General features: G+C 63.5%; 108 protein-coding genes (2 of these 108 only partly in view). 36 read left to right on the top strand and 72 right to left on the bottom strand.

What is annotated here, in order from left to right; translation table 11 throughout:
* From GEV02_RS08255 to GEV02_RS08270, 4 genes are all read right to left on the bottom strand, one after another.
* Positions 1-1,570, bottom strand: partial view of a type VI secretion system Vgr family protein gene (locus GEV02_RS08255; RefSeq protein WP_328595756.1) — the beginning only. Its footprint begins 1,631 nt before the window's first position; 1,570 of the gene's 3,201 nt are visible here — the first part of the coding sequence; it begins with the start codon at positions 1,568-1,570; its stop codon lies off the left edge, out of view.
* A gap of 103 nt (positions 1,571-1,673) precedes the next feature.
* Positions 1,674-4,388, bottom strand: coding sequence for an EAL domain-containing protein (locus GEV02_RS08260; protein WP_235922732.1), 2,715 nt, complete (start codon positions 4,386-4,388; stop codon positions 1,674-1,676).
* A gap of 240 nt (positions 4,389-4,628) precedes the next feature.
* Complete coding sequence (locus GEV02_RS08265; protein WP_152837591.1) at positions 4,629-6,059, bottom strand: RCC1 domain-containing protein; 1,431 nt, start codon at positions 6,057-6,059, stop codon at positions 4,629-4,631.
* 196 nt (positions 6,060-6,255) lie between these two features.
* Positions 6,256-8,577, bottom strand: coding sequence for a YgiQ family radical SAM protein (locus tag GEV02_RS08270; protein ID WP_217433118.1), 2,322 nt, complete (start codon positions 8,575-8,577; stop codon positions 6,256-6,258).
* Between the two features lie 234 nt (positions 8,578-8,811).
* Between GEV02_RS08270 and GEV02_RS08275 the strand changes: the two genes are divergently transcribed.
* Positions 8,812-9,321, top strand: coding sequence for a DUF1269 domain-containing protein (locus GEV02_RS08275; protein WP_152837593.1), 510 nt, complete (start codon positions 8,812-8,814; stop codon positions 9,319-9,321).
* Between the two features lie 64 nt (positions 9,322-9,385).
* On the opposite strand, the gene GEV02_RS08280 is transcribed toward GEV02_RS08275, so the two are convergent.
* The 4 genes from GEV02_RS08280 to GEV02_RS08295 form a co-directional block, all read right to left on the bottom strand.
* A complete protein-coding gene (locus GEV02_RS08280; protein WP_152837594.1) occupies positions 9,386-9,664 on the bottom strand; it encodes a DUF4404 family protein in 279 nt (92 codons plus the stop codon).
* A 9-nt stretch (positions 9,665-9,673) separates the two neighbouring features.
* Complete coding sequence (locus tag GEV02_RS08285) at positions 9,674-9,883, bottom strand: VF530 family protein (protein WP_008442988.1); 210 nt, start codon at positions 9,881-9,883, stop codon at positions 9,674-9,676.
* An 86-nt stretch (positions 9,884-9,969) separates the two neighbouring features.
* The gene (locus GEV02_RS08290) at positions 9,970-12,096 is read right to left on the bottom strand and encodes a M3 family metallopeptidase (protein WP_235922713.1); all 2,127 of its coding nucleotides are present in this window, start codon (positions 12,094-12,096) and stop codon (positions 9,970-9,972) included.
* Positions 12,097-12,120: 24 nt separating this feature from the next.
* A complete protein-coding gene (locus tag GEV02_RS08295; RefSeq protein WP_235922714.1) occupies positions 12,121-14,253 on the bottom strand; it encodes a M3 family metallopeptidase in 2,133 nt (710 codons plus the stop codon).
* A gap of 215 nt (positions 14,254-14,468) precedes the next feature.
* Between GEV02_RS08295 and GEV02_RS08300 the strand changes: the two genes are divergently transcribed.
* The gene (locus tag GEV02_RS08300) at positions 14,469-14,843 is read left to right on the top strand and encodes an MmcQ/YjbR family DNA-binding protein (protein WP_152837595.1); all 375 of its coding nucleotides are present in this window, start codon (positions 14,469-14,471) and stop codon (positions 14,841-14,843) included.
* Between the two features lie 10 nt (positions 14,844-14,853).
* Positions 14,854-15,615 carry a hypothetical protein gene (locus GEV02_RS08305; protein WP_152837596.1) on the top strand — a complete coding sequence of 254 codons (762 nt, stop codon included), beginning with the start codon at positions 14,854-14,856 and terminating at the stop codon, positions 15,613-15,615.
* A gap of 1 nt (position 15,616) precedes the next feature.
* On the opposite strand, the gene GEV02_RS08310 is transcribed toward GEV02_RS08305, so the two are convergent.
* From GEV02_RS08310 to GEV02_RS08335, 6 genes are all read right to left on the bottom strand, one after another.
* A complete protein-coding gene (locus GEV02_RS08310; protein WP_152837597.1) occupies positions 15,617-16,174 on the bottom strand; it encodes a TMEM175 family protein in 558 nt (185 codons plus the stop codon).
* A gap of 36 nt (positions 16,175-16,210) precedes the next feature.
* Complete coding sequence (locus tag GEV02_RS08315) at positions 16,211-16,516, bottom strand: HigA family addiction module antitoxin (protein ID WP_152837598.1); 306 nt, start codon at positions 16,514-16,516, stop codon at positions 16,211-16,213.
* A 14-nt stretch (positions 16,517-16,530) separates the two neighbouring features.
* Positions 16,531-16,800 (bottom strand): type II toxin-antitoxin system RelE/ParE family toxin, encoded by a 270-nt coding sequence (locus GEV02_RS08320; RefSeq protein ID WP_152837599.1) that lies wholly within the window; start codon positions 16,798-16,800, stop codon positions 16,531-16,533.
* Between the two features lie 98 nt (positions 16,801-16,898).
* Positions 16,899-17,324 (bottom strand): type II toxin-antitoxin system VapC family toxin, encoded by a 426-nt coding sequence (locus GEV02_RS08325; protein ID WP_152837600.1) that lies wholly within the window; start codon positions 17,322-17,324, stop codon positions 16,899-16,901.
* Positions 17,325-17,525: 201 nt separating this feature from the next.
* A complete protein-coding gene (locus tag GEV02_RS33255; protein WP_152837601.1) occupies positions 17,526-17,978 on the bottom strand; it encodes a DUF2846 domain-containing protein in 453 nt (150 codons plus the stop codon).
* 117 nt (positions 17,979-18,095) lie between these two features.
* Entirely contained in the window at positions 18,096-18,542 is a 447-nt protein-coding gene (locus GEV02_RS08335; RefSeq protein WP_152837602.1) for an SRPBCC family protein, read from the bottom strand.
* A 177-nt stretch (positions 18,543-18,719) separates the two neighbouring features.
* Between GEV02_RS08335 and GEV02_RS08340 the strand changes: the two genes are divergently transcribed.
* Together GEV02_RS08340 and GEV02_RS08345 are read left to right on the top strand one after the other, a co-directional pair.
* Complete coding sequence (locus tag GEV02_RS08340; RefSeq protein WP_152837603.1) at positions 18,720-20,354, top strand: TonB family protein; 1,635 nt, start codon at positions 18,720-18,722, stop codon at positions 20,352-20,354.
* Between the two features lie 48 nt (positions 20,355-20,402).
* On the top strand, positions 20,403-20,870 hold the full coding sequence (locus GEV02_RS08345) for a heme-degrading domain-containing protein (protein WP_008443008.1): 468 nt from the start codon (positions 20,403-20,405) through the stop codon (positions 20,868-20,870).
* Here the strand turns inward: GEV02_RS08345 and GEV02_RS08350 are convergent, their stop codons facing one another.
* The 4 genes from GEV02_RS08350 to GEV02_RS08365 form a co-directional block, all read right to left on the bottom strand.
* Positions 20,871-21,086, bottom strand: coding sequence for a SlyX family protein (locus tag GEV02_RS08350; protein WP_008443009.1), 216 nt, complete (start codon positions 21,084-21,086; stop codon positions 20,871-20,873). It abuts the gene before it with no gap.
* Between the two features lie 46 nt (positions 21,087-21,132).
* Complete coding sequence (locus GEV02_RS08355) at positions 21,133-21,588, bottom strand: cache domain-containing protein (RefSeq protein ID WP_235922715.1); 456 nt, start codon at positions 21,586-21,588, stop codon at positions 21,133-21,135.
* 65 nt (positions 21,589-21,653) lie between these two features.
* The gene (locus GEV02_RS08360; protein ID WP_071658856.1) at positions 21,654-23,714 is read right to left on the bottom strand and encodes a UvrD-helicase domain-containing protein; all 2,061 of its coding nucleotides are present in this window, start codon (positions 23,712-23,714) and stop codon (positions 21,654-21,656) included.
* A gap of 52 nt (positions 23,715-23,766) precedes the next feature.
* Positions 23,767-24,759: a zinc-binding alcohol dehydrogenase family protein gene (locus GEV02_RS08365; protein WP_152837604.1), complete on the bottom strand. Its 993-nt coding sequence runs from the start codon at positions 24,757-24,759 to the stop codon at positions 23,767-23,769.
* Between the two features lie 101 nt (positions 24,760-24,860).
* Between GEV02_RS08365 and GEV02_RS08370 the strand changes: the two genes are divergently transcribed.
* Positions 24,861-25,769 carry a LysR family transcriptional regulator gene (locus GEV02_RS08370; RefSeq protein WP_152837605.1) on the top strand — a complete coding sequence of 303 codons (909 nt, stop codon included), beginning with the start codon at positions 24,861-24,863 and terminating at the stop codon, positions 25,767-25,769.
* A gap of 82 nt (positions 25,770-25,851) precedes the next feature.
* Positions 25,852-26,334: an SRPBCC family protein gene (locus tag GEV02_RS08375; RefSeq protein ID WP_152837606.1), complete on the top strand. Its 483-nt coding sequence runs from the start codon at positions 25,852-25,854 to the stop codon at positions 26,332-26,334.
* A 1-nt stretch (position 26,335) separates the two neighbouring features.
* Here GEV02_RS08375 and GEV02_RS08380 read toward each other — a convergent pair whose 3' ends face one another.
* On the bottom strand, positions 26,336-27,472 hold the full coding sequence (locus tag GEV02_RS08380; RefSeq protein WP_152837607.1) for an HD-GYP domain-containing protein: 1,137 nt from the start codon (positions 27,470-27,472) through the stop codon (positions 26,336-26,338).
* Between the two features lie 77 nt (positions 27,473-27,549).
* Positions 27,550-28,992 carry a dihydrolipoyl dehydrogenase gene (locus GEV02_RS08385; RefSeq protein ID WP_152837608.1) on the bottom strand — a complete coding sequence of 481 codons (1,443 nt, stop codon included), beginning with the start codon at positions 28,990-28,992 and terminating at the stop codon, positions 27,550-27,552.
* Between the two features lie 144 nt (positions 28,993-29,136).
* Between GEV02_RS08385 and GEV02_RS08390 the strand changes: the two genes are divergently transcribed.
* The gene (locus GEV02_RS08390; RefSeq protein ID WP_152837609.1) at positions 29,137-30,027 is read left to right on the top strand and encodes an ArgP/LysG family DNA-binding transcriptional regulator; all 891 of its coding nucleotides are present in this window, start codon (positions 29,137-29,139) and stop codon (positions 30,025-30,027) included.
* Positions 30,028-30,123: 96 nt separating this feature from the next.
* On the opposite strand, the gene GEV02_RS08395 is transcribed toward GEV02_RS08390, so the two are convergent.
* Complete coding sequence (locus tag GEV02_RS08395) at positions 30,124-32,157, bottom strand: primosomal protein N' (protein WP_152837610.1); 2,034 nt, start codon at positions 32,155-32,157, stop codon at positions 30,124-30,126.
* A gap of 783 nt (positions 32,158-32,940) precedes the next feature.
* Positions 32,941-34,023, bottom strand: a complete 1,083-nt coding sequence (gene hemE, locus GEV02_RS08400) for a uroporphyrinogen decarboxylase (RefSeq protein ID WP_152837611.1) — start codon at positions 34,021-34,023, stop codon at positions 32,941-32,943.
* 114 nt (positions 34,024-34,137) lie between these two features.
* Between hemE and GEV02_RS08405 the strand changes: the two genes are divergently transcribed.
* The 4 genes from GEV02_RS08405 (at position 34,138) to GEV02_RS08420 (ending at position 42,765) form a co-directional block, all read left to right on the top strand.
* Entirely contained in the window at positions 34,138-36,099 is a 1,962-nt protein-coding gene (locus GEV02_RS08405) for a S9 family peptidase (RefSeq protein ID WP_152837612.1), read from the top strand.
* A gap of 6 nt (positions 36,100-36,105) precedes the next feature.
* On the top strand, positions 36,106-40,269 hold the full coding sequence (locus tag GEV02_RS08410; RefSeq protein WP_152837613.1) for a DEAD/DEAH box helicase: 4,164 nt from the start codon (positions 36,106-36,108) through the stop codon (positions 40,267-40,269).
* Between the two features lie 103 nt (positions 40,270-40,372).
* Positions 40,373-42,334, top strand: a complete 1,962-nt coding sequence (locus tag GEV02_RS08415) for a DUF885 family protein (protein ID WP_152837614.1) — start codon at positions 40,373-40,375, stop codon at positions 42,332-42,334.
* A 125-nt stretch (positions 42,335-42,459) separates the two neighbouring features.
* Complete coding sequence (locus tag GEV02_RS08420; protein WP_152837615.1) at positions 42,460-42,765, top strand: CCDC90 family protein; 306 nt, start codon at positions 42,460-42,462, stop codon at positions 42,763-42,765.
* A gap of 2 nt (positions 42,766-42,767) precedes the next feature.
* On the opposite strand, the gene tatC is transcribed toward GEV02_RS08420, so the two are convergent.
* The 30 genes from tatC to GEV02_RS08570 form a co-directional block, all read right to left on the bottom strand.
* Complete coding sequence (tatC, locus tag GEV02_RS08425) at positions 42,768-43,523, bottom strand: twin-arginine translocase subunit TatC (RefSeq protein WP_152837616.1); 756 nt, start codon at positions 43,521-43,523, stop codon at positions 42,768-42,770.
* Positions 43,524-44,018: a Sec-independent protein translocase protein TatB gene (gene tatB, locus GEV02_RS08430; RefSeq protein ID WP_152837617.1), complete on the bottom strand. Its 495-nt coding sequence runs from the start codon at positions 44,016-44,018 to the stop codon at positions 43,524-43,526.
* A gap of 39 nt (positions 44,019-44,057) precedes the next feature.
* On the bottom strand, positions 44,058-44,261 hold the full coding sequence (tatA, locus tag GEV02_RS08435; RefSeq protein WP_152838050.1) for a Sec-independent protein translocase subunit TatA: 204 nt from the start codon (positions 44,259-44,261) through the stop codon (positions 44,058-44,060).
* A gap of 124 nt (positions 44,262-44,385) precedes the next feature.
* Complete coding sequence (locus GEV02_RS08440; RefSeq protein WP_008443042.1) at positions 44,386-44,757, bottom strand: histidine triad nucleotide-binding protein; 372 nt, start codon at positions 44,755-44,757, stop codon at positions 44,386-44,388.
* A 22-nt stretch (positions 44,758-44,779) separates the two neighbouring features.
* Entirely contained in the window at positions 44,780-45,118 is a 339-nt protein-coding gene (locus GEV02_RS08445) for a phosphoribosyl-ATP diphosphatase (protein ID WP_008443043.1), read from the bottom strand.
* Positions 45,115-45,576: a phosphoribosyl-AMP cyclohydrolase gene (gene hisI / locus GEV02_RS08450; protein WP_152837618.1), complete on the bottom strand. Its 462-nt coding sequence runs from the start codon at positions 45,574-45,576 to the stop codon at positions 45,115-45,117. The genes GEV02_RS08445 and hisI overlap by 4 nt, the downstream gene beginning before the upstream one ends.
* 24 nt (positions 45,577-45,600) lie before the next feature.
* Complete coding sequence (gene hisF / locus GEV02_RS08455) at positions 45,601-46,362, bottom strand: imidazole glycerol phosphate synthase subunit HisF (protein WP_070358809.1); 762 nt, start codon at positions 46,360-46,362, stop codon at positions 45,601-45,603.
* Complete coding sequence (hisA, locus tag GEV02_RS08460) at positions 46,362-47,165, bottom strand: 1-(5-phosphoribosyl)-5-[(5-phosphoribosylamino)methylideneamino]imidazole-4-carboxamide isomerase (protein ID WP_152837619.1); 804 nt, start codon at positions 47,163-47,165, stop codon at positions 46,362-46,364. The genes hisF and hisA overlap by 1 nt, the downstream gene beginning before the upstream one ends.
* 32 nt (positions 47,166-47,197) lie before the next feature.
* A complete protein-coding gene (gene hisH, locus GEV02_RS08465; RefSeq protein WP_152837620.1) occupies positions 47,198-47,836 on the bottom strand; it encodes an imidazole glycerol phosphate synthase subunit HisH in 639 nt (212 codons plus the stop codon).
* A 6-nt stretch (positions 47,837-47,842) separates the two neighbouring features.
* Positions 47,843-48,433, bottom strand: coding sequence for an imidazoleglycerol-phosphate dehydratase HisB (gene hisB / locus GEV02_RS08470; RefSeq protein ID WP_090324507.1), 591 nt, complete (start codon positions 48,431-48,433; stop codon positions 47,843-47,845).
* A 19-nt stretch (positions 48,434-48,452) separates the two neighbouring features.
* Complete coding sequence (hisC, locus tag GEV02_RS08475) at positions 48,453-49,547, bottom strand: histidinol-phosphate transaminase (protein WP_152837621.1); 1,095 nt, start codon at positions 49,545-49,547, stop codon at positions 48,453-48,455.
* A 13-nt stretch (positions 49,548-49,560) separates the two neighbouring features.
* Entirely contained in the window at positions 49,561-50,379 is an 819-nt protein-coding gene (locus GEV02_RS08480) for a DNA-methyltransferase (RefSeq protein ID WP_070267811.1), read from the bottom strand.
* Complete coding sequence (hisD, locus tag GEV02_RS08485; RefSeq protein ID WP_152837622.1) at positions 50,376-51,692, bottom strand: histidinol dehydrogenase; 1,317 nt, start codon at positions 51,690-51,692, stop codon at positions 50,376-50,378. The genes GEV02_RS08480 and hisD overlap by 4 nt, the downstream gene beginning before the upstream one ends.
* Before the next feature lie 6 nt (positions 51,693-51,698).
* Complete coding sequence (gene hisG, locus GEV02_RS08490) at positions 51,699-52,361, bottom strand: ATP phosphoribosyltransferase (protein ID WP_008443069.1); 663 nt, start codon at positions 52,359-52,361, stop codon at positions 51,699-51,701.
* Positions 52,362-52,364: 3 nt separating this feature from the next.
* Positions 52,365-53,615, bottom strand: coding sequence for a UDP-N-acetylglucosamine 1-carboxyvinyltransferase (murA, locus tag GEV02_RS08495; protein WP_152837623.1), 1,251 nt, complete (start codon positions 53,613-53,615; stop codon positions 52,365-52,367).
* 6 nt (positions 53,616-53,621) lie between these two features.
* A complete protein-coding gene (locus GEV02_RS08500; protein ID WP_070267817.1) occupies positions 53,622-53,858 on the bottom strand; it encodes a BolA family protein in 237 nt (78 codons plus the stop codon).
* A gap of 16 nt (positions 53,859-53,874) precedes the next feature.
* A complete protein-coding gene (locus GEV02_RS08505) occupies positions 53,875-54,642 on the bottom strand; it encodes an ABC transporter permease (protein WP_152837624.1) in 768 nt (255 codons plus the stop codon).
* The gene (locus GEV02_RS08510) at positions 54,639-55,553 is read right to left on the bottom strand and encodes an ABC transporter ATP-binding protein (RefSeq protein ID WP_152837625.1); all 915 of its coding nucleotides are present in this window, start codon (positions 55,551-55,553) and stop codon (positions 54,639-54,641) included. The genes GEV02_RS08505 and GEV02_RS08510 overlap by 4 nt, the downstream gene beginning before the upstream one ends.
* A 184-nt stretch (positions 55,554-55,737) precedes the next feature.
* Positions 55,738-56,163: an STAS domain-containing protein gene (locus tag GEV02_RS08515; protein WP_152837626.1), complete on the bottom strand. Its 426-nt coding sequence runs from the start codon at positions 56,161-56,163 to the stop codon at positions 55,738-55,740.
* A gap of 11 nt (positions 56,164-56,174) precedes the next feature.
* A complete protein-coding gene (locus tag GEV02_RS08520; RefSeq protein ID WP_152837627.1) occupies positions 56,175-56,816 on the bottom strand; it encodes an MlaC/ttg2D family ABC transporter substrate-binding protein in 642 nt (213 codons plus the stop codon).
* 31 nt (positions 56,817-56,847) lie between these two features.
* Entirely contained in the window at positions 56,848-57,699 is an 852-nt protein-coding gene (locus GEV02_RS08525; RefSeq protein WP_152837628.1) for an MlaA family lipoprotein, read from the bottom strand.
* On the bottom strand, positions 57,696-58,166 hold the full coding sequence (gene mlaD, locus GEV02_RS08530) for an outer membrane lipid asymmetry maintenance protein MlaD (RefSeq protein WP_070267829.1): 471 nt from the start codon (positions 58,164-58,166) through the stop codon (positions 57,696-57,698). The genes GEV02_RS08525 and mlaD overlap by 4 nt, the downstream gene beginning before the upstream one ends.
* 36 nt (positions 58,167-58,202) lie before the next feature.
* Positions 58,203-58,988 (bottom strand): lipid asymmetry maintenance ABC transporter permease subunit MlaE, encoded by a 786-nt coding sequence (mlaE, locus tag GEV02_RS08535; RefSeq protein ID WP_070358804.1) that lies wholly within the window; start codon positions 58,986-58,988, stop codon positions 58,203-58,205.
* Positions 58,985-59,803: an ABC transporter ATP-binding protein gene (locus GEV02_RS08540; RefSeq protein ID WP_152837629.1), complete on the bottom strand. Its 819-nt coding sequence runs from the start codon at positions 59,801-59,803 to the stop codon at positions 58,985-58,987. The genes mlaE and GEV02_RS08540 overlap by 4 nt, the downstream gene beginning before the upstream one ends.
* A gap of 245 nt (positions 59,804-60,048) precedes the next feature.
* A complete protein-coding gene (locus tag GEV02_RS08545) occupies positions 60,049-61,512 on the bottom strand; it encodes a glutamate synthase subunit beta (protein ID WP_328595759.1) in 1,464 nt (487 codons plus the stop codon).
* Positions 61,513-61,626: 114 nt separating this feature from the next.
* Positions 61,627-66,351, bottom strand: coding sequence for a glutamate synthase-related protein (locus GEV02_RS08550; protein ID WP_152837631.1), 4,725 nt, complete (start codon positions 66,349-66,351; stop codon positions 61,627-61,629).
* Positions 66,352-66,543: 192 nt separating this feature from the next.
* Positions 66,544-67,245 carry an REP-associated tyrosine transposase gene (locus GEV02_RS08555; protein ID WP_152837632.1) on the bottom strand — a complete coding sequence of 234 codons (702 nt, stop codon included), beginning with the start codon at positions 67,243-67,245 and terminating at the stop codon, positions 66,544-66,546.
* A gap of 100 nt (positions 67,246-67,345) precedes the next feature.
* On the bottom strand, positions 67,346-68,026 hold the full coding sequence (locus GEV02_RS08560; protein WP_008443102.1) for a response regulator transcription factor: 681 nt from the start codon (positions 68,024-68,026) through the stop codon (positions 67,346-67,348).
* Between the two features lie 55 nt (positions 68,027-68,081).
* A complete protein-coding gene (locus GEV02_RS08565; protein ID WP_152837633.1) occupies positions 68,082-69,215 on the bottom strand; it encodes a PAS domain-containing sensor histidine kinase in 1,134 nt (377 codons plus the stop codon).
* The gene (locus GEV02_RS08570; RefSeq protein ID WP_152837634.1) at positions 69,216-72,365 is read right to left on the bottom strand and encodes a DEAD/DEAH box helicase; all 3,150 of its coding nucleotides are present in this window, start codon (positions 72,363-72,365) and stop codon (positions 69,216-69,218) included. It abuts the gene before it with no gap.
* A gap of 216 nt (positions 72,366-72,581) precedes the next feature.
* Between GEV02_RS08570 and GEV02_RS08575 the strand changes: the two genes are divergently transcribed.
* The 3 genes from GEV02_RS08575 (at position 72,582) to GEV02_RS08585 (ending at position 75,912) form a co-directional block, all read left to right on the top strand.
* Complete coding sequence (locus GEV02_RS08575) at positions 72,582-74,930, top strand: Tex family protein (RefSeq protein WP_152837635.1); 2,349 nt, start codon at positions 72,582-72,584, stop codon at positions 74,928-74,930.
* A gap of 81 nt (positions 74,931-75,011) precedes the next feature.
* Positions 75,012-75,323: a Grx4 family monothiol glutaredoxin gene (gene grxD / locus GEV02_RS08580; protein WP_008443113.1), complete on the top strand. Its 312-nt coding sequence runs from the start codon at positions 75,012-75,014 to the stop codon at positions 75,321-75,323.
* Entirely contained in the window at positions 75,316-75,912 is a 597-nt protein-coding gene (locus GEV02_RS08585; RefSeq protein ID WP_008443114.1) for a UbiX family flavin prenyltransferase, read from the top strand. Before grxD ends, GEV02_RS08585 begins: the two co-directional genes overlap by 8 nt.
* Positions 75,913-75,942: 30 nt before the next feature.
* Here GEV02_RS08585 and GEV02_RS32820 read toward each other — a convergent pair whose 3' ends face one another.
* The 3 genes from GEV02_RS32820 to GEV02_RS08595 form a co-directional block, all read right to left on the bottom strand.
* On the bottom strand, positions 75,943-76,113 hold the full coding sequence (locus tag GEV02_RS32820) for a hypothetical protein (RefSeq protein WP_008443115.1): 171 nt from the start codon (positions 76,111-76,113) through the stop codon (positions 75,943-75,945).
* 247 nt (positions 76,114-76,360) lie between these two features.
* Complete coding sequence (locus tag GEV02_RS08590; protein WP_008443116.1) at positions 76,361-76,768, bottom strand: hypothetical protein; 408 nt, start codon at positions 76,766-76,768, stop codon at positions 76,361-76,363.
* 243 nt (positions 76,769-77,011) lie between these two features.
* The gene (locus GEV02_RS08595) at positions 77,012-78,052 is read right to left on the bottom strand and encodes an MBL fold metallo-hydrolase (RefSeq protein WP_152837636.1); all 1,041 of its coding nucleotides are present in this window, start codon (positions 78,050-78,052) and stop codon (positions 77,012-77,014) included.
* 87 nt (positions 78,053-78,139) lie between these two features.
* Here GEV02_RS08595 and GEV02_RS08600 point away from each other — a divergent pair, with 87 nt between their 5' ends.
* From GEV02_RS08600 to GEV02_RS08625, 6 genes are all read left to right on the top strand, one after another.
* Positions 78,140-78,535 (top strand): MerR family transcriptional regulator, encoded by a 396-nt coding sequence (locus GEV02_RS08600; RefSeq protein ID WP_152837637.1) that lies wholly within the window; start codon positions 78,140-78,142, stop codon positions 78,533-78,535.
* 81 nt (positions 78,536-78,616) lie between these two features.
* Positions 78,617-79,801 (top strand): isovaleryl-CoA dehydrogenase, encoded by a 1,185-nt coding sequence (locus tag GEV02_RS08605; RefSeq protein WP_070358794.1) that lies wholly within the window; start codon positions 78,617-78,619, stop codon positions 79,799-79,801.
* A gap of 111 nt (positions 79,802-79,912) precedes the next feature.
* On the top strand, positions 79,913-81,736 hold the full coding sequence (gene aceK / locus GEV02_RS08610) for a bifunctional isocitrate dehydrogenase kinase/phosphatase (RefSeq protein ID WP_152808152.1): 1,824 nt from the start codon (positions 79,913-79,915) through the stop codon (positions 81,734-81,736).
* The gene (locus tag GEV02_RS08615) at positions 81,729-82,928 is read left to right on the top strand and encodes an acetyl-CoA C-acyltransferase (RefSeq protein WP_152837638.1); all 1,200 of its coding nucleotides are present in this window, start codon (positions 81,729-81,731) and stop codon (positions 82,926-82,928) included. The genes aceK and GEV02_RS08615 overlap by 8 nt, the downstream gene beginning before the upstream one ends.
* Positions 82,929-82,932: 4 nt before the next feature.
* The gene (locus GEV02_RS08620) at positions 82,933-83,601 is read left to right on the top strand and encodes an SDR family oxidoreductase (protein WP_152837639.1); all 669 of its coding nucleotides are present in this window, start codon (positions 82,933-82,935) and stop codon (positions 83,599-83,601) included.
* A 24-nt stretch (positions 83,602-83,625) separates the two neighbouring features.
* A complete protein-coding gene (locus GEV02_RS08625) occupies positions 83,626-84,753 on the top strand; it encodes an acyl-CoA dehydrogenase family protein (protein ID WP_152837640.1) in 1,128 nt (375 codons plus the stop codon).
* Positions 84,754-84,869: 116 nt separating this feature from the next.
* Here GEV02_RS08625 and GEV02_RS08630 read toward each other — a convergent pair whose 3' ends face one another.
* The 8 genes from GEV02_RS08630 to GEV02_RS08665 all read right to left on the bottom strand — a co-directional run bounded on the left by GEV02_RS08630 (position 84,870) and on the right by GEV02_RS08665 (position 91,741).
* Complete coding sequence (locus tag GEV02_RS08630) at positions 84,870-85,163, bottom strand: GIY-YIG nuclease family protein (RefSeq protein ID WP_152837641.1); 294 nt, start codon at positions 85,161-85,163, stop codon at positions 84,870-84,872.
* 156 nt (positions 85,164-85,319) lie between these two features.
* A complete protein-coding gene (locus tag GEV02_RS08635; protein WP_152837642.1) occupies positions 85,320-85,910 on the bottom strand; it encodes a flavin reductase family protein in 591 nt (196 codons plus the stop codon).
* Positions 85,911-86,615, bottom strand: coding sequence for an arsenical resistance protein ArsH (gene arsH, locus GEV02_RS08640; protein WP_152837643.1), 705 nt, complete (start codon positions 86,613-86,615; stop codon positions 85,911-85,913). It abuts the gene before it with no gap.
* A 12-nt stretch (positions 86,616-86,627) separates the two neighbouring features.
* Entirely contained in the window at positions 86,628-87,908 is a 1,281-nt protein-coding gene (locus tag GEV02_RS08645) for an arsenic transporter (protein WP_152837644.1), read from the bottom strand.
* A complete protein-coding gene (locus tag GEV02_RS08650; protein WP_152837645.1) occupies positions 87,908-88,390 on the bottom strand; it encodes an arsenate reductase ArsC in 483 nt (160 codons plus the stop codon). Before GEV02_RS08650 ends, GEV02_RS08645 begins: the two co-directional genes overlap by 1 nt.
* A complete protein-coding gene (locus GEV02_RS08655) occupies positions 88,387-88,701 on the bottom strand; it encodes an ArsR/SmtB family transcription factor (protein ID WP_008443129.1) in 315 nt (104 codons plus the stop codon). Before GEV02_RS08655 ends, GEV02_RS08650 begins: the two co-directional genes overlap by 4 nt.
* A gap of 371 nt (positions 88,702-89,072) precedes the next feature.
* Positions 89,073-89,990, bottom strand: coding sequence for a YihY/virulence factor BrkB family protein (locus GEV02_RS08660; RefSeq protein ID WP_152837646.1), 918 nt, complete (start codon positions 89,988-89,990; stop codon positions 89,073-89,075).
* 20 nt (positions 89,991-90,010) lie between these two features.
* Positions 90,011-91,741 (bottom strand): ABC transporter substrate-binding protein, encoded by a 1,731-nt coding sequence (locus GEV02_RS08665; protein WP_152837647.1) that lies wholly within the window; start codon positions 91,739-91,741, stop codon positions 90,011-90,013.
* Positions 91,742-91,849: 108 nt separating this feature from the next.
* Between GEV02_RS08665 and GEV02_RS08670 the strand changes: the two genes are divergently transcribed.
* The 4 genes from GEV02_RS08670 to GEV02_RS08685 all read left to right on the top strand — a co-directional run bounded on the left by GEV02_RS08670 (position 91,850) and on the right by GEV02_RS08685 (position 96,224).
* Complete coding sequence (locus GEV02_RS08670; RefSeq protein ID WP_152837648.1) at positions 91,850-93,088, top strand: nucleoside recognition domain-containing protein; 1,239 nt, start codon at positions 91,850-91,852, stop codon at positions 93,086-93,088.
* Positions 93,089-93,099: 11 nt separating this feature from the next.
* On the top strand, positions 93,100-94,584 hold the full coding sequence (gene dacB, locus GEV02_RS08675) for a D-alanyl-D-alanine carboxypeptidase/D-alanyl-D-alanine endopeptidase (RefSeq protein WP_152837649.1): 1,485 nt from the start codon (positions 93,100-93,102) through the stop codon (positions 94,582-94,584).
* Between the two features lie 69 nt (positions 94,585-94,653).
* The gene (locus GEV02_RS08680) at positions 94,654-95,397 is read left to right on the top strand and encodes a HipA family kinase (protein ID WP_152837650.1); all 744 of its coding nucleotides are present in this window, start codon (positions 94,654-94,656) and stop codon (positions 95,395-95,397) included.
* Positions 95,376-96,224, top strand: a complete 849-nt coding sequence (locus tag GEV02_RS08685; protein WP_152837651.1) for a DUF3037 domain-containing protein — start codon at positions 95,376-95,378, stop codon at positions 96,222-96,224. Before GEV02_RS08680 ends, GEV02_RS08685 begins: the two co-directional genes overlap by 22 nt.
* On the opposite strand, the gene GEV02_RS08690 is transcribed toward GEV02_RS08685, so the two are convergent.
* A complete protein-coding gene (locus GEV02_RS08690) occupies positions 96,225-97,124 on the bottom strand; it encodes a LysR family transcriptional regulator (RefSeq protein WP_152837652.1) in 900 nt (299 codons plus the stop codon).
* A 110-nt stretch (positions 97,125-97,234) separates the two neighbouring features.
* Between GEV02_RS08690 and GEV02_RS08695 the strand changes: the two genes are divergently transcribed.
* Positions 97,235-98,212: an aldo/keto reductase gene (locus GEV02_RS08695; protein WP_152837653.1), complete on the top strand. Its 978-nt coding sequence runs from the start codon at positions 97,235-97,237 to the stop codon at positions 98,210-98,212.
* On the opposite strand, the gene GEV02_RS08700 is transcribed toward GEV02_RS08695, so the two are convergent.
* The 5 genes from GEV02_RS08700 to GEV02_RS08720 are packed head-to-tail and all read right to left on the bottom strand — an operon-like array spanning position 98,209 to position 103,542.
* Entirely contained in the window at positions 98,209-98,820 is a 612-nt protein-coding gene (locus GEV02_RS08700) for a M15 family metallopeptidase (protein WP_152837654.1), read from the bottom strand. The two genes, GEV02_RS08695 and GEV02_RS08700, sit on opposite strands and share 4 nt — an antisense overlap.
* 16 nt (positions 98,821-98,836) lie before the next feature.
* Positions 98,837-99,712 carry an N-acetylmuramoyl-L-alanine amidase gene (locus GEV02_RS08705; protein WP_152837655.1) on the bottom strand — a complete coding sequence of 292 codons (876 nt, stop codon included), beginning with the start codon at positions 99,710-99,712 and terminating at the stop codon, positions 98,837-98,839.
* Between the two features lie 22 nt (positions 99,713-99,734).
* Positions 99,735-100,634, bottom strand: coding sequence for an N-acetylglucosamine kinase (locus tag GEV02_RS08710; RefSeq protein ID WP_152837656.1), 900 nt, complete (start codon positions 100,632-100,634; stop codon positions 99,735-99,737).
* A gap of 16 nt (positions 100,635-100,650) precedes the next feature.
* On the bottom strand, positions 100,651-102,312 hold the full coding sequence (locus GEV02_RS08715; protein WP_152837657.1) for a glycoside hydrolase family 10 protein: 1,662 nt from the start codon (positions 102,310-102,312) through the stop codon (positions 100,651-100,653).
* A 42-nt stretch (positions 102,313-102,354) separates the two neighbouring features.
* On the bottom strand, positions 102,355-103,542 hold the full coding sequence (locus GEV02_RS08720; protein ID WP_235922716.1) for an MFS transporter: 1,188 nt from the start codon (positions 103,540-103,542) through the stop codon (positions 102,355-102,357).
* Between the two features lie 145 nt (positions 103,543-103,687).
* On the opposite strand from GEV02_RS08720, the gene GEV02_RS08725 reads away from it, so the two are divergent.
* Positions 103,688-103,978: a type II toxin-antitoxin system TacA family antitoxin gene (locus GEV02_RS08725; RefSeq protein ID WP_152837659.1), complete on the top strand. Its 291-nt coding sequence runs from the start codon at positions 103,688-103,690 to the stop codon at positions 103,976-103,978.
* A complete protein-coding gene (locus GEV02_RS08730) occupies positions 103,975-104,214 on the top strand; it encodes a hypothetical protein (RefSeq protein ID WP_152837660.1) in 240 nt (79 codons plus the stop codon). Before GEV02_RS08725 ends, GEV02_RS08730 begins: the two co-directional genes overlap by 4 nt.
* Here GEV02_RS08730 and GEV02_RS08735 read toward each other — a convergent pair whose 3' ends face one another.
* From GEV02_RS08735 to GEV02_RS08745, 3 genes are read right to left on the bottom strand one after another with little or no spacing between them, the layout of a single operon-like run.
* Positions 104,215-104,667: a GNAT family N-acetyltransferase gene (locus GEV02_RS08735; RefSeq protein ID WP_152837661.1), complete on the bottom strand. Its 453-nt coding sequence runs from the start codon at positions 104,665-104,667 to the stop codon at positions 104,215-104,217.
* Positions 104,664-105,545, bottom strand: coding sequence for an N-acetylmuramic acid 6-phosphate etherase (locus GEV02_RS08740; protein ID WP_152837662.1), 882 nt, complete (start codon positions 105,543-105,545; stop codon positions 104,664-104,666). The genes GEV02_RS08735 and GEV02_RS08740 overlap by 4 nt, the downstream gene beginning before the upstream one ends.
* 11 nt (positions 105,546-105,556) lie before the next feature.
* A complete protein-coding gene (locus GEV02_RS08745; protein ID WP_008443158.1) occupies positions 105,557-106,297 on the bottom strand; it encodes a GntR family transcriptional regulator in 741 nt (246 codons plus the stop codon).
* Between the two features lie 164 nt (positions 106,298-106,461).
* Between GEV02_RS08745 and GEV02_RS08750 the strand changes: the two genes are divergently transcribed.
* The 8 genes from GEV02_RS08750 to bioB all read left to right on the top strand — a co-directional run.
* Positions 106,462-106,896, top strand: a complete 435-nt coding sequence (locus GEV02_RS08750) for a YchJ family protein (protein ID WP_152837663.1) — start codon at positions 106,462-106,464, stop codon at positions 106,894-106,896.
* Between the two features lie 45 nt (positions 106,897-106,941).
* Positions 106,942-108,564, top strand: a complete 1,623-nt coding sequence (locus GEV02_RS08755) for a carboxyl transferase domain-containing protein (protein WP_152837664.1) — start codon at positions 106,942-106,944, stop codon at positions 108,562-108,564.
* A 7-nt stretch (positions 108,565-108,571) separates the two neighbouring features.
* Positions 108,572-109,453: a dienelactone hydrolase family protein gene (locus GEV02_RS08760; RefSeq protein WP_152837665.1), complete on the top strand. Its 882-nt coding sequence runs from the start codon at positions 108,572-108,574 to the stop codon at positions 109,451-109,453.
* Entirely contained in the window at positions 109,450-110,235 is a 786-nt protein-coding gene (locus GEV02_RS08765) for an enoyl-CoA hydratase/isomerase family protein (RefSeq protein ID WP_152808336.1), read from the top strand. Before GEV02_RS08760 ends, GEV02_RS08765 begins: the two co-directional genes overlap by 4 nt.
* Positions 110,236-110,338: 103 nt before the next feature.
* The gene (bioA, locus tag GEV02_RS08770) at positions 110,339-111,667 is read left to right on the top strand and encodes an adenosylmethionine--8-amino-7-oxononanoate transaminase (RefSeq protein ID WP_152837666.1); all 1,329 of its coding nucleotides are present in this window, start codon (positions 110,339-110,341) and stop codon (positions 111,665-111,667) included.
* A 2-nt stretch (positions 111,668-111,669) separates the two neighbouring features.
* Positions 111,670-112,854 (top strand): 8-amino-7-oxononanoate synthase, encoded by a 1,185-nt coding sequence (bioF, locus tag GEV02_RS08775; protein ID WP_152837667.1) that lies wholly within the window; start codon positions 111,670-111,672, stop codon positions 112,852-112,854.
* Between the two features lies 1 nt (position 112,855).
* Positions 112,856-113,638, top strand: coding sequence for a dethiobiotin synthase (gene bioD, locus GEV02_RS08780; RefSeq protein WP_152808084.1), 783 nt, complete (start codon positions 112,856-112,858; stop codon positions 113,636-113,638).
* A gap of 17 nt (positions 113,639-113,655) precedes the next feature.
* Positions 113,656-113,851: the 5' portion of a biotin synthase BioB gene (bioB, locus tag GEV02_RS08785; RefSeq protein WP_152808082.1), read on the top strand. 854 nt of this gene lie beyond the right edge of the window; the window shows 196 of its 1,050 coding nt (coding positions 1-196); the start codon lies at positions 113,656-113,658; its stop codon lies off the right edge, out of view.

A 113,851-nucleotide genomic window follows, 5' to 3' on the forward strand; every position in this document is an offset into this window, starting at 1 on the left:
CGATGTCTCCGTCGATGAAGTCGATCAACACTTCGCTGCCCACGCGCGGCACCGCCACCGCGCCCCAGTTGGCGCCGGCCACCGCCGCCATCGAGGTGGCGATGCGTACCCAGGTGCCGGCCTGGTCGTCGGCCGGCGCGCCGCTGTGGCCGTCCGGGGCCGGATGCGTCAGGCGGCTGTGGCTCTGCTCGCCGCGCTGCCAGTGGAACTGCACCTTGATGCGATGGTCGCGGTCGGTGTGGATCACCGCCCCGGCCGGGCCGACCACGATGGCGGTCTGCTGGCCGCGCACGGTCGGCTTGGGATGCAGCAGCAAGCCGTGGCCGTCGGCGTCGCTGCTGCGGTAGGGCAGCTTGCTGCGGATGGCGTCGATGCGGTTGCGGTACAGCGGCCGCTCGCCCTTGCCGGCGCCGACCGCGTGCAGGCTGCCGCCCTGCTCCCTCGCGATCGCCTCGGCCAGCGCGCTGACGCCCAGCGCCTGCGTCGCCGCATGCCGGATGTCGGTGCTGAGGTTGTTGTGCGCCAGGTGCAGCACGCGGGTGATGGCGAAGCTGCGCTCGCCAGCCTCGTCGGCGTCCAGCACGGCCTGGCCTTCCAGCGTGAAGGTGGTGCCGGGGCTGAGCGTGCGCACGGTGCCGGCGCCAGTGTAGATTTCCCGGCCGGCCTCCAGCGCCTCGACCTGGCGCTGGGCGATGCGCTGGCCGTGTTCGCGCGAAGTGTAGGCGTAGGCCCCCGGCGCGTCGCGGCTGACCGGCGCGGCCGGATCGGCGCCGACGCTGGCGGCCGACACCGGCCGCGTGCCATGGCTGCGGTAATCCCAGCTGGCCATGTCGGCGCCGCCGGCGGTCCAGCGCAGCTCGCAGCGCCAGCGGTCGATGCCGTCTTCCTTCATCACCGCGCCCGACTGCGTGTAGCGCACCGTGGCCTGGGCGTTGGGCTGGAAGCTGCCGTTGTGGTCGGCGATCACCATGGTGTGGCTGCCCAGGCCGGGGCTGGCGGCGTCGCCGCTGTGCTCGAAGTAGTAGAACAAGCCTTCCTCGCGCATCAGCCGCTCGGCGAAGGCCAGGTTGGATTCCTGGTACTGGCAGGTCAGCGAACGCTTAGCATAGATGGCGCGGTCGGCGATATCGTAGCGCCACTGCGGCACCAGCTTGTCGGCGTCCTGCCAGCCATTGAACACGGCGTCGAGGATGTCGAACACGGTCTGGTCCTGGAACACCCGGCTGTCGCGCCCGGCGGCCAGGAAGGCGTACCAGGGGCCGATGCTCAGCTCGTAGCGCGCCAGGCCGCCGTCGGCGCCCAGCATGCGCAGCGCCGTCACGTGGCCGTGGAAAGGCCGCAGCTGGTCGCGGCTGGCGGCCGTCATCAGTTCCAGCAGCACCGGCTGGCCCAGCAGCGATTTCAAGGGGATCGCCGCGTCGGACGACAGCGCCGTCACCGTCAGCTGGTAGGGCTGGCTGAGCGCCTCCTCGCCGCGCAGGCATTCGGCCACCAGGGTGTCCGCGCCCAGCGGCGTGGTCAGCCGGAGAATACGGTTGTCCTGAGTCAAACTGTCTAGCAGCGCAAGCATGGATCGCACCCCTCAAATGTGATGCCGGAATTAGTAAATTACTATGATTTATCCGGCATTACACCTGAGTTAGCCCGGTTGGGCAAGAGTGATACGATTGAAATCAGACGGCTTGCTGGCGCAGCAACTGGTCGAACTGCTCGGCCGGCATGGGGCGGGCGAACAGATAGCCCTGGCCGTAGTCGCAGCCGGCGGCGGCCAGCAGGTCGCGCTGTTCCGGCGTCTCCACGCCCTCGGCGATCACCCGCAGCCCCAGCTTGTGGGCCATGACGATGATCGCGTCCGACAGCGCCATGTCGCTGGAATCGGGCGCCAGGTTGCGGGTGAAGGAGCGGTCGATCTTCAGGTAATCGATGTCGAACTTCTTCAGGTAGGACAGCGACGAGTAGCCGGTGCCGAAATCGTCCAGCGCCACCTGGATGCCGGCGTCGCGCAGCTGCAGCAGCTTGTTGCTGACCGTGGCATTGGCGTCGAGCAACAATCCCTCGGTGATTTCCACCACCACCGACTGTCCCGGCAGGTTCAGCGACTGCAGATAGCGCAGCCAGGCGTCGTAGGCGCCGTCCTCGCGCTGGAATTCCAGCGGCGACTGGTTGACGCTGACCTGGAATTCCGGATGGTGCTGCTGGCGCCAGCGCTGCACGCAGCGCGCCGATTCGCGGAACACCCATTCGCCGATGTCGACGATCAGGCCGCTGGCCTCGGCCAGCGGGATGAATTCCAGCGGGCTGACCACGCCGCGCTGCGGGTGGTTCCAGCGTATCAGTGCCTCGGCCTTGTGGATGCGGCCGCTTTTCAGGTGGACGATGGGCTGGAAGTACAGCTCGAACTGTTCGGCCTTGAGCGCGCCGCGCAAGTCGTTGGTCAGGCGCATGCGGTTGAGCGCGGCCACCTGCAGCGTCGGCGTGAAATAGCTGTAGCGGTTGCGGCCGGCGCCCTTGGCGGCGTACATGGCCTGGTCGGCGTGCTTGAGCAGGTCGTCGATGTCGAGCGCGTCGTCCGGGTACAGCGTGATGCCGATGCTGGCCGACACGAACGCTTGCTCCTGGCCCAGCGGGAAAGGCAGGCGCAGGCTGTCGATGATGTGCTGGGCGATATGCTCGACCCGCTCGGTGCCCTCCAGTTCGGACAGGATGACGGTGAACTCGTCGCCGCCCAGCCGCGCCACCGTGTCCGACTTGCGCACGCAGGCGCTGATGCGGCGCGCCGCGTCGATCAGCAGGATGTCGCCCTGGTGGTGGCCCAGCGTGTCGTTGACTTCCTTGAAGTGGTCGAGGTCGATGAACAGGATGGCGATGTGCGAACGGTCGCGCTGGCTCTTGAGCATGTCGTGCGCCAGGCGGTCGTGGAACATGCGGCGGTTCGGCAGCTGCGTCAGCGGGTCGAAGTTGGCCTGCTGCCAGATCAGCGCCTCGCTCTGCTTCTTGTCGGTCACGTCCTCGATCATGCACAGGTGGTGCGGATGGCTGCCGGCCTCGGTCTCGATGGCGGTCACCGACACTTCGATCCACACCAGCTCGCCGTCCGGCCGGAACAGGCGGTTGGTGACCTTGAAGCTGCCGATCTCGTGCATGGTGAGGCGGCCCATCTGCTGCTTGACCTGGGCCACGTCCTCCGGATGGCCGGCCTCCAGCCAGCGCATGGCGTTCAGCTCGACCTGCGAGCGGCCGACGATTTCCTGGTAGCGCGGGTTGATGTCGCGGTATTCATAGGTGATCGAATCGACCAGCGCGATGCCCAGCGGCGAGGCTTCGAACATGGTGCGGAAGCGCTGCTCGCCGGTGCGGATGGCCACGCTGGCGCGGCGGCGCTCGCGCGCCAGCAGGCTGAAGTGGATGGCCGCGCCCAGCACCAGCGCCAGCGCCGCCCCGCCCAGCACGCGGTACAGCCACAGCAGGCTGGTGCCGCTGGACTCGACGCGGTACATGAAACCGTCGAAATTGGCGTGCTTGGGCACCATGCCCAGGCCGGCATAGACGTCGGCGATGTGGCGCCAGCGCTCCGGGTTCTGGTAGCCGATCTCGACCAGCACCGGCTGCACCAGCGGCACCATCTGGCGCGCCTCGTACAGCAGGTGGGCGCGGTCGCTGCGGCGCGAATACTTGTTGAGGATGATGTCGGCCATCTCCTCCTGGTGGCTCATCGCCCATTGCCAGCCGCGCATGCTGGCGGCGCGGAAGGCTTGCACCCGGGCCGGATGGTTGGCGATCTCGCGCTCGCTGGTGAACAGGTTGTCGCCGTAAAAGTCGATGCCGACCGCGCGCGGGCTGTAGATATCGTAGGGGAAGCCGAGGCGGTCGAAGGTGTCCGGCTCGTTGGTGGTGTAGACCGCGATGGCGTCCACCTTGCCGCTGATCAGATCGGCCGTGTTGAAGGTCGGCTCGACCCGCTCGAAGCTGCTGGCGGGGATGCCTTCCTTGATCAGGTAGGCCAGCAGCTCGTCGGCGCTGCCCAGTTCGTCGGTCAGCGAACCGATCATCGCGCGCTTGCCGATGATGCGGCGGATATCGGGTTCGGCGCTGGTCTGGCGCATCGCCAGCGCGTACGGCGAATGCTGGAACACCACGCCCAGCACCACCACCGGCTTGCCGGCCAGGCGCGCCAGCAGCAGGCTGCTGGCGCCGACGCCGTACTCGGCCTTGCCGGACACGACATCGCGCTCCGGCTCGTTGCCGTCCGAACCTTCGAGGATGCGCACATCCAGCCCCGCCTCGCGGTAATAGCCCTGCTCGACGGCGGCGTAGTAGCCGGCGAACTGGAACTGGTGGCTGTGCTTGAGCTGCAGCGTGATCGGATCCTGGGCGGCGGCGGGCGCCATCCAGCATGCCGGCAATACGGCCAGCACGGCGCAGCACCGGCGCAGCAGGCGAACGGAAGGAAAGGCGGGGGCGCTTGAGGGCACTAGGGATTCCAGGGGAAACGGACTAGTTCAAATTGTATCCGCTTCGGGCGCGGATATCGTCGCAATCTGACAATATTCAAGCACAAAAAGCAACGGACGGCCAGGCTTGCGCCCGCCGTCCGTCGAGGTCGCCGCGAACGGCGCTCAGTTCAACGCTTAGTTCGGCACGTTGACCGGGATCGGCGCGTAGGCCGCGGTCTGGCCGTTGCCCAGCTGGCCTTCCTGGTTGCGGCCCCAGCCCCACAGCGTATCGTCGGTCTTCAGGGCGAAGCTGTGCGCCTTGCCTGCCGCCACGAATTTCCAGTTCTTGTCGTTGCCCACCTGCTGCGGGATGACGACATCGGTGCCGCCCGTGCCCAGCTGGCCTTCGGTATTGGCGCCCCAGCTCCACAGCGTGCCGTCGTTGCGCACGCCGATGGTGTGCTGGGTGCCGGCCGCGACCTGCGACCAGTTGCTGTCGGTGCCGATCTGCGCCGGCGAGGTCAGGTCGAGCGAACCGTTGTTGCCCAGTTGGCCGTAGGTGTTCTGGCCCCAGGCGTACAGCGTGCCCGAGTTGGTGATGGCCATGGTGTGGAAGGCGCCGGCCGACAGCGACGTCCATTTCAGCGTGCCGATCTTGACCGGCGCCGGCACATCGACCTTGAGCAGGTTGCCGACCTGGCCGTAGGCATTGCCGCCCCAGCCGTACAAGTCATTGGTGTCGCGCTGGATCGCCATGGTATGGGTTTCGCCGGCCGAGATGGCCGACCACAACAGCAGGCCAATCTTCAGCGGCGCGGTGCGGTTGATCGTCGTGCCGTCGCCCAGCTGGCCGCGGTCGTTGCGGCCCCAGGCGTAAAGCACGCCGCTGGTCTTGATGGCCAGCGCGTGCGCCTTGCCGGCCGCGACCAGGTTCCAATCCTTGTCCTTGCCGATCTGCGTTGGCGCCGTGTGGTTGATCTGGGTGCCGTCGCCCAGCTGGCCGTCCTGGTTGTAGCCCCAGGCCCACAGCGTGCCATCGTTGCGGACCGCCACCGCGAACTGGTCGCCAACCGCCACCTGCTTCCAGCTGGTGCCGCCGCCGGAGACCAGCACCGGCGCGTTGCGGTTGACGGTGGTGCTGTCGCCCAGCTGGCCCTTGATGTTCTCGCCCCAGCTGTACAGATTGCCGTCGGCCTTGCGGGCGATGGTCTGGTAGCCACCGGCCGCCACGCCGCCTGCCACCACGCCGCCCCACGGCGCCGTGACGGTGATGGCCAGCTTGCCGGTCACGCCGTCCTGCGTGGCGGTGATGGTGTCGGTGCCGACCAGCTTGCCGGTCACCGTGCCGTTGGTGGCGATCTGCAGCACCGTGGAATTCGACGGTCCCCACACCAGGCCGCCGGTCGAGGCCAGCGCCTTGCTGCTGCCGTCCGAATAGCGGCCGGTGGCGGTCAGCTGCTTGGCGGCTGCGCCGATGGCGATGGTGGTGGCGTTGTCGGAGCTGCTGATGGTGATGCTCTGCAGCGTAGCCGTGGCGGTGGACGAACCACCGCCACCGCCGCCGCAGGCCGCCAGCACGGCCAGCACGGGGATCATCAACAGGGTCGAGAATTTAAAATTTTTCATGATCTTCCAGTTCACAGAATGAGGTCTGCGGAGCAATCAGTGTAGCCGCAAGCGGACTGCGCACATCGCCGGAGCAGGACTGAATTATCCATGTAATTGCACCGATAGGGGTATTTAACAACATTTCTTTGGAGGAATTGGCAAAAAAAAAGCAGCGCCGGTGAGGGTCGCTGCTTTTTTAGGCAGGGCGGACGGCTTATTTGCCGCTGCGTGTAGGCCTGCCGGCCTTGGCCTTGACCGCCGGCGCCATCGCGGCCGGCTTCTTGATCTTGATGGTGTCAAGGATGGACGCGCGCGGCTTGGTGTCGAGCGAGGCCCGCGCCGTCAACGAGCCGGTCAGCGCATTGGCCTTGCCGCGGCCGGCGCCGGCCGGCGGCGCCAGCTTGCCGCCGCGCTTGTCAGCGCCCGGGGCCAGCATCGGCATCGCGCGCTTGCCCTGCGAGGACTTGAAGTTTTCCTCGCCCACCACGTACGGCGGGATCAGGTGGCGCTCGCCGGTGCCGATCAGGTCGCCGCGTCCCATGCGGCGCAGCGTTTCGCGCAGGATGGGCCAGTTCTTCGGATCGTAATAGCGCAGGAAGGCCTTGTGCGACTGGCGCTGCTTCAGGCTGCGCGGGGTTTCCACCGCTTCCGAATCCTCGGTCACTTTCTTCAGCGGGTTCTTGCGCGAGTGGTACATGGCGCTGGCCATGGCCATCGGCGTCGGCATGAAGGTCTGCACCTGGTCGAGGCGGAAGTTGTTTTTCTTCAGCCACAGCGCCAGGTTCAGCATGTCCTCGTCGGTGGTGCCCGGGTGGGCCGCGATGAAGTAGGGAATCAGGTACTGCTTCTTGCCCGCTTCCAGCGAATACTTCTCGAACATCGCCTTGAACTCGTCGTAGGCGCCGATGCCCGGCTTCATCATCTTGCTCAGCACATCGGGTTCGGTGTGCTCGGGCGCGATCTTCAGCAGGCCGCCGACGTGGTGCGTGACCAGTTCCTTGACATACTCGGGCGAACGCACGGCCAGGTCGTAGCGCAGGCCGGACTGGATCAGGATCTTCTTCACGCCGGGGATCGAGCGCGCCTTGCGGTACAGCTTGATCAGCGGATTGTGGTTGGTGCCCAGGTTGACGCAGATCGACGGGTAGACGCACGACAGGCGGCGGCAGGTGGTCTCGATTTCCTTGTCCTTGCAGGACAGGCGGTACATATTCGCGGTCGGGCCGCCGAGGTCGGAGATGATGCCGGTGAAGCCCTTGGTCTTGTCGCGGATGTGCTCGATCTCGCGCAGGATCGACGGCTCCGAGCGGCTCTGGATGATGCGGCCTTCGTGCTCGGTGATCGAGCAGAAGGTGCAGCCGCCGAAGCAGCCGCGCATGATGTTGACCGAGAACCGTATCATTTCCCACGCCGGGATGTTGGCGCCGCCGTAGCTCGGGTGCGGGGCGCGCGCGTAGTTCATGTCGTAGACGTTGTCCATCTCGTCCATCTGCAGCGGCAGCGGCGGCGGGTTCATCCAGACGTCGCGGTCGCCATGGCCCTGCACCAGCGCGCGCGCGTTGCCGGGATTGGACTCCAGGTGGAACACGCGCGAGGCGTGCGCGTACATCACCGGATCGGCGCTGACGGTTTCGAACGATGGCAGGCGCACCACGGTCTTGTGGTGCTTTTCCAGCTCCATCGCGCGGCGTTCTTCGCGGCTCATGATGCGGATCGGCTTGTACACCTCGGCCGGCGCAGGCGCCGGCTCGGCCATGAGGGCGGCCTTGGTCGGCTCGACCATGGCCGGATTCACATCGTCGGCCGGCTTGTTACCGGTCGCGCAGGTCGTCGGCGAGCTCTTGTCGACCATCAGGTAGGGATCGATATGCTTGTCGATCTTGCCCGGCATGTCGACGCGGGTGCTGTTGTGCACGCCCCACTCTTCGCTCGGCATCCAGCCGGCCGGCACCAGGAAGGAGGTGCCGCGCAGGTCGCGGATGGTCTTGATGCTCTCGCCGTCGGCCATGCGGCGGGTCAGGTCGACCAGCGCGCGCTCGGCGTTACCGAAGATCAGCATGTCGGCCTTGGATTCGAACAGCACCGAACGGCGCACCTTGTCCGACCAGTAATCGTAGTGGGCGATGCGGCGCAGCGACGCTTCGATCGAGCCGATCACCACCGGGATGCCGGGGAAGGCTTCGCGGCAGCGCTGAGCGTAGACCGACACGGCGCGGTCGGGGCGCTTGTTCGGTTCGCCGTTCGGCGTGTAGGCGTCGTCGGAACGCGGCTTGCGGTCGGCCGTGTAGCGGTTGACCATGGAATCCATATTGCCGGCGGTGACGCCGTAGTACAGGCGCGGCTTGCCGAGCGTGCGGAAGGCGTCGGCCGAGTGCCAGTCAGGCTGGGCGATGATGCCGACGCGGAAGCCTTGCGCCTCCAGCAGGCGGCCGACCAGGGCCATGCCGAAACTCGGATGGTCGATGTAGGCGTCGCCGGTGATCAGGATGACGTCGCACTGATCCCAGCCCAGCACGTCCATCTCGGCGCGGGACATGGGAAGGAAAGGCGCTGTGGCAGCGCGGGCAGACCGCTTGGGGACGGCCGCAAATAAATTGGTAGGGGTGTTCATATCGGACAGCATTGTACCGGAAATGCCCCCGCTCCGCTCATGATGGAAAGAAAAATTCTTTTAGTATTCAAACACTTGTGTGTAAATGATGACGGATTTACATTGCTTTGCCCGGCAGCTTTGCTATAACGGAGAGATACCTATCGCCGGGAGACCATCATGCGACGTCGACTGTATTTCATGCTGCCGGACGTACCGAGCGCCCGCTCCATGCTGGATGAGCTGCTGCTGGCCCGTATCGAAATCGGCCACATGCGCTTCATGGCCAGGGATGCGCTGCCATCGGACATGCCGGATGTCAGCTTCATGCAGAAAACCGATCTGGTGCACGGCGCCCAGCTGGGCGTGGTCATCGGCGCCATCGTCGGCCTCGGGGCCGGTGTCTTCCTGACCATGTTTCCGGTGGACGGCATGACCTTGCGCACCGCCGCCATCCTGCTGGTGACGCTGGGCGGGGCGATCTTCGGCGGCTGGGCCTCGGGCATGAACGCGGCGGCCGTGCCGAACACGCGGCTCAAACCGTTCGCCGAACGCATCGAGCAGGGCCAGGTTTTATTGATCGTCGACGTGCCGGTGGGGCGCGTCGAGGAAATCGAAGAGATGATCGCCAAGCGTCATCCCGAAATCAGCTTTGGCGGTATGGAACCGCCGATGCTGGCGTTTCCGTAACGCCGGCTGCCCGGGGACTTAGGTTCCCCGGGTTCTCGTACACTTCCTGCGCAGCATGGCGGCTTCAGATGCCCATGCTGGACAGGATATTGCCCAATTCGCGCAAGGCCGGTTCCAGCTGCGGATGCTGGGCCGCGAACTTGGCGGAGATTTCCTGGGTGCGCTCGGCCAGGCCGTAGGTAGTGCTCTCGCCGGGCGCGGTCTCGGCGGCGCGGCGTTCCAGCAGTTGCTTGATATCGCCGTCGAGTTGCGTCAGCAGATCCTGCAGCTCATCGTCGATCGGCCCGGCGCTGGCCAGGTTGGAGCGCAGAGAACTCAGTGATGCCTTCAGGTTGCTGTCCATAATAGTCCCCTAGTCGGTAAATTTCGTGGCGACGTAAAGTTCTTCGACTTTAGCGCGGGCCCACGGCGTCTTGCGCAAAAATTTCAGGCTGGACTTGACGCTCGGATCGCTGATGAAGCAGTTGATGTCGATCCGTTGGCCCAGCTGTTCCCAGCCGTAATGCGCGTGCAAACGGGTCACGATGGCTTCCAGCGTCACGCCGTGCAGTTCGTTGCTCATAGTTCTATCTTACTCATAAATGAAAGGGCCGGACTCGATTCTTACACAAATCGAGCCCGGCCCCGTGTTCCTTGCTGAACGGCAGCTTACTTTTCAGTCAGGCCACGGCGCTCCAGCAATGGCTCGATCTGCGCATCGCGGCCGCGGAAGTTGCGGAACATCTGCATCGCATCCATGGTGCCGCCGCGCGACAGCAGCATCTTGCGGAACCAGTCGCCGTTCTTGCGCAGCATGCCGCCGTTTTCGGTGAACCAGTTGACGGTGTCGGCGTCCAGCTTCTCCGACCACAGGTAGCCGTAGTAGCCGGCCGAGTAGCCGCCCGCGAACACGTGCGAGAAGTAGGTGGTGCGGTAGCGCGGCGGCACCGGCGCGTAATCGACGCCGGCGGCCTTCAGCGATGCCGCCTCGAAGCCCAGCACATCGGCCGGGATTTGCTTCGCGCCCAGTTGGTGCCATTTCTGGTCCAGGATGGAGGCGGCCAGGTACTCGGTGGTGCGGTAGCCCTCGTTGAATTTCTTCGACGCGATCACCTTGTCCAGCAATTCCTGCGGCATCGGCGCGCCGGTCTGGTAGTGCTTGGCGTAGTTGGCGAGAACCTCGGGCCATACCGACCACATCTCATTGACCTGCGACGGGAACTCGACGAAGTCGCGCGGCACGCGGGTGCCGGCGAAGCGCGGATAGTTCACGTCGGAGAACATGCCGTGCAGCGCATGGCCGAACTCGTGGAAGGCGGTGCGCAGCTCGTCGTAGGTCAGCAGCGTCGGCTCGCCGGCGTTCGGCTTCGGAATGTTGAGGTGGTTGGCGATCACCGGCTGCGTGCCCATCAGCTTGGACTGGGACACGTAGGCATTCATCCAGGCACCACCGCGCTTGTTGCTGCGCGCGTAGTAATCGCCGATGAAGATGGCCAGCTGCTTGCCGTCGGCATCGAACACATCCCACACGCGCACGTCCGGATCGTAGACCGGCAAGTCCTTGCGCTCCTTGAACGTCAGGCCGTAGACCTTGTTGGCCGCGAAGAACACGCCGTTGACCAGCACATTGTTCAGCTCGAAGTAAGGCTTGAGCTGGTTCTGGTCGAAGTTGAAGCGCTCGGCGCGCACCTTGTCGCTGTAGAACGACCAGTCCTGCGCGGCCAATTGGAAGCCGCCTTTTTCCTTGTCGATCACCGCCTGGATCTCGGCGCCTTCCTTCTTGGCGTTGGCGACGGCCGGACGGGCGAACTCGGACAGCATCTTGTTGACCGCTTCCGGCGTATGCGCGGTCTGGTCTTCCAGCGAGTAGGCGGCGAAGTTGGCATAACCCAGCAGCGCGGCCTTGTCGGCGCGCAGCTTGGCCGTCTTCAGCACGACTTGCGTGTTGTCGAACTTACCGCCGTGGCTGCCACGCGCCATCGAAGCGGCCATCAACCGTTCGCGTACGGCGCGGTTGGTCAGCACCGCCAGGTTGGCCTGGCCGGTGGTGTTGACGACCGGGATGGCGAACTTGCCTTCCAGCCCGCGCGCCTTGGCGGCGACGGCGGCGGCGTCGATCGCCTTGTCCGACATGCCGGCCAGTTCTTCGCGGGTGTCGACGATCAGCGCCGAGGCGTTGGCTTCTTCCAGCACGTTCTGGGCGAAGCTGGTGGACAGCTGGGCCAGCTCGCTGTTGAGCGCCTTCAGTTTTTCCTTGTTGGCGTTCGACAGCTTGGCGCCGGCGCGCACGAAGTCGGTGTTGTAGCGCTCCAGCAGGTACAGCGACTCGGCGTCCAGGTGCAGCTTGGCGCGCTTGTCGTACAGCGACTTGATGCGCGCATACAGCTTGGCGTTCAGGCGGATCGCATCACTGTGGGCCGCCAGCTTGGGCGACAGATCGCGCTCCAGCGCCTTGAAGCTGTCGTTGGTGTTGGCGCCCGACAGGTTGCCGAACACGCTGGACACGCGCGACAGCAACTGGCCGGATTTCTCCATCGCGACGATGGTGTTCTCGAACGTGGCCGGCTGCTTGTTGTTGGCGATGGCTTCGATTTCAGCGGCGTTGATACGCATGCCTTCGGCGAAGGCCGGGCCGTAGTCTTCGTTCTTGATCTGGTCGAACGGCGGGTAGCCGAACGGCAGCGTGCTGGCCTTGGCGAAGGCGTTACTGGCCGGCAGCATGGAAGCCGGCTCGGCCGCGTGCGCGACGCTGCAAATGGCCGCCACGCCGGCGGCGATAATCATATTGGTGTTCATCTGTTTTCTTATAAACGGTTTATCTTATTTCAGGCCACGACGGTCCAGCAGCGGCTCGATGATAGGATCGCGGCCGCGGAAGTTGCGGAACAAATTCATCGCATCGTCGGTGCCGCCGCGCGACAGCAGCTTGGCGCGGAACCAGTCGCCGTTTTCGCGTTTCAGGCCGCCTTTTTCCTTGAACCATTCGACGGTGTCGGCGTCCAGTTTCTCGGACCACAGGTAGGCGTAGTAGCCGGCCGAGTAGCCGCCGGAGAAGCTGTGCGAGAAGTAGGTGGTGCGGTAGCGCGGCGGCACCGGCGCGAAGTCCACGCCCATGTCCTTCAGCGATTGCGCTTCAAAGCCCAGCACATCGGTCGGGATTTGCGACGGGGTCAGCTGGTGCCAGCGCTGGTCCAGCAGCGAAGCCGACAGGTACTCGGTGGTCAGGAAGCCCTGGTTGAATTTCTTCGAGGCGATGACCTTGTCCAGCAGTTCCTTCGGCATAGGCGCGCCGGTCTTGTAGTGCCTGGCGTAGTTGGAAAGAACCTCAGGCCACACGGCCCACATCTCGTTCACTTGCGACGGGTACTCGACGAAATCGCGCGGCACGCTGGTGCCGGAGAAGCGCGGGTACTTCACGTTGGAGAACATGCCGTGCAGCGCGTGGCCGAACTCGTGGAAGGCGGTCTTCACTTCATCGTAGGTCAGCAGCGTCGGCTCGCCTGCCGGCGGCTTAGGAATGTTGAGGTGGTTGGCCACCACCGAGTGCGTGCCCAGCAGCGTCGACTGCGAGCTGTACTCGTTCATCCAGGCGCCGCCCTGCTTGTTGCTGCGGGCGTACATGTCGGCCAGGAAGATGGCCAGCTGCTTGCCGTCGGCGTCGAACACGTCGAACACGCGCACGTCCGGGTTGTACACCGGCAGATCCTTGCGCTCCTTGAACGACAGGCCGTACAGCTTGCCGGCGGCGTAGAACACGCCGTTGACCAGCACGTTGTCCAGTTCGAAGTAAGGCTTGAGCTGGTTCTCGTCGAAGGCGAAGCGCTGGGCGCGCACCTTGTCGGTGTAGTAGGCCCAGTCGGAAGCGTCGATCTGGAAGCCGCCCTTGTCGGCGTCGACCACGGCTTGCAGGTCGGCCGCTTCCTTCTTGGCGTTGTTGACGGCCGGCTTGGCCAGCTCGCCCAGCAGCTTGTTGACGGCGCTGGTGTCGTGCGCGGTCTGGTCTTCCAGCGAGTAGGCGGCGAAGTTGGCGTAACCCAGCAGCGTGGCTTTCTCGGCGCGGGCCTTGGCGATTTTCAGCACGGTTTCACGGCTGTCGAACTCGCCGCCGTGGCTGCCGCGCGTCAGCGACGCGGCCATCAGGCGTTCGCGCACGGCGCGGTTGGTCAGCACGGCCAGCGGCGGCTGGCCGCTGGTGTTGACGATGGCGACCAGGAACTTGCCATCCAGGCCCTTGGCCTTGGCGGCCGCTGCGGCGGCGTCGATGGCGCCGTCGGTCATGCCGGCCAGTTCTTCGCGGGTGTCGACCACCAGCGCCGAGGCGTTGGTTTCCTTCAGCACGTTCTGGGTGAAGGTGGTTTGCAGCGTGGCGATGACGCCGTTGATGGCCTTCAGTTTTTCCTTGTCGGCGGCGGACAGCTTGGCGCCGGCGCGGACGAAATCGGTGTGATAGCGTTCCAGCAGATGCTTGGACTCGGCGTCCAGCTTGAGCTTGTCGCGCTTGTCGTACAGCGACTTGACGCGGGCGTACAGCTTGGCGTTCAGGTAGATGGCGTCGCCGTGGGCCGCCAGCTTCGGCGACATTTCGCTGTCGATCGCGTCCAGCTTGTCGTTGGTGTTGGCGCCCTGCAGGTTGCCGAAGGTGGTCTGCACGCGGGTCAGCAGCTCGCCGGATTTTTCCATCGCGACGACGGTGTTTTCGAAGGTGGCAGGCTGCTTGTTGTTGGCGATCGCCTCGATTTCCTTCAGCTGGATGCGCATGCCTTCGACGAAGGCCGGCTGGAAGTGCTCGTCCTTGATCTGGTCGAATGCCGGGTAGTGGAACGGCAGCTTGCTGACGACGGCCAGCGGATTGCCGGCCAGCGCCGCAGCAGGAGCAACGGGAGCAGCCAGCACGGTCTGGGTGAAGGCCAGGCCGAGGGCGGCCGCGATAACGAGCATCTGAGGACGGGACATGATCACATCTTTCATTTAAACGACGAAGGAAAATGCTGACGCAGCGAAGCGCAGCATGGAAGCGCAAGATCATATCAGGGTGACATGGCGGCAGTCACTGGCAAAAAATGCTGCACTGCACTTGATTGGAAAGCGGGGGTATTTCCCGAAGAAAGCTTTGTCGAATTGTTATTTTTGCAGCTACACTGACGTTTCGATGCAACGCGGCCATACACATGAATACAGAAGAGCTGAAACGGCATTGCCGGCAATACCCCGGCGCGGTGGAAACCCTGCACGGCGAGCCGTCGAACATCCTGGTCTACAAGGTCGGGGACAAGACCTTCGCGTACTTCAAGACCAGCGAGCCGGAGCAATGGCGCTTCAGCCTGCGCGTGACGCCGGACCGCTTCCTGGAACTGACCGACAGGCCGGGCGTGAAGCCGGCCCGCTACATGGGCCGCTTTCACTGGGTGACGATCGTCGACGTGGGCCGGTTCCCGGCCGATTACCTGACCGAACTGGTGGCGGCTTCGTACCGCCGCGCGGTGGAGTCGCTCAGCAAGGCCAGGCAAAAAGCGCTGGCAACGCACAATGAGCACGATGAATAAGGAGAGCCCTATGATCCGCCTGCTTCCCCTGGCCAGCCTGCTGGCCGCCGGCTGCTGCGCCGCCGCCGTTTCCGTCGCCACCTTCAAGCAGGCGATGCCGCCGCCGGGCCTGTACCAGATCGATACCGACGGCACCATACGCATGCGCGACACCGGCACCAGCGCCCGCCAGCAGACGGATGGCGCCAGCGGCGACGTCACCGCCACCGTCGCCGGTCCCGGCGGAAAAGCCCGGCAGGACTTCAAGGGCGACGGCCCGGTCCGCTTTTGCGTGCCGGCGCATCCGGCCGGCACGCCGGTGCTGCCGCCGAACCTGGGAGCGGCGGCCTGCAAGACGCTGTCGACCACCGGCGGCGCCGACGGCATCGTCCACATCGCCCAGTGCGCCGGCGGGCGCTACAAGCTGACGGTGCGCCGTCTGAGCGAAAACACCTGGGAGTTCATCGACCATGCCGACCTGGCGCCCACGCCCGGCGCACCGAGCGTGGAAGCGCTGCGGCCGATGATGGAGCAGATGGCGAAGCACGGCACGCCGGAAGAGCGCGCCAAAGCCCAGCAGGCGCTGGCGGCGCTGCCTCAGCAGCAGGCGGCTATGGACGCCGGACGCGCGCAGGCGATGGCGGCCCTGGCCAAAGCGCAAGCCGACGCCAAGACACCGCAAGAGGCGGCGGCTGTGGCCAAGGCCATGCAGGCGATGGGGCAAACGGGCATCCACATGCAGACCGATTCGCGCCGCGTATGGACGCGCATCGCCGAGCACTGCGGCAGCTAGATCAGCGGCGTTCGAAGCGGCGGTCGGGGATGAACCAGATCATCGCCACCACCACGTAGATGGCGAAGCCGGCCATCGGCACGAGCAGGGACATACCGATGCCGATCAAGTACAGCAGAGTGGACAGCTTGCCCTTGCGGTCCTTGCCCAGGGCGACGCGCAAGGCTTCGTTGTTGGCGGCCAGGCACTTGGCCAGCACGAAGTAAGCGATGCTGGACATGAACAGGATGAAGCCATAGCAGGCCAGCGGCAATGCGGCGAAATGGTTCTCGCCGACCCAGCTGGTGACGAACGGCACCAGCGACAGCCAGAACAGCAAATGCAGATTGCCCCACAGCGCGCCGCCGGTGACGTGGCTGACGGTGTGGATCAGGTGATGGTGGTTGTTCCAGTAAATGCCGACGTAGATAAAGCTCAGCACATAGCTGAGGAACACCGGCCACAAAGGCTGCAACGCCGCCCAGTCCGCGCCATGCGGCACCTTCAGTTCCAGCACCATGATGGTGATGATGATGGCGATGACGCCATCGCTGAATGCCTCCAACCTACTCTTGCCCATCTATTCTCCTATGTTGTGCCTACGCTTGCCGGTGGATTAGACCGTCAGCGCAAGGGGCTTGATCTGCTTGGCGATGGTCTTGCCGGCCAGGGTCTCGGCGACACGTAAGTCATACGCACTTTGCAGATTCAGCCAGCCTTGAGCCTCGCTACCAAAATAGCGCTCCAGGCGCAGGGCTGTATCAGCCGTCACGCCGCGTTCGCCTTTGGTGATTTCGCTGAGGCGCGAGTAAGGAACACATAAGGCCAAAGCCACAGCGCGTACGCTCACGCCCATGGGCTTGATGTAGTCCTCTAACAGGATCTCGCCCGGGTGGACAGGACGCATGCCGTTCTTAAACATAGTGCACTCCGAGTTCAATGTGGGTCTTCGATCAGCACATCATACGGGCCGTTCTCGCCCCACTTGAAGGTCAGACGCCACTGATCGTTGATACGGACATGCCAAGCGCCGTTGTACTCCTTCAGATCGTTACCCGGCGGAACTGTCATGAAGTTCAACGAGGGAGCCGCATCGAGTTGGGCCAGCTTGCGCTCAGCTGCACTCTTGATGTTGACGAACCTACGGCTCTTGCCCGTGGTAAAAAGAGCCTCGGTGTCGAGGCATCCAAAGGATTGGATAGGCATCTGAAAATTTTATCCGTTATCCGGATAACGGTCAATCAGGCGGGACTTTTCCCGCGTCTGGCCGATGATCATCGTGAGCTACAAACCATGACAGTCTGTTAGCTGCGCAAAAGCTGGCATCGAAGGCCGAAATGCGAGGCAGCCTTCGACATGGTTTGATCGAAGGTCCACCGTTCGGCCTGATATGCTTGGACCATCGCCAAATGCAGTGCGTCGCCTGCGCGAAGGCCGGTCTGCCATCCATCCAGCATATATGCCGCCATGCGATGGTCGTTGTCATCGACCGCAAGCCGGACTAGCGCTGGCGCAACGAGGTTTGCAAAGGCATCGACGACCTTCCGTGCTCCACGTCGCGTGATGGCCTTGCGCCGAACCTGTATGCCCAGTGCAGACAGCAACTCCACTTCCGTCCAACTGCTAAATGCCAAGGCGTCGCCAGGACTGGTCATCAGACGTTCCGCGAGTTGACTGCCGGATTCTGGAAGCAGGAAAGCCATCAACACACTGGTGTCGATATACCGCATCAGAAGCGATCCGAGTCGCGCATTTTGCGTATGAATTCGGCTGCCGGCTCGCCCAGATAACGAATGCCCGCCCGATGTTCGGTCAAGCTTGGGACTTGCTGGCGGGGCGGGTCGCTTTTCTGGATGGTCACTAGATCATAGCACCCCATGGACTCGCCGTCCCGGCCGCAGGCGGGCCTTGGATCAAGGCCCGCCTCACTTTTATTGCAACGCCGATTGGATTTGCGCGCACTCGGCAACAGCTTTTTTACCGACTTCTTCCGCCACAAGTTGCAGCTTCGAACCGCCCGACATCAGGCCCATTTTCACTTCCTGCCACACATAGTAGAGCTTGCCAACTTCGGTGTTGACGGTCAGTTCGGACCCGGTACCCTGGGAAGTGATTGTATGCGCGCCAGCTGGCAGATCGAACTTGAAGAAGGAATTCGGTCCGGTGTTGCCGGCCAGTTTGCCATCAACCGTGACTGGCATGGACAGCGCCGCACCCAGGGTTTCGTTGCGATAAACATAGACTTGCGACGTTGCTGGGTTTGGCTTGAACAGCTTCGACTCCGCATCAACGGTTGCAGGCGCTTTGTTGATGCTTGCGCACCCGGTCATAACGAGGACAGAAACGACGACTGCGAGTTTTTTAACTAAGCTGTAGTTGGACACTGGTTTTCCTAAAGGTGAGGTAGATCATTGAAATTACCTGCCAAAAAACTATAAATTTAGCAAGTATTTCATTATACCAACACTATTCCACTTGCACAGTGGCGCTAGCCGCCGGCCTCACTCGCGTATCTCAGGCTCGACCAGTTGCGCCAGCAGCACCAGCGATTCCTGCCAGCCCAGATAGCACGCCTCCACGGGAATCACCGCCGGGATGCCTTCCTGTACCACCTTCACCTCCACGCCGCAGAACACGTCGCGCAGCGTCACCGTGGTCTTCATCACGCCCGGCAGATTCGGATCATCGAACGTGCCGGTGTAGACCAGGCGCTCGTTCGGCACCAGCTCCAGATACTCGCCGCCGAAGCTGTGCTGCCCACCGGTGGTGAAGTTGGTGAACGACATGCGGTAACTGCCGCCCACCCTGGCATCCAGCGCATGCACGGTGTTGGTAAAGCCATGCGGCGGCAGCCACTTGGCCAGCGCGGCGGCATCCAGGAAGGCGCGGTAGACGCGATCGGCCTTGGATTTGAAAACGCGGTGCAGTTGTACGGTATTCGTAGTCATGATCGTTGCTCCTGTGAGTGTAGAGGACGTCCCTCCAGCCCTACGACGAACGACGCCCCGATAATTCGACACGCGCGATGACGGCCGTCGCACCTATCCTATCCTGCCCGTAATGGACATGGAACGACTTTGCACCTATCCTGCCTGTTTTCAAATATGAAACATTAAGGATACGCTATGGCCCAGACTTTTTCCACCAGACGCTTGCTGGCTGCGACACTGGGCATCGCGGTCTCGCTGGGCACCTGCGCCGCGGATACGCCCAAGCTCGGCACTGCGGATTTCCAGGGCTGCGCCAAACCGGTCTGGCCCAAGGAGTCGCTGCGCAAGGAACAAACCGGAACCGTCACACTGGCCTTCCTGATCGGCACCGACGGCGGCGTCGCCGATGCAAAAGTCACCCGCTCCAGCGGCTTCCCGCTGCTGGACGACGCGGCAGTGGCCGGCCTGCGTTCCTGCCGCTTCAAGCCCGGCATGGTGGACGGCAAGCCCGTCAGCGCCTGGCAACAGATGCAGTACGTCTGGACGCTGGACGGCCCGTCCTCATTGAAGCCCGACCTGGCGGCGGTCAACCAGTACCGCGACGCCGCGCTGGCCGGCGACGCCGATGCGCTGTACCAGCTGGCCAAGGCCTACAGCAACGGCGAAGCCAACCAGGCCGTCACGCTGGGCCAGTTCCGCACGATGCTGGATCACAGCCTGCCGGAAGCACAGTACCTGCTGGGCTTGCGGCTGGCCACCGGCCACAGCGCGCCGACCAACCAGGTCGAAGCCGCGATCTGGTATCACAAAGCCGCCGAAGCCGGCCACGTGCAAGCACAGGTTGAAACAGGCTACCGCTATGAACACGGCAAAGGCGTCACGCAAGACTACGCGCAGGCGATGGACTGGTATCTGAAGGCGGCCGAGCAAGGCGACCATCAGGCGGAAAACAATATCGGCCTGTTGCACGCCTACGGCCGTGGCGTGCCGCTCGACCGCGCCGTCGCGGCCGAGTGGTACCGCAAGGCGGCCGAAGGCGGCCATGCGTGGGGCCAGGCCAATCTCGGCATGTTCTACCTGTACGGCCGGGGCGTGGAGAAAGACCTGCCGCTGGCGCAGCAATGGCTGGAACGGGCCGCGGCCCAACACAATCCCGCCGCCGAGCGCGATCTGTCCTCCATGTACCTGCGTGGCGAAGGCGTGTTCCACAGCGACGAGGAAGGCGCCCGCTACCTGCGCCAGGCAGCGCAGGACGGCGACACCTCCTCGCAAATCCGCTGGGGCATCGTGCTGACCTACGGCCTGCTCGGCGAGAAGGCCGATCCGGTTCAGGGCCTGGCGTTCCAGCGCACCGCCGCCAAGACCGGCAACGCCGTCGCCCAGAACAACATCGGCTATGCCTTCGAAATCGGCAGCGGCGTGGCGCAGGACTATGCGGCCGCGCGCGACTGGTACACGCGCGCCGTCGCCCAGGGCAACGGCAACGCGCAGGCCGCGCTGGGCGGCATGTATGAACAGGGCAAGGGCATGGCCAAGGACTTGAGCAAGGCGGCCTCGCTGTACCAGGCTTCCGCCGCGCAAAACAATGCGGACGGCCTGTATCGCCTGGCGATGCTGACCGAGGCCGGCCGCGCCGTGCCGAAAAGCGCGTCGGACGCGGTCGATATGTACCGGCGTTCAGCCGAGCTGAATTTCCTGTCCGCCATGCGCCGCCTCGCCACCGCTTACGAAAAAGGCGAGCTGGGACTCAAGCCGGATGCGGCGCAAGCCCAGCAGTGGCGGGAGAAGGCCGAGCAACGGGCCGCCGCCCCGCGATTCGTCTTCCGCTAATCCGGGCGGCTCGGCTACACTGCCGTCTTGTACCGGAGAGGATCAAGTATGGAAAATTACGCCGAGCTGCTGGAAACCCTGGCGCTGCAGGAAAAGGAATTGCAATTCACCACCTTCACCAGCGACACCGCGCTGGCGCTGGGCCTGAAAGTGATCGAGCTGGCCAGGCAGCGCGACAAGAGCGTCACGGTCAACGTGACCGTCAACGGCAAGGTGCTGTTCCATCACGCGATGCAGGGCGCCACGCCGGACCAGGCCGACTGGATACGCCGCAAGAGCAATGTGGTGACGCGCTTCGGCCGCTGCTCTTTCCACATCGGCACCGATTATAAAAACCGCGGCGTGGTCTTCGAGGACGTGAAGTATCTGGACCCGAAGGAATACGCGCCGTACGGCGGTTCCTTCCCGGTCGTGGTCAGGAATGTCGGCCTGATCGGCACGGCCACCGTCTCCGGCTTGCGCCAGGCGGAAGACCATGCGATCGTGGTCGAGGCGCTGCGGGCCGTGCTGGCCTGATCAGTAATGCGGCGGCGGTTCGTGCGCCAGGGCGCCGCCGCCTCCGCTGCTTTGCGCCTGGTCGCGCACATGCTGGACCAGCGCCGCGCACATCTGCTCCAGCTTGTCGATCTGCTGCTGTTGCTCGTAGACGCGCTGGTTCAGCGACTCCACGATGTGTTCCTGGTGCGCCAGTTTGATTTCAATATCGATGAAGCGGTCTTCGGTGGTGCTCACGGCATACTCCCTGCTGGAAAGCACGCATTCTACAGCCTCAGTGGCCTCACTTGAGATAGACCCCGCCGCAGACCACCATATCGTCTTCCGGTACGCAATACATGGCCTTCGGTTCTATCTGGCCGCTGGTCGGATTGGTGAACTTGTAGTCCTGCCAGAACGGCTGCTTTTTCTTCGCCAGCTCGACGCGCTCCTTGACGAAGGCCTTGCCGTCGACGTCCTTAATTTCCATCAGGTTCTTGCCGATCATCTTGGCGTTGGCGCCGTGCGCGCGCACCACGCCGTCGAGGCCGTACACGGTCAGGTACAGGTCGCGGTCGCTGAACTGGCCGTCCTTCTTGTTGATCTCGGCGTAGGTTTTGTCCTTGCCATTGGCCTTCAAAAACTTCAAGCCCTTGTTCACCATCGCCTCGGCTTCCGGCTTGGTGGCGAACTCTGCGGCGTGTGCCATCGGCAGCAGCGCGCAGGCGAAAACGAGAGACGCAATGAGTTGGGTACGCAAGGATCACCTCCGTTGGTATCGCGCCAGGACGGCACATGCCGATGCTAGCACAAACACCCGCCGGATCAGGTCTTCGGTGTGGTTAATAGTTCCTTCATTCGTGCCAGCCGCTCTTTCGGCGTCATCACTTCGGACTCGGCCGGCACGGCGGTGCCGACGTCGAGTTCCATCTCCTTGATGAAGCGCGACGGATCGCAATGCACCTGCTCGCCGGCGCGCTTGCGCTTCTTGCACCAGGTGATCTGCAGCGTGCGCTGCGCGCGCGTGATGCCGACGTACATCAGGCGCCGCTCTTCCTGCACGCGGGCGGCGATGGTCTCGGCCGGCGCATCGGCATCGCCCTTGTGCGGCAGGATGCCTTCCTCGACGCCGACCAGGAACACGTGCGGATACTCCAATCCCTTCGACGCGTGCAGCGTCGACATGCGCACCGCGTCCGGGTCTTCGTCCTGGCCTTCGAGCATGGACATCAGCGCCACCATCTGCGTCAGCTCCAGCACGTTCTTCTCTTCGCCGTCGCGGTCCTTGCCGCCACGGCCGCGCTCCTTCAGCCAGTTGGTGAACTCCAGCACGTTCTGCCACTTGCCCTGGGCCGCGCGCTCATCGAACATATCGTACAGATAGGATTCGTAGTTGATCGCTTCCAGCAAATCGTCCAGCACCTGGGCCGCGTTGTCGCCGCTGCCGCTCGGGCCGGGCCGGCTGGCGCGCGCTTCGAGGTTGTTGATGAAGTTGCAGAAGTCGCGCAGCGGGCCCAGCTGACGGTCGGTCAGCAGGGCTTCGATGCCGCCCTTGAACACCGCCTCGAACAGCGAGCACTGCCATTGCCCGGAGAAGGTGCCCAGCGTTTCCATGGTCGACTGGCCGACGCCGCGCCGCGGCGTGGTGACGGCGCGGATGAAGGCCGGATCGTCGTCGGTGTTGGCCAGCAGGCGCAGGTAGCTGATGATGTCCTTGATCTCGGCCTTGTCGAAGAAGCTCTGGCCGCCGGAGATCGTGTACGGAATCCGTTCCTTGCGCAGCGACTGCTCGATGATGCGCGCCTGGTGGTTGCCGCGGTACAGGATGGCGTAGTCGGACCACTTGTTCTTGCGCTCGAAATGGTCGGCCGAAATCATGATCGCCACCTGCTCGGCTTCCTGGTCGTCGTTGGCCATGCCCAGCACCTTGATCGGCTCGCCGAGGCCGTGCTCGGACCACAGCGATTTCTCGAACAGCTTGGGGTTGTTGCCGATTACCGCGTTGGCCGCCTGCAGGATGCGGGTGGTGGAGCGGTAGTTCTGCTCCAGCTTGATGACCGCCAGGTCGGGGAAGTCGGTCTGCAGCGTCTTCAGGTTTTCCACCGACGCGCCGCGCCAGGCGTAGATCGCCTGGTCGTCGTCGCCCACGGCGGTGAACATCGGCTTCTTGCCAACGCCCGTCACCATCAGCTTGACCAGCTCGTACTGGCAGGTGTTGGTGTCCTGGTACTCGTCCATCAGCAGATAGCGCAGGCGGCGCTGCCACTTGTCGCGGATCGGCTCGTTGTTGCGGAACAGTTCCACCGGCAGGCGGATCAGGTCGTCGAAGTCCACCGCCTGGTAGGCCGACAGCGTGGCCACGTAGCTGGCGTAGATGCGCGCCGATTGCGCCTCGTCCTCGTCCTTGGCCTTGTCCAGCGCGATCATCGGATCGACCAGGCCGTTCTTCCACAGCGAGATGTCGGTCTGGATGCGCCGCACCACCTGCTTGTCGGTGGTGATGGCCAGGTCCTGGATCAGCGAGCCGCAATCGTCGGCGTCCATGATGGAGAAGCGGTCCTTGAGGCCGACGCCGTTGGCTTCCTGGCGCAGGATCTTCACGCCCAGCGAGTGGAAGGTCGACACCGTCAGCTGCTTGGCCTGGCGCGGCTGCTTGAGCAGCTTGGCGATACGCTCCTGCATCTCCAGCGCGGCCTTGTTGGTGAAGGTCAGCGCGGCGATGGTGCGCGGATCGTAGCCGCGGTCCTCGATCAGGTGGGCGATCTTCTGGGTAATCACGCGCGTCTTGCCCGAGCCCGCTCCGGCCAGCACCAGGCATGGGCCGTCCAGGTACATGACGGCCTCGCTTTGCGGGACATTAAGACCGAATTGGGGGGCTTTGGACATCGGGTGACGATCTGGCTAGGGAACAGCCAGTCATTGTACAGCCCCCGGCCGCTTAGAAGCCCGACAACACAATCTTGCCGATGGTGCGGCGGCCTTCCAGCGCCTCGTGCGCGCGGCGCAGGTTGGCGGCGCTGATCTTGCCGTACACCTCGCCCAGCGTGGTCTTCAGCTTGCCGGCGTCGATCAGCGCTGCCACTTCGTTGAGCAGCTTGTGCTGTTCGATCATGTCCGGCGTGCCGAACATCGAGCGGGTGAACATCATTTCCCACACCCAGGTCACGCTCTTGGCGAACAGCTTGTCCATGTCCAGCGGCGCGGCGTTGTGGACGATGCTGACCACCTTGCCCTGCGGCGCCACCACCTGGGCGATGGCGTCGAAGTGCGGGTCGGTGTCGCTCAGGCACAGCACGTAGTCGACGTCGGCGATCTCCAGCGCCAGCAGTTGCGCCGCCATGTCGCCGTTGTGGTCGATCACATGGTCGGCACCCAGCTCGCGCACCCACTTGGCCGACTCGGGACGCGAGGCGGTGGCGATCACCGTCAGTCCGGCCAGCTGCTTGGCCAGCTGGATGGCGATCGAGCCGACGCCGCCGGCGCCGCCGATCACCAGCACCCGCTTGCCGGCGTCGGCGCCGTCGCGGCGGATCGCCAGGCGGTCGAACAGCGCTTCCCACGCGGTGATCGAGGTCAGCGGCAGGGCGGCGGCGTGGTTGAAGTCCAGGCTGGCCGGCTTGCGGCCGACGATGCGCTCGTCCACCAGGTGGAATTCGCTGTTGGCGCCGGGGCGTACGATGCTGCCTGCGTAGTAGACGGTGTCGCCGACCTTGAACAGCGTCACGTCCGGGCCGACGGCGGTCACGGTGCCGGCAGCATCCCAGCCCAGCACGCGCGGAGCGGCGTCGGCCGCTTCGCCGGCGCGCACCTTGGTGTCGACCGGATTGACGGAGATGGCTTCGATCTTGACCAGCAGATCGTGGCCGGTGGCGGCAGGCACGGCGATTTCCACGTCTTGCAGGGCGGTGTTGGTGACGGCGATGGCTTTCATGGCGTTTCCTCGAAATAAGTTTGGATGGACGCAGTATGATTTGCCGCATTGCTTTTGATAATTGGCATAATGATGAAATCATTCTTCATCAAAACAATCAAATGGCTCTGGACCTGACCGATGTGGCGCTGTTTGTGCGGGTGTGCGCGACCCGCAACCTGTCCGCCGCCGGGCGCGAGTTCGGCCTGTCGCCGGCCGCGTCCAGCACCCGCATGGCGCAGCTGGAAAAGCAGCTAGGCGCGCGCCTGCTGCACCGGACCACGCGCCAGATCACGCTGACGCAGGACGGCGAAGTATTCCTGGAACGGGCAATGGCGCTGCTGGACGCAGCCGAGCAGGCGTCGGCGGCGGTCGGCCACGGCAACGCCCAGCCGCAGGGCTTGCTGCGGGTGGCGGCCTCGGTGACGTTCGGCCGGCTGTACATCGTGCCCGAGGTGGCGCAGTTTCTGGAGGAACACCCTGGCGTGCAGCTGGACCTGCGCCTGTCCGACAGCACCCACGACTTGGCGGCGGACGGCATCGACGTCGCCATCCGCATCGGCCCGCTGCGCGATTCGGCGCTGGTGGCGCGGCCGCTGGCGCCGAGCAAGCTGGTGTTGTGCGCCTCGCCCGAGTATCTGCGCCAGCGCGGCGTGCCGCAGCAGCCATCCGACCTGTTGCAGCACGAATGCCTGGTGTTACAGGCGATGAACCCGTGGCGCTTGCGCGAGCGCGACGGCGGTGAATTGCTGCTGCGCGTGAGCGGCCGCTTCCGCAGCGACAACGGCGAGGCGCTGCGCGACGCCGCCATCGCCGGTCTCGGCATCAGCCTGTCGTCGACCTGGCTGGTGGCGGAACAGTTGCGCAGCGGCGCATTGGTGCGGGTGTTGCCGGGCTACCAGACCACCGATTCGGTGATTTCCGCTGTCTACCTGAACCGCCGTTTCCTGCCGCCCAAGAGCCAGGCCTTCATCGACTTCTTCAGCCGGCGCTTCGGGCCGGAACCGTACTGGGACGAAGGCATCGCCTGAGCCGGCGCAGTCGTCTTTGTGACAGATGCGTTACCATGCGGGGATGAGGCGCGCGTGCGCCTGGCTTTGACATGGTTTTCCTATGAAATTCGAACATCTGATAGAAATTAACGACCCGCTGAATCCACTGATCGATGCGCTGAGCATCAAGCAGCTGTGGAGCGGCCTGGTGCTGCGCGCCGAATCGCCGAAGCTGTTCGTGCCGCACCTGGACGAGTGCACCATCACCGAACGCAGCGAGAACGGCTTCAGCCGCAGCCTGCGCTACGGCGAGCTGGTCATCGACGACCGCGTGGTGCTGGAACCGATGCGCCAGGTGCGCTACGAGGTGGCGGCGCAGCAGGACATCAGCCAGTCGAGCCTGACGATGACCATCGAAACGCCGAGCGCCGATGCGCTGTACGTGCGCTTCCAGTACGACGACGGCCACGATGCGGCGACCGATGCCGCCAATTCGATGTACGACGAATTCCGCCGCTCGGCCTACCAGGAATCGGATATCGACACCATCCGCGTGCTGCGCGACCTGGCGCAGCAGGGCCGGCTGGATGCGCTGCTGAACTGAGTCAGACGGCCGCGCTGCGGCCCCACACCTGCTCCATGCGCAGCGGCGGCGCCTGCAGCGCGGCCACCTGCGCCGTGCTCAACACTTCGCGGATGGCGTGCAATTCGCCGCGCGTGTCGCGTTGCAGGAACAACTCCAGCGGCGCGCCGCGCGGGCCGATCACCGACGTCACATGCGGCGTGGTCGATTGCAGGCCACGGCGCGACACCACGCCAATCTCGCCATTGATCAGCCGTACCCAGGTACCGATGGGATAGATGCCCAATTCGCGTATCAGCAGCGTCACCAGGTTGCCGTCGATGGTGACGTTCGACTCCAGCAGCAGATCGCGCAAGGCCGCGTGCGGCGCCAGCGTCTTGCGCCAGACGCGCTCGGCGACGCGGGCGGCGTAACGGTCGGCCAGCGCCAGCAGGCGCGCCAGCGGCGGAATCTGCGCGCCCGACTTGTGCAGCGGATAGCCGCTGCCGTCTTCGTTTTCGTGGTGGTACAGGATGCAGTCCAGCCAGGCCTGGTCCGTGATGCCGGCCTGGCGCAGCAACTGCACGCCGGCCTCGGGATGGGCCAGCATCGCGGCGCGGTCGGCGGCGCTGGGTTCGGCGCGGCTGTCCTGCAGGCGCTGGTGTTGCGCCAGCATGGCGACATTCATGGTCAGCGCGGCCAGCGTCAGGCTCAGGGTATCGGCCGGCGACAGCTGCCTGGCCTTCGCCAGCACCTGCGCGATGACGGCGGTGTCGACGCTGTGGCGTACCGCGTACGGCGTGGCGGTTTGATTATGCAGCAGGGTGGCGGTGGCGGCATCGACGTTGACGGCCACGGCGTCGGCAACCAGCAGGGCCACCTCTTCCAGGCGGCGGCGCAGGTCCGGCGGCGCGGCGTGCACGGCCAGCGAAGGCAGCAGGGTCTGCAACGCCAGGCTGGCGGCGTTGAGCTTGCGCAGCGCCGAGTCAGGCTCCCTGGCCGCGTCCTGCTGGCCGCTGTGATCCTCGAAGGAGCCGCGCTCCACCAGATAATCGATCTGATTGGCGCTGGCGATCATATGACCTTTGCGGACCAGCAGGGCGCCATTCTCACCGTACACATTCCACGGTATCAGCATGCCCAGTTTCAGATCGGCCGCCGTCACTCTACGTATCTTCATTGCCGTTGATAAAAAACTATCGAGCCAGCAGCATACGGGGTTTCAGTGAGAATGTGTGAGTTTGTTGTATTTTGACCCTAGGGTCCGGGCGTGCAATCGACGCAGGCGCAATCGTGGGCCGGCGCATTGGCCAGTTGATGCGCCAGGTCGCGCAGCGCCGTGCGCACGCCTTCCTCCACCACCGGGTGGTAGAAAGGCATGTCCAGCATGGCGCTGACGGTCAGCCCGGCCTGGCAAGCCCAGGACAGCAGATGGCCGATGTGCTCGGCACGCGGGCCTATCATCTCAGCACCGAGGAAGCGGCCGGTGGCGTGCTCGGCATACACGCGCAGCATACCCTTGTTCTGCAACATCACGCGGCTGCGGCCCTGGTTTTCAAACGACACCTTGCCGACGGCGAAACGGCCGGCGTAGGAAGCGCACAATTCCTCGTAGCTGACGCCCAGCGTGGCGATCTGCGGCTCGGTGAAGGCGATGGTCAGCGGCGTGCGGCGCAGGCCGGGCTGCACGGCCGGGTAGCGCGCCGCGTTGTCGCCGGCGATGCGGCCCTGGTCGGCCGCTTCCGGCAGTTGCGGGCGTTCGTTGTCGGCGTCGCCGGCGATGAAGATGGCGCTGCTGCCACATTGCATCGTCTGCTTGTCATACAGCGGTATGCCCTGGTGATCGCGCTCCAGGCCGGTGTTCTCCAGGCCCAGCTTGTGCACATTCGGACGCCGGCCTATCGCCGACAGCAGGTAGCTGAAATGCTCGGTGCGGCGCTGGCCGCTGGCGTCCTCGCTGGTCACATCCAGGCCGTCGCCCTGCTGCGCCACCTGCACCACCTTGGTCTTGAAGCGCACGTCGAGTTCGTCGGCCATGGCGCGGCGCGCCACGTCCAGCACCTCGGGATCGCTGAGCTGGGCGACGCTGCCGCCACGGCCGAACACGGTCACGCGCACGCCCAGCCGCGCCAGCGCCTGGCCCAGCTCCAGGCCGATGACGCCGGTGCCGGCCACGGCGATCGATTCCGGCAGATCGTCCCAGTAAAACACTTCGTCGCTGGTGATCACGCGCGGGCCGGCCGCGCGCCACTCGTCCGGCACGATGGGCGTGGAGCCGGTGGCGATGACGAAGCGCTCCGCCTCGATCAGCGTGTGCTCGTCGATCTGCAACTGGGTCGGGCTGAGGAAACGCGCATGGCCGTGGATCTTGTCCTCGGCCGGATAGCCGTTGACGCTGTCGACGACGAAACCGACAAACCGGTCGCGCTCGCTGCGCACACGCGCCATCACGGCCTTGCCGTCGATGCGGACTTCGCCCGCATGCACGCCGAAGGCCGGCGCCGCATGCAGCGCGTGCGCTGCCTCGGCCGCCGCGATCAGCAGCTTGCTGGGCATGCAGCCGACGCGGGCGCAGGTGGTGCCGTAGACGTGGGACTCGATCAGCAGCGTTTTCTTGCCGCCGGTGGTGGCGGCGCGGTAGGCGGTCATGCCGGCGGTGCCGGCGCCGATGACGGCGACTTCGGTGCGTAGCGTTTTCATGCGCAAAGTCTACACCGTTTGGCGGGCCGGCATCGGCGCCCGCCAAATCCGGCGGCCGCGCACGATTGCTTGTAATCGAGTTTTACTTCAGAGCAAAAGAGTATTAGTATCGCTTATCGTTTTCAATTTTTATAAGTGCAGCTTATGGGAACACTGGACTATCGCGCACTCGCCGTGCTGGACGCCGTCGCCAGCCAGGGCAGCTTCGAAAAAGCCGCCCTGGCGCTGGGCATCAGCCAATCCGCCGTGTCCCAGCGCATCAAGGCGCTGGAGGACGCGGCCGGCCGCCTGCTGATCGTGCGCGGCCAGCCGGCCGTGCCGACCGGGCTGGGCCAGAGGCTGGTGTCGCACCACCGCAACGTCAAGTTGATGGAAGCGGCGCTGGATATCGACCTCGGCCACAAGGTCAGCATGCCGGAAATCGCGCTGGCGGTCGACGCCGCCAGCCTGGCGACCTGGTTCCCCATGAGCTTGCAACCCCTGCTGTCGCCGCCGCGCTGCCAGCTGAAGGTGCAGCTGGCCGACCAGCGCATGGCCCTGCATCTGGTGCAGGAGGGTAGTGTATTCGGCAGCATCGCCGCCGCCCAGGAGCATCCCGACCCACACGCCAACGGCCCGGACGTGACCCCGCTGGGCAAGCTGCGCTACGTCTGCGTGGCGACGCCGGCGTTTGCCGGCCACTGGTTCGGCGATGGTTTATCGCTGGAGGCGGCGCGGCTGGCGCCGGCCGTGGTCAGCGACCAGGACATGATGGCCGGCTTCCTGCGCACGGTGCTGGACCTGAACGGTCCGTATCCGCACCACACGATGCCGCTGTCGGCCGCCGTCACCGAATGCGTCCACGGCAGCCTGGCCTACGGGCTGATGCCGCAGATCCAGGTGGCCAGCGCGCTGGCCAACGACCGCTTGGTCGACCTGGCGCCCGGGCACTACGTCGACGTGGCGCTGAACTGGCACGCCTGGAACCTGGACACGCCGTTCACCCGCGCGCTGACCGAACAGATCGTCGCCACCGCCAAACGCTTCCTGCTTTAAACCCATTGGGGTCAAGTCTGACATTTGGACACGAATTCAGCCGTTATCGCTCTTGACACATGAGCTCGTGTCCAAATGTCAGACTTGACCCCAAAGTTAAATATCCAGCGGATCGACTTCCAGCGACCACTTCACGCGGCTCTTCATTTCCCGCAGAGTGAGTAACCACTCCTTCAGAAACGCTTGCAGCATGGGCCTCGACGCCGACTCCACCAGCAACTGGGCGCGGTCGACGTTGTGCACCCGCGTCATGCTCATCGGAATCGGATCGTTGATCGTGATGCCCGGATGCTCGACGCAATCGCGGGCGATGGTCAGGAATTCGATGGCCGTGGCCAGCTCCGGCGCCTCGGCCCGCAGCAGCGCCTGGAACAGATAGGGCGGCAAGGCAGCCTGCTCGCGCTCCTCCAGCAAGGCCGACGCGAAGTGGTCGTAATCGTGGTTCACCACCGCGCCGTACAGCGGATGCTGCGGGTAGCGGGTCTGGATCAGCACCTCGCTGGCGCTGCCGCCTTCGGTGCGGGCGGCGCGGCCGGCGCGGCCCGCCACCTGCATCAACTGCGCGAACAGGCGCTCACTGGCGCGGTAGTCCTGCGAAAACAGCGCCGTGTCCGGGTTCAGAATGCCGACCAGCGTCAGCTTTTTGAAGTCATGCCCCTTGGCCACCATCTGCGTGCCGATCAGGATATCGACCTCGCCCCGGTGCACGGTATCGAAGGCCGCCTGCGCGCTACCCTTCTTGCGGGTGGAATCGGCGTCGATGCGCAGCACCCGCGCTTCCGGGAACATCGCTTGCAAGCCTTCCTCCACGCGCTGCGTGCCGCGCCCCAGCGGTTGCAGGTCGACGTTGCCGCAGGTCGGGCAATGGCGCGGGATGCGCATCTCCAGGCTGCAATGGTGGCAGCGCAGCCTATGCTCCGGGCGGTGCAGCACCATGAACGAGGTGCAGCGCGTGCATTCGCTGATCCAGCCGCAGGATTCGCAGCAGATCACCGGCGCATAGCCGCGCCGGTTCAGGAACAGCAGCGACTGCTCTCCGCGCTCCATGCGCTGCCTGATCGCCGCGATTAAATGAGACGTCAGCCCATCCTTGGGCTTGTCGCGCTCCATGTCCAGCAGCTTGACCTGCGGCAGCACCGCATTCTTGACGGCCCGCTCGCGCAGCTCCAGCTTGCGGTAGCGGCCGGACTGGGCGTGGTGCCAGCTTTCCAGCGACGGCGTGGCCGAGCCCAGCACGATGGGAATGCCCAGCTGCCAGGCGCGCCACACGGCCAGGTCGCGCGCCGAGTAGCGCAAGCCTTCCTGCTGCTTGTACGAAGGGTCGTGCTCCTCGTCGATGACGATCAGCTTCAGGTTCGGCAGCGAGGCCAGGATCGCCAGCCGCGTGCCCAGCACGATGCGCGCCTTGCCCTGGTGCGCCGCCAGCCAGTGCAGCATGCGCTCGCCCTCGGACAGGCTGCTGTGCAAGGTCGCCAGCATCACGCCGGGGAAGCGCGCGCGGATATTGCCCTCCAGCTGGGGCGTCAGGTTGATTTCCGGCACCAGAATCAGGATCTGGGCGTCGGCGTCGCGCGCCAGCACCTGGGCGCAGGATTGCAGGTAGACCTCGGTCTTGCCGCTGCCCGTCACGCCGTACAGCAGAGTTGGCTTAAACCCTTGAGCGCCGCCGATGGCGTCCGTCGCCGCCTGCTGCGAGGGATTGAGTTGCGGCATGTTCAGCGGCGTGCCGTCGTGCGGCGCGTCCAGCTTGGCCAGCTTCTTCAACGCCCGGTCCAGCGCCACCGTGGTCAGCACGCGCAGATTCTTCGGCAGGCCCGGCAGCGCCACCTCCCCCAGCGGACGCTGGTAATAGTCGGCGGCAAAGCCGGCCAGCGCCAGCCATTGCGGCGACAGCGGCCCCAGCTGGCTGCGCACGGCCAGCGCATCCTTCAACTTATCCACCGGCACATCGGTCTCGGCCGCAACGCCGACGATCAGGCCCATCACCTCGCGGCGGCCGAAGGGCACCAGCGCCAGCTGACCGACCTGCGGCTGCTCTGCCGCATCGCAATGCCAGCGGTAGTCGAAGATCGCGTTCAACGGCGTGTCGAGCGCAATCTGAAGAATGCAATGGTGGAAAAGGCCCTGCATAGATCCCGTCACAGTAGAAAATTCTTGCGGCAATTGGGCGCAAATACCGCCCCGACTGAGGCGCTTTGATGTATCCACAGTTTTTGTGGATAACTTTGTGGACAAAGGAATCTTAATCCCCGGAAAGCACAGACATCAAACTTGGTATCGTCGTAAACCGGGCAAAAATTCAAAATTATTTCTCTTTAAAATCAAACACTTGGAAAATGCTTCCTAGGAGAAGAAAAATTCGTGTTTTTTCTCCGCCGCTGTGCATAAGTGAAGTATTTAGGATGCTTTTTTTGCTGAAATCAAGCATTTTTTAGAACTTATCCACCGATATTGCAAAGCACAACAGGGTACTTCCCGTGGACCGCAATACAGATACCTTATGCGTAAGGTTTATCTGTTCACAACTTCGTTATCACGGCCTAAACTTTGCCTAAAAATCGTGCAACGCAACATAAACCTCAGGCAAAACAGCAACATTATGGCTAAGTCACGGTTTACTAAGTACTTTTATTTTTTATCCACAGTTTTTGTGGATAACTTTGTGGACAATGAGGAAATAAACTAGTTTCAGTCCCTCGTCAAGGTTTACGACTTGCCATCTCTTGCCTCTTCGGCAAAAAAATATACCGTTCATAATCAATGACTTGCAACGTCCTCACGGGCTAGGAAAAAAGCACTGCCTATTATTTCCGCAGTAAAAAAAATTGTGCATAAGTCGGTATTGCTTTCCTCCGCGCACCAATGAAAAAGGGCACGCCTCTTGCGAAACGTGCCCTTTGTTCGCAGACTACATCAGGATGCGCGCTGAGCCTTGCTATGGCTGTGAACGGCTTCGACCATGGCGGCGACGTTCTCCGGCGGCGTGAATTGCGAGATGCCGTGGCCCAGGTTGAATACATGGCCGTTGCCGTCGGTCGGCTTGCCGTAGGCGTCCAGCACCTTGTGGACTTCGGCGCGGATCTGCTCCGGGCTGGCGAACAGGATGGCCGGGTCCAGGTTGCCCTGCAAGCCGACCTTGTGTCCGACCAGCTTGCGCGCCTGGGTCAGGTTGACGGTCCAGTCCAGGCCGACCGCGTCGGCGCCGATGTCGGCGATCTGCTCGATCCACTGGCCGCCGCCCTTGGTGAAGACGATGGCCGGGATCTTGACGCCGTCCTTGTCACGTTTCAGCAGGGAAACCACCTGCTGCATGTATTTGAGCGAAAACTCTTGATAAGCGCCGTCGGCCAGCGCGCCGCCCCACGAATCGAACACCATCACCGCCTGGGCGCCGGCGTCGATCTGGGCGTTCAGGTACTCGGCCACCGCCTTGGCGTTGATGCTCAGGATGTGGTGCATCAAGTCCGGACGGTTGTACAGCATCTTCTTGATGGTGTGGAACTCGCGCGAGCCCTGGCCTTCGACCATGTAGCAGGCCAGCGTCCACGGGCTGCCGGAGAAGCCGATCAGCGGCACGCGGCCGTTCAATTCGGTGCGGATCTGGGTCACGGCCTTGAACACATAGTCCAGCGAGCCCAGTTCCGGCGCGCGCAGCGCCAGCACGTCGGCCTCGGTTTTCAGCGGACGCTCGAATTTCGGGCCTTCGCCTTCGACGAAGTACAGGCCCAGGCCCATCGCGTCCGGCACCGTCAGGATGTCCGAGAACAGGATGGCCGCGTCCAGCGGGAAGCGGTCCAGCGGCTGCAGGGTGACTTCGGTGGCGTAGTCGGGATTGGTGGCCAGGCCCATGAAGGAGCCGGCCTTGGCGCGCGTGGCGCGGTATTCCGGCAGGTATCGCCCCGCCTGGCGCATCAGCCACACAGGCGTGTGGTCGGTCGGCTGGCGCAACAACGCGCGCAAGAAGGTGTCGTTCTGGAGCGGGGCAAATTGTGGCATGGAAGGCAATCGAAATCGGTCAAAAGACTATTATCGCATCCTGCGCGGATTTTTTTTGCTGGATGATAGGCCGTTCATTCACTATCATGCGTAGCACCCGACTTTGGAGACGCCATGACATCAGCCGCACCTATCACCGCGCCCTACGGCGCCTGGCCATCGACCATCAGCGCCGCGCGCGTGGCCGCCGGCGCCACGCCCCTGTCCACGCTGATGCTGGGCGGCGCCGACGGCAGCGATATCTTCTGGCTGGCGGGCCGCGCCGCCGAAGCGGGCCGCAACACCCTGCTGCGCCACCACGGCGTGACCACCGGCGAACTGACGCCGGCCCCCTACAATGTGCGCAGCCGCGTACACGAATACGGCGGCGGCGCCTATGCGGTGGACGGCGATACCATCTATTTTTCGCATTTCGCCGACAACGTCGTCTACAAACTTGATGTAGCCGACGATGGCGCCGTGCCGGTCGCGCTGACCACGGCCGGCAAGCAGCGCTTCGCCGACTTCGTGGTGGACCGCGCGCGCAACCGCCTGGTCGCCGTGCGCGAGCTGCATGGCGACGACCCGCACGCGCAGCCGGCCAACACCCTGTGCGCCATCAACGCCGACGGCAGCGAGACCTTGCTGGCGCAGGGCGCAGACTTCTATTCGTCGCCGCGCCTTTCGCCGGACGGCCGCTCGCTGGCCTGGCTCAGTTGGGACCATCCGCGCATGCCGTGGCAAGGCACGACCCTGTGGCTGGCCGACATCGGCGACGACGGCCTGCTCGCAGCACCGGTACGCATCGCCGGCGGCGCCGAGGAATCCGTCTGCCAGCCCGAATGGTCGCCGGACGGCCTGCTGCACTTCGTCTCCGACCGCAGCGGATGGTGGAACCTGTATCGCCTGTGCCGCGAGCGCGATCGCACCGAGGGCCTGTGCCCGATGGAGGCGGAATTCGCCTCGCCGCACTGGACCTTCGGGAACTCGATGTACGGCTTCCGCTCGGCCTCTGAAATCATCTGCACCTACATCGACAAGGGCGTAAGCCGCCTGGCGCGCCTGCTGCCGGGCAGCGGCAAGCTCGAAGCGATCGCCAACCCCTACGAGGAAATCCGCGAACTGCGCGTGGCCAAGGGCTATATCGCCATGCTGGCCGGCGGCCCGACCATCCCGATGGAACTGGCGCGCATCGACTTCACCGAGGAGGGTGTGGAAATCCTGGCGCAGTCGATCGAGGAACTGCCGGACGAAGACTACCTGTCCATCCCGGCCAGCATCAGCTACCCGAGCGCCAACGGCCGCACCTCACACGCCTTCTTCTACCCGCCGCGCAACCGCGACGTGCAAGCGCCCGAGGGCAGCAAGCCGCCGGTGATCGTCATCAGCCACGGCGGCCCGACCGGCATGACCGTCAACACGCTGAACCTGAAAACCCAGTACTGGACCAGCCGCGGCTTCGGCGTGCTGGATGTGAACTACGGCGGCAGCACCGGCTTCGGCCGCGCCTACCGCGACCTGCTCAAGGGCCAGTGGGGCATCGTCGATGTCGAGGATTGCGTGGCCGGCGCGCAGGCGCTGGTCGAACGCGGCCTGGCCGACGGCGAACGCCTGATTATCCGTGGCGGCAGCGCCGGCGGCCTGACCACGCTGTGCGCGCTGACCTTCCACAATGTGTTCAAGGTCGGCGCCAGCTACTACGGCGTCTCCGACCTGAAAGGGCTGGACCAGGATTCGCACAAATTCGAATCGCACTACAATGAGTACCTGATCGCGCCGCAGCCGCAGGCCGAGGCGCTGTACCAGGCCCGTTCGCCGATCAACCACACCGGCAAGCTGGCGCGCCCGATGATCTTCTTCCAGGGTCTGGACGACAAGGTCGTGCCGCCGCAGCAATCGGAGATGATGGTCGAGGCGCTGAAGGCGCGCGGCGTGCCGGTGGCCTACGTGCCGCTGGAAGGCGAAGGCCACGGCTTCCGCAAGGGCGAGAACATCGTCCGCACTTTGGAAGCGGAGCTGTACTTCTACCAGCGCATGTTCGGCCTGCACGACCCTGCGGCCACGCCGCCGGTACACATCGATAACCTGAAAGACTGACCCCGCATGGCCGACGCAAAGCTGCTCGCCGAATTTGACGCGCTTGAATTCAACGAAAAAATGATACTGGCGCTGCTCGCCCTGATCGGCGAGCCGGTGGGACGCACGGCCATACTCGATCACCTGAACCACGCGCGCATCGAAGACAAGGACGGCAATCCCTATGGCGTCGGCACGCTGGACGAAGCGCTGCGCAAGCTGGAACGGCTGGCCTACATCAGCGTGATGACGGGACGCGGCTTTGTCTGCAACCCCAAGCTGCGCTGGCCGGCGATGCGCGCCTCCATCGGCACGCACGCGCTGGACGACTTGTGCAGCGCCTACGACGAGCTGGTGCCGATGCGCCAGACCTGGAACAGCTTCGAACCGCGCAGCTACCGCGCCGGCATGGCGCGCCTGCGCATGGGCCTCCTGCGCGGCCAGGCGCCGCAGCAGATCCAGCCAATACTGGCGTTCTGCCTGGGCAGCTATGAAGCGGCCCAGCTGCACCCCATCGTCGACATCTTCGGCCGTCCGTTCGAACCGGGCATGCTGGCGCGCGTGCATCCGCTGCTACAGGACGATGTGCTGATGGTGCTGCTGCAAAACGCCCAGCATGAATTCCTGACCGTGCCGGTGATCCGCGAATTCTGCGAACAGCACATGCAGCGCCGCCTGGCCGCCAAGGACGACATCAGCCCCGAACTGCGCATGGCGCTGGCGGAAGACGCCATCCTGTGCGGCCGCCTTGACGACGCCAAGCGCTACCTGGAACGCACCGCCGGTCCGCAAAGCCAATACCTCGCCAGCGCGGTGGTGCTGCTGCGCGGCGCCAGCGGCGCGGCCATCGTCGGCTTCGACGCGGCGCTGAAAACGCTGCGCCGCGACACCGGCAAGCGCAAGCACCTGTTCACCGGCATGTCCGGCTACCTGTACCTGCTGGCTATGCTGCGCAGCGGCGACGCCAAGCACCTGAAGGCGGCCGAGGCCTATCTCGAAATCGCCGTACGCATGCCGCAGAACCACGACACCGCCGTCATCCAGCAGATCGACATGCTGCGCCAGATCCGCGCCGGCACCATGCAGACCGACGCCGTCGCCGCGCTGGCCAGGGACAACAGCCTGCAAACGCAGATGTTCCAGTGCCTGCTGTTCTTCTGGCTCTCGCTGCCGCAGCTGTCCGAGCGCAAGGCGCAGTTGCAGGAGCTGGCGCAGAACGCCGAACGCGCGGGCTACCTGTTCATCGCCGGGCAGGCCGCCTGCCTGCTGGGCCACCTGGGCGACGTCGAGCAGCAGCGTCATGCGAACGCGTTGCGCGCGCGCCTCGGCTATCCCGACCTGAGCGTGTGGTTCGAACGGCAGGAAGCATGGCAGCGGCAATTGACGGCGCTGATCAACCTCCAGCAGCCCGCCACCGCCGATGCCGCCGGCAGCACGCGCCTGGTGTGGATGCTGAACTACGACAACCGCCACGGCCTGACCGATGTCGCGCCGGTCGAGCAGAAACGCGATGCACGCGGCCTGTGGAGCAAGGGCCGCGCCGTCGGCCTGAAGCGGCTGCGCTTCGAAGCCGAGCAGTTCGACTTCCTGACGCCGCAGGACATCCGCGCCTCCGAGGCGATCTCGGTGGCGCACCGCAGCTACCAGTCCAGCGGCCTCGCTTACGAGATCGATCCGCAGCGCGCAGCATCGGCGCTGATCGGCCACCCGCTGCTGTTCTGGGTCGATGCGCCGGACACGCGGGTGGAAATGCTGGCCGGCGAGCCCGAGCTGCTCATCAAGAAAAGCCCGGGCAACCTGGAACTGAAGCTGCACCCGCCGATACCGGACGACAGCTCGTCCGTCATCGTCAGCAAGGAGACGCCGACCCGCCTGCGCGTGGTGAACATCCTCGACGAGCACCGCCGCATCGCCGCCATCGTCGGCGACGGCCTGAACGTGCCGGCGCACGCGGAGCAGCAGGTGCTGCATGCGATCAGCTCCATCTCGTCGCTGGTGACGGTGCAGTCGGAAATCGGCGGCGCCGCGCCGGACATGGAACAGGTGGAAGCCGACACGCGACTGCATCTGCACCTGCTGCCGTATCAGCATGGCCTGAAGATGCAGGTGCTGGTGCGTCCGCTGGCCAACGGCGCCTACTACGCGCCCGGCGCCGGTGCGGACAGCGTGATCGCCGACGTGAACGGCAAGCCGGTACAGGCACGCCGCAAGCTGATCGACGAACGCGACGCCGAGCGCGAACTGATCGCCAAGTGCCCGGTGCTGGAATCGGCCGAGCAGGAACACGGCGAATGGCTGCTGGGCCAGCCGGCGCTGTGCCTGCAATTGCTGGTGGAGCTGCAGGAGATGCCGGCGGCCGGCATCGTGCTGGCCTGGCCGGAGGGCGAGAGCTTCCGCGTCACCGCCAGGGTGGAAACCAAGCAGCTGCGCCTGGCCATCAAGAGCAACAAGGACTGGTTCGCGGCCAGCGGCGAACTGCAGATCGATGAAGGCAAGGTCATGGATCTGAAAACGCTGCTGGAGCTGATGCAGAAGAGCCAGAGCCGCTTCGTGGAACTGGGCGAGAACCGCTACCTGGCGCTGACCGAGGAACTACACCGCCGCCTGATGGAAGTCTCAGTCTACGGCGAGATCACCGAAGACGGCGTGCGCCTGCATCCGCTGGCGTCGTTCGCGCTGGAGGAACTGGCCGACGATATCGGCGGCCTGAAATCGGACAAGCTGTGGAAGGAACACCTGGCGCGCATGGAGGCGCAGGCGGCCTTCGTGCCGCAGCTGCCAACCACGCTGCAAGCGGAGCTGCGCGACTACCAGCTGGAAGGTTTCAACTGGCTTTCACGCCTCGCCAGCTGGGGCGTGGGCGCCTGCCTGGCCGACGATATGGGTCTGGGCAAGACGCTGCAGGCGCTGGCGCTGATCCTGTCGCGCGCGCCGCAAGGCCCGACGCTGGTGGTGGCGCCAACCTCCGTCTGCATGAACTGGATCAGCGAAGCGGCGCGCTTCGCGCCTACCCTCAACGTCAAGCTGTTCGGCGCCGGCGACCGCGCCGAGACCTTGTCCACCTTGCAGCCCTACGACCTGGTCGTGACCAGCTACGGCCTGCTGCAGCTGGAGTCCGCGCTGTTCGCCGGCGTGCAGTGGAACACCATCGTGCTCGATGAAGCGCAGGCGATCAAGAACGGCGCCACCAAGCGCTCGCAGGCCGTGATGGCGTTGAAGGGCGACTTCCGCATGATCGCCACCGGCACGCCGCTGGAGAACCATCTGGGCGAGTTGTGGAACCTGTTCCGCTTCATCAATCCGGGCCTGCTGGGCAGCATCGAGCAGTTCAACCTCCGCTTCGCGGCGCCGATTGAAAAACCGCAGGACCACCGCGCCGAAGTGGGCGCGCGCAACCGCCTGCGCCGTTTGATCCAGCCCTTCATGCTGCGCCGGACCAAGGCCCAGGTGCTGACCGAACTGCCGTCGCGCACCGAGATCACGCTGGAAGTCGACCTGTCGGCCGAAGAAACCGCGCTGTATGAATCGCTGCGCCGCGCGGCGCTGGAAAACCTGGCGGCCGTCGAAGGCCCGGCCGAGAAGAAGTCGATCCAGATCCTGGCCGAGATCATGCGGCTGCGCCGCGCCTGCTGCAATCCGAATCTGGTGGCGGCGGAGCTGGGCCTGAAGAGCAGCAAGCTGGCGGCCTTCGCCCACCTGCTGGAAGGCTTGCTGGAGAACCGCCACAAGGTGCTGGTGTTTAGTCAGTTCGTCGACCACCTGTCGCTGATCCGCGCGCACCTGGACGCCAACAACATCAGCTATCAATACCTGGACGGCGCCACGCCCATGGCCGAGCGCAAGAAGCGCGTCGACCTGTTCCAGGCCGGCGAGGGCGACGTGTTCCTCATCAGCCTGAAGGCGGGCGGCGTCGGCATCAACCTGACCGCGGCCGACTACGTGATCCACATGGATCCGTGGTGGAATCCGGCGGTGGAAGACCAGGCCTCGGACCGCGCGCACCGCATGGGCCAGCTGCGGCCGGTGACCATCTACCGGCTGGTGGCGCGCCACACCATCGAGGAAGGCATCGTCGACCTGCACCAGCACAAGCGCGACCTGGCCGACAGCCTGCTGGAAGGCAGCGATGTGTCGGGCCGCATGTCGGCGTCGGAGATGTTGAACATGCTGCAAGAAGGGATGCGAAAGTAGACGTCCAGTTACAAACCGGAGGCTCTCAAACGGGCCGATTAGTGATAATCTCCTCCGCTTCGGCCCGGCACGCCCGGCCACCATATCGACAAGGCTGTTCAAGATGATCAAGACAAAAATCGCACTGGCTGTATTGATGACGACGCTCGCCGTCGCACCAGCCGGCGCCACTACGCACCACAAGGCGGCCAGCACCTCGGCCAAGAGCAAAAGCGGCGGCAAATCCTCGCACACGAGCCACGCTGCGCACGCCAAGAGCGGCGCCAAGTCAGCCAAGAGCAGCAAGGGCAGCAGCAAATCCAGCGGCAAGCATGGCAAGGCGAAAGCCGTCGCCGCCACCGCTGCGGTCGCCGCAGTGGCCGCACCGTCGCTGAAGCCGTCCGGCACGCCGGAACGCCGCCAGGACCGCTCTTTCGACGGCCAGAGCAGCCAGTTCCTCAACGCGCTGTGGCGCATCGATTCGGAAAGCGCGATCTACGCCGGCAAGTACGATACCGCCGCCACGCTGTCGATTCCGGACAAGGCGGGCCAGGCCAAGGAGCTGGCTTTCATCGACGAGTGGAAGCAGCGCTTCGGCGCGATCAACGCCAGCCAGCTGTCGGCCAAGCAGCGCACCGACCTGGCGCTGCTGATCAACAAGCTCGACAGCGACCGCTTCCGTCTGACCACGCTGAAGGAATACGAGTGGAACCCTGCCAGCTACAACGTGGCCGGCCCGATCGACCTGATCCTCAACACCGAATACGCGGCCCAGCCGCAGCGCCTGCGCACGCTGCTCAAGCGCGTCTCCGGCATCCCGGCTTACTACGAGGCGGCGCGCGCCAACATCGTCAATCCGACGCGCGAGCACACACGTCTGGCGATCGCGCAGGCGCCAGGCGTGCAGACGCTGCTGACCGAGGTGGACAAGGCGGCGCAGGCATCGATCCTGACGCCGGTGGAGAAGCAGCTGTTCACGCAGCGCGTGAACGCGGCGCTGACGGCGGTGGACAGCTATGTGGCCTTCCTGACCGAGATGGACAAGCAGATGGACGCCAACGGCCGCCGGACCTTCCGTCTGGGCAAAGAGCTGTACGAGAAAAAATTCGCCTTCGATATCCAGTCCGGCAGCACTGCCGAGCAGACTTACCAGAAGGCCTTGGCCGCGCGCGAAGAGCTGCTGGCCAATATGGACCGCATCTCGGACGAGCTGTGGGAAAAGACGATGGGCGTCGCCGTCAAGCCGGCCGACCGCTTTGCCAAGATCGGCAAGGTGATCGACAAGCTGTCCGAGCGCCATGTGAAGCGCGAGGATTTCTTCGCCGAGATCCGCCGTCAGGTGCCGGTGCTGCAGGACTGGGTAATCAGCCACAATCTGCTGACGCTGGATCCGAAGAAGCAGCTGGAAGTGCGGGCGACGCCTGCCTACCAGGCCGGTGTCGCGGGCGCCAGCATCGATGCGCCGGGACCGTATCGTCCGCAGGACCGCACCTACTACAACGTGACGCCGCTCGACGGCGCAACGGCGGAAGCGGCCGAGAGCAGCCTGCGCGAGTACAACTACTGGATCCTGCAGATCCTGAATATTCACGAGGCGATACCGGGGCATTATGCGCAGCTGGTGTATGCGAACAAGTCGCCGTCCATCGTCAAGTCCATCTTCGGCAATGGCGCGATGGTGGAGGGCTGGGCGGTGTATGGCGAGCGCATGATGCTGGAGTCGGGCTACGGTGACAACGCGCCGGAGATGTGGCTGATGTATTCGAAGTGGAATCTGCGCAGCGTGACCAACACCATCCTTGATTACAGCGTGCATGTGCTGGGCATGACCGAGGAGCAGGCCATCGATCTGCTGACGCGCCAGGCCTTCCAGACGCGCAGCGAGGCGGTGGAGAAGTGGCATCGGGTGCAGGTGTCGTCGGTGCAGCTGACCAGCTATTTCAGCGGCTACAGCGAGATCATGGAATTGCGCGAGCAGCGCAAGCAGCAGTTGGGCGCCAAGTTCAATCTGAAGGAATTCCACGAGCAATTCCTGAGCTACGGCAGCGCGCCGGTGCGCGTGATCAAGGGCTTGATGACGCAGTAGGACGGCATGGGTTTGAGCGCACTTGAGTGCGCGCAAACGGCTCATCCATTGATTCGATACGCTAGTGAGCCGGCTCGCATTCGGGCCGGTTTCTGCTACGATTAATTCAGGGAGCGATGATGGACATGCCTATCAAATTCGACACACTTGCGTACGCAAAAAAACTCGAAGAAGCCGGACTGCCTCAGCAGCAAGCCGAGGCCCAGTCGCTAGCCTTGCGCGACGCGTTGGCCGAGTCCACTGTTACGCCCGGTGATCTGCTATTGCTGAAAACGGATGTCATCGCTCGGATAGAGATACTACGCAGCGATATGCAAGCGCAGATCGACGCGTTGAAAGAACACATGAATACCAGGTTCAACACGCTTTACATGCTGACCGGGCTGTCCTTGGTGCTGCACGTAGTCACACTAGTGAAGCTGTTTTCCTGACGTCAGGCCTTCTCTTCCGGCGCCGTCGACATGCGGACGAACATCGGCGCTACCAGCAGGCCCAGTTCGAACAGCAGGCACATCGGAACCGCCAGCGAGAACATGCTGACCGCATCGGGCGGCGTGACGATCGCGGCAATCACGAAAGCGCCCACGATGGCGTAAGGCCGTATCTCTTTCAGCTTGGCCACCGTCACCAAACCCATACGCACCAAAATCACCACCACCACCGGCACCTCGAAGGTCGCGCCAAACGCCAAACACATCGACATGACGAAATCGAGATAGTTCTCGATATCCGGCGTCACCGCAATCGACTGCGGCGAAAACTCGGAGATGAACTGGAACACGCGCCCGAACACCAGGAAGTAGCAGAACGCCACGCCGGACATGAACAGCACCGACGACGAAATCACCAGCGGCGCAATCAGCCGCTTCTCATGCGCGTACAAACCGGGCGCCACGAAGGCCCACAACTGGTACAGCACCCACGGCAGCGACAGGATGATGGAAATCACCAGCGTCACCTTCATCGGCACCAGGAAGGGCGAGATCACGCCGGTGGCGATCATCTTCGAGCCGACCGGCAGCGAGGCGATCATCGGCCGCGCGATGAAATCGTAGATCTGCGACGGACCAGGCCAGATCATCAGCGCGATACAAACAATGGCAATACCGATCGACGCCTTGACCAGACGGTCGCGCAATTCGATCAGGTGAGAGATAAAGGTCTCTTCGCCCTTTTCAGGAGTAGTCATTTAGTAGAACGAAGAAGAGGAGTTGCTGCCGGGACGGAAGCGCGCCACGCGCGCGGCGCCCGAGGTCACGTGCATCTTGCCGCCGTGACGCTGCTTGTACCAGCCAGGAATGGCCGAATTACGCACCAGCTTCTTGCGGCGGAACTCGCGCGCCTTGCGCGACAGGTCGTCGGTGGTGACATGGCTGATGCTCGGCGAGTGGATGGTCGGCGTGTCGTGCCAGGCGTTTTCCACCTCGGCCACGTGCTGCGACATCGAATTCTCGACGTCCGCCTTCACGCTTTCCGCCGCCGTCTGCACTTCCTTCTGGAGGTTTTTCAACTCTTCCAGTTCGATTTCGCGCGAGACTTCGGTTTTGACTTCGTTCAGATAGCGCTGGGCGCGGCCATACAACGTCCCGGCCATGCGAGCCACCTTGGGCAGCTTTTCAGGACCGATGACGATCAGCGCAACCACGCCGATCACAGCAAGTTTGGTAAGACCGAGATCGATCATAAGGGTGTTTCAGCCTGAAGGGAGCGCTGCTCCCCCAGCTTACTTCTTCTCTTTAGCGTCGACGTCGATGGTGCCGGGAGCGGCTGGCGCGGCCGGCTTGTCTTCGTCGCCCTTGATGCCATCCTTGAAGCCTTTAACGGCCTTGCCGATGTCCGAACCCACGTTGCCCAGCTTTTTGGTGCCGAACACCACCATCACAATCGCCAGGACGATCAACCAATGCCAAATACTGAATGAACCCATCATATTCCCCTTGCAAGGCGCATGCGCCCAATTTATCCGTTGATTCGAGAACTGCTGCGACAGTATAAGCGAACCGCCGCGTGTCATGTAGATGTCATGCAGCTATCGATATAACGCTACCGTGTTAGCGCTGTCCGCGCCATGGGTGCGGGCCGCCGATCACGTGCAGATGTAAATGGTACACCTCCTGGCCGCCGTTAGGTCCACTGTTAATCAGCGTCTTGTAACCGCCGGTCGGCGAACCGTCCGCATCATAGCCGACGCCGCAGCCGGCTTCCTCTGCCAGACGGGGGGCCAGCGCCAGCATCTTGCCCAGCAGCGGCGCTTCGTTGGCGCTGCAATCCGACAAGGTCGCGAAATGTTTCTTCGGGATCACCAGCAAATGCACCGGCGCGGCCGGGTTGATGTCCTTGAAGGCCAGCAAATCCTCGTCTTCATAGACGATGGACGATGGAATTTTCTTTTCGGCTATTTTGCAAAACAGGCAGTTTTCCACAACGACTCCGTAAATTGGGGGATTATTCTTTGCGGGCGGCTTTTTCGTCGATGCCGGAAACGCCTTCGCGGCGCGCCAGCTCGTCGAGCACCTGCTGCGGCTTCAGATCGAACTGGGCCAGCAGCACCAGCGTATGGAACCACAGGTCGGCCACCTCGTACAGCACCTTGCCGCTGTCGCCGCCGGCGCGCGCATCCTTGGCGGCCATGACGGTTTCGGTGGCTTCCTCGCCGATTTTCTTCAGGATGGCGTCATCGCCCTTGGAGAACAGCTTGGACGTGTAGGACGTCGCGGGATCGCCTCCGTTGGCCAGTTTGCGCGATTCGATGATGTCGGCCAAGCGGTCCAGGATAGTGCTCATGTCGATTTCTTTGCTTTGGTTTTCGCCACGGTGGCGGGGGTGTAGATTTCCGTCGGGTCTTTCAGGACCGGCTCGGTGTTCTGCCAGTCGCCGTCCAGCGCATCGCCTTCGAACTTCTGGAAGAAGCAGGAATGGCGGCCGGTGTGGCAGGCGATGCCGCCGGCCTGCTCGATCTTCAGCAGCACCACGTCTTCATCGCAGTCGAGGCGGATTTCCAGCACCTTCTGCACGTGGCCGGACTCCTCGCCCTTGTGCCACAGCTTCTTGCGCGAGCGGCTCCAGTAGACGGCCTCGCCCAGCTCAACCGTCTTGGCCAGGGCGTCGCGGTTCATCCAGGCGAACATCAGCACATCGTTGCTGCCCGCTTCCTGGGCGATGACCGGCACCAGGCCGTGCTCGTCCCATTGGATTTTCTTCAGCCATTTAGCCTTGGCCAAGGCGCTTGCGGTGGTCGACATCTTACTTTTCCATGCGGTTAAAAACTACGCCAGGCGCATCGGAATGCCCTGTTGCGCCATGAAGCGCTTGGCTTCCTGCACCGTGTGCTGGCCGTAGTGGAAGATACTGGCCGCCAGCACCGCGTCGGCCTTGCCCAGCTTGATGCCGTCGGCCAGGTCTTGCAGGCCGCCGACGCCGCCCGAGGCGATCACCGGTATGCCGATGGCGTCGGACACGCCGCGCGTCAGGCCCAGGTCGAAGCCGGACTTGGTGCCGTCGCGGTCCATGCTGGTCAGCAGGATTTCGCCGGCGCCCATCTGCTCCATTTTCTTGGCCCATTCGATGGCGTCGATGCCGGTGGCCTTGCGGCCGCCGTGGGTGAACACTTCCCACTTGCCGGGCGCGACCTGCTTGGCGTCGATCGCCACCACGATGCATTGCGAGCCGTGCTTTTGCGACGCGTCGTACACCAGCTGCGGGTTCGACACCGCCGACGAGTTCATGCTGACCTTGTCCGCGCCGGCGTTGAGCAGGCGGCGCACATCGGCCACCTCGCGCACGCCGCCGCCCACCGTCAGCGGAATGAACACCTGCGAAGCGACGGCTTCGATGATGTCCAGGATCAGGCCGCGATTGTCGCTGGTGGCGGTGATGTCGAGGAAGGTCAGCTCATCGGCGCCCTGCTCGTCGTAGCGGCGGGCGATTTCCACCGGGTCGCCGGCATCGCGCAGCTCGGTGAAATTGACGCCTTTGACGACGCGGCCATCGGTCACGTCCAGGCAGGGGATGATGCGTTTAGCGAGCATTATTCGTCCGTATCTTCTTCGACCACGCTGTCGGCAAATTCACCGCTCAGTTCATCCGCGCGCAGCTGGGCCGAAGCCAGATCGATGGTGCCTTCGTAAATCGAACGGCCGCAGATCACGCCTTCGATGCCTTCGTCCTGGACAGCGCACAGCGCTTCCACGTCGCCCAGGTTGTGCAGGCCGCCCGAGGCGATGACCGGGATCTTGACCGCTTGCGCCAGCTTGACCGTGGCTTCGATATTCACGCCGCCCATCATGCCGTCGCGGCCGATGTCGGTGTAGATGATCGATTCGACGCCGTAGGCTTCGAACTTCTTGGCCAGGTCGATCACTTCGTGGCCGGACATCTTGCTCCAGCCGTCGGTGGCGACTTTGCCGTCCTTCGCGTCCAGGCCGACGATGATGTGGCCCGGGAAGGCGCCGCAGGCGTCGTGCAGGAAGCCCGGCTCTTTCACCGCGGCGGTGCCGATGATGACGTAGCTGATGCCGGCGTCCAGGTAGCGCTCGATGGTGTCGAGGTCGCGGATGCCGCCGCCCAGTTGCACGGGGATTTCGTCCAGGTCGTTTTCTTCCGCGTACTCCTGCACCACTTGCAGGATGGCCTTGACCGCGGCTTCGTTCTTCGGCTTGCCGGCGAAGGCGCCGTTCAGGTCGACCAGATGCAGGCGGCGCGCGCCTTGCTTCAGCCAATGCAGGGCCATGTCGGCCGGGTCTTCGGAGAATACGGTGGCGAGTTCCATATCGCCTTGTTTCAAGCGAACGCAGTGACCGTCTTTGAGGTCGATGGCAGGAATGAGCAGCATGATGGTTTCAGTAGATTAAAGGGTAAGTGAAATCAAGGGTTCCAGTGAACGAAATTTTTATACAACTGCAATCCGGCCGCGGCGCTTTTCTCCGGGTGGAACTGGGTCGCAAAAATATTATCACGGGCGACGGCACAGCTGAACGCCGCACCGTAGACAGTTTGTCCCACGGTGTGCTCGTCCCGCTCGGGCTGGGCGAAATAGCTGTGCACGAAATAGAAGTAACTGTTGTCCGCAATATCCTGCCACATCGGGTGAGACGCGTTTTGATGGACTTGGTTCCAGCCCATCTGCGGCACCTTGAAACGCGAGCCGTCTTCCTGCACCTGGCCGTCCAGCTGGAAGCGCACCACCTTGCCCGGCAACAGGCCGAGGCCGGCGGCATCGCCTTCCTCGCTGGCGTCGAACAGCATCTGCTCGCCGATGCACACGCCCATCAGCGGCTTGGTTTTGGCGGCCACCAGCAGCGCTTCCTGCACGCCGGACTCGCGCAGGCTGCGCATGCAGTCCGGCATGGCGCCCTGGCCCGGCAGCACGATGCGGTCGGCGGTTTCGATGTCGGCCACTTCGCCGGAGATCAGCACATTGGCTTCGGGCGCGACGGCGCGCAGGGCCTGCGCAACCGAGCGCAGATTACCCATGCCGTAATCAACTACTACGATTTTTTTCATGACGTTTTAGAGGCTGCCCTTGGTCGACGGGATGGTGCCGGCGGCACGTGGATCGAGCTCCGAAGCCATGCGCAGCGCACGGCCGAAGGCCTTGAACACGGTCTCGCACTGGTGGTGGGCGTTGGTGCCGCGCAGGTTATCGATGTGCAGCGTCACCAGCGCGTGGTTGACGAAGCCGCGGAAGAACTCCAGCGTCAGGTCGACGTCGAAGGTGCCGATCATCGCGCGCGTGAACGGGATGTGATACTCGATGCCTGGACGGCCGGAGAAATCCAGCACCACGCGCGACAGCGCCTCGTCCAGCGGCACATACGAATGCCCGTAGCGGACGATGCCCTTGCGGTCGCCGATGGCCTTGGCCACGGCCATGCCCAGCGTGATGCCGACGTCTTCCACCGTGTGGTGGTTGTCGATATGGATGTCGCCGGTGGCTTCCACGTCCAGGTCGAACAGGCCGTGACGGGCGATCTGGTCCAGCATGTGGTCCAGGAAGGGCACGCCGGTGTTCAGCTTTTGCTTGCCGGTGCCGTCAAGGTTGATCGAAACGCGGACTTGCGTCTCGTTGGTGTTGCGGATGATTTCTGCGGTGCGGTTCATGAAGGGCTCGCGATGGGTCTCAGGATGCCAGCGATGCGGCGAAGGCATCGAGGAAGGCGGAATTCTCTTCCGGGGTGCTGACCGTGATACGCAAACAATTGGCCAGCACACTGTGCATTTTACTCACATTTTTGATTAATACCTTGCGGGACACCAGTTTTGCGTAGGCATCGTCGGAATTTGGCACGCGTATCAAGATAAAATTCGCCGCCGACGGAAATACCGACACGCCGGGCATGGCGGCCAATGCAGCCGCCAGATCGGCGCGTGCGGCGCGCAAAGCGGTGGCCTGCTGGTTCAGCACCTCCACGTGGTCGAGCGCGAATTCGGCCGCTGCCTGCGTCAATACGTTGATGTTGTAAGGAGGCCGCACTTTGTCGAACTCCGCCAGCAATTGCGGCGCCGCCGACATGTAGCCCAGGCGGATGCCGGCCAGGCCCAGCTTCGATACGGTGCGCATCACCACCAGGTTCTCGAACTCCGGCAGGCGGTGCATAAAGGTCTGCTGCGCGAACGGCTCGTAGGCTTCGTCCACCACGGCCAGGCCGAAGCCGTCCAATGCCTTGATGATGGCGACGATATCGTCTTCGGCGAACAGGTTGCCGGTCGGGTTGTTGGGATAGGACAGGAACACCAGCGACGGCTTGTGTTCTTCAATCGCGGCCAGCATGGCCGGCATATCCAGCGTCAGATCGGCATTGAGCGGCACGCCGACATAATCCATGCCCGCGAACTGCGCCGAGCGCTGGTACATGACGAAGGACGGCGTCGGCGCCAGCACCACGGCGCGGCGGTCCTGCAGCGCGCAGCCCATGCACAGGATCGAGATCAATTCGTCGGAGCCGTTGCCCAGCATGACGTCGTAGCCGGCCGGCACGCCCAGCGTGGCGCACACGCTTTGCTTGATGGTGGCGTAGGAGGCGACCGGATAGCGGTTCAGCGTCACCTCCACAAGGCGGCGGGCCAGCTCCTCGCGCAGATGATGGGGCAGGTGGTAAGGGTTCTCCATCGCATCCAGTTTGATATAGCCACTCGCGTCGGCGACGTGGTAGCCATGGATGGCGCGCACGTCGGAGCGGATGGTGGTGTTGACCAGGGTGTCGATGGAAGACATCTTACTAAGGCTCCTATGAGTTGACTAAACTTCGTTTGACAGCGGGTTTTTTCTTCTTCTCCGGCGGTGCGGGCACCTCCGGCATGGCGAGACGTTCGGCGATGATGGCGCAGTAGTCGGGGTTCAGTTCGAAGCCGACGAAATTGCGGCCGCAGCGCTTGGCCGCGATGGCCGTCGTGCCGCTGCCCATGAACAGGTCCAGCACCACGCCGTCCGGCGGGCACGAGGCCTTGACCATGCGTTCGATGATCTCCAGCGGCTTCTGCGTCGGATGGTCGGCACGCTCGGGATGCTCACGGTGCAGGCGCGACACGCTCCACAAATCCTTGGGGTTGTAGCCCACTTCCAGCCACTTGGCGCCGATGAAGATCGAGCGCGAACGGGCTTTCTTGGTTTCGGCGTCGTACGGGATGCGCACCGAGTCCAGGTCGAAGTAGTAATCCTTGCGGCGCACGAAGAAGCCGATGGTGTCGTGCACCGACGAGTAGCTGCGCACGCTGCCGCCCATCGACGGCACGCGGCGGTCCCAGATAATCTCGTTCATCATCGTCATGCGCTTTTTCAGCAGCACGAAGATCTCCGGCGAAAAGCGCCAGGTCAGGAAGATGTACAGGCTGCCGTTGGGCTTGAGCTTGGGCAGGGCGGCGTCGATCCACTGCTCGGTCCAGCGCAGGTAGTCTTCCACCGTTTGCGAATCCGAGTCGTTGCCGTAGTCCTTGCCCAGGTTGTACGGCGGGTCGGTCAAAATCAGGTCGATGGAACCGTCCGGGATGCGCGCCAGGCCGGCCAGCGCATCCTCACAGAAAACCTGATTGATCCAGGCTTCACTCATTTGAGGCGCAGCTCCGCGCTGCGGGCGTGCGCCTGCAGACCTTCGCCGTAGGCCAGTTCGGCCGCGACCTTGCCCAGCGTTTGCGCGCCGGCTTCGCTGACGTGGATGATCGACGAACGCTTCTGGAAATCGTACACGCCCAGCGGCGACGAGAAGCGCGCGGTGCGCGAGGTCGGCAGCACGTGGTTCGGACCGCAGCAGTAGTCGCCCAGCGATTCGGACGAATAGCGGCCGAGGAACATGGCGCCGGCGTGGCGGATCTGGTCCGCCCACTGCTGCGGGTTCTCGGCCGAGATTTCCAGGTGTTCGGCGGCGATGCTGTTGGCGATGGCGCAAGCTTCGGCCATGTCGCGCACCTTCACCAGCGCGCCGCGGTCGGTCAGCGAGGTGCGGATTACTTCCGCGCGCGGCATCGTCGGCAGCAGCTTGTTGATGCTTGCTTCCACCTTGGCGATGTAGTCGGCGTCAGGGCACAGCAGGATGGCTTGCGCCAGTTCGTCGTGCTCGGCCTGCGAGAACAGGTCCATCGCGACCCAGTCAGGATCGGTGGTGCCGTCGCAGACGATCAGGATTTCGGAAGGGCCGGCGATCATGTCGATGCCGACGATGCCGAATACGCGGCGCTTGGCGGCGGCCACGTAGGCGTTGCCGGGGCCGACGATCTTGTCCACCGGTGCGATGGTCTCGGTGCCATGCGCCAGCGCGGCGACAGCCTGCGCGCCGCCGATGGTGATGACGCGGGTGACGCCGGCAATCGCGGCGGCGGCCAGCACCATCTGATTCTTCACGCCGTCCGGGGTCGGCACCACCATGATGATTTCTTCAACGCCGGCGACGTGCGCGGGGATCGCGTTCATCAGCACCGACGACGGATAAGCCGCCTTGCCGCCTGGGACGTAGATGCCCACGCGATCCAATGGCGTGACTTTCTGGCCCAGCACCGTGCCATCGGCTTCGGTGTAGGTGAAACCATTCAGTTCCTGCTTCTGCCGCTCGTGGAATACGCGGATGCGTTGTGCGGCGATGTGCAGCGCGTCGCGCTGCGCTTCAGGAATCGCGGCCAATGCGGCCTGCAATTCGGCTTCGGGAATATCGAAGGCGGCCATGCTGGAGGCGCCGCCGTTCGGAATACGGTCGAAGCGGTTGGTGTATTCCAGCACGGCGGCGTCGCCGCGCGCTTTGACGTCGGCCAGGATGCCGGCGACGGCGCGTTCGATCGCTTCATCGGTGCTCGCTTCAAATGCCAGCAGGGCATCCAGGGACTTTTTGAAATCGGCTTGGGTGGAATCGAGCTTGGTAATTTGAATCGACATGATGTTTTACTTTTTAGAGGCGCGTTCGAATGCTTCGATGATCGGTTGCAGGCGCGCGCGCTTGAGCTTCAAGGCGGCCTGGTTGACGATCAGGCGCGACGAGATGTCCATGATCGCTTCGACCTCTTTCAGGTCGTTGGCGCGCAGCGTGTTGCCGGTGCTGACCACGTCGACGATGGCGTCCGACAGGCCGACCAGCGGCGCCAGTTCCATCGAGCCGTACAGCTTGATCAGATCGACGTGCACGCCCTTCTTGGCGAAGTGCTCGCGCGCGGTCTCGACGAACTTGGTGGCCACGCGCAGGCGCGCGCCCTGGCGTACAGCGGTCTCGTAGTCGAAACCGTTGCGCACCGCGACCGACATGCGGCAGGCCGCGATGTTCAAGTCGATGGGCTGATACAGGCCTTCGCCGCCGTGCTCCAGCAGCACGTCCTTGCCGGCCACGCCGAAGTCCGCCGCGCCGTGCTGCACGTAGGTCGGAACGTCGGTGGCGCGCACGATGATGACGCGCACGTCAGGATCGTTGGTCGACAGGATCAGCTTGCGCGAAGTCTCAGGGTTTTCGGTGACGGTGATGCCTGCCGCTTCCAGCAGCGGCAGGGTGTCCTCGAAAATACGTCCCTTCGACAGCGCGAGGATCAGCTGCGAATTGGCCTGGAATGCGCTCATGATTTATTTAATCCGTTTGATGTTGGCGCCGACTGCGGACAGTTTTACTTCCATCTGATCGTAGCCGCGGTCGAGGTGATAGATACGGTCGATCAGCGTTTCGCCGCGCGCGGTCAGGGCCGCGATCACCAGCGATGCCGAGGCGCGCAGGTCGGTCGCCATCACGGGCGCGCCCACCAGCTGCTCAACGCCTTTGATGAAGGCGGTGTTGCCGTCGGTTTCAATCGACGCGCCGAGACGGTTCATCTCCTGCACGTGCATGAAGCGGTTTTCGAAAATCGTTTCGGTCACGCGGCTGGCGCCGTCGGCGATGGTGTTCACCGCCATGAACTGCGCCTGCATATCGGTCGGGAAGCCTGGGTATTCGGTGGTGCGGAAGGTCACAGGCGCCGGGCGCTTGTCCATCTGCGCGCGGATCCAGTTGTCGCCGATGGTCATTTGCAGGCCGATCTCGCGCAGCTTGTCCAGCGCGGCGTCCATGATGTCGACGCGGGTGTTGCGGATGGTGATGTCGCCGCCGGTGGCAGCCACCGCGCACAGGAAGGTCGCCGCTTCGATACGGTCGGAGATCACCGCGTGCTTGGCGCCGTGCAGCTCTGCCACGCCTTGAATCACGAGGCGGTTGGTGCCGATGCCTTCGATCTTCGCGCCCATCGCCACCAGCAGGTTGGCCAGGTCGGTCACTTCAGGTTCGCAGGCGGCGTTTTCCAGCACGGTCTCGCCTTCGGCCAGCGTGGCGGCCATCAGCAGGTTTTCGGTGCCGGTCACGGTAATCATGTCGGTGACGATGCGCGCGCCCTTGAGCTTTTTGCACTTGGCGTAGATGTAGCCGCCTTCGACGGTGATGTCCGCGCCCAGCGCTTGCAGGCCCTTGATGTGCTGGTCCACCGGACGCGAGCCGATGGCGCAGCCGCCCGGCAGCGAGACCTTGGCTTCGCCGAAGCGCGCCAGCAAGGGACCGAGCACCAGAATCGATGCGCGCATGGTTTTCACCAGCTCATACGGGGCTTCCAGCTTGTTGATGGCGCTGCCGTTGAGCGTGACCTTGTCGCCGTCCTGCGTTACTTTGAGGCCGGTCTGGCTCAACAGCTTGAGGATGGTCGCCACGTCGTGCAGGTGCGGCACGTTGGACAGTTCGACGTCGCCAGAAGTCAGCAGGCCGGCGCACAGGATAGGCAGCGCCGCGTTCTTCGCGCCGGAGATGTTGATGTCGCCGTTCAGGCGGTTGCCGCCTTGTATGAGGAGCTTGTCCATGCTTGCTTATCCTTGGTATTCGTCAGGGGTGAGGGTTTTCATCGACAGCGCGTGGATCTCTTCGCGCATGCGGTCGCCCAGCGCGGCGTACACGATCTGGTGGCGCTGGATCAAACGCTTGCCGACGAAAGCCGGCGAGACGATGATGGCCTGGAAGTGCTGGCCGTCGCCCTCCACTTCGAGGTGGGTGCATTCGAGGCCGGCGCTCAGGTAGCCGTGGATCAGTTCTGGAGTAGTGGTCATGATGAAGTCCTTGGAATTAATGACGCAGACGATATCCGCTGCGCAGCAAACGAATCGCCAGCAGTGCCAACGCGACGAGGAAGGCGGAGACGATGCTCACGCTGACCAGCGGGTTGACGTCCGACTGGCCGAAGAAACCGTAGCGGAAGCCGTCGATCATGTAGAAGAACGGGTTCAGATGCGAGATCGTCAGCCAGAACGGCGGCAGCGAGTGGATGGAGTAGAACACGCCGGACAGGAAGGTCAGCGGCATGATCAGGAAATTCTGGAACGCGGCCAGCTGGTCGAATTTCTCGGCCCAGATGCCGGCGATCAGGCCCATGGTGCCGAGGATGGCGGCGCCCAGCAAGGCAAACACGATGATCCACAGCGGCGCGGTGAACGACAGGTGGGCGAACCACGCCGTCACCACGAACACGCCGAAGCCGACCACGATGCCGCGCACCATGGCGGCGATCACATAGGCCGAGAAGATCTCCCAGTGCGACAAGGGCGTAAGCAGCACGAACACCAGGTTGCCGGTGATCTTGGACTGGATCAGCGACGACGACGAATTGGCGAAGGAGTTCTGCAGAACGCTCATCATCACCAGGCCGGGGATCAGGAAGGCGGTGTAGCTGACGTCCGCGTAGACGGTGACGCGGCCTTCGAGCACGTGGCCGAAGATCAGCAGGTACAGCATGGCCGTCAGGATGGGCGCGGCGACGGTTTGCGTGGCGACCTTCCAGAAGCGCAGCGTCTCCTTGTAGACCAGGGTGCGGAAGCCGGTGGAGATGAAGTTCATACGGTGCCCTTATCCATGATCTGCAAGAAGATATCTTCCAGGTCAGCTTGTTGCAATTGCATTTCGTCGATCACGGCGCCGGATTCGCGCAGGCGCGCCAGCAGGGCTTCGACTTCAGCGTATTCGTTGATGCGCAGGCTGTACTTCTTGCCGTGCTCCGACTGCTCCGGGTGCGTGACCAGGTGGCGCAGGTCTTGCGGCAGGTCGCCGCTGCTCAGGTTCACGGTCAGCTGCGAGCCGGAGATGCGGCGTATCAGCGACGCCATCGTGTCCAGCGCGACGACCTTGCCGCTCTTGAGCATGGCCACGCGCTTGCACATGGCTTGCGCTTCTTCGAGGTAGTGGGTGGTCAGCACCACGGTGTGGCCTTCGCGGTTCAGGCGCGAGATGAACTTCCACAGCGTCTGGCGCAGTTCGACGTCGACGCCGGCGGTCGGCTCGTCGAGCACGATGACGGGCGGCTTGTGCACCAGCGCCTGCGCCACCAGCACGCGGCGCTTCATGCCGCCGGACAGGGCGCGCATGTTGACGTCGGCCTTGTTGGTCAGGTCGAGGTTGTGCATCACCTCATCGATCCAGGCGTCGTTGTTCGGCAGGCCGAAGTAGCCGGACTGCAGGCGCAGCGTCTCGCGCACCGTGAAGAAGGGGTCGAACACCAGCTCTTGCGGCACCACGCCCAGCTTCTTGCGCGCGGCGCGGAAATCGCCGGTGACGTCGTGGCCGTGGATGGTGACTTTGCCGGCGTCAGGCCGGATCAGGCCGGCGATGATGGAAATCAGTGTGGTCTTGCCGGCGCCGTTGGGGCCCAGCAGACCGAAAAACTCGCCCTCTTCGATCGAAAGGGACACGCCGCCCAGTGCCTGGAGCGACTTGTAGCGCTTCTCGACATTGCTTATTTGGATCGCTGTCATGCTTGACTTATCTGTAAGGTGCGGCGGCGCGAGCCGGCGCTGTGTGGCCTAAACGTGGCGGAAGATGCTGCGGGCGCCGCGGCTCTCAGGCAGCGGCAACGTTCAATTATATTGGAAATTCGGATCGGCAGAGCCGGACTGGCTATTTACCAGAGGTACTACGGGCGGCGGGGTGTGGCGGAGGTCAATGATGGTGGTGCGAGGCCGAGTCGTCGGCGAGACCGGTCTTCTTGGTGAAGAAGGTTTCCGGTGCATTGACCGGGGCAAATTCTTCGTGCAGCGGATTCGGCGCGGCAGGCGCGCCCGGCTCCAGCTGGACCGACGGCGGGAACAGCAGCGAGCATACGCCGTACAGCTTGGTCAGGCTTTGCAGCGCCGGCGGCAGGTTCTTCAGTTCCAGCTTGATGCCGGCGTCCTGGGCGGCGCGCTGCCACGCCAGCATGACCGACACCGCCACCGAATCCACCGTCAACACATGGCGCAGGTCGAACACGGTCTGGCCGGCCTTGAGGGCCGCCAGGCCGCGCTCCAGCGCCACGGAGGCGTTGAGCACGGTCAGAGTCGTGAGCGACTGCAGGTTGTCGATGGCTTCGGAGACGGCGGTAGACATGGCGTTATGGCTTATTTAGCTACGGTTTTCAGTGGTTTGTTGGCCAGCGACTTGTTCTTTTCCGTCAGCGTCTTGATCAGGCCGTCGATGCCGCCCTTGCCGATTTCGGAAGCGAAAGTGCCTTTGTAGGTCTCGACCAGCCACGCGCCCAGCACGTTGATGTCGTAGATCTTCCAGCCGGCAGGGGTCTTGGCGACGCGGTAGTTCAGCGGGATCGGTTCGCCACGGGCGACGTTGACCTGCGAACGGACTTCGACTTCGTTGTCGGTCGGATCGGAACGCATCGGCTTGAACTCGATGGTTTCGTTCTTAATCTGCGACAGCGCGCCCGAGTAGGTGAAGATCAGCAGCGTGCGGAACTGTTCCGACAGCGCTTTTTGCTGCTCAGGCGAGGCGTCGCGCCAGAAACGGCCGGCCGCCAGCGCGGTCATGCGCTGCGAATCGACGTACGGCAGGATCTTGCTTTCGACCAGGTCCAGCACTTTCTTCTGGTCGCCCGACTGGATCGCCTTGTCCGACTTGGCGGTTTCGATCACTTCCTGACTAATGCGCTTGACCAGAACGTCCGGCGCTTCGTTGGCAGGGGCAGCTGCCTGGGCGTTGGCAGCCAGGGCAACAGTTGCTACAGCGATAAGTTGTTTAATCAATTTCATGTTTTCGTTACCTTTGTGTGGTTCTTCGGGGTCACGGGCTGACAGGGGTCGCAGCCGGTGCGCCAGAGTTTAACTCTTTTGGCGCCGATTCGGATGACACGGGGGCAGAAGTTTGTGCGGCGGCAACCGGAGCGGCCACTGGTTTGGCGTCGACGTCGGCCGAATCATCCTTCTTGGACTTGCGCGGAGCATCGTCGCCGTCAGGATGAATCTGGCTCTCGCGGCGCTGCAGGAAACCGTCGCGGATGAACTCGTAGCGGTCCAGGGCGGCGTCTTCCAGCAGGCTGGTCGCGTTGAGCAGGTTAGCACGTTGGTCGACCACGCGCAGCGCGGTACCGGTGTTGCGGATGTAGACCGGTTCCTTGTAGCCCCAGATATCGCCCTTGATATCCAGCGGCAGGGCCACCGTGTCGCGCACGGTCGACGGGCCCAGCAGCGGCAGCATCAGGTAGGGGCCGGACGGCACGCCCCAGGTGCCCAAGGTCTGGCCGAAGTCTTCCTTGTGCTTTTGCAGGCCGGCTTCCGAGGCGATGTCGAACAGGCCGACGATGCCCAGCGTGGAGTTCAGCGCGAAGCGGGTGACGTCCGACATGCCGGCTTCGCCCTTGCCTTGCAGCAGGTTGTTGACGCCGGTCCAGGCGTCGGCCAGGTTGCCGAAGAAGTTGTTGACGCCGGTCTGCACGAAGTTCGGCAGCACATTGCGGTAGGCCGTCGCGGCCGGTTTCAGCGCGTAGGTGTCGACCGTATCGTTAAAGCTGAACATGGCGCGGTTGAAGCCTTCGTACGGATCGCGCGGGTTCGGGCCGGCGCAGCCGGCCAGCAGCACGGTGACGCCCAGCGCCAGTGCGGCACTACGGATGTGTTTCGAGGAACGTTGCGTCATTTGCTGTCCTTTCCTTCTGCAGCTTTGCTGTAGATGAACTGGTTAATCAGGTCTTCCAGTACGGCGGCAGACTGGGTACGGGCGATCTTGTCGCCGGCGGCCAGGTTGTTGGTGTCGCCGCCGGCTTCGATGCCCACGTATTGTTCGCCCAGCAGGCCGGCGGTCAGGATCTTGGCCGAGCTGTCTTTAGGGAATTTGTAACCTTCTTCCATGTTCAAGGTTACCAGTGCCTGGTAACTCTTGTCATCAAACTTGATCTCTCCCACACGGCCTACCACCACGCCGGCCGCCTTGACCGCCGCTTGCGGACGCAGGCTGCCGATGTTGTCGAACTTGGCGGTGATCGGATACACCTTGCCGAAGGACATGGAACCCATGTTGCCGGCCTTCAGCGCCAGAAACATCAGTGCGGCGACGCCGACGACGATGAACAGACCGACCCAGACATCCAGAGATTTACGTTGCATAGCGATTCCTTAGTTTCTTATCTTGTACTGTAGCGCTTATTTGCTGAACATCAGCGCCGTCATCATGAAGTCCAGCCACCAGATCATCAGCGATGAGATCACGACCGTGCGGGTGGTGGCGCGCGCCACGTCTTCCGGGGTCGGCTGGGCCTCATAGCCCTGGTACAGCGCAATGAAGGTGATGGCGATACCGAACACCACGCTCTTGGCAAAACCGTTGAAAATATCTTTCCAGATGTCGACGCCGCCCTGCATCTGCGACCAGAACGCGCCGTCGTCGACGCCGATCAGCTGCACGCCGACCAGCCAGCCGCCCAGCACGCCGACCGCGCTGAACACCGAAGCCAGCAGCGGCACCGAGATCACGCCGGCCCAGAAGCGGGGCGCCAGCACGCGCTGGATAGGGTTGACGGCCATCATTTCCATCGCCGACAGCTGCTCGCCAGCCTTCATCAGGCCGATTTCGGCGGTCAGCGAAGTGCCGGCGCGGCCGGCAAACAACAGCGCGGTGATCACCGGGCCCAGTTCGCGGGTCAGGCCCAGCGCCACCAGCAGGCCCAGCGACTGTTCGGCGCCGTATTTGTTCAGCGTGTAATAGCCCTGCAGGCCCAGCACCATGCCAACGAACAGGCCGGACAGCGTGATGATGAGCATCGAGTAATTGCCGATGAAGTGCAGCTGCTCGACCAGCAGCGCCGGACGGCGCAGCAGGCCGGGCGACACGCCCAGCATGTTGGCGAAGGTACGGGCGCCGTAGCCTATGCTTTCAACGTAATCGCGCAGCGGCGCGCCCAGCTTGGACAACCAGTTCTTGACGCTCATAAGACTTGCACTCCCAGGCCCAGGTCATCGGCCAGGGACTTGCCTGGATAGTGGAAGGGCACCGGACCATCGGCCTCGGCGTTGACGAACTGCTTCACGTACGGGTCGGTGGAGACCATCATGTCGTCCGGCGTGCCGTGCGCGACGATCTTGCCCTGCGACAGGAAGTAGACGTAGTCGGCGATAGCGAAGCATTCCTTGACGTCGTGCGAGACCAGTACGGTGGTCGAGCCCAGCGCGGTATTCAGGTTGCGGATCAGGTTGGCGGTGACGCCCATCGAGATCGGGTCGAGGCCGGCGAAGGGCTCGTCGTACATGATCAGTTCCGGGTCCAGCGCGATCGAACGGGCCAGCGCCACGCGGCGCGCCATGCCGCCGGAGATTTCGCCCGGCTTCAGCTTGGCGGCGTTGCGCAGGCCGACCGCGTGCAGTTTCATCAGCACCAGGTTGCGGATCAGCTCTTCCGGCAGGTCGGTATGCTCGCGCAGCGGGAAGGCGACGTTTTCAAAGACGGTGAGGTCGGTAAACAGCGCGCCATGCTGGAACAGCATGCCCATTTTGCGCCGCAGCAGATACAAGCCGGCGGTATTGAGCTTGTGCACAATCTGGCCCTGCACCTTGACATGGCCGCGTTGCGGGCGGATCTGGCCGCCGATCAGGCGCAATACCGTGGTCTTGCCGCTGCCCGAGCCGCCCATCACAGCGATCACTTTCCCGCGTGGGAAATCCATCTGGAGGCCCGACAGGATGGCGCGCTTTCCATAGGAAAAGTGTAGATCACGGATTTCGACTAGATTAGCCACGACTGAACTCATTGTTTTTAATGCCGTATTGTAGTGCAGAAAGGTTAATCTCTGCTGGCGTCCCCCTCTTTTGTGACAGAGAGAGGCATCGTAAGTAGCAGATAATACAACACTAATGAACCTAAAGTCAGCAATTTACACCTATCAAGAATTGTTACATTGCTGCATTGCACAAGCCATGGACGTAAAAAAACCGGCGGGAACGGGGATCACCCGTTCGCCACCGGCGGGAGGCAGGCTGTCGCGGTGCGCTGGGATTAGCGCGGCAGTTCCGAAGAGCCCATCAAAAACTCATCGACCGCGCGCGCGCACTGGCGGCCTTCGCGGATCGCCCACACCACCAGCGACTGGCCGCGGCGCACGTCGCCGGCGGCAAACACGTTGGGGGCGGAAGTCTTGTAGCAGCCTTCGCCGTCCGTGGTGGCCTTGGCGTTGCCGCGTGCATCTTTCTCGATGCCGAATGCGTCCAGCACATTGGCGACCGGCGACACGAAGCCCATCGCCAGCAGCACCAGGTCGGCCTTCATCTCGAATTCCGAATTCGGCACTTCGGCCATCTTGCCGTCTTTCCACTCGACGCGGCAGGCGACCAGCTTCTCGACCTTGCCGTTCTTGCCTTCCAGACGCTTGGTGGCCACCGCCCAGTCGCGCTCGCAGCCTTCCTCGTGCGACGAGGAGGTGCGCAGCTTGGTCGGCCAGTACGGCCAGACCAGCGGCTTGTTCTCTTGCTCCGGCGGCATGGGCATCAGTTCGAACTGCGTGACCGAAGCGGCGCCGTGGCGGTTCGAGGTGCCGACGCAGTCGGAACCGGTATCGCCGCCGCCGATCACCACCACGTGCTTGCCGGTGGCTTTCAGCTGGTCCTTCACCTTGTCGCCGGCGTTGACCTTGTTTTGCAGCGGCAGGAAGTCCATGGCGAAGTGCACGCCCTTCAGCTCGCGGCCCGGCACCGGCAGATCGCGCGGCTGCTCGGCGCCGCCGGCCAGGATGACAGCGTCGAATTCCTTCTCCAGGTCTTCCGGGAAGATGGTTTCCTTGGCCCAGTTGTTGACGTTGGCCGGGAAGTCCTTGCCGACCAGTACGCTGGTGCGGAACACCACGCCTTCGGCTTCCATCTGCTTGATGCGGCGGTCGATGTGCGACTTTTCCATCTTGAAGTCAGGGATGCCGTAGCGCAGCAGGCCGCCGACGCGGTCGCTCTTCTCGAACACGGTCACGGCATGGCCGGCGCGCGCCAGCTGCTGCGCCGCCGCCAGGCCGGCAGGACCGGAACCGACGATAGCGACCTTCTTGCCGCTCTGCTTGGCCGCAGGCTGCGGCACGACCCAGCCGTGTTCCCAGCCTTCGTCGATGATCTTGTGCTCGATCGACTTGATGCCGACCGGATCGTTGTTGATGCCCAGCGTACAGGCGGCCTCGCACGGCGCAGGGCAGATGCGGCCGGTGAATTCCGGGAAGTTGTTGGTCGAGTGCAGGGTGTCCAGCGCCTCGCGGTAGTTGCCGCGATAGACCAGGTCGTTCCAGTCCGGGATGATGTTGTTGACCGGGCAGCCGGTGTTGCAGAACGGGATGCCGCAATCCATGCAGCGCGCGCCCTGCACCTTGGCCTGTTCATTGGTCAGGGTGATGACGAATTCGGAATAGTTTTTCAAACGCGTAGCAGGCGGCAGATAGCTCTCGTCCTGACGCTTGAATTCCATGAAGCCGGTGATTTTACCCACGATAAGTCCTTTAGTTATCTGTTGCTGCGTCATTCCCGCGCAGGCGGGAATCCATGCTGAGCTAGCGTTCTATGGATTCCCGCTTGCGCGGGAATGACGACGTTCTTGGCTGTCTTATGCTGCGATCGGCTGGACGACGGCGGCTTCGTTCGCCACGTCTTCGGCCATTTCGATCAAGGCGCGCTTATATTCGCTCGGGAAGACCTTGACGAATTTGCCGCGGCCTTCGGCCCAGTTGTCCAGCAACAGGCGGGCACGGGTGCTGCCGGTGTGCTTGAAGTGGCGCTCGATCAAACGCTTCAGGATCACCTCGTCCGCCTCGCGGCCATGGTCCTTGTGCTGCACGTGCCAGGTCTCGCTCTGCGCTTCCTGCTCCTTGGCGGTCAGCACCGGCTCCAGCGTCACCATCGCGGTGTTGCAGCGGGCTTCGAAATCGCCTTCCGGGTCGTACACGTAGGCGATGCCGCCCGACATGCCCGCCGCGAAGTTGCGGCCGGTGGCGCCCAGCACCACCACGGTGCCGCCGGTCATGTATTCGCAACCGTGGTCGCCCGTGCCTTCGACGATGGCGGTGGCGCCCGAGTTACGCACGGCGAAACGCTCGCCGGCCACGCCGTTGAAGAAGGCTTCGCCGCTGATCGCGCCGTACAGCACGGTGTTGCCGATGATGATGTTGTTGACCGCCCAGCCACGGAACTCGGTGTTCGGACGCACGATGATGCGGCCGCCCGACAAGCCCTTGCCGACGTAATCGTTACCCTCGCCGACCAGGTCGATCGTGATGCCATGCGCCAGGAAGGCGCAGGCCGACTGACCCGCCGTGCCTTGCAACTGGATGTGGATGGTGTCGTCCGGCAGGCCGGCGTGGCCGTAGCGCTTGGCCACTTCGCCCGACAGCATGGTGCCGACGGTGCGGTTCAAGTTCTTCACCGGCGAGATGAAGGACACGCGCTCGCCTTTTTCCAGCGCCGCCTTGGCTTGCGCGATCAGCTTGTGATCGAGCGCCTTGTCGAGGCCGTGGTCCTGTTCCATCGTGTGGTAGATCGAATGACCTTCCTGCACTTCCGGCTGGTAGAAGATGTTGCTGAAGTCCAGGCCCTTGGCTTTCCAGTGCGTGATCGCCTTGGATTTGTCCAGCAGGTCGACGCGGCCGATCAGCTCGTCGTAGGTGCGGATGCCCAGTTGCGCCATCAGCTGGCGAGCCTCTTCGGCGACGAAGAAGAAGTAATTGACGACGTACTCAGGCTTGCCGGAGAACTTGGCGCGCAGCACAGGATCTTGCGTGGCGACGCCGACCGGGCAAGTGTTCAGGTGGCATTTGCGCATCATGATGCAGCCCTCGACCACCAGCGGCGCGGTGGCGAAGCCGATTTCATCGGCGCCCAGCATGGCGGCGATGACGACGTCGCGGCCGGTACGCATCTGGCCGTCGGCCTGGACGCGGATGCGGCTGCGCAGGCCGTTCAGCACCAGCGTTTGCTGGGTTTCAGCCAGGCCCAGCTCCCACGGCGTGCCGGCGTGCTTGACCGACGACAGCGGCGAAGCGCCGGTGCCGCCGTCATGGCCGGCGACGACCACGTGATCGGCCTTGGCTTTGGTCACGCCCGCAGCCACGGTGCCGATACCCACTTCCGACACCAGCTTGACCGAGATCGAAGCGCGCGGATTGGCGTTCTTCAAGTCGTGGATCAGCTGGGCCAAGTCTTCGATCGAATAAATATCGTGGTGCGGCGGCGGCGAGATCAGGCCCACGCCCGGCACGGAGAAGCGCAGCGTAGCGATGTATTCGGACACTTTATGGCCCGGCAGCTGGCCGCCTTCGCCAGGCTTGGCGCCCTGGGCCATCTTGATTTGAATCTGGTCGGCCGAGTTCAGGTAAGCCGCCGTCACGCCGAAACGGCCGGACGCCACCTGCTTGATGCGCGAACGCAGCGAGTCGCCTTCCTGCAGCGGAATGTCGACCACCATCTGTTCCTTGCCCATGACCGAAGCCATGGTCTCGCCCTGCTTGATCTTGATGCCTTTCAGTTCCATCGTGTAGCGCGATGGATCTTCGCCGCCTTCGCCGGTGTTGGACTTGCCGCCGATGCGGTTCATCGCCACCGCCAGGGTCGCGTGGGCTTCGGTCGAGATCGAACCCATGGACATCGCGCCGGTCGCGAAACGCTTGACGATTTCCTTGGCCGGCTCGACTTCGTCCAGCGGGATCGCCTTCGACGGATCGAGCTTGAACTCGAACAGGCCGCGCAGCGTCAGGTGGCGCTTGCTCTGGTCGTTGATGATCTGGGCGTACTCTTTATAGCTGGAGAAGTTGTTGCTGCGGGTCGAATGCTGCAACTTGGCGATCGCATCCGGGGTCCACAGATGGTCTTCGCCGCGCACGCGGTAGGCGTACTCGCCGCCGGCGTCGAGGTGGTTTTCCAGCACAGGATCGTTGCCGAAGGCCAGGTTATGCAGGCGCAGCGCTTCTTCCGCCACTTCGAACACGCCGATGCCCTCGACGTTGGAAGCCGTGCCCTTGAAGTACTTATCGACCAGCGACTTGTTCAGGCCGACGGCTTCGAAGATCTGCGCGCCGCAGTAGGACATGTAAGTCGAGATGCCCATCTTGGACATGACCTTCATCAGGCCCTTGCCGATGGCCTTGGTGTAGTTGTAGACCGCCTTGTCGCCCGACATATCGCCCGGCATGCCGTGCGCCATCTCGACCAGGGTTTCCATCGCCAGGTAAGGGTGGATGGCTTCGGCGCCATAGCCTGCCAGCAGCGCGAAGTGGTGGGTTTCGCGGGCCGAGCCGGTTTCCACGACGAGGCCGGTGGAAGCGCGCAAGCCCTTGCTTACCAGGTGCTGATGGATGGTGGATGTCGCCAGAAGCGCGGGGATGGCGACACGATCGGCGCCAACCGAGCGATCCGACACGATCAGAATGTTGTGGCCGGACTTGACCGCATCGACCGCCTCTGCGCACAACGAGGCCAGGCATGCTTCCACGCCTTCCTTGCCCCAGGCCAGCGGGTAGCAGATGTTCAGCTCGTACGACTTGAACTTGCCGCCGGTGTGCAGGCTGATGCCGCGCAGGCGGGCCATGTCGTCGAAGCCCAGCACCGGCTGCGACACTTCAAGGCGCATCGGCGGGTTGACGTTGTTGGTGTCCAGCAGGTTGGGTTTCGGGCCGATGAAGGACACCAGCGACATCACCATCGCTTCGCGGATCGGGTCGATCGGCGGATTGGTCACTTGCGCGAACAGCTGCTTGAAGTAGTTGTACAGCGGCTTGAGCTTGTTGGACATGACGGCCAGCGGCGAGTCGTTGCCCATCGAGCCGGTGGCTTCTTCGCCGGCGGCGGCCATAGGCGCCATCAGGAATTTCAAGTCTTCCTGGGTGTAGCCGAAGGCCTGTTGGCGGTCCAGCAGCGATGGCAGGGCTTTTTCGCCCGGCGCGGCGTTGTCCTTGGCGCGGTTGTGCGCCAGCTGGCTTTCGCTGAGCTTGATTTCGTTGAGCTTGATGCGTACCGCGTTGATCCATGCCTTGTACGGCTTGGCGTTGGCGTAGGTGTCTTTCAGCTCTTTATCGTCGATGATGCGGCCCGCTTCCAGGTCGATCAGGAACATCTTGCCTGGTTGCAGGCGCCATTTCTGGATGATCTTCGATTCAGGAATCGGCAGCACGCCCGATTCCGAGGCCATCACCACCAGGTCGTCGTCGGTGACGATGTAGCGGGCCGGACGCAGGCCATTGCGGTCCAGCGTGCCGCCGATGTAGCGGCCGTCGGTGAAGGCCATGGCCGCCGGGCCGTCCCACGGTTCCATCATGGCGGCGTGATATTCGTAGAACGCGCGGCGATTGTCGTCCATCGTGCCGTGATTTTCCCAGGCTTCCGGGATCATCATCATCATCGCCTGGGCGATCGGATAGCCAGCCATCAGCAGCAGTTCCAGCGCGTTGTCGAAGCAGGCGGTGTCCGACTGGCCTTCGTAGATCAGCGGGAACAGCTTGCCCAGGTCGTCGCCCAGCACGGCGGATTTCATCACGCCTTCACGGGCGCGCATCCAGTTGAAGTTGCCTTTGACGGTGTTGATCTCGCCGTTGTGGGCGATCAGGCGGTACGGGTGGGCCAGCGGCCATTCCGGGAAGGTGTTGGTCGAGAAACGCTGGTGCACCAGCGCCAGCGCCGACACGCAGCGCGCATCCTGCAAGTCTTTGTAGTACACGCCGACCTGGTCCGCCAGCAGCAGGCCCTTGTACACGATGGTGCGGGCCGACAGCGAGGCCACGAAGAATTCTTTGCCGTGGATCAGTTTCAGCGCCTGGATGGCGTGGCCCGACGATTTGCGGATCACGTACAGCTTACGCTCCAGCGCATCGGTCACCATGATGTCGGCGCCGCGGCCGATGAAGATCTGGCGGATGACCGGTTCCTTGGCGCGCACGGTAGGGGACATCGGCATGTCGCAGTCCACCGGCACATTGCGCCAGCCCAGCACGACCTGGCCTTCGGCGCGCACGGCGCGCTCGATTTCCTGTTCGCAGGCGATGCGCGATGCATTTTCTTTAGGCAGGAACACCATGCCGACGCCGTATTCGCCTGGCGGCGGCAGTTCCACGCCCTGCTTGGCCATTTCGTCGCGGTAGTACTGGTCGGGGATCTGGATCAGGATGCCGGCGCCGTCGCCCATCAGCGCATCGGCGCCCACGGCGCCCCGGTGATCGAGGTTCTTCAGGATCAACAGACCCTGTTCCACAATGGAGTGGCTCTTGTTGCCCTTGATGTGGGCGACGAAACCGACGCCGCAGGCATCGTGTTCATTGGACGGATCGTACAGACCTTGGGCTTTCATGGGCTCTCCACTGCAATTTTGACTAACGAAAAACTAGAGTAGTGCAATGCAGCAGAAAATTCAACAATAACAATTAGGGTCGGAGTCGGATTAATTTTTTCAAAGTTGCCGGGATTTTTAATTAGGGACAGAGTGATGCCGGTTCTAAAAAAACCGCAGGAACCGGCGATTCCTGCGGCATCCGCTAGCTGTTCAGGCAGCTTCCGGCTTGATTTTGAACGGCCTGCCGCGCTTGGCCGGCAATACCTGGCGCTTGACCTTGTGCTGCAGCGCCGTCTTGAACTGCTCGCTACCCAGCGGCCAGCCTTTCAGCAGCGCCTTGCTGATATGCGCCACCTCGTCCTCGCTCAACGCCGCCTCGGCCAGCGCGATATACGCGGCTTCGCGCTGGAATGGCGTGTTACCCAGCTCCCAGAACTTCGGATGGTCGACGATCAGGCCGTCCGAGCGCAGCCCGGCGTGGTGCGGGTAGCTGGACCACGGATAATCCTCGGCCCGCCCTACCATGCCGTTGCGCACCGGATTGAACTCGATATATCGGCTGCACGACATGAAGTATTGCTCGGCGTCGATGAGCGAGGTTTTGTAGCGTCCGTTCCACAAAGTTCCACTACGGCCATATTTTTGATTGAAATAGGGCACGTAATAGCGGCCTATCCACTGCATCATCTGGCCCAGGCCATCCGCGTCGGCCGGCGTGACCAGCAAATGCAGGTGATTCGGCATCAAAACATAGGCGTGCACGGCCACTTTGTAGTTTTTGGCAGCGGTGCGCAGCCAGCCGAGGAAGGTTTGATAGTCTTCGGCATCCAGGAACACCGGCTGGTTGTTATTGCCGGTCTGGATGACGTGATGAGGCTGGCCAGGGACGATCAAACGGGGGAGACGTGCCATAATTTTGAGCAGAATAAATCGGATGCACCGATTCTACACCACTCTGTCCCCGATTATTCAGGCTCGCCGAAAAACCGGCGCGACTCTGTCCCTGTTTTTTTTAAGAGAGGTTGAAGCTGGCCGACAGGCTGTAGCCCTCGCCATAGGCGCTGCGCAGCGGCAGATCCTGGCCCAGGCCGGTGCGGGCCTTCTTGCGCAGGCGGTACACTAGCATGTCGACGCGACGGCCGGCGTCCGGATCGTCGCCGCCGATGCCGGCCACGATGACCTGGCGCGGCACGGGACGGGTGTTGATCGTCAGCAGATGCAGGAAATTGCATTCCTTTTCAGTCAGCGTGATCGCCATGCCCTGCAGCTCCAGCTGGCGGGCGCTGACCTTCAGCGTCCACTTGCTCGGCGCAGGGATGGTTTCCTGCGGACCCACGCGACGGTCCAGCGCCTCGATGTGGGCGGCCAGCTCCGGGAATTTGATCGGCTTGGTCAGGTAGTGGTCGGCGCCCAGGCGCAGGCCGAGGATGCGGTTGTCGAAGGCGACACGGCCGGTCAGCACCAGCAGGCCGATTTGCGGGTACAGCTGGCGCATCCGGGGTATCACATTGAAACCGTCTTCGTCCGGCAAGCCCAGGTCAAGCACTACCACGCCGACGTTGCCCTGGCTCAGGGCGGACCACATATCGCTGGCATTGTTAGTGATGTGCACTTCGTGTTCAAGCTCAGTCAAAAACTCTGCCATTTCCTCGGCATAGTCCAGATTGTCTTCCACGATGAGTATTTGCGTCATTGATGCGCCATTCGATCGATTATTGAGCAACGGTGCTCAGTCCTGCCTAGCCGCTTCAGCTTGCGTCCAAGGAATTATCACTGCTGCCATCCGCCCGCGCAAGGCTTTTCCCGGCACTGGCCGCCACGGGCAGCCAAATCCGAAATTCCGTGCCGCTTTCAGAAACATTTGTTGCCGTCAGCGTACCTCCGTGTACGTCCACCACCGCGCGCGCCATATACAAACCCAGGCCCGATCCGGCGATGCCGGCAGCGTTACTGCCACGGAAGGATTTGTCGAACACCTGCGCCCATTCCGCCGCCGGCAAACCGGCGCCGCGATCGCGCACCAGAAATTCGATGCCGCCCTCGCTTGCCATTTTGCCTATCAATTCTATCGGAGTATTAGCGTCTGTGTACTTAATTGCATTGTCCAGCAAAATTTCTAAGCATAAGCGCACACCGGCGGGGTCGCAGCGCATCCACTGTGGCAGCGTTTCCAGCCGCAGCGTGATGCCGCCGCGGCGGCTGCGCGCCTGCTCGACCACGGCTTCCAGCAGCGCGGCGGGGGAGATTTCATTGGGCTGGCGCTCGCGGCCGATGCTGGCCATGCGCTCGGGCGACAGGTATTCGTCCAGCATCGCCAGCATGCGGTCGACTGCGGTCTGAATCTTGCGATAGCGCTTGCGGGTGCCTTCGTCGTGATGGGCGCCCGTCATTTCCAGGCGCTGCACGGCGCCGTCGATGGTCGACAGCGGCGTGCGGAATTCGTGCGACAGCATGGAGGCGAATTTTTTCTGTTGCGCGGCCAGTTCGCGCCGCGCGCTCAGGTCGCGCACCACGCCGACCACGGACACCGCCGCGCCCTGCTCGTCGACGATCAGCGTGGATTCGATTTCCACCGGCACCATGCGGCCGTCGGCATGCGGCAACTCGGTTTCGCGCAGCAGGCGACGGCGGCTCAGGTCGCCGCCTGCGTGGCGCTGCAGCCGCGTCGGCAAGTGCTGCAGCAAGCCGTCGGCCAGCGCCTGCGCGGAGTCCAGCGTGTAGCCGAACTGGCGTTCAGCGGCCGGACTGAGCCAGGAAAGCTTGAGGCTGGCGCAATCGGCCATCCAGCTGACCTCGCCGCTGTGCTGGAGCAGCAGGCGATAACGTTCCGCCTCCGCCTGCGACTGGCGCAATGCCGCTTGCAGTTCGTCGACGGTGGCCATCTATTCCACCAGCGGCGCGAAGATCTGCTGCAAATCTTCCTGGGTGAGCGCCATTTTCTGCGACTCGCCTTCGGCCAGGATGGATTGCGCCAGATCGGATTTTTTCTGTTGCAGCACCTGGATTTTTTCCTCCAGCGTGCCCTTGGCGATCAGCTTGTAGACGAACACCGGCTTGTCCTGGCCGATGCGCCAGGCGCGGTCGGTGGCCTGGTTTTCCGCCGCCGGGTTCCACCACGGATCGTAGTGGATCACGGTGTCGGCCGCCGTCAGGTTCAGGCCGACGCCGCCGGCTTTCAGGCTGATCAGGAAGATCGGCACCGCGCCCTGCTGGAAGGCCGCCACTTGCGCGCTGCGGTCCTTGGTCTCGCCGGTCAGCAGCGCATACGGGATATCGCGCGCTTCCAGTTCCTCCTCGATCAGTTCCAGCATGCTGGTGAACTGCGAGAACACCAGGATCTTGCGATTCTCTTCCAGCAAATCCTCGACCATCTGCATCAGATCGACCAGCTTGGCCGAGCCGGCCGTCTGCTTCTTCGACGGCAGCGACTTGACCAGGCGCGGATCGCAGCACACCTGGCGCAGCTTCAGCAGCGCCTCCAGGATGACGATCTGGCTGCGCGCCACGCCCTTGCGGTCGATTTCCTCGCGCACCTTCTGGTCCATGGCCAGGCGCACGGTTTCGTACAGGTCGCGCTGGGCGCCGGTCAGTTCGACCTTGCGCACCATCTCGGTCTTGGGCGGCAATTCCTTGGCCACATTGTCCTTGGTCCGGCGCAGCAGGAAAGGCTTGATGCGGCGGTTCAGCAGCGCGCGCCGCAGCGGGTCGTCCTGGCGCTCGATCGGATGGCGGAACACGGTGTTGAAACCCTTCTCGTCGCCGAGCAGGCCCGGCAGCAGGAAGTGGAATTGCGACCACAGCTCGCCCAGGTGGTTTTCCAGCGGCGTGCCGGACAGGCACAGCCGATGGCGCGCGCGCAGCAGGCCGGCGCTTTGCGCGGCCTTGCTGCGGGTGTTCTTGATGTAGTGCGACTCGTCCAGGATGACCAGGTGGAAATCGTGCTCGCGCAGTTTTTCCTCGTCGCGCGGCAGCAGCGCATAGGTGGTCAGCACCAGGTCGGCTTCGTCGATCTGGTCGAACTGGCCCATGCGGTCTTTGCCTTGCAGCAGCAGCACGCGCAGGCCGGGCGCGAAACGCGCCGCCTCTTCCTGCCAGTTGCCCATCAGGCTGGTCGGCGCGATCACCAGCGCCGGCGCGGTCAGGCGGCCGGCTTCCTTCTCGACCAGAATGTGAGCCAAGGTCTGCACGGTCTTGCCCAGGCCCATATCATCGGCCAGGATGCCGGCGAAGTTGTATTCACGCAGGAACTGCATCCACGACAGGCCGTCGGTCTGGTAGTCGCGCAGCGTGGCCTGCAGGCCGGCCGGCGTGGCGACGCGTTTGACGGCGCCGAACTGGTTCAGGCGCGCGCCCATTTCGCGCAATTCCTCGCCGCCGTGCCAGTTCAGCTCGACGTTGCGGGCCAGCTCGTCCAGACGCGCGGCGTCCAGCGTGGCCATGCGCAGCGAAGTCTTGATCTTGTCGCTGAAATACAACTCGCCCAGCGTGGTCAGGATCGGTTTGACGCGGCCCCAAGGCAGCGCGACCCGGCTGCCGTCCGGCAGCGTGGCCAGCATCTGGTCTTCGTCGCCGTGCTGGGCGATGATCTTGGGATTGAAATCGTTGGGCGCGCTGCGGATCATCTGCACCAGCACCGGCAGCAGCGGCACGCGGTCCTGGTCGACCATGATGCCCAGCTCCAGCTCGAACCAGGCGCGGCCGCCGTCGGCCGGATCTTCCGTCACGTCGGCATACCAGTCGCCGACATCGGTGACGTCGTAGCGGTACTTGACGGTTTTTTCGACTTTCCAGCCGGCGTCCTTCAGCGCGGCGACGCCGTCGCGGGCAAAGCGCAGCCATTCGGCCTGGGAGGGCAGCAGCAAGCCCCCCTTGACGCTGCTCAGCGGCAGCGTGGCCGGCGGCACGAAGTGGCGTTCGGTCAGCAGCGCCAGTGCCAGCTCTTCGGCGGCGGCGTCGCGCTGGATGATCTCGGTGACTTCGCCCTTCTGGCGCACCACGCGCTGCGACGGATCGAAGGACACGCGCTCGCCGTCGTAGTCGAAGGACAGCACGGCGAAATCGTGCCAGCGTTGCAGCGAACCGTCGGCCAGCATGGCGGCGTCCAAGGTCAGCACCGGACGCGGCTTGACGTCGTCGCGCACGCGCTGCGGCAGCGGCTGCGGCAGCGGCATCAGCTGTTGCAGGCCGTGCGCCAGCAGCAGTTGCGACACGCGCATCTTGTCGTTATTGGTCAGCAGCGGGGCTTGCGCCACCAGCGCCTGCAAATCGGCCAGCGGAATCGAGGCGCCGCCCTGGTTCAGCTGCAGTACGCCGCAGGACAGGTTGTCGATGTACCACGGCGGATCGGTCGGCAGCATGTAGTCGACCTGGTCGGCGCCGACATGCTTGGCGTTCGGCGGCGCCTGCACTTGCCAGCCGAGCCGCAGGCCCTTGCCTTCTTCGCGCCAGGCCAGGTTGGCTTCGCGCATCACGCCGCCCTTGAGCGGGTAGACCAGGCCGTTGCCGACGTCGGCCCAGGAATTCGCCCAGAGCAATTTATCCTGTTCGGCCAGCATGTTCAGCAGCGCCGCGCCGATCTTGCCGCGCGGTTCGGTGGCGGAACCGGTCTGGGAATTCTGTCCGCTGCGCATGGCAACGAAGAAACGGATCAAGTCCTCGTCGCCGGCCGCGAGGAAGCTCGGCGGCGCCGACAGCAGCGAAAACACTTCGCTGACCGGGCTGGCCGCGGCGACATCGCCGTTCGAGCGCAGGCGGGCCTTGTACAGGCACAGCGCCACATGGCGGCCGCCGCTGGTGGGCGCCATCACGTAGATCAGCTTGTATTGGGTTTGTTGCTTCGGATCGCTATCGACCGGCGGCGCGTTCAGTTTGGCTTTGGGATGCGCTGCCGCATCCACACGCTGCAGCCAGGTGGCTACGGCGTACGACAATTGATTCGCGGGCGGCGCAGGGCGAGCGGGAGATGCTGGGGCGGCCGGAGCAGCTGGCTTGGCGGGAACATCGTCGGTGGCGTCGTCGCGGGTAAAATCCATAGGTCGCATTGTTGGTCAAAGATGGTTCAAAAACGGCAACAGGCGATATTATCCGCCATACACGCGTTCGTGTTTGCGGATTCTTCATAAAACCCGCATGTAAACGTGTTACTAGCGTGTTCTCCGGGCTGCGCACAGTCCTTTTGGACTGTCAAGACTGGCACATTCGCGCCGATTGCGTATGATTCCGGGCTTGACTGCTTAGGAATCGCCCACATGTTGCCTTCTATCGAACAACGTCTTGCCCTGGAACTGAACGCCAAACCGGTGCAGGTCGCCGCCGCCATCGCCCTGCTGGACGAAGGCGCCACGGTGCCCTTCATCGCCCGCTACCGGAAAGAAGCCACCGGCGGCCTGGACGACATTCAACTGCGCCTGCTCGAAGAACGACTGCGCTACCTGCGCGAGCTGGAAGACCGCCGCGCCGCCATCGTGGCATCGATCACCGAGCAGAACAAGATGACACCGGAACTGTTAGATGCTGTCATGCACGCAGAAGACAAGACCCGTCTTGAAGACTTATACCTGCCCTACAAGCAAAAGCGCCGCACCAAAGCGCAAATCGCCATCGAAGCGGGCCTGGCGCCGCTGGCCGACGGCCTGCTGGGCAATCCGGAACTGACTCCTGAGATGGAAGCCAACAAGTTCCTGCGCGAAGCCTTCACCACCGCCGACGGCAACAATCCGGGCGTGGCCGACACCAAGGCGGCGCTGGACGGCGCCCGCCAGATCCTGATGGAACGCTTTGCCGAAGATGCAACCTTGCTGCAATCCTTGCGCGAATACGTTCTGGATCACGGCATTGTTGAATCCAAGGTCGTCGAAGGCAAGCAGGACGAAGGCGAAAAATTCGCCGACTACTTCGATTATTCCGAAACCATCGGCACCGTGCCGTCGCACCGCGCGCTGGCCCTGTTGCGCGGCCGCCGCGAAGGCATCCTGGACGTCACGCTGCGGCTGGACACCGAAGCCGAGAAACCGAAGTGGGACGCGCCGCACAACCCGTGCGAAGGCCGCATCGCCGCCCGTTTCGGCATCAAGAACCAGGGCCGTCCGGCCGACAAATGGCTGGGCGACACCGCCCGCTGGACCTGGCGCGTGAAGAGCTTCATGCACCTGGAAACCGAACTGATGGGCGCACTGCGCGAGCGTTCCGAGCTGGACGCGATCAACGTCTTCGCCACCAACCTGAAGGCGCTGCTGCTGGCCGCGCCGGCCGGCCAGCGCGCCACCATGGGCCTGGACCCGGGCCTGCGCACCGGCGTCAAGGTGGCCGTGGTGGACGCCACCGGCAAGGTGGTCGATACCGCCGTCATCTACCCGCACCAGCCGAAGAACGACTGGGACGGCTCGCTGCACACTCTGGGCAAGCTGGCGGCCAAGCACAATGTATCGTTGATTTCCATCGGCAACGGCACCGCCTCGCGTGAAACCGACAAGCTGGCGCAGGATTTGATCAAGCAATTCCCTGAGCAAAAAATGAGCAAGATCGTCGTCTCGGAAGCGGGCGCGTCGGTGTACTCGGCATCGGAATTCGCCTCGCGCGAACTGCCCGACATGGACGTGTCGCTGCGCGGCGCGGTGTCGATCGCCCGCCGTTTGCAGGACCCGCTGGCCGAGCTGGTCAAGATCGATCCGAAATCCATCGGCGTCGGCCAGTACCAGCACGACGTGTCGCAGACCCAGCTGGCCCGCTCGCTGGACGCGGTGGTCGAGGATTGCGTGAACGCGGTGGGCGTCGATGTCAACACCGCCTCGGCGCCGCTGCTGGCGCGCGTGTCGGGGCTGTCGTCGACGGTGGCGCAGGCCATCGTCACCTACCGCGACTCGAAGGGCGCTTTCACCTCGCGGGCTGGCCTGAAAGCCGTGCCGCGCCTCGGCGACAAGACCTTCGAACAGGCGGCCGGCTTCCTGCGCGTGATGGGCGGCGAGAATCCGCTGGATGCCTCGGCGGTGCACCCGGAATCGTATCCGCTGGTGGAAAAAATCCTCGGCGACATCAAGAAGGACATCAAGGCCGTCATCGGCGAAACCGCGCTGATCAAGACGCTGAACCCGGCCAAGTACGCCGACGACAAATTCGGCGTGCCGACCATCACCGACATCCTGAAGGAGCTGGAGAAGCCGGGCCGCGATCCGCGTCCCGAGTTCACCACCGCCACCTTCAAGGAAGGCGTGGAAGAAATCCGCGACCTGCGTCCGGACATGATTTTGGAAGGCGTGGTCACCAACGTGGCGGCCTTCGGCGCCTTTGTCGACATCGGCGTGCACCAGGACGGCCTGGTGCACATCTCGGCGCTGTCGAACACCTTCGTCAAGGATCCGCACACGGTGGTCAAGGCCGGCCAGGTGGTCAAGGTCAAGGTGCTGGAAGTGGACGAGAAGCGCAAGCGCATCGCCCTGACCATGCGCCTGAGCGACAGCGCGCCGCAGGCCGGCTCGCAACCGCAGCAGCGCGGCGACCGCAACGACCGCAAGAGCATGGGCCAGCATCAGAAGCAGGCCGCCAAGTCCGAGCCTATCGGCGGCAGCATGGCGGCCGCGTTCGCCAAGCTGCGCGGCTGATCCAACGGCCATAAAAATACCGGTGCCGGCGTTTTCTTATAAAATGACGGCATCTATTTACATCTTTTCACTGAGGCAGCTATGAGCGACGTACAAACCTGGATCAAAGAAACCGTGACCAACACCCCTGTGGTGCTGTTCATGAAGGGCACCGCCCAGTTCCCGCAATGCGGCTTTTCCGGCCGCGCCATCCAGATCCTGAAAGCTTGCGGCGTTGAGAACATTGCAACCGTGAACGTTCTGGAAGATCCGGAAGTCCGCCAGGGCATCAAGGATTACTCGAACTGGCCTACCATCCCTCAGCTCTACGTCAAGGGCGAGTTCATCGGCGGTTCGGACATCATGAACGAGATGTTCGAGTCGGGCGAACTGAAGGCCTTGCTGGATGCCTGATCGGCCGCAGCGGATCATTATCGCCATCACCGGCGCCACAGGCGCGGTGTATGGCGTACGTCTGCTGCAACAGTTGCAACATACCGCAGGCGTTGAGACGCATCTGATCGTCTCCGACGCCGCGGTCCTCACGCTGCACCAGGAAACCGGCCTGCAGCGGCGCGAAGTCGAAGCGCTGGCCCACGTGGTGCACAAGGTGCGCGACGTCGGCGCTTCGATCGCCAGCGGTTCTTTCCAGTCGGATGGGATGATCGTCGCGCCTTGCTCGATGAAGACGCTGGCTTCCGTGGCGCACGGCCTGTCGGACAACCTGATCGCGCGCGCGGCCGACGTGGTGCTCAAGGAGCGCCGCCGGCTGGTGCTGATGGTGAGGGAAACGCCGTTCAACCTGGCGCACTTGCGCAATATGACGGCGGTGACGGAAATGGGCGGGATCATCTTCCCGCCGCTGCCCAGCTTTTATCACAACCCGCAAAGCATTGCAGAGATGGTCGACCACACGGTCGGCCGGGTCATCGATTTGTTCGGCATCGAGCATGCGTTGGCCCCGCGCTGGAACGGCATGAAGCCCGTCAGCGTATCCAACTAAGTCCAGCCGTACTGCGCCCGCTACTTCAGCCTAGCGTTTATCGAACTGCGATCCGCTAGCCTTTTTCAAATCCCGTGCTTCCTCGACCATGCGGCGGTGGGCAATGCGCTTGCGCATTACTTCGGCGTGCTGGGCGGCGGTCATCGGGGGGGCGGTCATCAAATCTTTTAGCTGCGCGACGTTGCTGTAGTTACTTTTCATAAGACGGCTCAAAAGCTGGACTCCCGAAGTAAATGCTGCGCATCAGCGGTGCTGACCACCTATTGTGCCTCAAATCCATGTCGAAACTATGACAATTCGTAAAGCCTGTGAAAATAAAAAGGGCGCCCCCTGAGGAGCGCCCTTTCCGAACAAAAACTGGTTGAAGCGTGAAACTAGTTTCACATGGAAACACCTGAAACTTCAGCCACAAACGGTAAAAATAACTCCGTAGTAGTACGCAAAATGACTACTTTTGGTAGTTAATTCGCACCAGCATGCGGATAAATTCCCGTGCAATCTGGCGATGATGTTCGTCCAGGCGTTGCAAATCGGCGATTAACTTGACGTCGGCCGACTCGAAGCGCGACAGACCGTTGCCGCCTTCACCGGCCGGCGCATCGGCTTCGGCGCCGCCAAAGCGCAGCCATTCTGCCGGCACGCCCAGCCACTGGGCGATCATGCGCAGCTTTTCCTGGGTCGGAATCGCCTCGCCTACCAGCCACTTGCGGGCGGCGTGGACGGTGATGGGACGGCCATCGAAGCGGATATTGAATTCCCGCGCCAATCGAGTCGGGCTGTCGGGGGAGTAGTGGGCGTTTTTGAGAGCCTGTTGCAAGCGCTGGCTAAAGCTTTCGCGTTCATTAGAAGAATTCATAATTGCACTATTTCACGTTGCGTCATGAAAGTCAGTCTCTTGTTTTTAAGACTTGATTGTGACGTGATGGGATTTTTTAATTAACACTTTATCCTCTGTAAGTGCAAGCGCGTGCTACCAGCCGCGCCGAACTTTATTCGGTTCTCCGCCGCCAAACGAAGCCAGGACTGAGCGCCGTTTCTAGCGGAAATAGTGAAGTTATTACAATAACACTACTGCTAGTTTACGGCCAGACTTTCAGCGTTACTTGAGGCGGAAGCGTATGATGCCGTCGGCCCCTGTTTCACGGCGCACGATACCGTCGTGCCACAATTTGTGCAGGTGGGCCAGCGCCTCGCCCAGCGCAAAGCCAAGCTGGTGGGCGTCCAGCGGCCGTTTGAACATCAGCGGCACGATGTCGGCCGCCGACTGCCAGTCGCCACAGGCGTCGACCACCTCGGCCAGCCGCTCGGCATGGTGCTGTTGCAATTGTGCAATACGGGTGTGCAGTCCGCGGAATGGTTTGCCGTGCGACGGCAGGACCAATACATCATTCGGCAAGTCAACAAACTTGGCCAATGAATCCAGATACAGCGTCAAAGGGTTGGATTCCGGTTCGACGGCGAAAACCGACACATTCGTGGAGATGCGCGGCAACACCATATCGCCGGCGATCAGCACATTGAGCGCCGCGCAATACAGCGACGCATGCTCGGGAGCATGGCCGAAGCCGGTGATGACCTGCCATTGATGGTCGCCAATGACGACCAACTGTCCATCCTGGATGCGGGTGTAGGCCGTTGGTACCGACGGTACCAGTGTCGGATAGTAATTTTTCCGGCCTGCCATCTTTTCCAGCATTTCAGGATCGCGCAGGCCGTGGCGCTGGAAATGCGGCAGCGCCGCCGGGCCGTCCACGCCCGGCAGGGCGGCCGACATCATGCGCGCGAACGCGTACTCGCCGGTGGTGGTCCACAGCGGCGCGTCCCAGCGGCGGCACAGCCAGTCGGCCAGGCCGATGTGGTCGGGATGGCAATGGGTGGCGAACACGCGCCGCAGCGGCAGGCCGTCCAGGCCGTTCTCGAAAACGGTTTCCCAGGCGGCGCGGGTGGCGTCGCCCGCCACGCCGCAGTCGACCGCGCTCCAGCCGTCGCCGTCGCGCAGCAGCCAGAGGTTGATATGATCCAGCGCAAACGGCAGCGGCATGCGCAGCCAGCGCAGGCCCGGGACGATCTCGTGCACGGCGCCGGCGGCCGGGATGGTGTCGCCCAGCGGGTAGTCCAGTTGCGATTCGAGCAGGTTCATATTTGTTCTCTCCGATGGGCAGGCGCGCTACAATGTGATTGACGTTGACGTAAACGGAAATTGTACGACTTTACCGCACACCCTGAGATGCCCAACACCTACACCATTACCGAACTGGCCCGTGAATTCGACATCACGGCGCGCGCGATCCGCTTTTACGAAGACCAAGGCTTGCTGAGCCCGTCCCGCGAAGGCGCGGGCGGCCGCAACCGAGTCTACACGCCGCGCGACCGCACCCGCCTCAAGCTGACCCTGCGCGGCAAGCGCCTGGGGCTGTCGCTGTCGGAAATCAAGAGCCTGGTCGACATGTACGAATCGCCGAAAGACACCAGCGCCCAGATGAACCGCTTCCTCGGCGTGCTGGCCCAGCACCGCGAGACGCTGGAACAGCAGCGCGAGGATATCGAAATGTCGCTGGCCGAGATCACCGCCCACGAAGACGAGTGCAAGCGCCTGCTGGCGGCCATCGGCGAAGGCGTCTGATTCCGGCTTACTTTACGTTTACGTTAACGTCACACCCGCGTATTATTGACGCTTCAATCAAAACACAAGAATGAGGACGACATGCTCCATCTCCCAGGCCTGACCTTTGACCACGGCGAAGACATCGCCGCCCTGCGCGAAGCCGTGCAACAGTTCGCCGCCGCGGAAATCGCCCCGCGCGCCGCCGAAATCGACCGCAGCGACCAGTTCCCGATGGATCTGTGGCGCAAGATGGGCGATCTGGGCGTGCTCGGCATCACCGTCGGCGAAGAATACGGCGGCGCCAACATGGGCTATCTGGCCCACATCGTCGCGATGGAAGAAATCTCGCGCGCGTCGGCCTCGGTCGGCCTGTCGTACGGCGCCCACTCGAATCTGTGCGTCAACCAGATCAAGCGCAACGGCACCGAAGAGCAAAAACAAAAATACCTGCCAAAACTGATCTCCGGCGAACACGTCGGCGCACTGGCGATGTCCGAGCCGAATGCCGGTTCCGACGTGGTCAGCATGAAGCTGCGCGCCGATTTCAAGGGCGACCGCTGGGTGCTGAACGGCACCAAGATGTGGATCACCAACGGCCCCGACGCCGACGTGCTGGTGGTCTATGCCAAGAACGACCTGGAAGCCGGCCCGAAAGGCATGACCGCCTTCCTGATCGAAAAAGGTTTCAAAGGCTTCTCCGTGGCCCAGAAGCTCGACAAGCTGGGCATGCGCGGCTCCCACACCGGCGAGCTGGTGTTCGAAGATTGCGAAGTGCCGGCCGAGAACGTGCTGGGCGGCCTGGGCAAGGGCGTCAACGTGCTGATGTCCGGCCTGGACTTCGAGCGCACCGTGCTGTCCGGCGGTCCGCTGGGCATCATGCAGGCTTGCATGGACGCTGTGGTGCCTTACATCCACGACCGCAAGCAATTCGGCCAGCCGATCGGCGAGTTCCAGCTGATGCAGGGTAAGATTGCGGACATGTACTCGACCATGATGGCGTGCAAGGCATATGTGTACGCCGTCGGTCAGGCCTGCGACCGGGCCAAAACCCCGGAAGCGGTCCGCCAGTTGCGCAAGGATGCAGCGGGAGCCATTTTGTATAGCGCAGAAAAAGCGACCTGGATGGCCGGCGAGGCGATCCAGACGCTGGGCGGCAACGGCTACATCAACGAGTATCCGGTCGGCCGCCTGTGGCGCGACGCCAAGTTGTATGAAATCGGCGCCGGCACCAGCGAAATCCGCCGCATGCTGATCGGCCGCGAACTGTTCGCGGAAACCAAGTAAGAACCGGTTAGTCGTCGTTCCCGCGAAAGCGGGAACCCATGCTGAGCTGATTTAGCCGGCGTTCTATGGATTCCCGCTTTCGCGGGAACGACGCTCACTAACGGAACTGACATGATCCAGGCTGCATTCCCCAAACTGCTGCGCTCGCAGATTGCGTTCGACATCGCCCGCACCATCCGCGACGGTTTCGACAAGCACTACCGCTTGTTCCGCCAGACCAGCCAGCGGGCCCGGCAGCTGTTCGAGCAGGGCGCCTGGAGCGAATCGCAGCGGGTCGCGCGCGAGCGCATCGGCTTCTACGACCAGCGCGTGCAGGAATGCGTGCACACGCTGGAAGACGAGTACGACCCGGCCGAACTGACCGATGAAGTGTGGCGCGAACTCAAGCTGCACTACATCGGCATGCTGTCCGACCACAAGCAGCCGGAGCTGGCCGAAACCTTCTTCAACTCGGTCTGCTGCAACATCCTGCACCGCAGCTACTTCCACAACGAATTCATCTTCGTGCGCCCGGTGGTGTCCACCGAGTACATCGAGACCGAGGAAATCGCGCCGACCTACCGCGTCTACTACCCCGGCACCGACGGCCTGCACTACACGCTCAAGCGCGTCATCACCAACTTCCAGCTGGCGACCAAGTTCGCCAACCTGACGCGCGACGTGGCGCAGATCGAAGGCCGCTTGCGTACGCTGTTCGGCGGCATCAAGCTGGAGCCCAACCACCAGATCCATGTGCTGTCGAGCCTGTTCTTCCGCAACAAGGGCGCCTACATCGTCGGCAAGGGCATCAACGGCAACAAGGAATACCCGTTCGTCGTGCCCATCCTGCACAACAAACACGGCGAGCTGATCCTCGACACCGTGCTGTTCGACCACGAGCAGATCACGATTTTGTTCTCGTTCACGCGCGCCTACTTCCTGGTCGACATGGAAGTGCCGTCGGCCTACGTGCAGTTCCTGCGCACGCTGCTGCCGCGCAAGCCGCGCAGCGAGATCTACACCATCCTCGGCCTGCAAAAACAGGGCAAGACGCTGTTCTACCGCGACTACCTGCAACACCTCAAGCATTCGTCCGACCTGTTCGACATCGCGCCCGGCATCCGCGGCCTGGTGATGCTGGTGTTCGCGCTGCCGTCCTTCCCGTACGTGTTCAAGGTCATCAAGGATTTCTTCCCGTCGCCCAAGGAAACCACGCGCGCGCTGATCAAGGAAAAATACCTGCTGGTCAAACACCACGACCGCGTCGGTCGCATGGCCGACACGCTGGAATATTCCAACGTCGCCTTCCCGCGCCACCGCTTCAGCGAAGAGCTGATCGCCGAGCTCAAGCACTTCGCGCCATCGCTGCTGGAAGAAGAGGGCGACCAGCTCATCATCAAGCACCTGTACATCGAGCGCCGCATGGTGCCGCTGAACATGTGGCTGACCAACGCCGACCAGGACCACGACGACCTCCAGATCGAACACGGCGTGCTGGAGTACGGTAACGCCATCAAGGAACTGGTGGCGGCCAACATCTTCCCCGGCGATATGCTGTACAAGAATTTCGGCGTCACGCGCCACCAGCGCGTGGTGTTCTACGATTACGACGAAATCGAATACATCACCGACTGCAATTTCCGCGTGATCCCGGAAGCCCGCACGGAAGAAGAAGAAATGGCCTCCGAGCCGTGGTACCCGATCGGCAAGTACGACGTTTTCCCCGAGCAGTTCGGCCGCTTCCTGCTGGGGAACGCCAAGATCCGAAAATATTTTATGAAGCACCACAGCGACCTGTTGACGCAGGCCTGGTGGCAGGCGCGCAAGCAGCGCATCCTCGACGGCTACGTGGAAGACGTGTTCCCGTATCCGCAGCACATCCGTTTTTGCAATCAGCACACCACCCCACCGGCGGCGATCCAGCCGCCATTTATGGAGACCTTAGAAAATGAATGATCCTATCGTAATCGTCGGTGCAGCCCGCACCCCTATGGGCGCCTTCCAGGGCGACTTTTCCAGCAAGGCCGCGCACGACCTGGGCGCCGTTGCGATCCAGGCCGCCGTCGAACGCTCCGGCATCGATGGCAAGCTGGTTGAGCACGTCTACTTCGGCAACTGCCTGATGGCGGGCCAGGGCCAGGCGCCTGCGCGCCAAGCTCTGTTAAAAGCCGGCCTGCCGACTTCGACCGGCGCAGTGACGCTGTCCAAGATGTGCGGCTCGGCCATGCAGGCCGCGATCTTCGCGCACGACCAGCTGGTGGCAGGCAGCGCCGAAGTGGTGATCGCCGGCGGCATGGAATCGATGACCAACGCGCCCTACCTGGTGCCGAAGGCGCGCGGCGGCTACCGCATCGGCCACGGCATGCTGTTCGACCACATGATGTACGACGGCCTGGAAGACGCCTACTCGCGCAACGAGAAAACCGGCGAAGGCCGCTCGATGGGCACCTTCGCCGAAGAGTGCTCGGCCAAGTACGAATTCACCCGCGAAGCGCAGGACAACTTCGCCATCGAATCGGTCAAGCGCGCGCAGGTTGCCACCAAGGAAGGCTACTTCAAGTGGGAAATCGCGCCTGTCACCGTGAGCAGCCGCGCCGGCGACACCGTCATCGACCAGGATGAAGGCCCGCTCAAAGCCAAGGTCGAAAAGATCCCGACGCTGCGCGCAGCGTTCAAGAAAGACGGCACCATCACCGCCGCCTCGTCGTCTTCGATCAACGACGGCGCCGCCGCGCTGGTCATGATGCGCGAATCGACCGCCAAGAAACTGGGCGCCACCATCATCGCCAAGATCCACGGCCACGCCACCTTCGCGCAGGAACCTAACCTGTTCACCACCGCACCGATCGGCGCGGTCGAAAAGCTGTACAAGAAAATCGGCTGGGGCAGCAAGGACGTCGACCTGTTCGAGATCAACGAAGCGTTTGCCGCCGTGCCGATGGCCGCCATGCGCGACCTCGACATCCCGCACGACAAGGTCAACATCCACGGCGGCGCCTGCGCGCTGGGCCACCCGATCGGCGCGTCCGGCGCGCGCATCATCGTCACCCTGATCGGCGCGCTGAAACGCACCGGCGGCAAGAAGGGCGTGGCGGCACTGTGCATCGGCGGCGGCGAAGCGACCGCGATGGCCATCGAACTGGTGTAAGCGGATGGCGACGGCACTGATCATCGGCGCCTCGCGCGGCATCGGTCTGGAACTGGTGCGCCAGTACCTGGCCGACGGCTGGCGCGTGATCGCCACCGCGCGCAAGGCGGAAGACGTGGACACGCTGGCCGCCATGGGCGCAGAAGCCCATGGGCTGGACGTGACCAATGTCGAAGCCGTGGCCGGCCTGGGCTGGAAGCTGGACGGCGAGGAGCTCAACGTGGCCATCCTCAACGCCGGCGTGTACGGCCCGCGCCATGAAGGCTTCCCGCTGCAATCGGACTTTGACAGCGTGATGCACACCAACGTGCTGGCGGCGATGCGGCTGCTGCCCATCATCGCGCCGATGGTGTGCGCGGTGCGCGGCAAGCTGGCGGTGATGTCGTCGAGGATGGGTTCGCTGAGCGAGCGCGGCAATCCCATCGGATCGCTGTACCGCGCCAGCAAGGCGGCGCTGAACTCGGTGCTGATCGACACCGCGCTGACTTTCGGCAAGCAGGGCGCCACCTGCGTCGCCCTGCATCCGGGCTGGGTACGCACGGACATGGGCGGCAGCGAGGCCGATCTGTCGGTGGAAGAAAGCGCGGCCGGCATCCGCGCAACGCTGGCGGCGCTACCCGCGTCCGAGCTGGCGGTGTATCGCGACTACGATGGCACAAGCATCGGCTGGTGATTCAATAACGATAAACGAGACAATATGATACTGAGCGAAGAACACGAAATGATACGCGACGCCCTGCGCACCTTTGCGCGGGAGCGCCTGGCGCCCAACGCGGCCCGCTGGGACAAGGAACATCACTTCCCGAAAGAGGAGTTGAAGGAGCTGGCCGCGCTGGGCGCGTTCGGCGTCGCGGTGCCGGAGGCGCTGGGCGGCGCCGGCATGGATTACGTGTCGCTCGCCTTGGTATTGGAAGAGATCGCGGCCGGTGATGGCGGCACGTCCACCATCATTTCCGTCAACAACTGCCCGGTGTGCAGCATCGCCATGATGTATGCCAACGACAAGCAGAAACAACAGTGGCTGCGTCCGCTGGCACAGGGCGAGATGCTGGGCGCCTTCTGCCTGACCGAGCCGCACACCGGCAGCGACGCCGCCGCCCTGCGCACCACCGCCACGCGCGATGGCGACGAGTATGTCATCAACGGCGTCAAGCAGTTCATCACCAGCGGCAAGTATGCGGACGTGGCCATCGTCATGGCCGTCACCGACAAGGCGGCCGGCAAGAAGGGCATCAGCGCCTTCTGGGTGCCGACCTCGGCGCCGGGCTACATCGTGGCAGGGCTGGAGCAGAAGATGGGCCAGCACTCGTCGGACACGGCGCAAATCTTGTTCGAGAACTGCCGCATTCCGGCGGAGAATTTGATCGGCGAGGAAGGCCAGGGTTACAAGATCGCCTTGTCGGGACTGGAAGGCGGCCGCATCGGCATCGCCTCGCAGGCGGTGGGCATGGCGCGCGCGGCGTATGAGGCGGCGCTGGCGTATGCAAGGGATCGCGAGAGCTTCGGCAAGCCGATCTTCGAACACCAGGCGGTGCAGTTCCGTTTGTCGGACATGGCGACGCAGATCGAAGCGGCGCGCCAGCTGATCCGCCATGCGGCGTCGATGAAGGATGCGGGATTGCCGTGTTTGAAGGAAGCGGCGATGGCCAAGCTGTTCGCCTCCGAGATGGCGGAGAGGGTTTGCTCCGACGCCATCCAGGTGCACGGCGGTTACGGTTACGTGTCCGACTTCCCTGTAGAGCGCATTTACCGCGACGTGCGCGTGTGCCAGATCTACGAAGGCACCAGCGATATCCAGAAACTGCTGATCGCCCGCGCGCTGTAAGATAAGGTTCGCTCCGTCATTCCCGCGTAGGCGGGAATCCATACTGAGCCTGCTACAGCGGTGTTCTATGGGTTCCCGCCTGCGCGGGAACGACGGAGGGTTAGTGCGTCTTTACTTCACCCGGTGAAATCCTCGAACAAATCGCGCCACAATGGATTCGATTTTTGTATCAATTCAATCTTCCAATCGCGGCGCCATTTTTTGATCTGCTTCTCGCGTGTAATCGCGGCCAGGATCTCTGTGTGCTGTTCGTACCAGACCAGGCGTTTGACGGCGTATTCCTTGGTGAAGCCTTCTGCGAGACCTTCACGGTGTTGCCACACACGTTGGATCAAATTTGAAGTCACGCCGACATATAACGTGCCGTAACGGCTGCTGGCGAGGATGTAGACATAGCTTTCTTTGCCCATGATTTTCTCGACTCGACGATTGAGAAAAAATGGTCTCTCACTTTCGCCAAGACTGGGCTGATCTAACACAGATGCCAGGTTCTATGGATTCCCGCCTTCGCGGGAATGACGGACTCACGGCCAACTCGTCATTCCCGCGAAAACGGGAGTCCATACTCAGTCGGCGCTACCCGCCGCCTTCACAACCACTTTTTCGCCAATAGCGTAGAAAGTGCCGCCAGCAATGTAGTGCAAGCTGCGCCATTCCGGGCCGGCGGACTCGAATTCCCAGTGGCCATTGCGGAACACGTGCGCGTCGGCAAAGGCTGCGACCACTTCGCCGATGAACAAGTCATAAGTCTGCTGGTTGTGCGGCTCAGGCACCACTTTGCAGATCAGCCAGCCCGAACAGCCCACCACCAGCGGCGTCTCGTGACCGTCCACGTGAAAGATCTCCACGCCGCATTGCGTCAGCTTGTCCGGCGTATCGGCCAGGCTCTTGCTGCCGACCGCGTAGGTCAAATCGATCTGCGCCATATTCGGCACCTGGATCGCAAAATAGCCGCTCTGCTCGACCAGCCCACGCGTGCTGGTCGCTTTATCCAGCACCACCGTGATCTTCGGCGGCATGAAATCCAGCGCGCACGACCACGCGGCCGCCATCACGTCGGTGACGCCGCCATGTGTGGCCGACACCAGCACCGTCGGGCCATGGTTCAACAAGCGATAGGCTTTTTCCAGTTCGACTGGCAGTACATGCAGGTCCAATTAAATTTTCCCCAGTTGTCGATTGATCGCCTTCACCGAACGCTCGTTGCGTTCGCTGTAGCGGTCGGTCAGGTAATCGGTGCGGCCGCGCAGGAGCAAGGTCATCTTGAACAGCTCCTCCATCACATCCACCACCCGCTCATAATAGCCTGACGGACGCATGCGGCCGTTGTCGTCGAACTCCTTGTAAGCCATCGGCACCGACGACTGATTCGGTATCGTGAACATGCGCATCCAGCGCCGCAGCAGGCGCAGCGTGTTGACCACGTTGAACGACTGCGATCCGCCGCATACCTGCATTACCGCCAGCGTGCGGCCCTGGCTCGGGCGCAGCGCGCCTTGTTCCAGCGGGATCCAGTCGATCTGGTTCTTCATCACCGCCGTGATGGCGCCATGCCGCTCCGGGCTGCACCACACCTGACCCTCGGACCACAGCGACAAGGCACGCAACTCCTGCACCTTGGGATGGTCTTCCGGCACGCTACCCGCCATCGGCAACTTGGTCGGGTCGAAGATTTTCACCTCGGCGCCGAAGTGCTCCAGTATCCGCGCCGCCTCTTCGGTCAGGAAGCGGCTGAACGAACGCTCGCGCAGCGAGCCATACAGCATCAGGATGCGCGGCGGATGATCGAGGTCGCCAACCGGCGCCAGCTTGTCCAGCGTTGGCATCTCCAGCAGCGAGGGATTGATGTTGGGCAGGTCCATATGGTTGTCCTCTCAGCTCAAGCGTACGGCCAATGCCGCCAGCGTCACCAGCAGCACCGGCAAGGTCAGGCAAATGCCGAAGCGGAAGTAATAGCCCCACGATATGCGCACGCCCTTGTTCGCCAGCACATGCAGCCACAGCAGCGTGGCCAGGCTGCCGATGGGCGTGATCTTCGGCCCCAGGTCGCTGCCGATGACGTTGGCGTACACCATGGCCTCGCGCACCACGCCCTGCGCCGTGCTGGCATCGATGGACAGCGCACCGATCAGCACCGTCGGCAGATTGTTCATGATCGACGACAGGATCGCCGTGATGATGCCGGTGCCCATCGCCGCTCCCCACACGCCATGCTGCGCGCAGGCGTTGAGCGCGGCCGTCAGGTAGTCGGTCAATCCGGCATTGCGCAAGCCGTACACCACCAGGTACATGCCCAGCGAGAACACCACGATCTGCCACGGCGCATTGCCGATGACCTCGCGCGTCGAGATGCGATGGCCGCGCGCCGCCACCGCCAGCAACATGACCGCGCCGACGGCGGAAGTGGCGCTGATCGGCACGCCCAGATCCTCCAGCCAGAAGAAGCCGATCAGCAGCAGGCCCAGCACCCACCAGCCGGTGACGAAGGTGGCGCGGTCGTGGATCGCGTCTTCAGGCCGCTTGACCTGCGCCACGTCGTAATCGGCCGGGATGTCGCGGCGGAAGAACCACAGCAGCACCGCCAGCGTGGCCGCCACGGCGACAAAATTCACCGGCACCATCACCGCCGCATAACGCGCGAAGCTGACGTTGAAGTAATCCGCCGACACGATGTTGACTAGGTTGGACACCACCAGCGGCAAGCTGGCCGTGTCGGCGACAAAGCCGGCCGCCATCACGAAGGCCAGCGTGGCCTTGCCGGAAAACTTCAGCTCGCGCAGCATGGCGATGACGATGGGCGTGAGTATCAGCGCCGCGCCGTCATTGGCGAACAACGCCGACACCGCCGCGCCCAGCAACACGAACATCGCGAACAGCAGCTTGCCGCTACCGCGCCCCCAGCGCGCCACGTGCAGCGCGGCCCATTCGAAGAAGCCGGCCTTGTCCAGCAGCAGGCTGATGATGATGATCGCGACAAAGGTGCCGGTGGCGTTCCACACGATATGCCACACCACCGGAATATCGCCGACGTGGATCACGCCGGCCAGCAGCGCCACGCAGGCGCCGGCCACCGCGCTCCAGCCTATGCCCAGGCCGCGCGGCTGCCAGATGACCAGGGTCAGCGTCGCCAGGAAGATCAGGAAGGCGGCCAGCATCAGGCCACGCTCAGGCCGCCGATGCGGTCCAGCTCCAGCTTGAACGCTTGCTTGTCGGCGGCCAGCTGCGCCAACGGCAAGGCCAGGAAGGCCTCGATACGCGCGCGGATGATGCGGTAGGCCAGCTCGAACGCCGTCTCGATTTCTTCTTCAGTGCCGACCACATGGCTGGGATCGTCCACACCCCAATGCGCGCGCAGCACCTGGCCCAGATAGGCGGGACAAGTCTCACCGGCCGCGCTGCCGCAAACAGTGATGACGATATCCGGCGTCGCCGGCAAATCGTTCCACGACTTGCTGTAGTAGCCCTCGGTGGAGATGCCCTTGCGCGCCAGCAGCGCGACCGCGCGCGGATGCAGCGCCCCGGCCGGCTGGCTGCCGGCGCTCAGCGCGCGCCAGCCTTCAGGCGCCAGATGGTTGAAGACACCTTCGCTCAACACCGAGCGGCAGGAATTACCGGTACACAGGAAAAGAACATTCATGGGGTGCATTCGTTGACGCCGCAGGGCAGGCCGCCGCAGCAGTTTTCAGTGAGGAAGCCGATCAGGCCATTCATGGCGCCCACATCGGCCGTGTAGATGACGAAACGCCCATCCTGGCGCGAGCCGACCATGCCCGCATGGCTGAGCTCCTTCAAGTGGAAAGACAGCGACGATGGCGAAATCGCCAGCCGTTCGGCGATTTTGCTGGCGGCCATGCCATCCGGCCCCACCTGCACCAGCAGCCGGAACACGGCCAGCCGGCTTTCCTGGGAGAGCGACGATAACGCCGCCAGAGCTTGTTTAGTATCCATGCAGCCATGCTAGCGTAAACGATTCGATATTTCAAATAATATTGAAATGAATCGGCAATAAAAAAAAGCCCGCATCTCTGCGGGCTTTGTTCCAATGTATTACCAATGCTTTAATCGTTGCCGGGGTCCAGTGCTATCTGCAAAGTGACTCCAGAGTCTCGGACGCCCATGCTATCTGCAAGGTGCCTCCAACGTGTAAATCGACCATCGTATTCGGAATTACAACTCCAGTTTTCGCGTCAACTGCGGTTCGGTCTTACACATATCGAATCGCGGCGCTCATCCTGGAAGTGGGACTGTTTTCCGGGATTCCTCCCGTACAACCTCAACCACGAACGTAGTGTAACACAGTTTTTTGTGCGACGCACAAATTATTTTACTTCTGTAGCTTGGGTGGTCATCGGCGTCGCTGCGCGCTGGGGGCGGTGGCGGCCGACCCGCTCGAACTCCGATATCACCTGCGCGCCGAACAGCAGCAGCGTGGCGCCGATTTCCAGGCTGAACATGACGATGATGGCGGTGGTCATCGAGCCGTACACCACGTTCACCTGCGACAAAGTTGAAAAATACCAAACCAGAATGCGGCGCGCCAGCTCCCACAACAGCGCCGCCGTCACCCCGCCGATCAGCGCGTGCGACAGCGACAGCCGGCCCACCGGCATCACCAGGTAGATCGAGGTCAACACCAGCACCTCGCCGCCCAGGCCCAGCAGGTACAGCAGCGCGCCGGACACGCCGTGCAGCGACCAGCTGTAGCCGAGAAATTGCACGCTCTCCTCGCCCAGCACCTGCAAGCTGCCCGCAACCAGCGTCACCAGCAGCATGCCGACGCCCAGCGACAGGATGTAGCAGTAGGGCATGATGGCCGAGATCAGGAAATGCCGGCGCCGTATCTCGACCCGGTGCTTGAAGATCACGCACATGGCGTTTTCCAGCACCGTGAAGGCCAGCGAGCTGAAGAAGATCATGCTGACCAGCAGCACGCCGCCGATCAAATCGCGGTGATCGAGGAAATGCCCGACCTCGGTGACGATGGGCTTAGCCTGCCCCGGCACCAGCCAGTTCAGATAGCGGCCCAAGGTCGCCAGCAGCTCATCCTGCGCGATGAAGTGCGACAGCGCCACCACCACCAGCATCACCAGCGGCACGATGGACAGCAGCGAGTAATAGGCGACCGCACCCGCCAACAGCAAGCCTTGATTGGCGCGGAAGCCCTTCAGGCATTGCAGCAGGAAGTCCAATGGGTGCGCGCTGACATGCAGCAGCGCCCTGCGGTTAAATAGGTTCATCCGCCCATTGTACGCATGGATCAGCGCGGGTTATGTGCGTCTACGTCCAGATAGCGCCAGTTGGTCAGTTCCACCGGATGACGCCGGTAATGCTTGAGCCACGGCTGCTGCAAGTCGGCGGAGATCGGATGGGTCAGCAACACCCACGGCGTATAGGCGTGGATGAGCTGCGCCATCTCGTTGTACAGCGCGATGCGCTGCGGTGAGTCGCCCATGCTGCGGCTCTGCTCGTAACGCTGGTTGTAGGCAGGCAGGTTGAAGCGGGCGTAGTTGGCGCGGCCGCTGTTGGGGCCGTACAGCAGCTGGTAGAAATTCTCGCCGTCGGGGAAGTCGGCCACCCAGTTAGTTTCGAACATCATCACCGAACCCAGGCGCGAGGCCTTGATGATCTCGGTTTTCTTGTCGCTCTTGAAGACGACGTTGAGGCCGATGGCGTTCAGGTTCTTGCGCCACAACTCGTCCCGCAGGCGGCCGACGGTGGACGATTCGCTGTGCATCACCAAGGTCAGCGGCTTGCCGCCGGGCTGGGTGCGGAAACCGTCGGCGGCCTTGCGGTAGCCGTAGCGGTCCAGCAGCGCATTGGCCAGCGCGGGATCGTAGGCGACCGGACTGCGGTAGCTGGGATCGTAGCCCAGCACGTTCGGCGGCAACGGCGTGACGGCCGGCAGAGCCAGGCCCTTCTTCATCAACGCCACATCCTCGCCGCTGTTGTAGCCCAGCGCGATAGCGCGCCGCAAGGCCACCTTCTCCTTGCTGTAGCCGCCGATCAGCGGATCTTCCATGTTCATCCACATGTAGTAGGTTTGCAGCACGGGGAAGGGCGACAGCACCATGCCCTGCTGTGCCAGCGCCGGTTTCAGCGTGGGCTTGAGGTCGCCGGTCAGCACCATGTCCTTCATCGATTCCGGCAGTTGTTCGAGGAAATCGAATTCGCCGTTCAGGAAGCCCAGCACGCGCGACTGGTATTCCTCGACGATCTTGATCTCGACCTGGTCCAGCAGCGGCAGGCGCCGGCCCTCGAACATCGTCGGCCGGAAATCGCGGTTGGCCAGCAGCGTAATCTGGTCGCTGTGCTTCCACTTGCCCATCAAGAAGGGGCCGCTGCCGACCGGATGGTTGCCGGCCTGCGCGCCGTAGGCTTCGATCACCTCGCGCGCGACCACGCCGGTGGACGGCGTCGCCAGGTAGAACAGGAAGTTGGGATCGGCGGCCTTGAGCCTGATACGCAAGGTGAACTTGTCCAGCGCTTGCAGGCCGGCGATGTTGCTGTCGTAGCTGAAGGCGGTCTTCAACGCCTCGTCGCCGGCGATCTTGCCCTCCAGCAGAAACAGCCACGGCGATTTCAGCAGCGGATCGTACAGGCGCTTCAGGCTGTAGACGTAGTCCTGCGCCGTGACTTGCCGGTGCACGCCCTTGAACGCCGGGTCGGGCGTGAAGTAGACATCCTGCCGCAGATGGAAGGTGTAGCTCAGGCCCTTGTCTTCCACGGTCGGCATGGCGCTCAGCGTGTTGGCTTGCAGCTTGACGGGGCGGGCCAGGTAATCGTAGCGCAGCAGCGGATCGAACAGGTTTTCCAACAGGCTGAGGCTGGCGATGTCGGAAGCCACTGCCGGGTCGAGGCCGGTCTCGCCGGTGCTGAGGAAGGCGTGCAGGACTTTGGGTGCGGAGCCGCTGGCGGCGGGCCGCGTAGCAGCGGCCGGCAACGCGCAGCACACCAGCGCCAGCAGGGCTGCGGCATAACTTTTGGGCATCAGATCCCTTCCACATCGCATACGTAAAGCGGCAGCTTATAACTTTTTTCACCGGCTTACCCGCTATACTTTGCAAATCGCCCACTGCTTTCAGGAAAATCTCTACCCATGTCGCTCAATTACATCTGGTCCGGCTTCTTCCTGGTCGGCTTTGCGGCCGCGCTGGTGCAGTTCCTCCTGACGGGCGACACCGAAATCTTCAAGCGCATCATCGACGGCACCTTCGATTCCGCCAAGGCTTCCGTGATGGACATCGCGCTGCCGCTGGCCGGCGTGATGACGCTGTGGCTGGGCATCATGAATGTCGGCGAGAAAGCCGGCGCCATCGACCTGCTGGCGCGGCTGATCGCACCGTTCTTCTCGCGCATCTTCCCCGGCGTGCCGAAGAGCCATCCGGCCACCGGCCACATGGTGATGAACTTCTCCGCCAACCTGCTGGGCCTGGACAACGCCGCCACCCCGTTCGGCCTGAAGGCCATGGAAAGCCTGCAAACCCTCAACCCCAGCAAGGACGAGCCGACCGACGCGCAGATCATGTTCCTGGTGCTGCACACCTCGGGCCTGACCCTGATCCCGCTGGCGATCATGGCGCAGCGCTCCATCCTGGGCGCGGCCGATCCGTCCGACATCTTCATCCCCTGCATGATCGCGACCTATGTGGCGACTGTGACCGGCATCATCGCCGTCGCCATCCGCCAGCGCATCAACCTGTTCAATGGCGTGGTGCTGAGCTGGCTGGGCGGCATGACGGCCGCCATCGCCGGCATGGTCTTCTACTTCACGCACTACCTGACCAAGCTTGAAATCGAACTGTTCTCCAAGGTCTTCAGCAACCTGGTGCTGATGGTGGTGATCGCCGGCTTCATCATCGGCGCGCTGCGGCGCAAGGTCAACGTGTACGAGGCGTTCATCGAAGGCGCCAAGGGCGGCATCCAGACCTCGATCACCGTGATCCCCTATCTGGTCGGCATGCTGGTGGCGATCAGCGTGATCCGCAACGCCGGCGTATTCACCTATGTCGTGGACGGCTTCAGCTGGCTGTTCGGCCACCTGGGCTTCAACACCGATTTCGTGCCGTCGCTGCCGACCGCGTTGATGAAGCCGCTCAGCGGCAGCGGCGCCAAGGCCATGATGATCGACACCATGCGTACCTACGGCGTGGATTCGTTTGTCGGCCGCCTGGCCTGCGTGTTCAACGGCTCGGCCGACACCACCTTCTACATCGTCGCGCTGTACTTCGGCTCGGTGGGCATACGCAAGACGCGCTACGCGATCTCCTGCGGCCTGATCGCCGACCTGGCCGGCGTGATCGCCGCCATCTTCGTCTCCTACATCTTCTTCCATTGAACAAGGCCGCCATGCTTCGTCGCCTCATCCTCGCCGCGCTGCTTGCCACCGGCACCGCCCACGCCGCCGAACTGCCGGAACCCATCAGCGCCCTGCTGCAGGCGGCGCACATTCCACCGGAAGGCGCCGGCATCGTCGTCATGCGCGGCGACGCCACGCTGGTTTCCCACAACGCCCAGCAAAGCATGCAGCCGGCATCGACCATGAAGCTGTTCACCACGCTGACGGCGCTGGAACAACTGGGGCCGGCCTTCCGCGGCCGCACCGAGTTCCGCACCAGCGCCGACGTGGTCAACGGCATGCTGCAAGGCGACCTGATCCTGCGCGGCGGCGCCGATGTCGACCTGAACGACGACGTGCTGCTGCACATGCTGCAAGCACTGCGCAACCAGGGCATCCAGAAGATCAAGGGCGACGTGATACTCGACCGCCAGCTGTTCCAGCCGGCGCGGCCCGATGTGGGGCAGCCTCCATTCGACGAATATCCATGGGCCTACTACAACGTGATCCCCGATGCGCTGCTGACCGGCACCAATCTGCTGAAGGTGGAAATGCGCTCGACCGGCAGCAAGGTGGGGCTGGTGATGATGCCGGAAATGGACAAGGTCGGCATCCGTTCGGAGATGAAGCTCAGCGATGCGCCATGCGCGTCGTGGGAGCAGGGCTGGCGTTCGCCGGACGCCTCGCGCAACGGCGACAAGATCGACGTGGTGCTGCATGGCAGCTTCCCCAAGAATTGCAGCAAGGCGATCAGCGTCGACGTGCTGGACCACCACGACTACCTGGAACGCCTGCTGCGCGCCACCTGGCGCAAGCTCGGCGGCAGCATCAGCGGCGAGGTGCGCGAAGCCGGCGTGCCAGCGGCCGCGACCGAAACGGCAGCAGCGACGCCGGCCCCGGCCACCCGCCTGCTGGCCGAGCACGTCTCCCGCCCGCTGCCGGAAATCCTCCGCGACATCAACAAACTCTCCGACAACACCCTGGCCCGCACAGTCTTCCTGATGCTGGGCAGCCTGGAAGCCGACCCCGTGCTGGGCAGCCGCCCGCTGCCTCCCGACGGCAGCCTGGCCAGCACCCCGATGCGCGCCGAAAGCGCGATCCGCGCCTGGCTGCAAACCCAGCGCATCGACGCCAACGGCCTGGTGTTCGACAATGGCTCCGGCCTGTCGCGCACCGAGCACGCCACGCCGGCGCAGCTGGCCGGCGTGCTGCAAGCGGGCCTGAAAAGCCTGTGGATGCCCGAGTTCCTGTCCAGCTTGCCGATCGCCGCTACCGACGGCACCATGCGCAAGCGCCTCAAGGACAGCCCGGCCGCCCTGCGCGCGCGCATCAAGACCGGCAGCCTGAAAAGTGTGATCGCCATCGCCGGCTACGTCACCGACGCCAACAACCAGCCCTGCATCGTGGTCGCCATCCTGAACGACGAACACGTCGCCAACGGCGCCGGCCGCACCGTGCTTGATGGCGTGATCGACTGGGTGGCCCGCAGCAAGTAAAGCTGGAATTTTCCACTCAGGAATTCGCGTAGAATGATTTGAACTTAACGCAGCGGGGAACATTGCAAGATGTCCTTAACCGTCACCGAAATACTGGGCCGCTCTCAGGAAGGACAAACCCGTCCTTATATCTGCCGGTGTGACGATGGCGAGGTCTACATCGTCAAGGGACGTTCAGTCCCCCGCTATCAACTGACCGCCGAGTGGATATGTGCGAAGTTATGCACAGAGTTGGGATTACCTATCGCCCAGTACACTATGGCGACAGTCCCCGTCGATATCATCGAAGCTGATTTAACCGGTGCGTACCAAGACCTGGGATCGGGACCGGTATTTGCGTCACATCGTGTGAGCGCAAAAAACTTGATGCGTATGCACATCAAACGCGTGCCGCAAACTCTGCGCCGCGACATCGTCTTGTTTGACTGGTGGGTGCATAACGCAGATCGCAACTTAACGGAGATCGGAGGAAATCCCAATCTGTTATGGAGTGCCGGCGATCCGCCGGCCGTGGTCATGATTGACCATAACCTCGCCTTTGACGCCGAATTCGACCAGGCGGAATTCCTTCGCCTGCATGTGTTTTCCGCCGAAGTACCCGATCTGTTCAGCGATTTCCTCCTGCGCGACACATACCGTACACGCCTCGCCACAGCACTGGAAAACTGGAATGGTATTTGTGATACGCTTCCCGAAGATTGGTACTTTATCGACACCGAAAAGACCATGCCGGCTAACTTCCCATTTGATGACATCAAACGGTTCTTGGACCGCGCCATAACGGATGCCTTTTGGCAGCTGCCACCAACATGAATATCGCCTGCCACTACGCCATCGTTCGCTTTACTCCGTTCATTGAGACGGGAGAGTTCGCCAATGTTGGTCTGGTGATGCTAGCACCTGGAGTGCGCTTCTTCGGATTTAAGCTTTTGGTCAGCCGATACGCTCGCGTGACCAATTTCTTCGAAGGACTCGACCCTAAGGTTTTCAAAGCCTCGATCAGCGACCTGCGCGAGGAGATGGAGCGGCTCGGTTCGATATTGAACCAGACTGGCAGCTACGACAAAGAAGCTCTGCTGCGCATTTGGACCGAACTGATTAAGCCTCGCGAAACCATGTTGCGATTCAGCGAACCCCGCCTGGTCCTGGCGGAGGATTGCAAAACGAAACTGCTGGAGCTTTACGATTACTACGTGGGACATAACTTCGCCAACAAGGAATACCAGGAAAAACTGCTGGAACGCGCCGTCAGTGGATGGTTGCGTGAAGCCGGGCTGCAAAACAAGTTCCATGCGGCGCGCATCGGCAACGATGACTACCATGCACATTTCCCTTTCGTCGCTGGCACAGAAGAGCACCCAGAGAAAATCATCAAACCACTCAACCTCAATTACGCTGATGCGGCGAAAATCATCGACCACGGCGGCCAGTGGCTCTACCGGATAGACTCCCTGAGGAAGCGCGGCCTGCTGCCGCAGCACGTGCTCTTCACCGTCAAAGGACCAGATTCGGACGAAGCTACTCCGCGCAGTCGCGCTAGAAACGAGATTGTTTCCGAGCTAAAAACAAAGGACGTGCTCGTGGTAAATCATGGCAACGCGACACCGATCCTGGAATTTGCGCGCGCCGGCGTCCAGTAGTCACGCTCCCGGCAACCCTTCCTCCACCAGATAATCGATAAACGCCCGCACCTTCAACGCCAGGTGCGGGCCGGGCATGTAGACCGCGTGCACGGTGCCGGCATATGGCTCGTCGAACACCCACTCCGGCAGCACCTGCCGCACCCGCCGCTGCGCCAGCGCCGGACGCGCCGTGAAATCCGGCACCAGGCCGATGCCGCCGCCCGCCTCCACCACCGCCATCAGCGCCGCGCTGTTGTTGATCGTCAGCCGCGACGGCACGCGGACGCTGGCCGTCTCGCTGCCGCGCCGCAAGCTCCAGGCGTCGCCGAAGCGGGCGTAGCCCAAATAGCTGCACTGATGCGCCGGCAATTCCTGCGGCGATTGCGGCTCGCCATGCGTATCCAGATACTGCTGCGTGGCGACCAGCACATAGGTCACCGGCCCCAGCGTGCGCGCCGCCAGCCCCGGCGCCAGTTCGGTCGCGATGCGGATAGCCAGGTCCATGCCTTCCTCGATCAGGTCGATCTTGCGGTCCATCAGCTGCAATTCGACATTCACCTCGGGATAGCGCGCCAGGAAGCCCGGCAGCTTGGGCGCCAGCCACACCTGGCCCAGCACGATGGGCGCGCTGACGCGTATGGTGCCGTTCGGCCGCGCGCTGTAGCTGCCGGCCAGCGCATGCACTTCGCGCGCCGTGCTCACCATGCGCACGCAGGCCGCATGCACCTGCTGCCCCAGCTCGGTCAGCGACAGCGAACGCGTGGTCCGGTGCAGCAGCCGTCCGCCCATGTGCGCCTCCAGCCGCGACACGTGGCGGCTGACCGCCGACGTGGTCAGCCCCAGCTGCCGCGCCGCCGCCGAGAAACCGCCGCTGTCGACCACCTGTGCAAAGATGGCCATCTCCTTCAACATTTCCATCGCATCACTCCGCCGTTGCAGCTACATCAACAATGCTTTGCATTTTAAGCGGATTGTGTATTTTTTGTGCAGCACCGATACTAAAAGCACCACATCACGCAGAGGTCATCATGAAACAACGCATTTTGGGCAGCCAGGGTCTGACGGTATCGGCACAGGGTTTGGGCTGCATGGGCATGAGCAATACCTACGGGCCGGCCGACCAGACAGAGGCGGTCGCCACGCTGCACCGCGCGCTGGAACTGGGCATCAACTTCTTCGACACTGCCGAGCAGTACGGCCCTTACGACAATGAAGCCCTGCTGGGCCGCGCCTTCACCGGCCGCCGCAGCGAGGTCATCCTCGCCACCAAGTTCGGCTTCGATATCCGCGATGGCAAGACCGTCGGCGTGACCAGCGACCCGGCCCATATCCGCGAAAAAGTCGAAGGCTCGCTGCGCCGCCTGAACACCGATTACATCGACCTGCTGTACCAGCACCGCATCGATCCGCTGGTGCCGATCGAGGACGTGGTGGGCGTGATGGCCGACCTGGTGCGCGAGGGCAAGGTGCGCTACCTGGGCTTGTCCGAGGCGGGCGTGGCCAATATCCGCCGCGCTCACGCCGTGCATCCAATCAGCGTGCTGCAAAGCGAGTATTCGCTGTGGGAGCGCAACCTGGAGGCCGACGTGCTGCCGGCGCTGCGCGAACTGGGCATCGGCCTGGTGGCGTTCAGCCCGTTGGGACGGGGTTTCCTGGCCGGTACCGCCAAGCGCGCGGAAGAGTATCCGCCCAGCGATTTCCGCCATCTGGATCCGCGTCTGCAAGGGGAAAACTTTGATCGCAACATGGAAGCGGCCGCCATCGTGCGCGAGTTGGCCGATCATCGCCTGGTGACGCCGGGACAGATCGCGCTGGCCTGGGCCATGCACAAGGGCGACGATATCGTGACCATCCCCGGCACGCGCCGCCGCACTTTCCTGGAGCAGAACGTGGCCGCAGCGGAAATCACGCTGGATGAGACCGAGATGGCGGTGCTGGATAACGCGCTGAAGCAGGTGTCCGGCCTGCGCTACAGCAAGGAGCGCATGGCGATGGTGGACCGCTAGAGTACTCGGATGTAGTCGCGGCGCACCAGCAAGCGGTCGCCGCAGTCGAAGTGCCACCATTCGCTGTTGATGCCGACCCAGCCGGCCTGGAACATGGCATCGCGCAGCAGCTGGCGGTTGGCGATCTGCTGCGTGCTCAGCTCGCCGCGCGCCAGCAGTTCGGCCTCCAGCGCCGGATGCGAGCGTTCAGACAAGTCATCGAAACCGGTGCCCATGTCCAGCTCGCGGCCTTGCGCGTCGAGCAAGGTCAGGTCCAGCGCCATGCCGAAGGAGTGGATCGAGCCACGCGCCGGCTCCGCGATGTAGCCCAGCAGATCCGTGCCTTGCAGCGCCAGCCACAGCTGCTCCTGCACGCGTTGCGGACGCAGCGCATCCAGCACCAGCACCTTGCAATCGGGCCGCCGTTCGGCCAGCCACGCCACCACCCGCTCCAGCGCCGCTGCCGCATTATTGTGCAGCCAGCCGCAATCCAGCGGCGAATACAGATCGCGGCCGACGAAGTTGTCCGGCGTGGCATAGCGCAGGTCGACCGCGATGCCGTCTATGCTGTCGAGACGCCGGAAGTCGCCATGGCCGGCAATTTCTTCACAGGTGATGGTGACAGCCATGCGACGCTCCCGGAGTCTATTCGGTCGGCAGCGTGCCTGGCGCCGGTTGCGGCGGCGGCATCACGGTCGGCGGGATCGCCATCACCGGCACCGGGCTGGTCAGCACATCGAGGATGGCCGCCGATTCCGCATCCGGCACGCCGTCGTACAGCGACTGGCGATACTTCGATTGGAACACCACCATCACATTGCGGGTGGCCTGGTCCAGCTCGCCCGTCTGCGGCACCGCGTAGCCGTGCTGGGCCAGCTTGCGCTGGAACCAGGCTACGTCCGGCAACTGCTGCTGGAACAGCGGCAAACGCGCCGCCACACGGCTGGCCTCCGGCCATGCGACCAGACCGGCGTCGGCCAGCTGCTTCCACGGGAACAGCGGGCCGGGATCCTGCTTGCGCTGCGGTGCGATATCGTTGTGGCCGAGGATGTTTTCCGGCTTGATGTCATGGCGGGCGACGATCTGCTTCAGCAGCAAAATCAGCTGGTCGATCTGCGCCGGCTTGAACGGCGCGTACACGCGGCCCTGCGGCGTTTCGACAAAACCGGGATTGACGATCTCGATGCCGATCGACGCCGAATTGAGCTGGTTGTAGATCTTCCAGCTGCTCAGCCCGGCGTGGTTGGCCTGGCGCGATTCATCCACCAGCGTGTAGAAGAACGGCTGCTCCGTGTCGGTCAGCAGATAGTGGGCGCTGACTTCCTGCTGGGTCAGCGTCTTGATCGAGCGCGGCAGGTCGCTGACGGTGTAGTGCAGGATGATGTACTTGATGCGGTCGCTCTGGCTGCGCGCGCTCAGCGTGGTATCGAGGCGTGGCCCGGCGGGCGGCGGCGGCACGGTGGCGCAGCCGGCCAGCAGGGCGGCGGCGGTGGACAGGGCGGTCAGCGGCAGTAGCTTCATCAGTAGTGGTCTCGGCAACGTTTCAATTCCGTGAGTGTAGAGCAATGCGGGCCGCAGCGTGGTGCGCTTGTGCTTCTTTTTGCCGCAGCGACAGTTCCGCCGGCAGCGCCGTGCGCATCGCCTGGGCGATCAGCGGATGCAGGCCGGCGGCCCGTCCGCTCAGCACGATGGGGCGCGGACCATAGCGGCCCACCAGCGCCAGCGCGATGCGCGCCAGTTCCTGCCCCGCTTGCTCAAGGATGGCGTGCGCCACCGGATCCGCCCCGGCGCTGGCGGCCACGGCCAGCGCCAGGCGGCCGATTGCGCCACGGTCCTGGCCGTAGACGAACTGGCGCGACAAGGCCCAGTCGCTGCCGCCGATCTGTTCGAACACCGCGCGCGCCATCGCCGATTGCTGCCAGGCGCCGGGCTGTTCGTCCTCGCGCCGCCAGATGTGGCGCAGCGCCTCGCGAGCGATCCAGAAGCCGCCGCCGCCGTCGTCCAGCGTCACGCCGCGTCCGCCTGCGCGATGGAAGGCGCCGTCCGCATCGATCCAGGCGGCTATCGAACCGGTGCCGGCGTAGACCAGATAACCTTCGCCGGGGGCGAAACTGTCGAGGTAGGCGATTTCCACGTCATTGCGCAGCGTGACGGCATGCGGTGCGATATGCAGCAGTTCGGCCAGCCATTGCGCCGGCAGCGTGGCCAGGCCGTCGAAGCCGGTCAAGCCAGCGCACACGCCCTGCGGCCTGCCCGCCGCCAGCACTTGCGCGGCCAGCAGCGAGAAGATGCCGCGCACCGCGTCGCGGCCGGCGGCATGGGCCATCTGCGTGGCCGACATGCCGGCCACAGCGCCCTCGGCAACGATGCGTCCGTCCCGGTCGGCCAGAGCCCAGCGGGTTTGCGTGCCGCCTGCGTCGATGCCCAGTCCCAGCTCGTCCATCATCGCTCCTTGATGGTCAGCGCATGACGCTGACGCGTTCGCTTTCATTGCCCAGGCGGTCGACCGCGCTGACCACCACCGCCTGCGCCGAACCGCCTGCCGCATCATCCGGCAACAGCAGCACGGGGCGCGAGGCCGGGGCCAGCGCGAAACGCCACTCCGAACCGTAGCGCGACCAGATCGCGTAATGCGCGACCGGCTTGCCGGCGCCGGCGGACAGCCGCAGCGCCACGCCATTGCCCTCGCGCCGCGCCGACGCGGCAGGTGCCGGCGGCAGATCCGATCCCAGCCACGGACTGGCCGGGGCCAGCGCCGCCGTCTGGTAAGCCTGCGCCTTCAGCTGGTCGGCGATGCCCTTGCGGTTTTCCATCAGCGCCGCGATGCTGAAGTGCAGATGGCCCTGCACGCCCGCACGCGTGCGCGTGACGCCGATCTGCTTGACGATCTCTTCCGGTGCAAACGCCTTGGCGCTGTTGTCGATGCGGCTGGTGTACAGGCCCGGCCACACATGGCGTGCGCGCGTGTTCTGCGCCAGCCAGTAGTCGAGCAGCACGTCGAAGGCTTGCGGCGCCTGCGCCACCGGCCAGTACAGCTGCGGCGCCAGATAGTCGAGCCAGCCGTTGGCCAGCCATAGCTCGGCGTCTGCGTACAGCTTGTCGTACTGGCTGAAGCCGACGATGCCGGGCGGCCGGCGGTCCGGCCGGCCGATGCCGAATGGACTGATGCCGAAGCGCACCCAGCTCTTTTCCTTGTGGATGCCGAGGTAGAGCGCTTCGATCAGCGAGTTGACGTTCTGGCGACGCCAGCCGGCGCGGTCCAGCGTGCCGCCGCCCAGCAGGTAGTGCTGCCACGAGGCCTGGTCCGGGAACTCCAGCTCCTGCTTCTGGCCAACGCCGGCGTCCAGCGCCACGCCTTCCGGGCCGGCCGTGGCGGCCGAGGCGTCGATCGGATAGGGATAGAAATAATCGTCGATGTGGACGCCGTCGATATCGTAGCGGCGCACCACATCCAGCACCACATCCAGCGTGTGCTGCGAGGCGGCGGCTTCGCCCGGGTCCATCCACAGGTAGCGGCCGTAAGGCTTGACCACTTCCGGATGCGTGCTGCCGATATGGCTGCGCGCCAGCGGCGACTTGGCCGTCGCGTGGCGGGCGCGGTAGGGGTTGAACCAGGCATGCAGTTGCAATCCGCGCGCATGCGCCTGTTCGATCCAGAATTGCAGCGGATCCCAGGCCGTGGCCGGTGCACGGCCTTGCTGGCCGGTCAGGAATTCGGACCACGGTTCCAGCTCGGACGGATAGATCGCATCCGCGCTCGGCCGCACTTGCAGCACGATGGCGTTCAGGTTCAGCGCCTGCGCACGGTCGAGGATGGCGAGAGCTTCGGCCTGCTGCTTGGCTATGGTCAGGTTGTTACGGCTGGGCCAATCGATATTCGCCACGGTCGACACCCAGGCGGCGCGAAATTCGCGCGGCGCCGGCGGCGGCTGGTGCATATCGAACGGCGCCGGCGGCGCCATGGGTACGGTGGCGCCAGGGGCCGCTGGACGCGGCGCGGCGCCGGCCTCCGGGGCGGGCGCTGTCGGTGTGCTGGAACAACCATCCAGCAGCACGGCCAGGGCGCCGGCCACGCCGGCGGACAAGGTCAGCCGCTTCTTTGCATTAAAAACCAAAACCATTCCCCGAATCTGTTGAGCACCGTATTGTAATGCGCCGGGCGTTTATTCCTTGCCGAATTGCGGATCGATCCGTACCAGCGCCGTCATGAAGAACGCCGGCAGCGTGGCGACGCAGGCCCAGATGAAGAAATACTGGTATCCCAACTGCTGCTGTATCCAGCCGCTGACCATGCCAGGCACCATCATGCCGAGGGCCATGAAACCTGTGCAGATCGCGTAATGCGCGGTCTTGTGCTCGCCGTCGGCCACCAGCACCATGTACAGCATGAAAGCCGAGAAGCCGAAACCATAGCCGAACTGTTCGACCGCCAGGCAGGCGGAGATCAACACGTTGCTGGTCGGCAGGGCGGTGGCCAGGTAGACGAACACCAGGTCCGGCACGTGCATGATGAACACCATCGGCAGCAGGCTGCGCTTGAGGCCGAAGCGGGCAATCACCACGCCGCCGGCCAATCCGCCCAGCACCAGCGCGCACACGCCGACGGTGCCGTAGACCACGCCGAAGGTTTCCGTGCTCAGCCCGAGGCCGCCCTGCGAACGCGGATCGAGCAGGAAGGGCGCGGCCATCTTCAGCAGCTGTGCCTCGCCCAGGCGGTACAGCAGCAGGAAGCCGATGGTGGCCTTGATGCCGGGCTTCTGGAAGAAGCTGCGGAAGGTGTGGATAAAATCCTTCCACAGCGCACCGCCGCCGGTATGGCTGCGGTCGGTATCGGGGCGGGGCAGGATCAGCTGGTGATACGCGCTCAGCGCCAGCATCAGCGCCGCCATCGCGCCGAACACCATGGACCAGGCCCAGGCGGGATCGCCGCTGCTGACGGTCAGGTGGCCGGCGAGGTAGACCAGGCCGCCTTGTCCCGAGATCATCGCCAATTTGTAGAAAGCGCTGCGCACGCCGACGAAGGCGGCTTGCTGGTGCTGGGTCGGCAGGCCAAGCATGTAATAGCCGTCGGACGCGATATCGTGGGTGGCCGAGCTGAACGCCATCAGCCACAGCGCGGCCAGGCTCATGCGGAAGAACTCCGGCAGGTGCAGGGTCAGCGCCACACTGGCCAGCGCCGTGCCGGTCAACAGCTGCAGCAGCACGATCCAGCGCCGCTTGGTGCCGAGCAGCTCCACGATGGGCGACCACAGCGGCTTGATGACCCACGGCAGGTACAGCCACGCGGTGTAAAACGCCAGATCGGTATTGGACACGCCGAGCTTCTTGTACATCACGGACGACAGCATCATCACCGCGACGTAAGGTACAGCCTGACTGAATGAAATACTGGGCACCCAGAACCAGGGGCTACGTTGTTGCGCTCGATCCATACATCCTTCGATTTTGTTCGGCAAAATTCGGACTACAATTCAGACAGCCATCGGAGATCGAGACATGTCCACACCAGCCGATACTCAGAGCAAGCCAGAAACGCTCACCATACGCATGGGTTCGGAAGAACGCAACCTCATCGAGCGCGCCGCCCGGCTCTCTGGCAAAAGTCGCGACGATTTTATCCTCAACGTCCTGCGGCGAGCCTCCGAAGATGCTTTGCTGGACCAAATCAACATCGTCGCCAGCCCCGAAGCCTACGCCGAATTCCTGGCTCGGCTGGAATCACCTCCGGCACCCAACGCCCGCCTGCTCAAGACCATGCAAACCAAGGCGCCTTGGGATAAAAAGTGATCCTCCGGCTGCCAGAGCCGCTGACCAGCCAGCATGCCATCAACCGCTTCTCCTGCGGAGTCGCCAGCCTGGATGTTTGGCTTAAACGTCGCGCCATGCCAAACCAGGCCAGCGGAGCCTCGCGCACGGATCCCATTCCCGTGGTATTGCTTGGCCGCCTTGCCATCGACCGGCGCCTTCAGGGCAAAAAGCTGGGGCGCGCACTGGTTCGATTTAACCGCGACGCTTATAGTTGACTAAAGCAGCTTGCGGTACACGATGAAGCCGGACTTGTCGGCGACTTTGTCGTACAGCTGCATGGCGGTGTGGTTGGTTTCGTGGGTTTGCCAGTAGACTTTCGGACTACCGGCGGCGCGGGCTTGGGCATACACGGCCTCGATCAGCTTGCGCGCCACGCCCCGGCCTCTGACGGCCTCGGCGGTGAACAAGTCCTGCATGTAGCAGCTCAGGCCTATCTGCGTCGTGCCGCGATGGTAGAGGTAGTGGGCCAGGCCGACCAACTGCCCCTCATGCACGGCCACCAGCCCATGCACCGGCTCAGCTTCATCGAAAAAGCGCGACCATGTGGTTCGGGTGATTTCTTCCGGCAGTGCGGTGTCGCCATGGCGGCCGTAGAATTGGTTGTAGCCCAGCCATAACACATGCCAGGCGTCGTAATCCTCAGGCGCTAGCGCTCGTATCTCGATCATGGTTTCAGCGTTGCGCGCACATTGCCATCGGACTCATCCAGCAGGCTTTGCGCGTCTTCGATGGAGGTGTTGTTCAGCAGCGCGACGATGGCGACTTTGACCTGGAAATGGCAGCGCTCCAGCACGCCGCGCGCGATGGCGGCGTCGACGCCGGTGGCGTGCATGGTCAGCCGCACCGCCCGCTCGACCAGCTTGGCGTTGGTCGCGTGCAGGTCCACCATCAGATTGCCGTAGACTTTGTTCAACCTCACCATCAACGCGCTCGACAAGGTGTTCAGCACGATCTTCTGCGCCGTGCCCGCCTTGAGCCGCGTGCTGCCCGAGATCACTTCCGCCCCGGTATCGATGGTGATGCCGATATCGGCGTCGCCCGTCAGCGGCGTGCCGACATTGTTGGCGATGCCCACTGTCAAAGCGCCCACCGTGCGCGCCGCCTGCAACGCACCCAGCACATAGGGCGTGGTGCCCGACGCCGCCACCAGCAGCACCACATCGTTGTAGACCGGATAAAGCAGCCGCAAGTCGGAAGCGCCCTTGGAACGATCATCCTCCGCCCCCTCCACCGCCTCGAACATGGCGCCGAGGCCGCCGGCCAGCAGCGCAATGGCGCGCTCATGCGGCCAGGAGAAAGTGGGGAACAGCTCCACGCTGTCGAGTATGCCCAGCCGCCCGGAAGTACCGGCGCCGACATAGATCAGCCGCCCACCGGCGGCGATGCGCGGCGCCATCGCCCGCACGGCCGCGACGATGCTCGATTCGGCGGCCTGCACCGCCTGCACGGCCTGCGCCTGGTCGTCGACCAGCGCCGCCACCAATGCCTCAACCGAATATTGATCCAGCTGCGCGTGCTGCGTACTCGGCGTTTCGGTTTTTAGCATGGGTAGTCTTGTTACGTTGCGCGACGCATCTCCGCGACGAAATCATAGTGATCGCTGTGGCAATACGAATGGGTCAGCTCCATCGCCTCGCCCGATTCCAGATAAGCAATCCGGGTAATGTACAGCACCGCCTGCCCTTCCGGCACCCCCAGCTGCTTGGCCAGCTCGGCCGATGCATTCATCGCGCGGATGTGCTGCAAGGCGCGCGCCGGCGCCTGGCCTATGCTTTCCAGATACTGGTACAGCGAGGCGCCGACCGCGTTCGGGTCGTTGAGCACGGTCTGCGGCAGCACCGACACCTCATACGCCATCACCACGTCGTCGGCCAGGCGCAAACGCTCCAGCCGCGCCACCTTGGAATACGGCGACAGGCCCAGGCTCAGCTGTTCTTCCGGCGTCGGCGTCACCACCGCGCGCTTGAGCCAGCGCGAACCGGGGATGTGGCCGCGCTGCTGCAATTGCTCGGAAAAACTGGTCAGGTTGGACAGCGGCTGCTCGATGCGCGGCGCAATATAATTGCCCGATCCGCGACGGCGCACCACCAATCCCTGGTCCACCAGCTGGTCGATTGCCTTGCGCGCAGTCACCCGCGAGACGTTCAACAGCTCCGACAGGGTGCGCTCGGACGGCAGCGCCTGATCCACCTGGTAGCGGCCGTTATGCACATCATCGCTCAATTTACGGGCAATTTGCATGTACAGCGGCGTACTGTCGTTGGCATCCGCCTTGAATTCAAAACTGGTCTGGCTCATTCAAATCTCCTCACGCCTCTAGTGTAATAGCGTTACACGAAACATGTACGCATCGGGACGCTGAAAGTCACAATATTTATACCCATAGCATAACGGCAAGCCCGGCGGAATGCGGCTATTTGGCGGATAATGCTGGATTGTTACATCAGCCCGACCGTCTCCACATGTCCAAGAAGTCCACCGCCACCGCGGCCTGCCCCTGCGGCGGCCCCTCTCTCGCAAGCTGCTGCGGCCCGTATATCGACGGCCTCGCCATCGCGCCCAGCGCGGAAGCGTTGATGCGTTCGCGCTATACCGCCTATGTCCAGCGCAACGAGCCCTACCTGATGGCAACCTGGCACGCCAGCACCCGTCCGGCCGAGCCGATTATGAGCAAAGAAGAAAAATTGCAGTGGCTGGGACTTGAGGTAAAATCTGCTTTACGTTTACGTCAACGTAAAGCAGAAGATGCCGACCTGACCAAGGATACGGTAGAGTTTGTCGCCCGATTCAAGACCAATGGCCGGGCGCAGCGTCTGCACGAGATCAGTAATTTTGTGCGCGAACCGGCCGAAGGCGGGCTGCGCTGGTTTTACGTTGACGGTAGTTTTCCAGAATAAATCACTATGACGCGTTTTTGAGACCACGCGCACAAAGGAAAAGCAATGCCGCAGATCGAAAGCAAACTCAATCCCCGCAGCGAGGATTTCAAAGCCAACGCAGCCGCCATGCAGGCCGTCGTCGATGACTTGCGCGACAAGGTCGCCAGGATCGCCCTCGGCGGCGGCGAAGCGGCATCGGCCAAGCACGTCGCCCGCGGCAAACTGCTGCCGCGCGACCGCGTGCAGATGCTGCTCGATCCCGGCACGCCCTTCCTCGAACTGTCGCAGATGGCGGCCTACGGCATGTACCAGGACGCCAACGGCGTCGACGCCGCACCGGCCGCCGGCATCATCACCGGCATCGGCCGCGTGGCCGGCCAGGAATGCGTGATCGTCTGTAACGACGCCACCGTCAAGGGCGGCACCTACTACCCGATCACCGTCAAGAAGCACCTGCGCGCACAGGAAATCGCCGACCAGAACAACCTGCCGTGCATCTACCTGGTCGACTCGGGCGGCGCCAACCTGCCCAACCAGGACGACGTCTTCCCGGACCGCGACCACTTCGGCCGCATCTTCTACAACCAGGCCAACCTGTCGGCCAAGGGCATCCCGCAGATCGCCGTGGTGATGGGCTCTTGCACCGCCGGCGGCGCGTATGTGCCGGCGATGAGCGACGAATCGATCATCGTCAAGGAACAGGGCACCATCTTCCTCGGCGGCCCGCCGCTGGTGAAAGCCGCCACCGGCGAAGTCGTCACCGCTGAAGACCTGGGCGGCGGCGATGTCCACACCCGTTTGTCCGGCGTGGCCGACCACCTGGCGCAGAACGATCTGCACGCGCTGTCGCTGGCGCGCACCATCGTCTCCAATCTGAACCGCACCAAGCCCCAGCAGGGCGCGTTGCGCGAGGCGTCGGAACCGAAGTACGCCACCGAAGAACTGTACGGCGTGATCCCGGTCGACACCCGCAAGCCCTTCGATGTGCGCGAAGTGATCGCCCGCATCGTCGACGGCAGCGAGTTCGATGAATTCAAGGCGCGCTACGGCACCACGCTGATCTGCGGCTTCGCCCACATCTTCGGCATGAAGGTCGGCATCATCGCCAACAACGGCATCCTGTTCTCCGAATCCGCGCTGAAGGGCGCGCACTTCATCGAGCTGTGCGCGCAGCGCAAGATCCCGCTGGTGTTCCTGCAAAATATCACCGGCTTCATGGTCGGCCGCAAATACGAAAACGAAGGCATCGCCCGCAACGGCGCCAAGATGGTGACGGCTGTCGCCACCGCCGCCGTGCCGAAATTCACCGTCATCATCGGCGGCAGCTTCGGCGCCGGCAACTACGGCATGTGCGGCCGCGCGTTCTCGCCGCGCTTCATGTGGATGTGGCCTAACGCCCGCATCTCGGTCATGGGCGGCGACCAGGCCGCGTCGGTGCTGGCCACCGTCAAGCGCGACGGCATCGAAGGCAAGGGCGGCTCGTGGACGGCGGAAGAAGAAGCCGCGTTCAAGCAGCCGATCAAGGATCAATACGAGCACCAGGGCCACCCGTACTACGCCACCGCGCGCCTGTGGGACGACGGCGTCATCGACCCGGCCGACACCCGCATGGTGCTGGGCCTGGGCCTGTCCGCCGCGCTGAACGCGGAAATCCCGGACACCAAGTTCGGCGTCTTCAGGATGTAAGCAGAAGATGACCGTGCAGACCCGATACCGACAAGGACTGGCCGCGCTGCTGCTCGCAGCGGCATGCGCTGCAGCGCACGCCGGTCCTTTGCCGGTGGTCGATGCGGGCATGGGCGAGCAGGTGATCGCGATACCGGCCAGGATAGCCGGCGCCGACATCACGCTGCAAACCACCATTTACAAGCCGCCGGGCGACGGTCCGTTCCCGGTGCTGTTCATGAACCACGGGAAGGACGGCGGCGAAGCCCATCAGCAGCCGCGCGCGCGCTACCTGGTCATCAGCCGCGAGTTCGTCAAGCGCGGCTATGCGGTGGTGATCCCGATGCGCAAGGGCTTCGCCGATTCCGGCGGCACCTACGTCAACTCGCACTGCCAGGCCAGGGAAAACGGCGAGGACCAGGCCTCGTCGCTGTATTTCGCCATGGCTTACGTCATGAAGCAGCCGTGGGCGGACCAGCAGCACGTCATCATCGCCGGCCAGTCGCACGGCGGCCTGACGGCCATCGCCGCCGGCAGCCATAACATCAGCGGCGTGCAGGGCGTCATCAATTTCGCCGGTGGCGTCAACAGCCGCTCGCACTGCGACTGGCAAGCCGCCTTGGTCGATGCCTTCAAAGCCTACGGCGCGGTCAGCACCACGCCCAGCATCTGGTTCTACGGCGCCAACGACAAGCACTTCGGCCCCAAGCTGGCGGCCGAAATGTACGCGGCCTACACCGGTGCAGGCGGCAAGGCGCAGCTGGTGGCCTACGGACCGTTCAAGCGCGACGCCCACGGCATGAGCTCCAGCGCGGACGGCGTCGCCATCTGGCTGCCCGAGACCATGCGCTTCCTGCAAGGCGTGGGCATGCCGACCGAAATCAAATACACCATCAAGGACAAGAGATGAGCTTTACCACGCTGACCATCAGCCGCGAAGGCAAGGTCGCCACCGTCACGCTGAACCGCCCGGACGTTCGCAATGCCTTCAACGAAGAGACCATCGCCGAGATCACGCGGGCCTTCGGCGAGCTGGGTACCGAAGAAGACTTGCGCGCCATCGTACTGGCCGCGAACGGCCCGGCCTTCTGCGCCGGCGCCGACTTGAACTGGATGAAAAAAATGGCGGGCTACACGCACGCCGAAAACCATGCCGACGCTCTGCAACTGGCGGAGATGCTGCGCACGATCTACCTGTGTCCCAAGCCCGTGGTGGCCAAGGTGCAGGGCGATTGCTACGCCGGCGGCATGGGTCTGGTGGCCGCATGCGACATCATCGTCGCGGTCGACCAGGCCAATTTCTGCCTGAGCGAAGTGAAGCTGGGATTGATCCCGGCGACCATTTCGCCGTATGTCATCAAGGCCATGGGCGAGAACGCGTCGCGCCGCTACTTCCTCACCGCCGAGCGATTCGGTGCGCAGGAAGCGCTGCGCATCGGCTTCGCGCACGAAGTGGTGGCCGCCGACGCGCTCGACGCCAAGGTGGCGGAGATCGTCAAGGCGCTGGTCAACAACAGCCCGAACGCCGTGAAGCAAGCCAAGACGCTGGTGCGCGACGTGGTCGGGCAAACCGTCAACGATGCGCTGCTGGCCGACACCGCCGAGCGCATCGCCCATATCCGCGCCTCGGAACAGGGCCGCGAAGGCGTGGCCTCGTTCCTGGAGAAGCGCAAGCCGTCATGGCTGGTTTAGTTACCCCGTCATCCTCGCGCACGCGGGGATCCATGCTGAGCGTCTTATGTGCCGCCGTATGGATTCCCGCCTGCGCGGGAATGACGGCGAGATTGGAGTAGTTTTGGAATTGAATAAACAAAGCGACTGGGTCGCACGCAGCCTGCGCAGCGTATGGCATCCGTGCACCCAGATGCAGCACCACGAAACCGTGCCCCTGATTCCGGTCAAGAGCGGCAAGGGCGCGTGGCTGTACGACCATGAAGGCCGCCGCTACCTGGACGCGATCAGCTCCTGGTGGGTGAACCTGTTCGGCCACGCCAACCCGCGCATCAACGCCGCACTGAAGGACCAGCTGGACACGCTGGAACACGCCATGCTCGCCGGCTTCACACACGAACCGGTGATCGAGCTGTCGGAAAAACTGTCGGCGCTGACGGGCCATGTGCTCGGCCACAGCTTCTACGCCAGCGACGGCGCATCGGCGGTGGAAATCGCCCTGAAAATGAGCTTCCACTCCTGGCGCAACAACGGCAAGAGCGGCAAGCAGGAATTCGTCTGCCTCAAAGGCAGCTACCACGGCGAAACCATCGGCGCACTGGCCGTCACCGACGTCGCCCTGTTCAAGGACGCCTACGGCCCGCTGCTGCGCGCCTCGCAAACAGTGATGTCGCCGGACGCCCGCAACGCCACTGAAGGCGAAACCGCCGAAGACATGGCCCGCAAAGCCGCCGCCGATGTCGAACGCCTGTTCATCGAACGCGCCGACAAGATCGCCGCCATCATCATCGAGCCGCTGGTGCAATGCGCCACCGGCATGGCGATGCACGACCCGCTGTACCTGAAGCTGGTGCGCGAACTGTGCGACCGCCACTCGGTCCATCTGATCCTCGACGAAATCGCCGTCGGCTGCGGCCGCACCGGCACCTTCTTCGCCTGCGAGCAGGCCGGCGTGTGGCCGGACTTCCTGTGCCTGTCCAAGGGCATCAGCGGCGGCTACCTGCCGCTGTCGCTGGTGATGACGCGCAACGAGATCTATGAAGCCTTCTACAGCAGCGACGTCACACGCGGCTTCCTGCACTCGCACTCGTACACCGGCAACCCGCTGGCCTGCCGCGCCGCACTGGCGACGCTGCAGATCTTCGAAGAAGACAATGTACTCGCCGCCAACCGCATCAAGGCCGCACGCCTGACCGCAGCGCTGCAACCGCTGGCGCAGCACAAGCAGGTACGCAACTTCCGCCAGCGCGGCATGATCTGGGCCTTCGACGCCATCAACACCACGCCGGACTTCTCGCGCCGCTTCTTCGCCACGGCCGTGGAACATGAACTGCTGATGCGTCCCATCGGCTCCACTGTCTACATGATGCCGCCGTATATCCTCAACGACGAGGAAATCGACGGCCTCGCCGCCAACACGTTGGCCGTGTTCGACAAAGTGATGGCGGGCTGACCATGGACATGCTCAATCGCCTCAGCCGGCAACTGCAAACGCTGGAAGACCAGGACCTGATCCGCACCCGCCGCACCGTCGACACGCCCTGCGGCCCACGCGTATCAGTGGACGGCCGCGAACTGCTGGCCTTCTGCACCAACGACTACCTCGGCCTGGCCAACCACCGCAAGATCAAGCTCGCACTGCAGGAAGGCGCGGCGATGTACGGCGTCGGCAGCGGCGCCTCGCACCTGATCAGCGGCCATGGCCGCGCCCACGCCATGCTGGAAGAGCGGCTGGTGGAATTCGTCGGCGCGCATCTGGTGTCGCCGCGCGCGCTCACCTTCTGCACCGGCTACATGGCCAACCTCGCCATCGTCACCGGCCTGACCGCCGGCGACCGCGATGCCGACATCTTCTCCGAATCGCTGAACCACGCCTCGCTGATCGACGGCGCCCGCCTGTCGCGCGCCAACGTCCAGGTCTACCCGCACGCCGACCTGGAAGCGCTGGCGCAGATGCTGGCCGCGTCCAACGCCGCTACCAAGCTGGTAGTGACGGACAGCGTCTTCAGCATGGACGGCGACCTGGCGCCGCTGCCGCAGCTGCTGGCCTTGTGCGAACAGCACGACGCCTGGCTGGTGGTGGACGACGCCCACGGTTTCGGCACGCTGGGCGAGAACGGCCACGGCGCGCTGGAGCACTTCAACCTGCGTTCGCCCAACCTGGTCTATATGGGCACGCTGGGCAAGGCGGCCGGCGTCAGCGGCGCTTTCGTCGCCGCGCACGAGACGGTGATCGAAACGCTGATCCAGAAAGCACGTCCCTACATCTTCACCACCGCCACGCCGCCGGCGTTGGCGCACGCGCTGCTGACCAGCCTTGAACTGCTGGAAGGCGAAGAAGGCCGCGCGCGACGCGCACAGCTGCAGGCTTTGGTGGCACAATTGGACGATGGCCTGCGCCTGAAGCGCTGGCAGCGCCTGCCCTCGATGACTGCGATCCAGCCCATCCTGATCGGCGATAATGCCGAAACCATGCGCGCCGGCGCGGCCTTGTACGAACAGGGCCTGTGGGTCGGCACCATCCGTCCGCCGACCGTGGCGCCGGGCACCTCGCGCCTGCGCGTGACGCTGTCGGCAGGGCATAGCAGCATGGAAGTCGCAAAGCTGATAGCTGCGATCAATGCATTGGAAAGGACTTGATATGAGTCTCGATGATCCCGTCATCACCGTAGCCGCACCGCAGACGCAGGTGCAGCCCGCGCCCGCCGCCACCGGCATCCCGCCGCGTTTCAGCTGCTTCGTCACCGGTACCGACACCGAGATCGGCAAGACGCTGATCTCATCGGCGATGCTGTACGCGCTGGTGCAGGCCGGCGTGCGCGCCTGCGGCATGAAGCCGGTGGCCGCCGGCGCCGAACTGCGCGACGGCGCATGGCACAACGACGACTGCGACCAGCTGGCCGCCGCCGGCAATGTCCACCTGCTGCAATCGATCACCACGCCGTTCCTGCTGAAGGAACCGGCCGCGCCGCACATCGCCGCCGCGCTGGAAGGCATCACCATTTCGCCGGTGCCTATTCTGGCGGCCTACGTCGAAATCAACGCCGCCTCCGACGCCACCGTGGTGGAAGGCGTGGGCGGCTTCCGCGTGCCGCTGAACGACGATTTCGACACCGCCGACCTGGCCGAACAACTCGACCTGCCGGTGGTGCTGGTGGTCGGCCTGCGGCTGGGCTGCATCAGCCACGCGCTGCTGACGGTGGAAGCAATCGAAGCGCGCGGCCTGCGTCTGGCCGGCTGGGTCGCCAACGAAACGCAGGCCGACATGGCCTTCGCCGACGAAAACGTCGCCGCGCTGGAACAGCGTATCAGCGCACCACTGCTGGGCCGCGTGCCGCGCCTGGCCGAACCCGGCGCACGCGCCGCCGCCGAATATATCGACTTTACGCAGCTGCCCAACTGGCCAGCTCAGAACAAACTTTGAACGAAGAAGGAATCACGATGTCCCTGAACACCCTCCAAGAACCGAAAACCGTAGCGCTGCACCGTCCAACGGCCGCCATCACCTTGCCGCCCGCCGCGACGTGGCCGCTGGACGACGTGATGGCCTTGTTCGACCTGCCGTTCAATGACCTGATGTTCCGCGCACAGGAAACGCATCGCGCCAACTTCCCGGACGGCGACGTCGAACTGGCCA

It is taken from the genome of Rugamonas aquatica, assembly GCF_009380215.1.
In the GTDB taxonomy this organism is placed as follows: Bacteria; Pseudomonadota; Gammaproteobacteria; order Burkholderiales; family Burkholderiaceae_D; genus Rugamonas; species Rugamonas aquatica_B.

Bases quoted from the DNA above. Each gene is read 5' to 3' on its own strand.
- GEV02_RS08300 (WP_152837595.1), top strand. From the start codon at position 14,469: ATGAATACAGAAGAGCTGAAACGGCATTGCCGGCAATACCCCGGCGCG.
- tatA (WP_152838050.1), bottom strand. From the start codon at position 44,261: ATGGGTTCATTCAGTATTTGGCATTGGTTGATCGTCCTGGCGATTGTG.
- GEV02_RS08560 (WP_008443102.1), bottom strand. From the start codon at position 68,026: ATGACGCAAATACTCATCGTGGAAGACAATCTGGACTATGCCGAGGAA.
- GEV02_RS08525 (WP_152837628.1), bottom strand. From the start codon at position 57,699: ATGACGCAACGTTCCTCGAAACACATCCGTAGTGCCGCACTGGCGCTG.
- GEV02_RS08615 (WP_152837638.1), top strand. From the start codon at position 81,729: ATGAATGATCCTATCGTAATCGTCGGTGCAGCCCGCACCCCTATGGGC.
- GEV02_RS08680 (WP_152837650.1), top strand. From the start codon at position 94,654: ATGTCCTTAACCGTCACCGAAATACTGGGCCGCTCTCAGGAAGGACAA.
- GEV02_RS08765 (WP_152808336.1), top strand. From the start codon at position 109,450: ATGAGCTTTACCACGCTGACCATCAGCCGCGAAGGCAAGGTCGCCACC.
- GEV02_RS08380 (WP_152837607.1), bottom strand. From the start codon at position 27,472: ATGAAGATACGTAGAGTGACGGCGGCCGATCTGAAACTGGGCATGCTG.
- GEV02_RS08645 (WP_152837644.1), bottom strand. From the start codon at position 87,908: ATGCTGGCCGCCTTCCTGATCTTCCTGGCGACGCTGACCCTGGTCATC.
- GEV02_RS08660 (WP_152837646.1), bottom strand. From the start codon at position 89,990: ATGAACCTATTTAACCGCAGGGCGCTGCTGCATGTCAGCGCGCACCCA.
- GEV02_RS08590 (WP_008443116.1), bottom strand. From the start codon at position 76,768: ATGAATTCTTCTAATGAACGCGAAAGCTTTAGCCAGCGCTTGCAACAG.
- murA (WP_152837623.1), bottom strand. From the start codon at position 53,615: ATGGACAAGCTCCTCATACAAGGCGGCAACCGCCTGAACGGCGACATC.
- GEV02_RS08740 (WP_152837662.1), bottom strand. From the start codon at position 105,545: ATGCTAAAAACCGAAACGCCGAGTACGCAGCACGCGCAGCTGGATCAA.
- GEV02_RS08605 (WP_070358794.1), top strand. From the start codon at position 78,617: ATGCTCCATCTCCCAGGCCTGACCTTTGACCACGGCGAAGACATCGCC.
- GEV02_RS08670 (WP_152837648.1), top strand. From the start codon at position 91,850: ATGTCGCTCAATTACATCTGGTCCGGCTTCTTCCTGGTCGGCTTTGCG.
- GEV02_RS08320 (WP_152837599.1), bottom strand. From the start codon at position 16,800: ATGCCTATCCAATCCTTTGGATGCCTCGACACCGAGGCTCTTTTTACC.
- hisI (WP_152837618.1), bottom strand. From the start codon at position 45,576: ATGTCGACCACCGCAAGCGCCTTGGCCAAGGCTAAATGGCTGAAGAAA.
- GEV02_RS08705 (WP_152837655.1), bottom strand. From the start codon at position 99,712: ATGAAGCTACTGCCGCTGACCGCCCTGTCCACCGCCGCCGCCCTGCTG.
- hisC (WP_152837621.1), bottom strand. From the start codon at position 49,547: ATGTCTTCCATCGACACCCTGGTCAACACCACCATCCGCTCCGACGTG.
- dacB (WP_152837649.1), top strand. From the start codon at position 93,100: ATGCTTCGTCGCCTCATCCTCGCCGCGCTGCTTGCCACCGGCACCGCC.
- GEV02_RS08625 (WP_152837640.1), top strand. From the start codon at position 83,626: ATGATACTGAGCGAAGAACACGAAATGATACGCGACGCCCTGCGCACC.
- hisH (WP_152837620.1), bottom strand. From the start codon at position 47,836: ATGAAAAAAATCGTAGTAGTTGATTACGGCATGGGTAATCTGCGCTCG.
- GEV02_RS08585 (WP_008443114.1), top strand. From the start codon at position 75,316: ATGCCTGATCGGCCGCAGCGGATCATTATCGCCATCACCGGCGCCACA.
- GEV02_RS08280 (WP_152837594.1), bottom strand. From the start codon at position 9,664: ATGGACAGCAACCTGAAGGCATCACTGAGTTCTCTGCGCTCCAACCTG.
- GEV02_RS08540 (WP_152837629.1), bottom strand. From the start codon at position 59,803: ATGAGTTCAGTCGTGGCTAATCTAGTCGAAATCCGTGATCTACACTTT.
- GEV02_RS08310 (WP_152837597.1), bottom strand. From the start codon at position 16,174: ATGGGCAAGAGTAGGTTGGAGGCATTCAGCGATGGCGTCATCGCCATC.
- GEV02_RS08340 (WP_152837603.1), top strand. From the start codon at position 18,720: ATGGCCCAGACTTTTTCCACCAGACGCTTGCTGGCTGCGACACTGGGC.
- GEV02_RS08395 (WP_152837610.1), bottom strand. From the start codon at position 32,157: ATGCAGGGCCTTTTCCACCATTGCATTCTTCAGATTGCGCTCGACACG.
- GEV02_RS08480 (WP_070267811.1), bottom strand. From the start codon at position 50,379: ATGAGTGAAGCCTGGATCAATCAGGTTTTCTGTGAGGATGCGCTGGCC.
- GEV02_RS08595 (WP_152837636.1), bottom strand. From the start codon at position 78,052: ATGAACCTGCTCGAATCGCAACTGGACTACCCGCTGGGCGACACCATC.
- hisB (WP_090324507.1), bottom strand. From the start codon at position 48,433: ATGAACCGCACCGCAGAAATCATCCGCAACACCAACGAGACGCAAGTC.
- GEV02_RS08575 (WP_152837635.1), top strand. From the start codon at position 72,582: ATGTTGCCTTCTATCGAACAACGTCTTGCCCTGGAACTGAACGCCAAA.
- hisD (WP_152837622.1), bottom strand. From the start codon at position 51,692: ATGTCGATTCAAATTACCAAGCTCGATTCCACCCAAGCCGATTTCAAA.
- GEV02_RS08305 (WP_152837596.1), top strand. From the start codon at position 14,854: ATGATCCGCCTGCTTCCCCTGGCCAGCCTGCTGGCCGCCGGCTGCTGC.
- GEV02_RS08655 (WP_008443129.1), bottom strand. From the start codon at position 88,701: ATGGATACTAAACAAGCTCTGGCGGCGTTATCGTCGCTCTCCCAGGAA.
- GEV02_RS08295 (WP_235922714.1), bottom strand. From the start codon at position 14,253: ATGTCCCGTCCTCAGATGCTCGTTATCGCGGCCGCCCTCGGCCTGGCC.
- GEV02_RS08385 (WP_152837608.1), bottom strand. From the start codon at position 28,992: ATGAAAACGCTACGCACCGAAGTCGCCGTCATCGGCGCCGGCACCGCC.
- GEV02_RS08390 (WP_152837609.1), top strand. From the start codon at position 29,137: ATGGGAACACTGGACTATCGCGCACTCGCCGTGCTGGACGCCGTCGCC.
- bioD (WP_152808084.1), top strand. From the start codon at position 112,856: ATGAGTCTCGATGATCCCGTCATCACCGTAGCCGCACCGCAGACGCAG.
- GEV02_RS08690 (WP_152837652.1), bottom strand. From the start codon at position 97,124: ATGGAAATGTTGAAGGAGATGGCCATCTTTGCACAGGTGGTCGACAGC.
- GEV02_RS08260 (WP_235922732.1), bottom strand. From the start codon at position 4,388: ATGGCGCCCGCCGCCGCCCAGGATCCGATCACGCTGCAGCTCAAGCAC.
- GEV02_RS08510 (WP_152837625.1), bottom strand. From the start codon at position 55,553: ATGACAGCGATCCAAATAAGCAATGTCGAGAAGCGCTACAAGTCGCTC.
- hemE (WP_152837611.1), bottom strand. From the start codon at position 34,023: ATGCCACAATTTGCCCCGCTCCAGAACGACACCTTCTTGCGCGCGTTG.
- hisG (WP_008443069.1), bottom strand. From the start codon at position 52,361: ATGAGCGCATTCCAGGCCAATTCGCAGCTGATCCTCGCGCTGTCGAAG.
- GEV02_RS08695 (WP_152837653.1), top strand. From the start codon at position 97,235: ATGAAACAACGCATTTTGGGCAGCCAGGGTCTGACGGTATCGGCACAG.
- bioF (WP_152837667.1), top strand. From the start codon at position 111,670: ATGGACATGCTCAATCGCCTCAGCCGGCAACTGCAAACGCTGGAAGAC.
- GEV02_RS08715 (WP_152837657.1), bottom strand. From the start codon at position 102,312: ATGGTTTTGGTTTTTAATGCAAAGAAGCGGCTGACCTTGTCCGCCGGC.
- GEV02_RS08665 (WP_152837647.1), bottom strand. From the start codon at position 91,741: ATGCCCAAAAGTTATGCCGCAGCCCTGCTGGCGCTGGTGTGCTGCGCG.
- GEV02_RS32820 (WP_008443115.1), bottom strand. From the start codon at position 76,113: ATGAAAAGTAACTACAGCAACGTCGCGCAGCTAAAAGATTTGATGACC.
- GEV02_RS08370 (WP_152837605.1), top strand. From the start codon at position 24,861: ATGGCTCTGGACCTGACCGATGTGGCGCTGTTTGTGCGGGTGTGCGCG.
- GEV02_RS08745 (WP_008443158.1), bottom strand. From the start codon at position 106,297: ATGAGCCAGACCAGTTTTGAATTCAAGGCGGATGCCAACGACAGTACG.
- GEV02_RS08360 (WP_071658856.1), bottom strand. From the start codon at position 23,714: ATGTCCAAAGCCCCCCAATTCGGTCTTAATGTCCCGCAAAGCGAGGCC.
- GEV02_RS08620 (WP_152837639.1), top strand. From the start codon at position 82,933: ATGGCGACGGCACTGATCATCGGCGCCTCGCGCGGCATCGGTCTGGAA.
- tatB (WP_152837617.1), bottom strand. From the start codon at position 44,018: ATGATCGATCTCGGTCTTACCAAACTTGCTGTGATCGGCGTGGTTGCG.
- aceK (WP_152808152.1), top strand. From the start codon at position 79,913: ATGATCCAGGCTGCATTCCCCAAACTGCTGCGCTCGCAGATTGCGTTC.
- GEV02_RS08700 (WP_152837654.1), bottom strand. From the start codon at position 98,820: ATGGCTGTCACCATCACCTGTGAAGAAATTGCCGGCCATGGCGACTTC.
- GEV02_RS08345 (WP_008443008.1), top strand. From the start codon at position 20,403: ATGGAAAATTACGCCGAGCTGCTGGAAACCCTGGCGCTGCAGGAAAAG.
- GEV02_RS08570 (WP_152837634.1), bottom strand. From the start codon at position 72,365: ATGGATTTTACCCGCGACGACGCCACCGACGATGTTCCCGCCAAGCCA.
- tatC (WP_152837616.1), bottom strand. From the start codon at position 43,523: ATGACTACTCCTGAAAAGGGCGAAGAGACCTTTATCTCTCACCTGATC.
- GEV02_RS08505 (WP_152837624.1), bottom strand. From the start codon at position 54,642: ATGAACTTCATCTCCACCGGCTTCCGCACCCTGGTCTACAAGGAGACG.
- GEV02_RS08630 (WP_152837641.1), bottom strand. From the start codon at position 85,163: ATGGGCAAAGAAAGCTATGTCTACATCCTCGCCAGCAGCCGTTACGGC.
- GEV02_RS08550 (WP_152837631.1), bottom strand. From the start codon at position 66,351: ATGAAAGCCCAAGGTCTGTACGATCCGTCCAATGAACACGATGCCTGC.
- GEV02_RS08750 (WP_152837663.1), top strand. From the start codon at position 106,462: ATGTCCAAGAAGTCCACCGCCACCGCGGCCTGCCCCTGCGGCGGCCCC.
- GEV02_RS08555 (WP_152837632.1), bottom strand. From the start codon at position 67,245: ATGGCACGTCTCCCCCGTTTGATCGTCCCTGGCCAGCCTCATCACGTC.
- GEV02_RS08405 (WP_152837612.1), top strand. From the start codon at position 34,138: ATGACATCAGCCGCACCTATCACCGCGCCCTACGGCGCCTGGCCATCG.
- GEV02_RS08445 (WP_008443043.1), bottom strand. From the start codon at position 45,118: ATGAGCACTATCCTGGACCGCTTGGCCGACATCATCGAATCGCGCAAA.
- GEV02_RS08415 (WP_152837614.1), top strand. From the start codon at position 40,373: ATGATCAAGACAAAAATCGCACTGGCTGTATTGATGACGACGCTCGCC.
- mlaE (WP_070358804.1), bottom strand. From the start codon at position 58,988: ATGAGCGTCAAGAACTGGTTGTCCAAGCTGGGCGCGCCGCTGCGCGAT.
- GEV02_RS08650 (WP_152837645.1), bottom strand. From the start codon at position 88,390: ATGAATGTTCTTTTCCTGTGTACCGGTAATTCCTGCCGCTCGGTGTTG.
- GEV02_RS08290 (WP_235922713.1), bottom strand. From the start codon at position 12,096: ATGAACACCAATATGATTATCGCCGCCGGCGTGGCGGCCATTTGCAGC.
- GEV02_RS08325 (WP_152837600.1), bottom strand. From the start codon at position 17,324: ATGCGGTATATCGACACCAGTGTGTTGATGGCTTTCCTGCTTCCAGAA.
- hisA (WP_152837619.1), bottom strand. From the start codon at position 47,165: ATGCTGCTCATTCCTGCCATCGACCTCAAAGACGGTCACTGCGTTCGC.
- GEV02_RS08515 (WP_152837626.1), bottom strand. From the start codon at position 56,163: ATGTCTACCGCCGTCTCCGAAGCCATCGACAACCTGCAGTCGCTCACG.
- GEV02_RS08335 (WP_152837602.1), bottom strand. From the start codon at position 18,542: ATGACTACGAATACCGTACAACTGCACCGCGTTTTCAAATCCAAGGCC.
- GEV02_RS08315 (WP_152837598.1), bottom strand. From the start codon at position 16,516: ATGTTTAAGAACGGCATGCGTCCTGTCCACCCGGGCGAGATCCTGTTA.
- GEV02_RS08600 (WP_152837637.1), top strand. From the start codon at position 78,140: ATGCCCAACACCTACACCATTACCGAACTGGCCCGTGAATTCGACATC.
- arsH (WP_152837643.1), bottom strand. From the start codon at position 86,615: ATGGACCTGCCCAACATCAATCCCTCGCTGCTGGAGATGCCAACGCTG.
- GEV02_RS08410 (WP_152837613.1), top strand. From the start codon at position 36,106: ATGGCCGACGCAAAGCTGCTCGCCGAATTTGACGCGCTTGAATTCAAC.
- GEV02_RS08270 (WP_217433118.1), bottom strand. From the start codon at position 8,577: ATGTCCCGCGCCGAGATGGACGTGCTGGGCTGGGATCAGTGCGACGTC.
- GEV02_RS08565 (WP_152837633.1), bottom strand. From the start codon at position 69,215: ATGGCCACCGTCGACGAACTGCAAGCGGCATTGCGCCAGTCGCAGGCG.
- GEV02_RS08420 (WP_152837615.1), top strand. From the start codon at position 42,460: ATGCCTATCAAATTCGACACACTTGCGTACGCAAAAAAACTCGAAGAA.
- GEV02_RS08725 (WP_152837659.1), top strand. From the start codon at position 103,688: ATGTCCACACCAGCCGATACTCAGAGCAAGCCAGAAACGCTCACCATA.
- GEV02_RS08755 (WP_152837664.1), top strand. From the start codon at position 106,942: ATGCCGCAGATCGAAAGCAAACTCAATCCCCGCAGCGAGGATTTCAAA.
- GEV02_RS08265 (WP_152837591.1), bottom strand. From the start codon at position 6,059: ATGAAAAATTTTAAATTCTCGACCCTGTTGATGATCCCCGTGCTGGCC.
- GEV02_RS08735 (WP_152837661.1), bottom strand. From the start codon at position 104,667: ATGATCGAGATACGAGCGCTAGCGCCTGAGGATTACGACGCCTGGCAT.
- GEV02_RS08710 (WP_152837656.1), bottom strand. From the start codon at position 100,634: ATGGACGAGCTGGGACTGGGCATCGACGCAGGCGGCACGCAAACCCGC.
- GEV02_RS08720 (WP_235922716.1), bottom strand. From the start codon at position 103,542: ATGATGCTGTCGTCCGTGATGTACAAGAAGCTCGGCGTGTCCAATACC.
- hisF (WP_070358809.1), bottom strand. From the start codon at position 46,362: ATGCTCGCTAAACGCATCATCCCCTGCCTGGACGTGACCGATGGCCGC.
- GEV02_RS08500 (WP_070267817.1), bottom strand. From the start codon at position 53,858: ATGACCACTACTCCAGAACTGATCCACGGCTACCTGAGCGCCGGCCTC.
- GEV02_RS08375 (WP_152837606.1), top strand. From the start codon at position 25,852: ATGAAATTCGAACATCTGATAGAAATTAACGACCCGCTGAATCCACTG.
- GEV02_RS08760 (WP_152837665.1), top strand. From the start codon at position 108,572: ATGACCGTGCAGACCCGATACCGACAAGGACTGGCCGCGCTGCTGCTC.
- mlaD (WP_070267829.1), bottom strand. From the start codon at position 58,166: ATGCAACGTAAATCTCTGGATGTCTGGGTCGGTCTGTTCATCGTCGTC.
- GEV02_RS08275 (WP_152837593.1), top strand. From the start codon at position 8,812: ATGCGACGTCGACTGTATTTCATGCTGCCGGACGTACCGAGCGCCCGC.
- GEV02_RS08520 (WP_152837627.1), bottom strand. From the start codon at position 56,816: ATGAAATTGATTAAACAACTTATCGCTGTAGCAACTGTTGCCCTGGCT.
- grxD (WP_008443113.1), top strand. From the start codon at position 75,012: ATGAGCGACGTACAAACCTGGATCAAAGAAACCGTGACCAACACCCCT.
- GEV02_RS08365 (WP_152837604.1), bottom strand. From the start codon at position 24,759: ATGAAAGCCATCGCCGTCACCAACACCGCCCTGCAAGACGTGGAAATC.
- GEV02_RS08285 (WP_008442988.1), bottom strand. From the start codon at position 9,883: ATGAGCAACGAACTGCACGGCGTGACGCTGGAAGCCATCGTGACCCGT.